Below are 110,447 nucleotides of genomic sequence, written 5' to 3' on the forward strand. Positions count from 1 at the left end.
GGCCATCGTCATCCTGCAGCCGAGTGGCATCGCGCTGTTCACCGGCATGCTGCTGCCCCAGGTGCTGCTGATCGTCATCCAGCACCGGCGGCTGGGCTATCTCAGCCAGCGCTCGGTAGCCTTCGAGAAGCCCGAGGGCAGTCCCTTCGCCGTGACCTTCGCGCCGGTGCTGCTCGCCGCCGGCGCCCAGCAGGGCTGCATGCTGGCGGAGCGCTTCTTCGCCTCGCTGCTGGCCGAGGGCAATATCACCATGCTGTCCTTCTCCTACCGCATCGTGACCATTCCGCTGACGCTCTATGCGCTGTCCATCCTGGCGATGATCTTTCCCGAGCTGACCCGCAGTTGGAACGAGGGCAATGTCGGCAAGTACAGCGCGCTGATGCGCAAGGCGCTGCTCGGCACCCTGCTGTTCCTGGTGCCGGCCGCCGTGGTGCTGTTCAGCTATTCGGAGCCGGTGGTCAAGGTGCTGCTGGAGCGCGGAGCCTTTGGCGCCGAGCAGAGCGCGGCGACCGCGACCCTGGTGGTGGCCTATGCCCTCGGCCTGCCCTGGATGGGCCTGGCCCTGCTGTGGGGGCGTGCCCTGCTGTCGCAGCAGCGCGCCCGCACCTTCCTCTATACAACCCTGGCCAGCTCCTTCATCACCGTGGCACTGGACGCAGCTGTGTACCAGCCGTTCGGCGCCCAGGGGCTGGCCTATTCCTTTACCACCGGGGCCTTCCTGCAGGCCGTGTTCATGGCGCTGGCGCTTTATCGCCACGCCCTGGCGGGACTGCACCTGTCGCTGCTGCTGCGCTGGTTCAGCGCCGGCAGTGCGGTGGCCCTGCTGACTTTCCTGTTGCCCAAGCCGGTCGGCCTGCTGGAGCTGATCGTCAGCATCAGCGTGGCGATGCTGGGCTTCCTGGTGCTGTTGCTGGCGCTGGGCGAACGTGACCTGTTCCGCCGCGGCTATTGGGCGCGCGGTGCTGACGGTGCGGGGCGCGCAGAACCGACGAGTTGAACCGCCGTCACGGTACGGCTAGGAAAAAGGTGGCGATCTGCGGCCATTGGTCGCTATCTGTTACGAAGTCATGAATTTTTGATTTGGCTTCGAGTCGCACGGAAAGATTGATCCCAGTCATAGAATTTCTGATGGAAGCGGTTTTTCCATTTGCAAGAGATCGGACACGCAGTTGGGGTCGGCACTTCGCATGGTGGTCTTGCTCGCCACCGACATTCTCTTTGAAAGGAATCGATCCTATGTCCTCCCAATCCCCTGTCACCCGTATCGGCATCGTCGGTACCGGCATGATCTCGCGCTGCCTGGCCCGGCTCATCAGCCGTCACTATGACGACATGACCGTGACCCGCGTCCTGACCCGCCGGCCCATCGCCACGGTTACCGACTATCCGCTGACCGAGGCGCTCACCCAGTCGGTGGCGGATCTCGTCGATCATTGCGATCTGCTGGTGGAATGCAGTGGCGACCCCTACCACGGTACCGAAATCATCGAGCGCGCGTTCGAGGCCGGCATCAAGGTGGTCACCATCAATGCCGAACTGCAGGTGACGACCGGTTCCTACCTGGCCGGCAAGGGTTTCCTGACCGAGGCCGAGGGCGACCAGCCGGGTTCGCTGGCGGCACTGCACGAAGAAGCCGTGCAGATGGGCTTCAAGCCGCTGGTCTACGGCAACATGAAGGGCTATCTAAACCATAATCCGACGCCGGAAGACATGGCCTACTGGTCCGCGCGCCAGGGCACCAGCGTCGACCAGACCACCTCCTTCACCGATGGCACCAAGGTGCAGATCGAGCAGGTGGTGGTGGGCAACAACTATGGCGCCACCATCACCCGCCAGGGTCTGGAAGGCCTCAACTCGACCAACCTGCAGGACAGCGCGAACATCCTGGCGCAGATGGCCGAGCAACTGGGCACGCCCATCGTCGACTACGTGATCCCGAGCGGCTACTCCGCGGGTGGCGTCTTCGTCGTCGGTCGCCATGACGAAGACCAGGCCGGTGCCATCGAATACTTCAAGCTGGGCAAGGGTCCGTACTATGTCCTGGTACGCCCCTTCCACCTGTGCTCCCTGGAAGTCGGCAAGACCCTGCGTCGCGTGATCGCCGGCGGCAAGATCCTGCTCAACAACTCCACCACGCCGACCCTGAGCGTGGCCGCCATCATGAAGAAACCCATGGCGGCTGGCGACATCATCGAGCGCGGCATCGGTGGCTACAGCGTGCGCGGCGAAGCGGTGAAGATCGCCGAGTGCCCGGATCACCTGCCGATCGGCCTGCTCAAGCACAGCGTGCTGAAGCGGGCCATGGAGCCGGGTCAGATCGTCACCTTCGACGACGTCGAACTGACGCCCAGCCGCGCCCTGGACATCGTCCTGCAACAGCACCGTGAGGCGATCCATCGCCAGCTGCTGGAAACCCAGCTGAGCGAGGCGACCTGGAACGCAACGGCCGATCTGGCACCGGTGGCACTGCCCAAGGCGGTAGGGGCGGTCCTGTCCTGATTCCGCTGACGCGGAAAGCGAAGGGGCCCTGAGGGCCCCTTTTTCATTGCCCGCCGTTGGCGGCGGCGCGGAGGCGGGCGACGGTCGCGGGCAATTCGTCCATGTGGGCGATCAGGGCGGTGACGCCCAGGGCGCTAAGGGTCTCGCCGTGGCTCGGCGGAATATGGCTGGCGCCGGTGAAGCCGATGACGCGCATGCCGGCGGCCAGGGCCGCACGCACGCCGGTGGCGCTGTCTTCGATCACCAGGCAGCGCTCTGGCGCGACGCCCAGGGTCCTGGCCGCGAGCAGATAGACATCGGGTGCCGGCTTGGGCTGGGCGACCATGTCGGCGCTGAAGATGTGGCCCGCTACCCGCGCCACCAGATCGGCCCGGCGGACCGAGGATTCGACGCTGTGCCTGAGGCTGTTGGAGGCGACCGCCAGCGGCAGATCGATGCTCTCCAGGGCCCGCTTCACCCCGGGAATGGGCTCGACGCTGGTGGCGATCAGCGTTTCCGCCTGGGCGCGCAGGTCGCTGAACAGTGCCGGCGGCAGGGTGATGCCGAAGCGCTGTTCGACCAGGGCGAAGATATCCCGGGTGGTCAGGCCGAAGGTGCCGTGCAGCAGGGCCTCGAGTTCAGCGCGCGGTGCATGGGCGGCCAGGCCGTCGAGGACGACCCGTTCGGCGAGGATTTCACTGTCGACCAGCACGCCATCGCAATCGCTGATCAGCAGTTCCACAGGGGTGACGTTCATCGGTATTCCTTGCAGGGGGATTTCAGGGCGGAGCAACGGGCCCGAGGCCTTTCGAGAGCTACGCCAGACTGCGGCGAAGCAGTCTGGCTGCGGTTTTGCCGGGCTGTCCGGGTGGTCGAAAACCAGCTCGACAGTACCTTGCGCGAGGTGACAAAACAGCCCTTGTCAAAAAGGATTTCGCCCTCCGGAGGGTAATCGCTTTCCAGAAAAATATGGCGTAGAGTTCGAGAACTGTGTTTGCTTGGGTCGCCGTCGATCGTGACCTGAGGCGGTAGGCTCTTCGTCCACCCCTTGCTGCTCGATTCTTGTTACTCCTTGCAACTCAGTACCGGGCGTCTGGTCAATGCAACGCATTACCGCGCCAGCCAGTGTCAATAACAAACTCGTGCTTCCAAGGAGCAACACCCGTCATGTCGAATCGTCAGAACGGTACCGTCAAGTGGTTCAACGAAACCAAAGGCTATGGCTTCATCACTCCCGAGAGCGGTCCGGACGTGTTCGTGCACTTCCGCGCCATCGAAGGCACTGGTTTCAAGACCCTGGCTGAAGGTCAGAAGGTCAGCTTCGAAGTCGTGCAAGGCCAGAAGGGCATGCAGGCAGAGCGTGTACAGGTCGTCTGACACCTGACAGCGCCCGAAGCTCACGAAAAACCCCGGCCAGGCCGGGGTTTTTCGTTTCTGCCGATTGGACCGGCGTGGCCGGCCGCCTCACTCCACGTTCTGCGCGCTCTTTTCCGGCTCGGCCGCCAGCGGCTTGACCCGCCGGCCGGTCTCGCGCGAGGCCTGCAGGAAGATCGCCGCCGCCAGCATCGACAGGGCGCCGACGCTGAGAAAGGTCGCGCGAAAGGCGGACAGCACCTCGGTGTCGCCATAGTCGTCCTGGAAACCGCCCAGCAGGGCGGCGGCGCAGGCGACGCCAAAGCTCATGGCCAGTTGCATCACCACCGACAGCAGGCTGTTGCCGCTGGCTGCCTGCTGGTCGTGCAGATCAATGAGGGTGATGGTGTTCATGGCGGTGAACTGCATGGAGTTCACCGCGCCGAGGATACCCAGGTGGATGAGCAGCCAGACGAAGGGCGTGCCGGGACCGATCAGGGCGAGACTGGCGATCAGGCACCCCAGCAGCAGGGTGTTGCCCACCAGCAGGCGCCGATAGCCGAGCCGCCCGATCAGCGGGCCGGCGATGGGCTTGGCCAGCATCGCCGATAGCGCCAGGGGCATCATCAGCAGCCCGGCCTGGGTCGGCGAATAGCCGAGGCCCACCTGGAACAGCAGCGGGATGAGAAAGGGCAGGGCGCCACTGCCGAGGCGGGCGAAGAGATTGCCGAAGATGCCCACCGCGAAGCTGCGGATGCGAAACAGCGCGGCGGAGAACAGCGGCTGGTCGTGGTGCAGGGCGCGCAACCAGTAGGCGACCATGCAGGCCATGCCGCCCATCAGCAGCAGCACCACCCGCACATGGGGCAGGTGCATTTCGCCGAGGCCTTCCAGGGCGACGCTGATGAGGATCATGGAGGTGCCGAAGAGCAGGAAGCCCAGGCCGTCGAAGCGTTGCGGGAGGGGGCTGCGCAGATCCGGCAGCAGGCGGCGGGTGGCCAGGCAGCCGAGGATGCCCACCGGCAGGTTGATCAGGAAAATCCAGTGCCAGGACACGGCTTCCACCAGCCAGCCGCCTAGTGCCGGGCCCGCCAGGGGACCGATCAGGCCGGGAATGGTGATGAAGCTGAGGATGCGCACCAGCTCGCTGCGCGGATAGACGCGCAGGATCACCAGGCGCCCCACCGGCAGCATCAGCGAACCCCCGAGTCCCTGGATCACCCGGGCGGCGATCAGCAGGTTGAGGCTGGGCGCCAGGGCGCAGAGCAGCGAGCCAAAGGTGAAGAGGGCGATGGCGGTGAAGAAGACGCGGCGACTGCCGAAGCGATCGGAGATCCAGCCGGAGGCCGGAATCAGCAGCGCGACGGTGAGCAGGTAGGCGATCACCACCCCCTGCATGCGCAGCGGATTCTCGCCGAGGTCGGCGGCCATGCGCGGCAGGGCGGTGTTGACGATGGTCGCGTCCAGCGACTGCATGAAGAAGGCGACGGCGATCAGCCAGGGAAGCCAGCGGGTCGTGGTGGTATCCAGCGTCGGGGTGGGCATGGGAGATCCTTGTCGAGACAGCCGACTACCCGCTCTCTGACTGTCTGCACGCGGCAGGGTGCCCCGCTCGATCAGCGCGAGCGGGAATCTAGCAGCGCCTCGATCCGCTGGTCCTTCTCTGCCCAGAGCGTGCTGACCCACTGCTGGAAGCCTGCGCGAAATTCCGCATCTTCGCTGTAGTCACCCGCCCAGCGCGCCGGATCCAGAGGTCGCGCGCGAATATCGATGATAACGCGTTTGACGCGTCCGCAGAGCAGGTCCCAGAAGCCGGGCACGCGACCGTCCGGATAGACCAGGGTGACATCCAGCAGGGTGTCCAGCTGCTCGCCCATGGCGGCGAGGACGAAGGCCATGCCGCCGGCCTTGGGCTTGAGCAGGTGGCGATAGGGCGAGTGCTGCTCGGCATGCTTGGCGGCGGTGAAGCGCGTGCCTTCCAGGTAATTGACGATGGTCACTGGCTGGCGGCGGAATTTCTCGCAGGCGCGGCGGGTGATGGCCAGGTCCGCGCCCTTGAGTTCCGGGCGGCGGGCCAGTTGGGCGCGGGTGTATCTCTTCATGAAGGGGTAATCCAGGCCCCACCAGGCAAGCCCCAGGAAGGGCACCCAGATGAGCTCCTTCTTCAGGAAGAACTTGAAGTAGGGCACCTTGCCGTTGAAGGTCTCGATGAGCGCGGGGATGTCGACCCAGGACTGGTGGTTGCAGATGACCAGGTAGGAGCTGTCGCGGTTGAGCGTCTCGGTGCCGCGGATGTCCCAGACGGTAGGGGTGAGCCGAGCGAAGATGACCTTGTTGATCTCGGCCCAGGTCTCGGCGATGGCGGTGACCACCCGGGAGCAGAGGTCGCGCAGCGCAACGATGGGCAGCAGCTTGATCAGGGCGAAGGCCAGCAGCGGACCGATCATGACCAGGGTGTTCAGCAGGAGCAGCGCAGAGACGGTGATACCGGTCAGGAGGTGCATGGATTCTCTCGTCTAGAACTTGGGGCGATAGTCTTTGGCGTGACATAGCATTTTGCGATCATCTGCTCTGGATGGCTGCTGCCGATCAGCTGCGAAGTGAACGCCATGCTCAAGAAGGTTACCAGTGCCGAGGTCTGCCTCGGCATGTACATCCACAGATTCGAAGGCAGCTGGATCGACCATCCGTTCTGGAAGGCGCGGTTCCTGCTCCAGGAACCGCGCGACCTGCAGAAGATCCAGGACAGCGCCGTGACCGCGGTGTGGATCGATATCGCCAAGGGGCTGGATTGCCCGCCGCCAGCGGAGTGCCCGCCCGCAGTGGATCCGGTGCTGCTCTCCGAGCCCGTCGCCGCGCCGGCCATTGCTCCCGAGGTGCCCCCAGTCGCCGCTCCGGTCCCGGTTGTCGGCACCGCGCCAGGCGCCGCCCTGAGCTGTCCGCAGGAAATGGCCCAGGCTTCCGCCGTGAGCGCCCACGCCAAGCAGGAAGTGGCGCGGCTGTTCCAGGACGTGCGCCTGGGCCAGGCCATCGAGCTGAGCGAGGTGGCGACCGTGGTCGAGCAGATCTCGGCGTCGGTGCTGCGGCATCCCACTGCGCTGATCAGCCTGACGCGGCTGCGCACGGCCGACGAGTATACCTATATCCATTCGGTGTCGGTCTGTGCCCTCATGACGGCGGTGGCACGGCAGATGGAGCTGCCGGCGGACCAGGTGCAACTGGCTGGCCAGGCCGGCCTGCTGCATGACGTGGGCAAGATGCGCACCCCGCTCGAGGTGCTCAACAAGCCGGGCAAGCTGACCGAGGCGGAATTCGCCGTGATGCAGCGGCATCCCGCGGAGGGCGTCGCCCTGCTGCAGCAGTGGGGTGCGACCGCGGAGGTCATCGACGTCTGCCTGCACCATCATGAGAAATTCGATGGCAGCGGCTATCCCCATGGCCTGGCCGGTACGCAGATCAGTCTGCTGTCGCGCATCGCCGCGGTCTGCGACGTCTACGACGCCATCTCCTCGACCCGGCCCTACAAGACCGCCTGGAGTCCCGCCGAAGCGATCCGGCGCATGGCGGAGTGGAAGGGGCATTTCGATCCGCGGGTGTTCCAGGCCTTCGTCAAGACGCTGGGCATCTATCCGATCGGTTCCCTGGTCCGGCTGAGCAACGAGCAGCTGGCGGTGGTGGTCGAGCAGCACCCGGACAGCCTGCTGACCCCGCAGGTGCGGGTGTTCTTTTCCGCCCGCTCGCGTACCCCGCTGCCGCAGCGGCTGCTGGATCTCGCCCGGCCACCCGCCGATGAGCGCATCGTGCGGCGGGAGGATCCGGAGGAGTGGGGTTTTCGCAACCTGGAGCGGCTCTGGCAGCAGGCCTAGCGCCGGCTCAGGGGCGGGTCGTCTGCAGCGAGGGGCGCTCGCCGGTACGGGCGTACCAGGCGGCGATGCGCGGGCAGTCGCTGCGCCAGGCGAAGGTGGGGATGCGGAAGTCCAGATAGCCCAGCAGGCAGGCCATGCCCAGGCAGGCCACGTCGAATTCGCCGTCCAGCTCGGCGATCGCCTCGCGCTCGAAGTAGTCCAGCGCCCGGGCGATCTTCTCCTGCTGGTTGTCCAGCCAGAGCTTCCACTGCATGCCCGGCGGGCGCATGAAGCTCTCGTAGCGGATCTGCACCGCGGCTTCCATCATGGCATCGCACAGCGAAGCCAGGGTCAGGCGGCGCCAGCGCTCCGGACCCTGGCGCGGGATCAGCGGGGTGCGCTCGTGCAGGGTGTCCAGGTAATCGAGAATGACGCGACTGTCGTGCAGGCAGGTGCCATCGGCCAGGCGCAGGGCGGGAATCTTGCCAGCCGGATTGGTATCGAGAACATCGCGATTGGGATTGAGCGGCGTCTGCTGGACGATTTCCACTTCCACCTGCTCGATCAGGTCCGTCTCGTGGAGCATCACCACGACTTTGCGACCGAAGGGCGAGGCGGGAGTGTGGTACAGGATCATGGACATGGGCCGGGCTCTCCAGAATGCAGGACTGCATTCGCTTGTGGCGAATCCCTGCACTGTAAGCCCTAGGCCGGCCCGGATAAAAGATGGCCTTGGTCGTAGCTGGCCGGATCAGGCCAGGCCGGGCAGCTCGACGTACACCCCCAGCCCGCGTCCTTGCAGGCCTTCGCCCAGGTGCAGGTTGCCGCCATGGATTTCGACGATACGTTTGACGATGGGCAGGCCCAGGCCGCTGCCGACGTTCTGGCCGGCACTCTCGCTGCGGTAGAAACGGGTAAAGATCACCGCCCGCTCTTCCGGACTGACTCCGGGGCCACTGTCGCAGACATTGATGCGTACCCGGCCGGGCACGTCCTCGACGACCCGCACCAGCACCTGGCCCCCGCTGGGGGTGTAGCGGATGGCGTTGCCCACCAGGTTGGTGAGCAGCACGCTCAGCCAGGTGGGAATGCCGGACAACTTGACCTCCTGATCCTCCAGCACCAGGTCGATGTTCTTCTCGATGGCCAGGGGCGCGAGTTCCGACAGGGTATCCGCCGCCAGCCGGCCGAGATGGACCGGGACGAACTGCTCCTGCAGGGCACCACTGTCCAGGCGGGCCAGGAGCAGGATCTGCTCCATCAGCTGGCTGATGCGTTCGGCGCTGCGGCGCACCTGCACCAGGCCGCGGGCGTGGGCCTGGGGATCGCTGGACCTCAGGGCGACCTGGGTGTGGGTCAGCAAGCTGGCGAGGGGCGTGCGGATCTCGTGGGCGGCGTCGCTGGTCAGGCGCCGCTCGGCTTCCAGGGCGCCGTCCAGGCGCTGCAGCAGGGCGTTGATCTCCTCGACCAGGACCGCGGCTTCCAGGGGAACCTGATTCAGCGCCAGGGGCTCCAGGCGCTGGGCGGAACGCTGCTTGATCTGCGCCGCCAGCTGGCGCAGGGGGTCGAGACCGCGAGTGACGCCGAACCAGATGAGTGCGGCCAGCACCGGCAGGGCCAGCGCCAGGGGAAACAGCGAGCCGAGCAGCAGCAGGTTGGTGGCGCCGCGGCGATCGGCCAGGTTCTCGTAGATCCAGATGCGCCCGTCGCCGCTGCTCAGGCGCAGCACGCGCCAGTGCTGCCCCTCGGCCAGCAGACTGCTGAAGCCGGGTGGCTGGTCGGCCAGGCCGGCGGGCGGCGCGGGGGTGCCGAGGCGCTGGTCACCGGCCTGCAGCAGATAGCCCAGGGCGTTGCGGCGCTTGAACAGCGGCAGGTCGGCGATGGCCGTGCGGCTGCGTTCCAGGGCGCGCGCCGCGGGCGGCAGGCTGTGGTCGCCCCCCTCGCTCAGGGTGGCCAGGTGCAGGGCGGCCGAGCCGAAGTCGAGCATGTCTTCATCCGCCAGGCGATTCACCTGGCGCAGCACCAGCTGGTAGGTCACCAGCGCAGCGATCAGCCAGCAGGCGAAGATGCCACACAGCAGCAGCGTCAGCAGACGCCGCCGCAGCGAGACGGCCGGGCCGTCGATCATGGAGCCGGCCGCTCGGGCTGGTCGATGCCGTAGCCGATGCCGCGCACGGTGCGGATCAGGCTGGTGCCGAGCTTGCGCCTGAGGTGATGGATATGGACCTCGATGGCATTGCTCTCGACGTCGCCGTCCCAGCCATAGAGCGCCTGTTCCAGGCGATTGCGCGAGAGCACCTTGCCCATGTTTTCCAGCAGCAGGCGCAGCAGGGCGTATTCGCGCGGTGCCAGTTCGACCGGCTGACCGGCCAGGGTCACCCGGTGGGTGGCCGGATCGACCCGCAGGTCGTTGTGTTCCAGTTGCGGCAGCGCCCGGCCGGCACTGCGCCGGGTAAGGGCGCGCACCCGGGCGAGCAGTTCGTCCAGATCGAAGGGCTTGGTCAGGTAGTCGTCGGCGCCGGTGTCCAGGCCGGTGACCCGGTCGGTGACCTTGTCGCGGGCGGTGAGGATCAGCACCGGGGTGGCGTCGCCGCGCTTGCGCAGGGCGGCCAGGACCTCGAGTCCCGAACGGCGGGGCAGGCCGATGTCGAGCACCACCAGATCGAAGGGATCGGTTTCCAGCGCTGCCTGGGCGGCCTGGCCATCGGTCACCCAGTCGACGGTATCGCCTTCCAGCGCCAGACCGGCGCGGATGCCGTCGCCCAGCAGCATGTCGTCTTCGGCCAGCAGTATTCTCATCGGATTTTCCCAGGCGGTTGAGCGGTTGTACCGCTCCGGGCCGGCCTCGGCAAGAGCGGTGACCACCTCCGGGATGGTCAGCCTCCAGCCTAGGCCAAGGCGCTTAAGGGCGGATTAACAACGCTCAGGGGCGCTGGGCGCTGACCCGCCAGAGGGTATTGCCGACGTCGTCGGCCACCAGCAGGCCGCCACGACCATCGTTGACCACCCCGACCGGCCGCCCCTGGGCTTCCTCCTTGCCATTGAGGAAACCGGTCAGCAGGTCCCGCGGCAGGCCGCTGGGCTTGCCGTCCTGGAAGGGCACGAAGATGACCTTGTAGCCGCTCTTGGGATCACGATTCCAGGAACCGTGCTGGCCGACGAACAGCCCCTGGCGGAAAGCCGTCGGCAACTGGCTGTCGGCGCTGGCGAAGGCGAGGCCCAGGGAGGCCGTATGGGTGCCCAGGGCATAGTCGGGGGTCAGCGCCCTGGCCACCAGATCCGGACGGGGCGGCTGCACCCGGCTGTCCACGGTCTTGCCCCAGTAGCTGTAGGGCCAGCCATAGAAGCCGCCATCCTGCACCGAGGTGGCGTAGTCAGGCACCAGGTCGCTGCCGATCTCGTCGCGCTCGTTGACCACCGTCCACAGCTTGCCGGTGGTGGGCTCCCAGTCCAGGCCATTGGGATTGCGCAGGCCGGTGGCGAACAGGCGCTTCTGGCCACTGGCGCGGTCCAGCTCCCAGATGGCGGCGCGGCCTTGCTCGATGTCCAGACCGTTTTCGCCGACGTTGCTGTTGGAGCCCACGGTGAGATAGAGCTTCCTGCCGTCGCGACTGGCGATGACGTTCTTGGTCCAGTGGTGATTGATGCCGGCCGGCAGGTCGGTGACCGTCACCGGCGGACCTTCCAGGTGAGTCGCTCCGGGGCGGTAGGTGAAGCGCACCAGGGCGTCGGCGTTGGCGACATAGAAGTCCTCGCCCACCAGCGCCATGCCGAAGGGCGAATGCAGCTGCTCGGCGAAGACCATGCGGGTCTCGGCGACGCCATCGCCGTCGGCATCGCGCAGCAGGGTGATGCGGTCGGCGCTGGGTACCCCGGCGCCGGCCTTCTTCATGAACAGGCCGGCGATCCAGTTCTTGATGCCGGGAAAATCATCACGCCCGGGCGCATTGCTTTCCGCCACCAGCACATCGCCATTGGGCAGCACATAGAGCCAGCGCGGATGATCCAGGCCGCGGGCGAAGGCCTGGACCTGGGTGCCGGGCGCGGCAATGGGCTTGCCGCCCTCGGGCCAACCGATCGCCGGCGCCACGTTGATGGTCGGCAGCAGGGTCTTGTGGGGCTCCGGCAAGGTGGGGGTCGGGCCATACCCGGCTTCACGCTGCAGCCGCGCGGTCTCGCCGCAGCCGACCAGGATCACGACGGCCAAGGTCAGGGCCAGGGTACGCAAGGGATGGGGCGCGCTCAGGGACATGGCGGGGCTCTCGCGAAGGGCTCGCAGGATAGAGCGCGGCGTCCGGGGAACGTTCCGGGCCCGGTTCTGGAGCACAACAGGCAGGCTCGTTCCGAGCGGTTTTGGAAATGACTCCTTTTGGTCTATCGGTCTTTTTGCGTGCTGCGGCTCCTCACGCGTCCTTTTACGGATACAGAAAGTCGTGTCGATTCAAGGCGTTAGCCTGACTGCGCTGGCGCCTATGGAAAAGTGGCGGCTATCTGACGCGAATTAATGCGTAACCGGCTGTTTTTGCAGGAAAAAATCTCTAAAGCTGGCGGCTGGGACGCCGATAGCTGCCCCAACAATGACGACGAAGTCGCACCCAGTGGCGCCGCAACCGGACGCGGTCGCCTGAGCTCGCCTACGCCAGAACCCGCTAGCTTGCGGGGGCGGGGAGTCTTTCTCTTTCACAGGTGCAGTCATGCAATCCCTTACCCGGCGCTTGCGCCAGTTTTCCCTGCGGCTGGCCGGTACCCTGGCCCTGAGCAGCGCCTTGCTAGGTTCGGTCCAGGCGGTCGAGCTGGTCGGCCTCAACTTTTCCGGTGCCGGCTTCGCCAGCCAGGTGCTGCCCGGTCTCAACAACCGCAACTACATCTTCCCCAGCGAACAGCACTTCAAGGACTGGAGCGCCAAGGGCATCAAGCTGGTGCGCTTTCCGATCATCTGGGAGCGCATCCAGCCCAGGCTGAATGCCACGCTGGATCCGGACTATGGCGCCCTGGTCACCCAGACGCTCAACTATGCCCAGAAATACGGCGTCAAGGTGATCCTCGACCTGCACAACTATGCGCGCTATCGCGGCGAGGTCATCGGCGCCGGCAAGGTCAGCTATTTCAACTACTGGGACGTGACCTATCGCCTGGCCTTTCGCTTCGGCAAGCATCCGGCGCTCTTTGGCTACGACATCATGAACGAGCCCCACGACGCCGTGGCCTTCTGGCCGACCGCCGCCCAGCACGGCATCAACGGCATCCGCACCGTGGACAGCGTCCATCCCATCATCGTCGAGGGCAACGGCTGGTCCAGCGCCGCCCGCTGGCCGCAGTGGAACGACCCCCTGTTGGCGCTCAAGGACCCGGCCAACAAGCTGATCTTTTCCGCCCACGTCTACTTCGACAATGACGGCGGCGGCCAGTACGCCAGCAAGGACATGAGCGGCTTCGACCCCATGGTCGGGGTGAATCGCGTCAAGCCCTTCGTCGACTGGCTGAAGAAGAATGGCAAGCAGGGCTACATCGGTGAGTTCGGCGTGCCGGACGATGATCCGCGCTGGCTGGTGGCCATGGACAACATGCTGGCCTATCTCAAGCAGCACTGCATTCCGGCCAGCTACTGGGCCGCCGGTCCGGGCTGGGGCAACTACAATCTGGCGGTGGAACCCATCAACGGTGTGGATCGACCCCAGTGGGCCACCCTGAAGAAGTACGTCGACAACCGCAGTTGCGCGAGCATCGGCCCCAATTAAGCCCGGCCGGCGATGGCGGTCCCCGGGGTCGGCAGGCTACCCTTGCCTTTTAACCGTGCCAGCCCCGAGGACCTCTCATGAGCCAGATTCCCGCCGACCTGCGTTATGCCGCCAGCCACGAATGGGCCCGCCTGGAAGCCGACGGTAGCGTGACCGTCGGCATTTCCGACCACGCCCAGGAAGCCCTGGGCGATGTGGTCTTCATCGAACTGCCGGAAGTCGGCAAGACCCTCGCCGCCGGTGACCAGGCCGGGGTGGTGGAGTCGGTCAAGGCGGCCTCGGACATCTATGCCCCGGTGGGCGGCGAGGTGATCGCCGTCAACGAGGCGCTGGCCGACGCGCCCGAGCAGGTCAATGGCGAGCCCTATGGCGCCTGGTTCTTCAAGCTCAAGCCGCAGGATGCGGCCGAGCTGGACAGGTTGCTCGACGCCGAGGGTTATCGCGCGGCCAGCGAAAGCTGAGGCATCTTTCGCCGCCCGGATTCCAGGCAAAAAAGAACCCCGCCGGCCAAGCCGCGCGGGGTTCTTTTTTGCCTGGCCCTTACTGGGTCAGGATACGCATGGCGAGGTCGTTGTCGCTGGCCTGCAGGCCCGGCTCGGCGGCGCGCATGTCGCGCAGCGCGGCTTCCAGGTACGGGCCGCGGATCTGGCCATTGCTGGCCAGGTAGGAGCTGGCGTCGTCCTGGGTGGCGGCGACGATCTTGTGGTCGTCACGGCTGGTGGTATAGAACGAGCCGGAGGTCGCCCCCAGGGTCGCGGCATGCCGCCAGAACCGCGCGTCCGCATTGGCGGCGGTGGTCGCGGCCAGCAGCGGCAGACCGATCAGGGAAACCAGAGCAAGCTTCTTCAGGCGCATGGATGAGATCTCCTTCTTGAGGTCTCCTATAGAGAGCTCAGACGTCCGCTGAGTTCCAGAACTCTGCATCAGCCTAGCGCTGGATCATGCTGTGGATGCGTTCGGCCAGGGCATCGATGTCGAACGGCTTGATCAGCATGTCCATGTTCTCGCCGAGGAATTCGCCGCGCACCTTGGCGTTCTTGGCATAGCCGGTGATGAACAGCACCTTGAGCTCGGGCCGCCGGCCACGGGCGATCTCGGCGAGCTGGCGACCGTTCATGCCGGGCAGGCCGACATCGCTGATGAGCAGGTCCAGGCGCTGATCGCTCTCGATGATCGGCAGGGCGCCGTCGGCATCGCTGGCCTCCAGAGCGGTATAGCCCAGTTCGGCGAGCACCTCCAAGACGATCATGCGCACGGCGTATTCGTCTTCCACCACCAGCACGGTCTGGCCGGCTTCGGCGCGGGGCGCGACCTTGAGTGTTGGCTGATCGGTGCTGGCCGCCGCCACCTCGGGGTGGCGCGGCAGATAGAGACTGATGGTGGTGCCCTGGCCCTGTTCGGTATCGATGCGCGCGGTGCCGCCGGATTGCTTGACGAAGCCGTAGATCATCGACAGGCCGAGCCCCGTGCCCTGGCCGGCCGGCTTGGTGGTGAAGAAAGGCTCGAAGGCCTTGGCCTTGACCTCCGGTGGCATGCCGGTACCGGTGTCGGCCACGCTCAGCCGGACATAGTCGCCCGGAGTCAGGGATTCGCGCGCGGCCGCCTCGGCGTCCAGGCTGAGGTTGGCGGTGGCGATGCACAGCTCGCCGCCGGCGGGCATGGCGTCGCGACCATTGATGACCAGGTTGAGCAGGGCGTTTTCCAGCTGGTGGGTATCGCTGTGGGCGAGCCAGGCGACCGGTGCGAGATCCAGGCGCAGGGCGACGTTTTCGCCCACGGTGCGCACCAGCAGATCCTGCAGCGAAGCGACCAGCTGGTGCACGTCCACCGGCTGCGGATCCAGGGTCTGGCGGCGGGCGAAGGCCAGCAGGCGATGGGTGAGGGCGGCGGCGCGGTCGGCCGAATTGACCGCGGCATTGATGTAGCGGTCCAGGTCCTGGGTGCGGCCGTTGGCGATGCGCAGGCGGATCAGGTCGAGGGCGCCGACGATGCCGGTGAGCATGTTGTTGAAGTCATGAGCGATGCCGCCGGTGAGCTGGCCGATGGCTTCCATCTTCTGCGACTGCCGCAGGGCTTCCTCGGTGCGCTCACGCTCGTAGATTTCGGCGATCAGCCGAGCGTGGCTGCGCCCCAGTTCCTGGGTCCGCTCGGCGATGCGCTGTTCCAGCTGGTCGGTGGTCTGCCGCGCCTCGGTAACGTCCACACCACAGCCCACCAGACCGTGGAATTCGCCATCGAGCTCCAGGCGCGGGGTGCCTTCCAGGCGCAGCCAGCGCCATTCGCCCTGCGCATTGCGCACCCGCACCTCGGCGCGCAGGGCGCTGTGGGTGGCGACGGCCTGCTTGAAGGCACCTTCGAAGGCCGGACATTCGCTGTCCGGGAGCAGGGCGCTCCAGCCCTGGTCGTGCAGATCGGCGTCGTGCAGATCGAATTCGCTGGCGAAGCGCTGGTTGACGAATTGCAGCTGGCCGTCGGCATCGCAGGCCCAGATCAGCACCGGAGCACTGTCGGCCATGAGGCGGAAGCGGCCCTCGCTCTCGCGCTGGGCGTCCTGGGAGCGCTGCCGGCAGATGGCCGACCAGAGCCGGTCGGTGACGTCGCGCAGGAATTGCACCTCACCATCCGTCCACAGCCGGGCGCGCTGGTCATGGGCGACGAACAGCGCGCGCAGGCGGCCATCCTCGTAGAGCGGGATGTCGACCAGCGCCGCGATCTCCAGATCGAGCAGGCGCTGGGCATTGGCCTGGGCGCGCGGATCCTGGCTGACATCGTCGATGACCAGGGGCGCTGCGCCGTCTTGGTTGCCCAGGTGGTCGGAGGCGAGCAGCGGATAGGCCAGGGCCTGGTCGAAGCTGCCGTTGGGCGTCCACAGCTGCTGCGGGAAGAAGGCGCCGCTGCTCTCGTCCAGACGGGCATAGCCGACCCGGCGCAGGCCCAGCCGCGTACCGACCAGTTCCAGGGCGGCGGTGACCCCGGCGCTTTCCGGATCGCCTTCGCGCAGGCGATCGCCCAGTTCGATCAGGGCATGCTGGCGGGCCTCGGCTTCGCGGCGCTCCTCGATCTGCCGCCGCAACTGGCGATTGGTCTCGCTGATGCGATCGGCGTCGTGGCGTTCGCGGGTGATGTCGCGCGCGATACCCACCAGTCGTCGGCGCCCACCGGGCTCCAGGCGTTCACGCCCGCGGATGCTCAGCCATACCGGCTCGCCCTGGCGCGAACCTCGTACCCGAAAGGTCAGCCGCAGGTCATAGGCATTGCCACCGCCCTGGATGGCGGCCGTCACATAGGCGCGTACCCGGGGCGCATCGGCCGGATGCAGGGCGTGCAGCAGGGCCGCGCCGCGCATCGTGCAACGACGCTCGCCCGCTCCGACCAGATGGGCGAGGCGGGTATCCCAGCTGATCAGGTCGCGGTCGATGTCATAGTCCCAGACACCGAGGTCGGCGACGTCCATGGCCAGGGCGATGCGCTGCTCGGCCAGGCGCAGGGCGTCGGCCGCGGCGGTGCGTTCGATGACGATGCGGATGCGCTCGGCCACCTCGCGCACCAGGGCCACGTCGCCGATGGTCCAGTGACGCGGCGTATCGGCATAGAGGAACAGCAGACCGACCAGCTGTTCCTCGGCCAGCAGCGGCACCACCAGGCCGGCGCGTACGCCATGGTCCACCAGTTGGGCGCGCATCTCGCCCAGGCGGCTGTCCTGGGCGCTGTCTTCCACGCTGACGATGATGCCGCGGCGCAATTCCTGCACCGCCGAGGTGTGCCAGTGACCCAGGCTGGGCAGGTTGAGACGATGGGTTCGCCCCTGTTCGAGCCAGTCGCTGTCGATGGTCAGGCTGCCGTCGCGACCGACCCGGGCATAGCCGATGCGCTGCACGGCCAGCAGATGGCCGAGGCTGTCGCCCAGCACCGAGGCGACTTCGCCGGTGTGGGTCACGCCATGCAGCAGGTCGCCCAGCTCGAGCAGAAAGCGCTGGCGATCATGGCTGCGGATGCGTTCGCTGAGATCGACGAAGGTGCAGATGGCACCCTGGACCTCGCCGTCGCGCCAGAGCGGCTGGGCGCGCCATTCCACTGGCAGCAGACTGCCGTCCTCGCGCAGCAGGGCGTCGGCGGACAGGTGCAGGGTGGCGCCTTCGCTGGCAGCGCGCTGCAGGGCCCGGGCGCCATCCTCGCTGCGGGCGGAGCTGAGGCGGGTGTCCAGGCGCTCGCCGAGGATATCGCGTTCCTCGGGCAGCCCGAGCATCTGCCGGAAGGCGCGGTTGCAGAGGGTGGCGCGCCCTTCGCGATCCAGGGCGCAAAAGCCTTCGTGGGTCGATTCGAGGAGCAGATGGGCAAAGGCCTCGCTCTCCCGCAGCGCCGTTTCCGCCCGCTTGCGGCTGTCGATGTCTTGGGCCACGCCGACCCAGTGCTCGATCTCGCCGCTGGCGTTGGTGAAGGGCATGGTGCGGGTTTCGAACCAGCGGTAGTGGCCCTCGGCGTCGCGCAGCTGCAATTCGAGGCTGCCGGCGACTCTCTGCTCGCGCACCTCGCGCCAGCGCCGCAACAGCTGCGGACGCTGCTGGGGATGGATGGCATCGGTCCAGAGATCGGGATCAGCGACCACGTTGGCCGGACTCAGGCCGCTGTATTCGTACCAGTAGCGATTGGCGTATTCGAAGCTGCCATCGGGCCGCGCGAACCAGATGATCTGCGGATTGACGTCCATCAGGGCGCGATAGTGGGTTTCGTCGAGGGTGCTGTGCCGCGCCGGCGCCGCCGCCTGCAGCCGGGCCTCGAGCAGGCGCAGCACCTGGCGCGCCAGGCGTTCGAGGCCGGTCAGGCGCGCGGCGCTCAGTTCGCGAGGTTGCCAGTCGAGCACGCAGAGCGTGCCGAGAAAGACGCCTTCGGCCGTCCGCAGCGGGGCCCCGGCATAGAATCTCAGTCCGGCCGGATCCCTTACCAGGGGGTTGTCGATGAAGCGCGGGTCCTGGCTCAGGTCTTCGATCTGCCGCGCTTCCCGGGCAGCGTGCAGGTACTGGCAGAAGGATAGGGCCAGGGGGATTTCCGCCACACCCAGGCCGCGTTCGGCGATGAACAGCTGCTGCTGTTCGCCCAGCAGGTTGACCGCGGCGATGGGGGTTTCGCAGAGGGTGGCGGCCAGCTCCACCAGGTCGTCGAGCGCCGGCTCCGGCTGGCCGTCGAGCAGGCCATAGGCCGCCAGGACCTCCTGGCGACGGCGTCGCTGCTCGGCGTCCTCGGCACCCACGGCAGGGTTCACGACGGTTGTCTGCACGGCTGCTATCCTTGTTCCGCTCGCGGGCTGCTGGGGCCTTAACGTTCGCTCTGGGGCGTGACGCGCAAGACTTCTTCCACGGTGGTGAAGCCGGCGGCGATCTTTTGCGCGCCGGACAGGCGCAGGCTGCGCATGCCTTCCTTGAACGCCTGCCGCCGCAGCGCGGTGATGTCGGTATCCGCCGTCACCAGTTCGCGCAGACTATCGGAGAGGGTGAGGATTTCGTATACCCCGGCACGACCGCGATAGCCGGTGTCGCGACATTCCGGACAACCTACCGGCTGCATGGCGCCGGTCGGCAGCGGCGCGTTCCAGGGCTTGGTCAGCTCCTGCCAGGCGGCCGGGTCCAGCTCGGTGGGCGTCTTGCAGGCCGGGCAGAGGGTGCGCACCAGCCGCTGGGCCATGACGCCCAGCACCGTGGCGCGGATCAGGTAGTAGGGCACGCCCAGTTCGATCAGCCGGCTCACCGAGCTGGGGGCGTCGTTGGTGTGCAGGGTGGAAAGCACCAGGTGCCCGGTCAGCGCCGCCTGGATGGCCATCTCGGCGGTTTCCAGGTCGCGGATCTCGCCGATCATGATGATGTCCGGGTCCTGCCGCATCAGCGCCCTGACGCCGCTGGCGAAGGTCACCTCGATGTTGTGCTGCACCTGCATCTGGTTGAAGGCGTCTTCCACCATCTCGATGGGGTCTTCGATGGTGCAGACGTTCACCTCGGGCGTGGCCAGCTGCTTGAGGGTGGTGTACAGCGTGGTGGTCTTGCCCGAACCGGTGGGGCCGGTGACCAGGATGATGCCGTTGGGCTGCCCGGTCATGCCGGCCCAGCGGCGCAGGTCGTCGGCGGAGAAACCGAGCTGGTCGAAGCTCTTGAGCAGCACGTCCGGGTCGAAGATCCGCATCACCAGCTTTTCGCCGAAGGCGGTGGGCATGGTCGACAGGCGCAGTTCGACTTCCTTCTCGCCGGCCATGCGCGTCTTGATCCGGCCGTCCTGGGGCTTGCGTTTCTCGGCGACGTTCATGCGGCCGAGGTTCTTGATCCGGCTGACCACCGCCAGGGTGACCTGTGCGGGGAACTGGTAGACGGTGTGCAGCACCCCGTCGATGCGAAAGCGCACCGCACCCTGTTCGCGGCGCGGCTCGACGTGGATATCACTGGCGCGCTGCTGGAAGGCGTACTGGAACAGCCAGTCGACGATATTGACGATGTGGGCATCGTTGGCATCCGGCTCGCCATCGGCGGCGCCGAGATTGACCAGCTGCTCGAAGTTGCCGACGCCGCTGGTCTTCTGCTCCACCGCCGAGGCACCGGTGACCGAGCGGGCCAGGCGAAAGAATTCCTGGGTGTAGCGGGTGATGTCCGCGGGGCTGGCCACCACGCGCTTGATCGGCCGCTGCAGCACATGGGTGAGGTTGCTCTCCCAGCTGTGCACGAAGGGCTGGGCGCTGGCCACCGTCACCTCGTCCGGACTCACCGCCACGGCGAGGATCTTGTTGCGCTGGGCGAAGGCGTAGGACATCAGCGGGGTGACCGAGGCCACGTCCACCTTGAGCGGATCGATGCGGTAGAAGGGCTGACCCGAATACTCGGCGAGCCAGCGGGTGAGGCTGTCCAGATCCAGCTTGCGCCCCGGGCGGCTGAGGTCGTCCACGCTCTGCGCCGCGAGGAATTCCAGCGGATGCTGCTGCGGATTGGCCGAGCCACGGCGCAGGAGCAGACACTGCTCGGCGGTCTGCTGATCGATCCGCTGCTGGCTGACCAGCTCGCGCAGGATGTCGCCCAGGTCGAGCCAACGATCAGCGGAAGGGGAAGCTATGGCGGACATCTGGACTCCTTGGAAAGGTGGTCGCACCGGGGTGACACCCGGCGTCTGACCGGGGGCGACCCGCCTGCCGTACCCGCCAGGTTGGTCGCCTCCTCCAGCATAGCGATTTTGTATTAAGGAATCGCTCGCGGCCTTGTGCCATCAGGATGGACGGCCGGATGCGCCAGGCGTTCCCGCCGTCCGGCGGCTCAGGCCAAGGCTTTCCAGGGCGCCAGGCCATAGACCAGGCGCGCCTGTTCGGCGACCCCGGCGAGATCGCCGTGGGCGCTCAGCGGCGCCAGCTTGCCCAGCTCGCCATACAGCCGATCGGCTTCGGGCAGGTCCAGGGCGCCACGCGCCAGGTGCAGCCAGACCTGCATCCGCTCCAGCCGCGGCAGCTGCTGCTGGATCAGCTCGGGTTCGGTGATGGCGCGCAGCAGCGGCAACTCGGCCGCTTCCTGGGCCAGGAAGCGCGGCAGCCATTGGCCGAGGGGCGTCACGCCCTGGCGTTCGCCACGGCCGGTGCGACCCTGGATCCAGGCGCGCTCATGCAGCCAGCGTGCGGCGCGCAGGGAGAACAGGCCCCAGCGCGGCTGTTCCAGTTCGGCGGCGAAGCGCTGCGGTGCCTGGCGGCGGGCCTCCTCGTCGTCCTGGCCGATGGCGGCCAGCGGTCGCCAGTCGGCGAGCAACTCGTCGAGGGCCTGGCGCAGGTCGCGGCTGGTGGCCCGCGGGGCGGCCTGGCCGAGACTGCCGAGCAGGGCGCGCAGGTCGATCAGCTGGTGCACCCAGTCCACCAGTAGGCGCCAGTGGCCGTTCCAGCGATACTGTTCGGCCAGGCGTTGGCTGCCGGCCAGCAGGTGCCAGCCGAGGCGGGCGACGGCCTCGTCCAGCGGCGTCTCGGCGTCCAGTTCCGGCGCGGACAGATAGAGGGTATAGCTCGAGGCATCGTGCAGGCGATAGCCGCGCTCGGCCTTGCTGATGTCGCAGGGCATCAGCGGGAATTCGGCGGCCAGCTGCTCGGCCAGTTCCAGCAGCGCGGCCGGTTCACCCTGGCGCAATTCCAGCTCGACCTCGGCGATGGCCTCGCGCTGGTCGCCGGCACGCACCTCGCCCTGGTCGAGGGCGACCTCGATGATGGTCCGGGCCTTGCCCCGGCCCCAGGCGATTTCCGCGGCGTCGCGGACGAAGTCGGTGTCGAACACCGGCTGCAGGCGGCGCAGGTCCAGGTCGGCCAGCTCCGCCGGCCAGCAGCTGTCGTCGAACAGCGCGGTGTCGAGGGTGGCATCGGCCAGCGGCCATTCCCATTCGTTGCGCTCGGACAGCCCGGCCAGGCTCTGGCCACGGCTCTTGAGCGTCTGGATGAAGCGCTCGCCATCGCGCCGCACGCGCAGGGCGACCTTGGCATGGGCCAGGTCGCGGGTGTCGGTGTCGTAATAGCAGTTGGAGAGTTCGTGGCGCTGCCAGCCCTCCTTGCAGCGCTTCTTCAACAACGGATGAGCGCGCAGGGCGTCGAGGGTGGCCGCACTGGCGCGCAGCTTGATTTCGGTTTCTTTGGCCATTGGAGGATCCTGGCGCCGGAAGAGAACGGTCCGGCTCCGTGCCGAGCGCGTCATGACAACGGACGGCGAGAACGTGGGCGCTAGTTTAGCCCGTCCCGCCCCCCTGGCGCATGAAGGTTTCATCGCGCAGCGGATGGCGCCATGATGGAGGCGTGACCAGGAGACCCCGCATGACCCTGCCCGCGCTGAAAGCTCTGTTCTCGACCCTCATCGCCGAAAGCTCGGTGAGCTGCACCCAGCCGGCGCTGGACCAGTCCAACGCCGGCGTCATCGCCCGCCTGAGCGACTGGTTCGGCGCCCTGGGCTTCGCCTGCGAGACCCAGGAGGTGACCCCGGGCAAGTTCAACCTGATCGCCACCCTGGGCAGCGGGCCGGGTGGTCTGGTGCTGGCCGGCCATACCGATACCGTGCCCTATGACGCGGCGCTCTGGCAGGCCGATCCCCTGCGTCTGCGCGAAGCCGACGATCGCTGGTACGGCCTGGGCAGTTGCGACATGAAGGGCTTCTTCGCGCTGATCCTCGAAGCGGTGCGCGAACTGGATCCGCGCCAGTTGCGCCAGCCGCTGATCGTGCTCGCCACCTGCGACGAGGAATCCTCCATGGACGGTGCCCGGGTACTGGCCGACGCCGGCCGCCCCCTGGGCCGCGCCGCGGTGATCGGCGAGCCGACCGGACTGCGGCCGATCCGCCTGCACAAGGGCATCCTCATGGAGCGCATCGACATCCTCGGGCAGAGCGGCCATTCCTCCGATCCGAGTCTGGGCCACAGCGCCCTGGAGGCCATGCAGGCGGTGATGGGCGAGCTGCTCGACCTGCGCGCCCAGTGGCAGCGCGAATACCGCAATCCACTGTTCCTGGTGCCCCAGCCGACCCTCAACCTGGGCTGCATCCATGGCGGCGACAACCCTAATCGCATCTGCGGCCAGTGCGCCCTGGAGTTCGACCTGCGCCCGCTGCCGGGCATGCAGCCCGAAGCCCTGCGCCAGGCCATCCGCGGACGGCTGCTGCCGGTTGCCGAACGCTTCGGGGTGCGGATCGACTACCAGCCGCTGTTTCCCGCCGTGCCGCCCTTCGAGCAGCCGGCCGAGGCCGAGCTGGTGCGCCTGGCCGAGCGCTTGACCGGCCACACCGCCGACGCCGTGGCCTTCGCCACCGAGGCACCCTATCTGCAGGCGATCACCCAGGAGGTGCTGGTCCTCGGTCCCGGCGACATCAGCTGCGCGCACCAGCCCGAGGAACACCTGGCGCTGGCGCGGATCGCGCCCACCGTCAGGCTGCTGCAGCAGCTGATCGGCCACTACTGCCTGGGCGAGGCCGCGGCCGTCCGATGAACAGATCCGCGCGCCCGGCGTGACTTTTTGTAAACTCCGGACGGTCTACTGACGCTGCCTGCCCATCCGCTCCCTGTCGAGGAACCCCCGTGCTGCGACGACGCTGAACGCCCTGCCTGCCCTCGTTCACCCTCCCGCCTATCCACCAAGGGTCTTCGTCTCGATGCACGATTACGTCAACTGGCTCCGCCACGCCTCGCCCTATATCAACGCCCACCGCGACGCCACCTTCGTCGTCATGCTGCCCGGTGATGGCGTCGCCCACCCCAACTTCGGCAACATCGTCCACGACCTGGTGCTGCTGCACAGCCTGGGCGTGCGCCTGGTGCTGGTGCACGGCTCCCGTCCGCAGATCGAATCGCGCCTGGCCGCCCGCGGCATCGAACCGCGCTTCTACAACGACCTGCGCATCACCGACGGCCCGACGCTGGAAGCGGTGATCGATGCCGTCGGCAGCCTGCGCAGCGCCATCGAGGCGCGCCTGTCCATGGACATGGCCGCCTCGCCCATGCAGGGCTCGCGGCTGCGGGTCGCCAGCGGCAACCTGGTCACCGCGCGCCCGGTCGGGGTGCAGGACGGCGTCGACTTCCACCACACTGGCGAAGTCCGCCGCATCGACCGCCGTGGCATCGGCCGGCTGCTCGACGAGCGCACCATCGTGCTGCTCTCGCCCCTGGGCTATTCCCCCACCGGCGAGACCTTCAACCTGGCTTGCGAAGACGTCGCCATGCGCGCCGCCATCGACTTGGGCGCCGACAAGCTGGTGCTCTACGGTGCCGAACCGGGCCTGCTGGACGAACACGGCGCCCTGATCCGCGAGATCGGCCCGCAGCAGATCCCCACCCATCTGGCGCGCCTGGGCAGCTCCTACCAGGCCGAGCTGCTCGACGCCGCCGCCCAGGCCACCCGCGGCGGTGTGCGGCGCTGCCACATCGTCGGCTACGCCGAAGACGGCGCCCTGCTCACCGAACTCTTCACCCGGGCCGGCAGCGGCACCCTGGTGGCCCAGGAACCCTTCGAGACCCTGCGCGAGGCGACCATCGCCGACGTCGGCGGCCTGATGGAGCTGATCCGCCCGTTGGAAGAGCAGGGCATCCTGGTGCGGCGTTCCCGTGAGGTGCTGGAGCGCGAGATCGAGCAGTTCAGCATCGTCGAACGCGAAGGCCTGATCATCGCCTGCGCGGCGCTCTATCCCATCGCCGATTCGGCGGCGGGCGAGCTGGCCTGCCTGGCGGTCAATCCCGACTACCGCCACGGCGGCCGCGGCGACGCCCTGCTGGCGCGCATCGAGCAACGCGCCCGCGAGCGTGGCCTCGGCACCCTGTTCGTGCTCACCACCAAGACCGCCCACTGGTTCCGCGAACGCGGCTTCGAGCCGAGCGGCGTGGAACGCCTCCCCGCGGCCCGGGCGTCGCTGTACAACTTCCAGCGCAACTCGAAGATCTTCGAGAAGGGCTTGTAAGGGCGCGCTCGTAGGTTGGGCTGAGACGGCTGCATCGTCGAAGCCCAACGCTACCAAGCTCCTCATCATCGCGGCCATGGGCCGTGATAGCGCCAGCCCCAATCGAAACCGCTCCAAGGTGGAGCCGGCCCTTCCTGCATCGATACCGGAAGGCGCCCTCATCAACCATCGATTCGTCCGCTGGCGTTTGGAGACGTAGCGTGGAAAACCGCGCAGCGTTTTCCACTGGTAGGCACCGCAGTTATCAGTGGACAAGGCTTCGCCGTTGTCCACGCTACGGGCTACGGGCTACGGGCTACGGGCTACGGGCTACGGGCTACGGGCTACGGGCTACGGGCTACGAGCTACGAGCTACAGGCTGTTCAGGGTTTTTCATCCAAAACCTCCAGGCTGGCGAATCGCCCCGTTCAGCAGGGCGAGCGCCAGTGTCGTGGAGTGGGTCGAGCCGCATGGATGCGGCGAGAGGCCTAACGGGCCATGGACGGCCCGTGTAGGCCGACCCCGGAACGGCGCTGGCGTGAGCGAAACGTAGCGTAGCGAAGTAACAGCCGCAGGCTGGCCCGCAGGGCGAGCAACGCGAGTCACCCGGAGCGCAGCGTAGGGCCGGATGGCCGGGGCAAGCGTTTTTGCTTACTTTTGTCCGAGGCGCGCAGCCGCGACTGAAAAAAGTGAGTCGCCCGAGGGGGCGAAACAAGAGCCATCAGCAAAGCACGACAATCAGCTAGGGCACCAATAAGCTCTTCGGCACTTGGCACTGCAATGTTGGGCTTCGCTCTCGCTCAACCCAACCTACCTGCCTACACCCCGATCGTCGCCAGAATACTCGCCTGATAGGCCGCCACGAAGGTGTCGAAATCCCCCTGGGGCGCCGCCTCGATCTCCGCCTGTTCCTCCAGCGACTGGCGCGCCATCTGTGCATAGCCCTCGCGCTCGCCTTCGTTCAGCGGATGGCTGGCGAAATAGGCCGCATGGGCCTCGCTCTGGCGCAGGCCGAATTCGGCAAAGCTCTCGCCGCGTTCGCGCAACTCCTGCAGCACCCGCGCCGAAGGCGTGAGGCGGACGTCGGCGACCTTCTGCCGCTGTACCGCCACCGCCCGGCGATGGGCATCGCCGCCCAGGCTGGCGTCCAGGGTCTCGGCGCAGCGTTCGATCTGGTCGAGCATCTCCGCCGCCCAGTCGATCATGGTCACCGAGGCGCCATGGCGCTGCAGACGCAGACCGGGCTTGCGGCCTTCACGCACCACGCTGGCGAAGTTGTCGGTGCATTCGCGACACTCGCCGTTGAGTGGCGGGCTGCCTTCCAGGGCGCAATAGAGCAGGAAGGCGTCGAGGAACAGCGCGGTGGTGGTATCGATGCCCAGCGGCAGGAAGGGATCGATGTCCAGGCAGCGCACCTCGATGTACTGCACGCCACGGGCCATCAGCGCCTGCACCGGCCGCTCGCCGCTGCGGGTGACGCGCTTCGGGCGGATGGTGGCGTAATACTCGTTCTCGATCTGCAGGATGTTGGTGTTGAGCTGCACCCACTCGCCGTTCTGGTGGGTACCGATCTCCGCGTAGGGCGGGTAGGGCGTGCCCACCGCGCGTCTCAGACTCTCGGTGTAGGTGGTCAGGTCGTTGTAGTCCGGCGTCAGGCTGGCCTGGGCGTTGCTCTGGTAGCCCAGGTCGCTCATGCGCAGGCTGGTGGCATGGGGCAGGTACAGGGTCCGCTCGTCGAGGGTCTGCAACAGATGCGGCCGGCCACGCAGGAAGCCCGCGTCCAGCGCTGGCGAGGCGCCGAACAGGTACATCAGCAGCCAGCTGTAGCGGCGGAAATTGCGGATCAGGGCGATGTAGCGAGCCGACTGGTAGTCGCGGGCATCGCGGGCGTCACCCTCCTGCTGGCGCAGCAGTTCCCAGGCCGCTTCCGGCAGCGAGAAGTTGTAGTGGATGCCGGCGATGCACTGCATGGTACGGCTGTAGCGCAGGGCCAGGCCGCGGCGATAGACGTGCTTGAGCCGGCCGATGTTGGAGCTGCCATAGTCGGCGATGGGGATCTCGTCCTCGGCCGGCAGCGCGCAGGGCATGGAACCGCTCCAGAGGCGCTCGCCATCGAGTTCGGCGACCGCGGCCCGGTGCACCCGATCCAGCGCGTCCAGCACCTCGGGTGTGCGGGTGCCGGTGGGGGTAATGAATTCCAGCAGCGCCTCGGAATAGTCCGTGGTGATCTGCGGGTGGGTCAGGGCCGAGCCCAGCGCCTGGGGATGGGGACGTCGGGACAGGTCGCCACGGGCGTCCACCCGCAGGGTCTCGCGCTCGATGCCGTGCAGGCATTCGGTCAGGAGGGAGGGATCAGCGCCGAGCAGGGCCAGGCGGCGGGACAGGATATCGCTCAAGTTGACTTCCTTTGGCGGTACTCGCCCCGGGCAGGGTAGAAGAAACCGACTGAAATGAGGGTTGCCGGCCAGGGCCGACGCGGGGGCAGCAGTCACTGCTGCGGTCCGGGTTCAAGCCTCAGACCGCAACCCGCTCAGTTGTCTCCCAGCGTAGCTCAGGCAGCGGCAAAGGGCGATATGCGCCGCTTCGCTGCCGCCCGCTCTGGCCGGTCACAGACAGGCGAAGGTCGCCTGGGCCAGGGCGATCAGCTTGTCGCCCTGATGCACCTGGGCCTCCAGCACATGGGTCTTGCGCCCCGGATGGATCACCCGGGCGCGGCAGACCAGTTCGCCGTCGCTGACGCCACGCACGTAGTTGACCTTGCACTCCAGGGTCACGCTGCCGGCCTGGCCGTCGAACAGACTGTGACTGGCCTGGCCCAGGGCCGTGTCGATCAGCGAGAAGATGGCACCGCCGTGGAGCTTGCCGTGCAGGTTGATGAGCCTGTCCTGCACGCTCATGCGCACCTCGGACTCGCCACCCTCCGCCTTGTGGATGGTCATGCCCAGCAGGGTGCTGAAGGCGCTGTCCTTGCCTGCGAGAGATCCGCTCATAGCTATTTCCTCAGTTGCTTGGCATTGGCGAACAGCGACGCCATGGCCTGGTTGGCCGGAGCCGGTTGATTCTGACGCGGTGCGCCCTTGTCGGCGCGGGGCTTGCCACCGTTGCCGCGGGCCTGACCGCCGGGCTTGCCGTCGACCTTCTCGCCGGGAGTGTCGCCCATGCGCATGGACAGGCCCACGCGATTGCGCGGCACGTCCACCTCCATCACCTTGACCTTGACGATGTCGCCCGCCTTGACCACCTCATAGGGGTCCTTGACGAATTTCTCCGACAGCGCACTGATGTGCACCAGGCCGTCCTGGTGCACGCCGATGTCGACGAAGGCGCCAAAGTTGGTGACGTTGGTGATGACGCCCTCCAGCACCATGCCGGGCTTGAGGTCGGAGAGTTTCTCCACGCCGTCCTGGAACACCGCGGTCTTGAATTCCGGGCGCGGGTCGCGACCGGGCTTGTCCAGTTCCTGGAGGATATCGGTCACCGTCGGCAGGCCGAAGCTCTCGTCGGTGAATTTCTTCGGATCCAGGCGCTTGAGAAAGGCCGAGTCGCCGATCAGCGAGCGGATGTCACGGCCGGTGTCGGCCGCGATGCGCTGCACCAGCGGATAGGTCTCCGGGTGCACCGCCGAGGCATCCAGCGGATTGGCGCCGCTCATGACGCGCAGGAAGCCAGCGGCCTGCTCGAAGGTCTTCTCGCCCAGGCGCGGCACCTTCTTCAGCGCCTCGCGGGTGGCGAAGGCACCATTGGCGTCGCGGAACTGCACGATGTTCTGCGCCAGGGTCGCGTTGAGACCGGAGATCCGCGCCAGCAGGGCGGCGGAGGCGGTATTCACGTCCACACCCACGGCGTTCACGCAGTCTTCCACCACGGCATCCAGGCTGCGCGCCAGCTTGAGCTGGGAAACATCGTGCTGGTACTGGCCGACGCCGATGGACTTGGGCTCGATCTTCACCAGCTCGGCCAGCGGATCCTGCAGGCGGCGGGCAATGGACACGGCGCCACGCAGGGAGACGTCCAGGTCGGGGAATTCCCGGGCGGCGAGTTCCGATGCCGAGTACACCGAGGCACCGGCTTCGCTGACCATCACCTTGGTCAGGCCCAGGCCCGGGTACTTGCTGATCAGCTCGCCGGCCAGCTTGTCGCTCTCGCGGCTGGCGGTGCCGTTGCCGATGGCGATCAGGTCCACACCATGCTTGGTGCAGAGCACGCCGAGGGTGGCCAGGGTCTGGTCCCACTGATTGCGCGGCGCATGGGGATAGACCGTGTCGGTGGCCAGCAGCTTGCCGGTGGCATCCACCACGGCGACCTTGCAGCCGGTGCGCAGACCCGGGTCCAGCGCCAGGGTGGTGCGCGGACCGGCCGGCGCGGCGAGCAGCAGATCGTGCAGGTTGCGGGCGAAGACCGCGATGGCCTCTTCCTCGGCCTTTTCGCGCAACTCGCCGAGCAGATCGGTTTCCAGGGAGGTATAGAGCTTGACCTTCCAGGTCCAGCGCACCACCTCGGCCAGCCATTTGTCCGCGGCGCGGCCCTGGTTCTTCAGGCCGAAGTGCGCGGCGATCAATCCTTCGCAGGGATGGGCGATGCCCGGGCCTTCTTCGCCGAGCTTGAGCGCGGCGCTGAGGATGCCTTCGTTGCGGCCCCGGAAGATCGCCAGGGCGCGATGCGACGGCACCGCCTTGAAGGACTCGTCATGCTCGAAGTAGTCGCTGAACTTGGCGCCTTCGGTCTCCTTGCCCGGCACCAGGCGCGCGCTGAGGATGGCGTCCTGTTGCAGAACGCCGCGCAGTCGCGCCAGCAGGTTGGCGTCCTCGGCGAAGCGTTCCATGAGGATGTACTTGGCGCCTTCCAGGGCGGCCTTGGTGTCCGCCACGCCCTTGTCCGCATCGACGTAGGCGGCCGCCTCGGTCTCCGGGGTCAGCGTCGGATCCTGCAGCAGGGCGTCGGCCAGCGGGCCCAGGCCGGCTTCCAGGGCGATCTGGCCCTTGGTGCGGCGCTTCTGCTTGTAGGGCAGGTAGAGGTCTTCCAGGCGCGTCTTGGTGTCGGCCAGATTGATCTCGCGGGCCAGTTCGGGAGTCAGCTTGCCCTGCTCCTCGATGGAGGCCAGCACCGCGCCGCGGCGGTCTTCCAGCTCGCGCAGATAGCGCAGCCGCTCTTCGAGATGACGCAGCTGGGTGTCGTCCAGGCTGCCGGTGACTTCCTTGCGATAACGGGCGATGAAGGGCACGGTCGACCCTTCGTCGAGCAGGGCCACGGCGGCGGCGACCTGTTGCGGGCGGGCGCCGAGCTCTTCGGCGATGCGGCTATTGATATCCATCGGGCTACCTGGCTTGCACGAGAAAAAGCGGGCCGCAGTATACCCGAGCCCGCCGGAGCCCTGCCTCCCGTGCCGGCACCGCCGCCCCAGCGTGGGCAAAATCTGCTAACAATGGCCCAATGCCGCGGTCGGATGGCCTACGGCATAATCCAGTGCTAGATCACAAGGAGATATTATGAGCACCCCCGTTGCCCCGGAAGGTGAAAAGATCCTGGTCGTCGACGACGACGCCCGGCTGCGCCGCCTCTTGGAGCGTTTTCTGGCCGAACAGGGTTATCGCGTACGCACGGTCGAAAGTGCCGAACAGATGGACCGCCTGCTGGCCCGCGAGGTCTTCAACCTGGTCGTGCTGGACCTGATGATGCCTGGCGAAGACGGCCTGTCCGCCTGCGGTCGACTGCGCGAGAGCGGCAACCGCATTCCCATCATCATGCTGACCGCCAAGGGCGACGAAGGCAGCCGCATCCAGGGTCTCGACCAGGGCGCTGACGATTACCTGGCCAAACCCTTCAACCCGCTGGAGCTGGTAGCCCGGATCAAGGCCGTGCTGCGCCGTCAGGCCCCGGTGGTACCCGGTGCTCCTGCCGGTACCGACGAGGTGGTGACCTTTGGCGACTACGCCTTGCACCTGGCCACCCGCGAACTCAAGCGCGGCGAAGAGACCCACATGCTCACCACCGGCGAATTCGCCGTGCTCAAGGCACTGGTCGACCACGCCCGCGAGCCGCTGACCCGCGACAAGCTGATGAATCTGGCCCGCGGTCGCGAATGGGATGCCCTGGAGCGCTCCATCGACGTGCAGATCTCGCGCCTGCGCCGGATGATCGAACCCGATCCGTCCAAGCCGCGCTATATCCAGACCGTCTGGGGCGTGGGCTACGTCTTCGTGCCGGACGGCGCCGGCAAGTAAGGCGGGTAGCCGGGGCATCGCGCCCCGGCTAGGGGGTGGCTCAGGCGAACAGGCCTTGATGCACGCCGACCAGCAGGAAGATCCCCAGCAGCGCGCGATAGATGATGAAGGGCCAGGTCGAGAAGCGCTCCAGGAAGCGCATGAGCCCCCAGATCGCCGCAAAGGCCGACAGGCTCGCCACCAGCAATCCCACCAGCAGCAGCGACCAGGCCTCGGCCGGGATGTGCGCGTGCCAGAGCACCACCAGCTCCTTGAGTCCGGCCAGGGCGATGGCCGGCAGGCCGAGCAGGAAGGAGAAGCGCGCGGCTTCCTCGCGACGCAGATTGAGGAACATGGCGGCGGTCAGGGTCGAGCCCGAGCGGGACACGCCCGGAATCAGCGCGCCGACCTGGGCGATCCCCACGATCAGCGCATCGCGCAGGCGCATCTGCGAGATGTCTCTGTTGTGCCGGCAGATCCGTTCCGCCAGCGCCAGCAGGGCGGCCATGGCCAGGCAGGCGTAGCCGATGACGCTGAGGCCCCGCAGCGGCGAGCCGCAGGCATTTAGCAGGGGCGCCAGCAGCAGGCCGGCGATGCAGATGGGAATGGTTGCCAGCACGATCATCACCGCCAGCAGGAAGTCCGGGCTGTCGAAGTTGCGCTGGCGCACGGCGGCCAGGCTGCCGCGGGTCACGCCGCTGACATCGCGCCAGAAATAGCTGATCACCGCCGCCAGGGCCGCCATCTGCATGGCGGCGGAAAAGGCCGAGCCGGGATCGTGCCAGCCGAGCAGGGCAGGTACCACCCGCATGTGCGCCGTGGACGAAATGGGAAGCAGCTCGGTGATACCCTGCACCACGCCGAGAAAGGCGATCTGCGCGTAGCTGAGCGAAGCGAAGCCGATGTCCAGGCCGGTCTGGCAGATGTCGGACACGAGAGAACTCCAGGTCGAAGGGAAGAAATGGACGAGCAAATGTATCCGAATGTGTCTGTCTCGGGTGGCCTATCTGGACCCCGCAACCCCGGAGGTTGTGATGGCTTTCGCGCCGTTTTGCGCGGAAAGCCCGGGCAATGAAGGCGCCCGGCTGGTTTCCCCAGAGTTTCTTCGCCCGCTCGCTGTGGATGGTCCTGCTCGCGGTGCTGTTTTCCAAGGCGCTGACCCTGGTCTATCTGCTGCTCAATGAGGACGTTCTGGTCGATCGTCAGTACAGCCACGGCGCGGCCCTGACCCTCCGTGCCTACTGGGCCACCCCGGAAACCGAGCGGCCGCGCATCGCCCAGGCCGCCGGCCTGCGCTACGAATCACCCGAGACCGTGCCGGCCGGGGAATACCACTGGCCCTACAGCGAGATCTTCGAGCGCCAGATGAAGCAGGAACTGGGCGAGGAGACCGAGGTGCGGGTGCGGGTCCAGCATGGTCCGGCCATGTGGGTCCTGGCGCCCTCCCTGGGGCCGGACTGGATCAAGATCCCGCTCATGGCCCATCCCTTGCGCGGGCAGCACATCTGGAGCGTGCTGGGCTGGTTTTTCGCCATCGGCCTGCTGTCCACCGGCGCCGCCTGGGTCTTCGTCCGGCAACTCAACCAACCGCTGCGCCGCCTGGTGAACGCGGCGCGCGAGCTGGGCAAGGGCCGCAGCGTGCGCTTGCCGGAAACCGATGCACCCAGCGAGATCCAGGACGTCTACCACGCCTTCAACCAGATGGCCGAGGACGTCGAGCAGGCCGGCCGCGAGCGCGAGCTGATGTTGGCCGGGGTCTCCCATGACCTGCGCACGCCCCTGACCCGGCTGCGCCTGGCGGTGGAGCTGATGCCACCGGCCGAGCGCGAAGAGGCCGAGGACATGATCCGCGACATCGAGGACATGAACGCCATCCTCGACCAGTTCCTCGCCTTCGTCCGCGATGGCCGCGACGAACCGCAAGAGCTCACCAATATCAACGAGCTGGCCCGCCAGGTGGTGGCGCCCTACAACCAGGAGGAGGAGCGGGTACGGCTGATGCTGGACGTGCTGCCACCCTTGCCGGTGCGGCGCATCTCCTTCAAGCGGCTGCTGACCAACCTGGTGGAAAACGCCCTGCGCCACGGCGGCGGTGGCGGTATCGAGGTGGTCGGGCAGGTGGCGGGCTCCGCCACGGCGCCCTATGTCGCCCTGAGCGTGATGGATCGCGGTCCCGGCATAGATCCCAAGGACCTGCAGGACATCTTCAATCCCTTCACCCGCGGCAATCGTGCCCGCACCGTCAGCGGTTCCGGGCTGGGCCTGGCGATCGTCAAGCGCATCGCCGCGCAGCACGGCGGCAGCGCCGAACTGCGCAATCGCGAAGGTGGTGGGGTGGAAGCCCGGGTACTGTTGCCCCTGGGCCTGCTGCTCCCGCGCAGCGCCAGCTGACAAGGGACGTTATCGCGGCGTAGGTTGGGCTGAGCGCTGGCGAAGCCCGACACACCGCGCCCAGACTCCGTCACCCCTTGCCCTTGGTTCGCGTCAGCCCCGGTTCGGCGTTCTTTTCCAGGTACTCGATGATGATCCCGGCCACGTCCTTGCCGGTGGTCTGCTCGATGCCTTCCAGGCCGGGCGAGGAATTGACCTCCATCACCAGCGGGCCGTGATTGGATCTGAGAATATCCACCCCGGCCACGCTCAGACCCATGGCCCGGGCCGCGCGCAGGGCGGTCATGCGTTCCTCGGGGGTGATCTTGATCAGGCTGGCGGTGCCGCCGCGATGCAGATTCGAACGAAATTCCCCCGGCGCCGCCTGGCGCTTCATCGCGGCGATCACCTTGTCGCCAACCACGAAGCAGCGGATGTCCGCGCCACCCGCCTCGCGGATGTATTCCTGCACCATGATGTTCTGCTTGAGCCCCATGAAGGCCTCGATCACCGATTCGGCCGCCTTCTCGGTCTCGCACAGCACCACCCCGATACCCTGGGTGCCTTCCAGCACCTTGATCACCAGAGGGGCGCCGTTGACCATCTGGATCAGGTCCGGCACGTCGTCCGGCGAGTGGGCGAAACCGGTCACCGGCAGGCCGATGCCCTTGCGCGAGAGCAGCTGCAGGGAACGCAGCTTGTCGCGCGAACGGCTGATGGCCACGCTCTCGTTGAGCGGAAAGACACCCTGCATCTCGAATTGGCGCAGCACCGCGCAGCCATAGAAGGTCACCGAGGCACCGATGCGCGGGATGACCGCATCGAAGCCTTCCAGGGGTTTGCCGCGGTAATGGATCTGCGGCTTGTGGCTGGCGATGTTCATGTACGCGCGCAGGGTGTCGACCACGACCACCTCATGGCCGCGGCTGACACCGGCTTCGACCAGGCGCCGGGTGGAATACAGATTGGGATTACGCGAGAGGACGGCGATTTTCATGGGGCACCGGAAGCCGGAGTAAGGGACAACTGGGGTTTGTCTTGCGCATAGGAGACGGCCGGATTCACCAGCAGGCCACCATCGATCAAAGCCTTGGACCCGAGCAGCATGCGATAGCGCATGCTCTTGCGGCAGGCCAGGGTGAATTCCACCGGCCACTGGCACTCGCCCAGGGCCAGCAGGGTACGGATGACATAACGCGTCTGAGCGATGCCATTGGAGCTGCGAATGGTCTTCTTCGCCACCAGAGGGGCTTCGCAATGGCGATGACGGGACTGAACCAGCGTCCCCAGGTGCACGGTGAATCTCACCCAGCGTTCCTTGCCGCGCATGAACGGCTGGACTTCCGTTGCATGCAGCGCCGAGGTACTGGCGCCGGTATCGATCTTGGCTCTCAGGCCCACCACGCCCAGATCGGGCAGGGCCACCCATTCACTCAGGCCGATAATGACCGGTTCGGCGGAATTGCTCATCGCTGCTCCTTGAAATCAGTGGCCTCCGCCTAAATGTTGCGGATCAATGAGCTGTTTGAAGGCTGGTTTGGCGAACAGATACCCCTGCATCAGCTCGATGCCGAGGTCACGCAGGCAATCGCGTTCGGCCACGGTCTCCACCCCTTCGGCGATCACCTGGGTACCCAGTTCGCGGCACATGACGATCAGGTTGCGCACGATGGTCCGCCGCACCTGATCCCGGTCGATGTGGCGGATGAGCGCCATGTCGAGCTTGACCAGGTCCGGCTGGAATTCGGCCAGCAGCGTCAGGCCGGAATGACCGGCGCCGAAATCGTCGATGGCAGTCTTGAAGCCGAATTGCTGATACTCGCGCAGGATGTGCGTCAGATGGTCACTCGCGACGTGTTCGGTTTCCACTGTCTCGAAGATCAGCCGTTCCAGCGGAAAGCCATGCTCGCGCGCGGCAGCCAGCGTACTGCGAATGCACAGTTCCGGGCGGTAGACGGCGTTGGGCAGGAAGTTGATCGACAGACTCTCCTGCATGCCCAGGGCGGCTGCGGTGGCGATGGCCTTGGTGCGGCAAAGCTGGTCGAAGCGATAGCGGTTGCTGTCAGTCACCTGATTGAGCACCGACAGCGCGCCTTCGCCGCCTGGTCCGCGCACCAGTGCTTCCCGGGCGAAGACCGCGCCTTGGCCCAGATCCACGATGGGCTGATAGGCGAAGTCGAAGTCGAAGCCCAGGGGTTCCGACTGCTGGCATCCCGTGCAGCGGGTCTGGCCAGTCAGATCGGAAGGAAAGAATGTGGTCATGGCTCTCCAGAGGCGCGCTTGCAGCGTCGGTCCGATGGTTTAGAGTTCTTGAGAAGAGTCTAAGACCCAACAGGGGGCTTTTTATTCGATGTATGCAGTAGATCACACTGAAGAACGGATGCGCCTCGATAAATGGCTATGGGCCGCGCGTTTTTTCAAGACCCGCGCGCTGGCCAAGGCGGCCCTGGAAGGCGGCAAGATCCAGTGCCGTGGCGAGCGCTGCAAGCCGAGCAAGGAGCCGCGCATCGGTGACGTTCTCACCATCCGTCAGGGCTATGACGAAAAGACGGTGGTGATCGTCGCCCTGTCGCAGAACCGCCGGGGTGCGCCCGAGGCTCAGCAGCTCTATACCGAGACGCCGGAAAGCCTCAAGGCGCGCGAGCAGGCCGCGGCCGCCCGCAAGGCCGGCAACCTCGGCGTGCAGACCGATGGCCGTCCCACCAAGAAGCAGCGGCGCCAGATCCATCAGTTCCGCGAGTACGTCCATCCGTTCGACGACTGAGTTCGTCGCGGCTCGCCGGAGCCTCTCAATGGCCAGGTCCGCTCGCCGGTTCTGGCGTGCGCCGTGAACGCCACGCTTCGCGGCCTCCTTCCTTATATAGGTAGCTCATGACTTCCCACGATTTCACCCAACGTTTCATGTTCGACGAAACCGATGTCCGCGGCGAACTGGCCACCCTGGATCGCAGCTATGTCGAGGTCCTCGCCAAGCATGCCTATCCGGAGCCCGTGGCCCAGCTACTGGGGGAGCTGCTCGCGGCGGCCGCGCTGCTGTGTGGAACCCTCAAGTTCGAAGGGCTGCTGGTGCTGCAGGCGCGCTCCAGCGGTCCCATCCCGCTACTCATGGTCGAGTGCTCCAGTGAGCGCGAGGTGCGCGGCATCGCACGCTACGAAGAGGCCGAGATCACCGCATCCGCCTCCTTGAGCGAGCTCATGCCCGATGGCGTTCTGGCCCTGACCATCGACCCGCGCCATGGTCAGCGCTACCAGGGTATCGTCCCGCTGGAGGGCGCGAATCTGGCTGAGTGCCTGTCCGGCTATTTCGCCACCTCCGAGCAGCTGCCCACCCGTTTCTGGCTGAACGCCGATGGCCGCCGCGCCCGCGGCCTGCTGCTCCAGCAATTGCCGCCGTCGCGGATCAAGGATGCCCAGGCCCGCCAGGACAGCTGGGAGCATGTGGTCACCCTGGCCGATACCCTCACGGCCGAAGAGCTGCTGGGTCTCGACAACGAAGTGATCATGCACCGCCTGTTCCACGAGGAAAAGGTACGCCTGTTCGACGAGCAGCCGGTGGCCTTCAGCTGCAGCTGCTCCCGGGACCGCGCGGCCAATGCCCTGATCAGCATGGGCCAGCCGGACGTCGAGAGCCTGCTCGACGAACAGGACGGACAAATTCGGGTCGATTGTCAGTTTTGCAATGAACAGCAGGTATTCGACGCTGCCGATATCGCGCAGATTTTTGCGGGCGGCGGCACGCAAACCCCGGGAAATACCCGGCACTAGCCGTTGCAAAAGCCCGAAGGCTTTCTGGCATAATCCCGCAACGTGTAGTTCTGCCGTGTAAGAGCTACAAGCATGAGGAACGGCCCAGGGCCATGGGGAACGAAATGACGAAAGCCAACGTGTATACCGATATCAGCGTCGCGCAGTTAGTGGAAGAGTCCCTGCGACGTGGCGAAGGAGAGCTGGCCGCCAATGGCTCGCTGGTCGTCAAGACGGGGCATCGCACGGGGCGTTCGCCGGTAGATCGCTTTATCGTCGAGGAAGCCTCCACGCGCGATGCCATCCACTGGGGGCCGATCAACCGTGCCTTTCCGGAGGAGAAGTTCGCACCGCTGTGGGAGCGCGTGAGCGCCTACCTGGACGAGCGTGATCAATTCGTCTCCCATGTTCATGTAGGCGCTGATGTAGAGCACTACCTGCCCGTCGTCATGCGTACCGAGACTGCCTGGCACAACCTGTTCGGCCGCTGCCTGTTCATCAATCCGGCCGAATACAATCCACAGTCCAAGCCGGCCTGGGAGATCATCAACGCGCCCGAGTTCGTCTGTGAGCCCGCGCGTGACGGTACCAATTCCGACGGTACCGTCATCATCAACTTCGCGGCGCGCAAGGTGCTGATCGCTGGTATGCGCTACGCCGGCGAGATGAAGAAGGCCATGTTCTCGGTGCAGAACTTCCTGCTGCCGGAAAAGGACGTGCTGCCGATGCACTGCGCGGCCAACGTAGGCGAGGAGGGTGACGTCACCCTGTTCTTCGGTCTGTCCGGTACCGGCAAGACCACCCTGTCCGCCGACCAGAGCCGCTACCTTATCGGTGACGACGAGCACGGCTGGGGCGTGGGCACCGTCTTCAACATGGAAGGTGGTTGCTACGCCAAGTGCATCGACCTGTCCGAGAAGAACGAGCCGGTCATCTGGAAGGCCATCCAGTTCGGCGCCGTTCTGGAAAACGTGGTTCTGGATCCCCAGACCCGTCACCCTGACTATGCCAACGACAGCCTGACCCAGAACAGCCGGGCGGCCTATCCGCGCGAACTGATCGACAAGCGCGCCGAGCACAACCTGGGTGGCGAGCCCAACGCGGTCATCTTCCTGACCTGCGACCTCACGGGTGTCCTGCCCCCGGTATCCATCCTTAATAATGAGCAGGCGGCCTACCACTTCCTGTCCGGCTACACCGCCCTGGTCGGCTCGACCGAGATGGGTTCCGGTCCTGGCATCAAGTCGACCTTCTCCACCTGCTTCGGCGCACCCTTCTTCCCGCGTCCGGCGGCTGAATACGCCGATCTGCTGATCAAGCGCATCCAGGGCTTCGGCTCCAAGGTGTACCTGGTCAACACCGGTTGGACCGGTGGCGGTTACGGCGTCGGCAAGCGCTTCAACATCCCGACTACCCGTGCGGTCATCGCAGCTATTCAGAGCGGTGCCCTCATCGGTACCGAAACCCGCCATGTCCCGGTCATCAATCTCGACGTCCCGGTTGCCGTTCCCGGCGTGGACAGCGTCCTGCTCAATCCTCGCGACACCTGGCAGGATGGTGCTGCCTATGACGCGGCGGCGCGCGAGCTGGCTGGCAAGTTCGTCGAGAACTTCAAGAAGTTCTCCGGCGTATCCGAAGGCATCCTGGCCGCCGGTCCCCAGCTGTAAGCAGGGCTGGTTGTCTGCAAACAAAGGCCGCCGCTAGGGCGGCCTTTGTTTTTTAAGCTTTTTTTACGTCTTGGGGTTGCATGGGTCGCTACGATTGCATAAACTGCGCCCGCTTTCGCTGATAACGCTAGCGAGCGAGGCGAAAGCATTGATTGTTAAGGAGATTTTAAAAAGATCCTTGACAAGGGGAGGGCAGATGAAGAAAATGCCGTCTCACTTTGGAGGGGTTCCCGAGTGGCCAAAGGGATCAGACTGTAAATCTGACGTCGCAGACTTCGAAGGTTCGAATCCTTCCCCCTCCACCAGATTGTTAGAGCGCTTAGGCTCTGCGGGTATAGTTCAGTGGTAGAACCTCAGCCTTCCAAGCTGATGATGCGGGTTCGATTCCCGCTACCCGCTCCAGTTTGACTGGCAAATGTTTCGCTCATGTAGCTCAGTTGGTAGAGCACACCCTTGGTAAGGGTGAGGTCAGCGGTTCGAATCCGCTCATGAGCTCCATCTTAAAAAGGCAGATATGCAAATATCTGCCTTTGTTTTAATGGCGGCATTGCTTTGCTCAATTCGTGAAGGGAGAGAGTGTCGATGGCTAAAGAAAAGTTTGAACGTAACAAACCGCACCTGAACGTGGGCACCATCGGTCACGTTGACCATGGCAAGACCACTCTGACCGCTGCGCTGACCAAAGTCTGTGCCGACACCTGGGGCGGTTCCGCTCGTGGTTTCGACCAGATCGACAACGCGCCGGAAGAAAAGGCTCGTGGTATCACCATCAACACCTCCCACGTTGAGTACGACTCGGCGATCCGTCACTACGCGCACGTCGACTGCCCCGGCCACGCCGACTACGTGAAGAACATGATCACCGGTGCTGCCCAGATGGACGGCGCGATCCTGGTTTGCTCGGCTGCTGACGGCCCCATGCCGCAGACCCGCGAGCACATCCTGCTGTCCCGTCAGGTAGGCGTTCCCTACATCGTCGTGTTCCTGAACAAGGCCGACATGGTTGACGACGCCGAGCTGCTGGAACTGGTCGAGATGGAAGTTCGCGATCTGCTGAACACCTACGACTTCCCGGGCGACGACACCCCGATCGTGATCGGCTCCGCGCTGATGGCGCTGAACGGCAACGACGACAACGAAATGGGTACCTCTGCCGTGCGCAAGCTGGTCGAGACCCTGGACTCGTATATCCCCGAGCCCGAGCGTGCCATCGACAAGCCGTTCCTGATGCCGATCGAAGACGTGTTCTCGATCTCCGGTCGCGGCACCGTGGTAACCGGTCGTGTCGAGCGTGGCATCGTCCGCATCCAGGAAGAAGTCGAGATCGTGGGCATCAAGGCCACCGTCAAGACCACCTGCACCGGCGTTGAAATGTTCCGCAAGCTGCTGGACGAAGGCCGTGCTGGCGAGAACGTCGGCGTGCTGCTGCGTGGCACCAAGCGTGAAGACGTGGAGCGTGGCCAGGTTCTGGCCAAGCCGAACACCATCAAGCCGCACACCAAGTTCGAGTGCGAAGTGTACGTGCTGTCCAAGGAAGAAGGCGGTCGTCACACCCCGTTCTTCAAGGGCTACCGTCCGCAGTTCTACTTCCGCACCACCGACGTGACCGGTAACTGCGAGCTGCCGGAAGGCGTCGAGATGGTGATGCCGGGCGACAACATCAAGATGGTTGTCACCCTGATCGCTCCGATCGCGATGGAAGACGGTCTGCGTTTCGCCATCCGTGAAGGCGGTCGTACCGTCGGCGCCGGCGTGGTTGCCAAGATCATCGAGTAATCGATTGATCTTGGTCTGTCAGGTCGGCATAATGGTCGGCCTGATTCAAGTTACAGGCCAGTAGCTCAATTGGCAGAGCGGCGGTCTCCAAAACCGCAGGTTGGGGGTTCGATTCCCTCCTGGCCTGCCAGATTCCCATCTGGCACTCCTTACAGGATTCATGCAATGAGCATCAAGGCGGAAGCCAAAGAGTCGCGCTTCGATGCGCTCAAGTGGCTGGTGGTTGTCGTTCTGGTGGCGATTGGTGTTGTTGCCAATCACTACTTCGCTGCTCAGTCCATCCTGTATCGAGTGGTAGGTCTGTTGGTGCTGGCAGCTGTCGCTGCCTTTATTGCCCTGCAGACCGCCAAGGGGCAAGCCTTCTTTGGCTTGCTGAAAGACGCCCGTACCGAGATTCGCAAGGTTGTCTGGCCTACCCGGCAAGAGACCACTCAGACCACGCTGATCGTGGTTGCTGTGGTGCTCGTGATGGCTTTGTTGTTGTGGGGGCTCGACTCCCTGCTCGGTTGGCTGGTTTCCACGATTGTTGGTTGAAAGGGTTCGCCGTGGCTAAGCGTTGGTACGTCGTGCATGCCTACTCGGGTTACGAGAAGCATGTCATGCGTTCGTTGATCGAGCGCGTCAAGCTGCACGAAATGGAAGACGAGTTCGGCGACATTCTCGTGCCCACCGAAGAAGTGGTGGAAATGCGCAATGGCCAGAAGCGCAAGAGCGAGCGTAAGTTTTTCCCGGGATACGTCCTGGTGCAGATGGAGATGAACGAAGGGACCTGGCACCTGGTCAAGGACACGCCTCGCGTCATGGGCTTCATCGGTGGTACTGCCGACAAGCCGGCACCCATCACTGATCGTGAAGCGGACGCGATTCTGCGTCGTGTCTCCGACAGCAGCGACAAGCCCAAGCCGAAGACCCTGTTCGAAGCAGGCGAGACGGTTCGGGTGGTGGACGGTCCGTTCGCCGACTTCAACGGCGTTGTCGAAGAAGTCAACTACGAAAAGAGCCGCATCCACGTGGCGGTACTGATCTTTGGTCGGTCGACCCCTGTGGAGCTCGAGTTCAGCCAGGTCGAAAAGGTCTAGGTTGTTCGCATCCCTCACCCCGTAGCCTAGGCTGCGGGGTTTTGTCGTCACTGGGATATAGCAAGTAATTGGGGAGCCCTGCGGGGCGTCGAACCCATCATTGGAGTAGCACATGGCTAAGAAAATTCAGGCTTACATCAAGCTGCAGGTTAAAGCCGCTCAAGCCAACCCGAGCCCGCCGGTCGGTCCGGCGCTGGGTCAGCACGGCGTCAATATCATGGAATTCTGCAAGGCGTTCAACGCCCGTACCCAGGGCATGGAGCCCGGTCTGCCCACCCCGGTGATCATCACCGTGTACAGCGACCGTAGCTTCACCTTCGAAATCAAGAGCACCCCGGCCTCCGTGCTGCTCAAGAAGGCTGCCGGCATCAAGAGCGGTTCCGCTCGTCCCAACAGCCAGAAGGTCGGTACCGTCACCCGCGCCCAGCTGGAAGAGATCGCCAAAGCCAAGAATGCCGATCTCACCGCCGCCGATATGGACGCCGCCGTGCGTACCATCGCCGGTTCCGCTCGTAGCATGGGTCTGAATGTGGAGGGCGTGTAATGGCCAAGCTCACTAAGCGTCAAAAGGCTTTCGCCGAAAAAATCCAGGCTGGCAAGCAGTACGGCTTCGAAGAAGCTGCAGCCCTGCTGGCCGAGCTGTCCACCATCAAGTTCAAGGAGTCCATCGACGTCTCCGTGAACCTGGGTGTGGATCCGCGTAAATCCGACCAGGTCGTTCGTGGCGCCACCGTGCTGCCCAATGGCACTGGCAAGTCGGTTCGCGTTGCCGTGTTCACCCAGGGTGCCAACGCCGAAGCTGCGCTGGCTGCCGGTGCCGAACGAGTCGGCATGGACGACCTGGCTGCCGAGATGAAGGGTGGCGACCTGAACTATGACGTGGTCATCGCCTCGCCGGACGCCATGCGTGTTGTCGGTCAGCTGGGTCAGCTGCTCGGCCCGCGCGGTCTGATGCCCAACCCCAAGGTTGGCACCGTGACCCCGGACGTCGCTACCGCCGTCAAGAATGCCAAGGCTGGTCAGGTGCGTTTCCGTACTGACAAGAACGGCATCATCCACGCTTCCGTTGGCAAGATCGATTTCGAGCCCGTGAAGCTGAAGCAGAACGTTGAAGCTCTGCTGGCCGACCTGAAGCGTCTGAAGCCCTCGACCTCCAAGGGCATCTACGTCAAGCGCATCACCCTGAGCTCCACCATGGGCCCAGGTCTGCAGATCGACCAGGCTTCCCTGGAAGCCTAAGCAAGATACAAGTCGCCGTGCCTTCGGGCGCGGCGCCAAGATTGGGGTCCCTGCCTGGCGGGGGCTGTCCAAGACCGTAGGGGACGCAGGTCTTAAACCGGGGAAACCCTAGCCTACGCAGATGGTGCTCCCGATTCGGTTACCGAGTCAGACACCAAAACGCCGCCCAGTCCATCGGGCGAAACGGTAACATCCAGGAGTTAAACCCGTGGCAATCAAACTCGAAGACAAGAAGGCTATCGTCGCTGAAGTCAACGAGGCTGCCCAAGGTGCCCTGTCCGCTGTCGTGGCCGATGCCCGTGGCGTGACTGTGGGTGCCATGACCGGACTCCGTAAAGAGGCCCGCGCGGCTGGTGTCTATGTACGTGTCGTACGTAACACCCTGCTGCGTCGTGCCGTTGAAGGCACGTCTTTCGACGTTCTCAACGACACGTTCAAGGGCCCGACCCTGATCGCGTTCTCCCAGGAGCATCCGGGCGCTGCCGCCCGTATCTTCAAGGATTTCGCCAAGGGTCAGGACAAGTTCGAGATCAAGGCCGCCGCGTTCGAAGGCAAGCTCATTCCGGCTAACCAGATCGACGTACTGGCAACTCTGCCGACCTACGACGAAGCTGTGTCCCAGCTGATGAGTGTCATCCAGGGCGCTACCAGCAAGCTGGCTCGTACCCTCGCCGCCATTCGCGACCAAAAGGAAGCTGCCGCCGCCTAATCGCGCGTGCTGCGTTTCCTGCAAGTCTTTCTTATTATTTGCGGCCTGAAGCCGCACCCTGTTATAGGAATCTAGAGTCATGGCTCTGACCAACGAAGACATCATCAACGCCGTATCCGAAATGTCCGTCATGCAAGTGGTGGAACTGATCAAGGCGATGGAAGAGAAGTTCGGCGTGACCGCCGCTGCTGCCGCTGCCGCTGGCCCGGCTGCTGCCGCTGCCGTCGTCGAAGAGCAGACCGAATTCACCATCATGTTGACCGAAACCGGCGACAAGAAAGTGAACGTCATCAAGGTCGTTCGTGAACTGACCGGTCTGGGCCTGAAAGAAGCCAAGGCTGTCGTTGACGGCGCCCCGGGCGTGGTCAAGGAAGGCGTCTCCAAAGAGGAAGGCGAAGCTGCCAAGAAGGCTCTGGAAGAAGCAGGCGCCAAGGTCGAGCTCAAGTAAGTTCGGTTCTTGCGTCTACAGCCGCAACGTTTCACGTTCGGCTGATGGCTGGTGGCGAACGCCACCGGCCTTTTGCCGTTTTGTACAGAGCGAGCATATCCGCCTGACAAGATGCGCTGTATCCACCTCGCTCTCGGGGTGCGGCAAACCAAGGGTTTGCACGATTTTCCGGCTGCTCCCGTCGGAGAGGCCAAACAAGCTGGTGACCAAGCTGGGGAACGCTGATGGCTTACTCATACACTGAGAAAAAACGTATCCGCAAGGACTTTAGCAAGTTGCCGCACGTCATGGACGTGCCCTATTTGCTGGCTATCCAACTGGATTCGTACCGCGAATTCCTGCAGGCGGGCGCAGGCAAAGACCAGTTCCGCGATATCGGCCTGCATGCGGCCTTCAAGTCCGTTTTCCCGATTATCAGCTATTCCGGCAATGCGGCCCTGGAATACGTCGGCTATCGCCTGGGCGAGCCGGCTTTCGATGTGAAGGAATGCGTCCTGCGCGGCGTGACCTTCGCCGTCCCGCTGCGGGTCAAGGTTCGCCTGATCATTTTCGACCGCGAGTCGTCGAACAAGGCGATCAAGGACATCAAGGAGCAGGAAGTCTACATGGGGGAAATCCCCCTGATGACCGAGAACGGTACCTTCATTATCAATGGTACCGAGCGCGTCATCGTTTCCCAGCTGCACCGCAGCCCGGGCGTGTTCTTCGACCACGACCGCGGCAAGACCCACAGCTCGGGCAAGCTGCTGTACTCGGCGCGCATCATTCCCTACCGCGGCTCCTGGCTCGACTTCGAGTTCGATCCCAAGGACGCGGTATTCGTCCGTATCGACCGTCGCCGCAAGCTGCCGGCCTCGGTACTGCTGCGCGCGCTCGGCTACAGCACCGAAGAGGTGCTGGATGCGTTCTATGACACCAACACCTTCCACATCAAGGGTGAGATGCTGACGTTCGAGCTGGTGCCCCAGCGCCTGCGCGGCGACATCGCCAGCTTCGACATCAAGGATGGCAGCGGCAAGGTGATCGTGGAACAGGGCCGTCGGGTGACCGCTCGCCACATCAACCAGCTGGAAAAGTCCGGTCTGAGCGAGCTGGAAGTGCCCTTCGATTACGTCATTGGCCGTACCACCGCCAAGGCTGTCGTGCACCCGTCCACTGGCGAGATCATCGCCGAGTGCAACACCGAACTGACCTTGGACATGCTGGCCAAGATGGCCAAGGCCAATGTCGTGCAGTTCGAGACGCTGTACACCAACGACATCGACTGCGGTCCGTTCATCTCCGATACCCTGAAGATCGACTCCACCGGCAACCAGCTGGAAGCCCTGGTCGAGATCTACCGGATGATGCGTCCCGGCGAGCCGCCGACCAAGGAAGCTGCCGAGACCCTGTTCAACAACCTGTTCTTCAGCGCCGAGCGTTACGACCTGTCCGCTGTCGGCCGCATGAAGTTCAACCGCCGTATCGGTCGCGACGCCATCGAAGGCTCGGGCGTCCTGAGTCGCGAAGACATCGTCGACGTGCTCAAGACCCTGGTCGACATCCGTAACGGCAAGGGCATCGTCGACGACATCGACCACCTGGGTAACCGCCGTGTCCGTTGCGTCGGTGAAATGGCCGAGAACCAGTTCCGCGTGGGCCTGGTGCGGGTGGAGCGTGCCGTCAAGGAACGCCTGTCCATGGCCGAAAGCGAAGGCCTGATGCCGCAGGATCTGATCAACGCCAAGCCCGTGGCCGCCGCGATCAAGGAATTCTTCGGTTCCAGCCAGCTGTCCCAGTTCATGGACCAGAACAACCCGCTGTCGGAGATCACCCACAAGCGCCGCGTCTCCGCACTCGGCCCGGGCGGTCTGACCCGTGAGCGTGCCGGCTTCGAAGTCCGTGACGTACACCCGACGCACTACGGCCGGGTCTGCCCGATCGAAACGCCGGAAGGTCCGAACATCGGCCTGATCAACTCCCTGGCTGCCTATGCCCGCACCAACCAGTACGGCTTCCTCGAAAGCCCGTACCGCATGGTCAAGGACGGCGTGGCCACCGACGAGATCGTCTTCCTGTCGGCCATCGAAGAAGCCAACCATGTGATCGCCCAGGCCTCTGCAGGGCTGGACGAGAACAACCGGCTGATCGACGAGCTGGTAGCCGTGCGTCACCTGAACGAATTCACCGTCAAGGCGCCCGAAGACGTCACCCTGATGGACGTTTCGCCCAAGCAGGTCGTCTCCGTCGCCGCCTCGCTGATTCCGTTCCTCGAGCACGACGACGCCAACCGCGCGCTGATGGGTTCCAACATGCAGCGTCAGGCCGTGCCGACCCTGCGTTCGGACAAGCCGCTGGTCGGTACCGGCATGGAGCGCAACGTCGCCCGTGACTCCGGCGTCTGCGTCGTCGCCCGTCGGGGTGGCGTGATCGACTCCGTCGATGCCAGCCGTATCGTGGTGCGCGTCAACGATGACGAAGTCGAGACCGGTGAAGCCGGCGTCGACATCTACAACCTGACCAAGTACACCCGTTCCAACCAGAACACCTGCATCAACCAGCGTCCGCTGGTGAGCAAGGGTGACCAGGTGGCCAAGTTCGACATCCTGGCCGATGGCCCCTCGACCGACATGGGCGAGCTGGCACTGGGTCAGAACATGCGCGTGGCCTTCATGCCCTGGAACGGCTTCAACTTCGAAGACTCCATCTGTCTGTCGGAGCGCGTGGTCCAGGAAGATCGCTTCACCACCATCCACATCCAGGAACTGACCTGTGTGGCCCGTGACACCAAGCTCGGCCCGGAGGAAATCACCTCCGACATCCCGAACGTGGGTGAGGCTGCGCTGAACAAGCTGGACGAAGCCGGTATCGTCTACGTCGGTGCCGAAGTCGGTGCCGGTGACATCCTGGTCGGCAAGGTCACGCCCAAGGGCGAAACCCAGCTGACTCCGGAAGAGAAGCTGCTGCGCGCCATCTTCGGCGAGAAGGCCAGCGACGTGAAGGACACCTCCCTGCGTGTGCCTACCGGCACCAAGGGTACCGTCATCGACGTCCAAGTCTTCACCCGTGACGGCGTCGAGCGCGACTCCCGCGCACTGGCCATCGAGAAGTCCCAGCTCGACGAGATCCGCAAGGATCTGAACGAGGAGTTCCGCATCGTCGAAGGCGCGACCTTCGAGCGTCTGCGTCAGGCCCTGGTCGGTCAGGTCGCCGAAGGCGGCCCGGCGGTCAAGAAGGGTGCCGTCATCACCGACGAGTACCTGAACGGCCTCGAGCGTGGTCAGTGGTTCAAGCTGCGCATGGCGGAAGATGCTCACAACGAGCAGCTGGAAAAGGCCCAGGCCTATCTGTCCGACCGTCGCCAGCTGCTGGATGACAAGTTCGAAGACAAGAAGCGCAAGCTGCAGCAGGGCGATGACCTGGCGCCGGGCGTACTGAAGATCGTCAAGGTCTACCTCGCCATCAAGCGCCGTATCCAGCCGGGCGACAAGATGGCCGGTCGTCACGGTAACAAGGGTGTGGTCTCGGTGATCATGCCGGTCGAAGACATGCCCTACGACGCCAACGGCACGCCGGTGGACATAGTGCTGAATCCGCTGGGCGTACCTTCGCGGATGAACGTCGGTCAGATCCTCGAAACCCACCTGGGCCTCGCGGCCAAGGGCCTGGGCGAGAAGATCAACGTGATGATCGAGGAGCAGCGCAAGGTTGCCGAACTGCGCAGCTTCCTGCACGAGATCTACAACGAGATCGGTGGCCGTCAGGAGAAGCTGGACGACCTGAGCGATAAGGAAGTCCTCGACCTGGCGAAGAACCTGCGTGGCGGTGTGCCCATGGCCACCCCGGTGTTCGACGGTGCCAAGGAAAGCGAGATCAAGGCTATGCTGAAGCTGGCCGATCTGCCGGAGAGTGGCCAGATGCGTCTGTACGACGGCCGCACCGGCAATGCCTTCGAGCGCACCACCACCGTCGGCTACATGTACATGCTCAAGCTGAACCACCTGGTGGACGACAAGATGCACGCCCGTTCCACCGGTTCCTACAGCCTGGTTACCCAGCAGCCGCTGGGTGGTAAGGCGCAGTTCGGTGGTCAGCGTTTCGGGGAGATGGAGGTCTGGGCACTGGAGGCCTATGGCGCGGCTTACACCCTGCAGGAAATGCTGACGGTGAAGTCGGACGATGTGAACGGCCGGACCAAGATGTACAAGAACATCGTGGACGGGGATCACCGCATGGAGGCCGGCATGCCCGAGTCCTTCAACGTACTGATCAAGGAAATCCGCTCGCTCGGCATCGATATCGAACTGGAAACCGAATAACACGAGACCCTAGAGGAGGCGACCGCGCGGCGGTCGCCTCCGGTCCGTGAGGAGGAAAGGCCTTGAAAGACTTGCTCAATCTGTTGAAAAACCAGGGTCAACTCGAGGAGTTCGATGCCATCCGTATCGGTCTGGCCTCGCCCGAGATGATTCGTTCCTGGTCGTTCGGTGAAGTGAAGAAGCCGGAGACCATCAACTACCGTACCTTCAAGCCCGAGCGCGATGGTCTGTTCTGCGCCAAGATCTTTGGCCCGGTCAAGGACTACGAGTGCCTGTGCGGAAAGTACAAGCGCCTCAAGCATCGCGGCGTGATCTGCGAGAAGTGCGGCGTGGAAGTCGCCCTGGCCAAGGTGCGACGCGAGCGCATGGGTCACATCGAGTTGGCTTCGCCCGTCGCCCACATCTGGTTCCTGAAGTCGCTGCCGTCGCGTATCGGCCTGCTGCTGGACATGACCCTGCGTGACATCGAGCGCGTGCTCTATTTCGAGAGCTACGTGGTGATCGATCCGGGCATGACCACCCTTGAGAAGTACCAGCTGCTGAACGACGAGCAGTACTTCGAGGCACTGGAAGAATTCGGTGACGACTTCGACGCCCGCATGGGTGCGGAAGCCGTATTCCAGCTGCTCGGCGCCATTGATCTGGAGCACGAGATCGGTCGCCTGCGCGAAGAGATTCCGCAGACCAACTCCGAGACCAAGATCAAGAAGCTGTCCAAGCGCCTGAAGCTGATGGAAGCCTTCCAGGGTTCCGGCAACAAGCCGGAGTGGATGGTCATGACCGTGCTGCCCGTGCTGCCGCCGGACCTGCGTCCGCTGGTACCGCTGGATGGCGGCCGCTTCGCGACCTCCGACCTGAACGATCTCTATCGTCGCGTCATCAACCGGAACAACCGCCTCAAGCGGCTGCTCGACCTCGCCGCGCCCGACATCATCGTGCGCAACGAGAAGCGCATGCTGCAGGAAGCCGTTGACGCCCTGCTGGACAACGGCCGTCGCGGCCGTGCCATCACCGGTTCCAACAAGCGCCCGCTGAAGTCCCTGGCCGACATGATCAAGGGCAAGCAGGGTCGCTTCCGTCAGAACCTGCTTGGCAAGCGCGTCGACTACTCCGGTCGTTCCGTGATCACCGTGGGCCCGACCCTGCGTCTGCACCAGTGCGGTCTGCCCAAGAAGATGGCGCTGGAGCTGTTCAAGCCGTTCATCTTCGGCAAGCTGGAAGCCCGCGGCATGGCGACCACCATCAAGGCCGCCAAGAAGATGGTCGAGCGCGAACTGCCCGAGGTCTGGGACGTTCTCGCCGAAGTCATTCGCGAACACCCCGTGCTGCTCAACCGCGCCCCGACCCTGCACCGTCTGGGTATCCAGGCGTTCGAGCCGGTCCTCATCGAAGGCAAGGCCATCCAGCTGCACCCGCTGGTCTGCGCCGCGTACAACGCCGACTTCGACGGTGACCAGATGGCCGTGCACGTGCCGCTGACGCTGGAAGCCCAGCTGGAAGCGCGCGCCCTGATGATGTCGACCAACAACATCCTGTCGCCCGCCAACGGCGAGCCGATCATCGTGCCGTCGCAGGACGTGGTGCTGGGTCTGTACTACATGACCCGCGAAGCCATCAACGCCAAGGGCGAAGGCCGCGTGTTCGCCGACCTGCAGGAAGTCGATCGCGTCTTCCGTGCCGGCGAAGCCGCCCTGCATGCCAAGGTCAAGGTACGCATCAACGAGACCATCCGTCACAAGGACGGCAGCCTGACCAAGAACACCCGCATCGTCGACACCACCGTCGGCCGCGCGCTGCTTTTCCAGGTCGTGCCTGCCGGTCTGCCGTATGACGTGGTCAACCAGTCGATGAAGAAGAAGGCCATCTCCAAACTGATCAACCACTGCTACCGCGTGGTGGGTCTGAAGGACACCGTCATCTTCGCCGACCAGCTGATGTACACCGGTTTCGCCTATTCGACCCTGTCCGGCGTCTCCATCGGCGTCAACGACTTCGTCATTCCGGATGAGAAGGCGCGCATCATCGATGCTGCCACCGCCGAGGTGAAGGAGATCGAGAGCCAGTACGCCTCCGGCCTGGTGACCCAGGGCGAGAAGTACAACAAGGTGATCGACCTCTGGTCGAAGGCCAACGACGAAGTGTCCAAGGCGATGATGACCAACCTCTCGAAAGAGAAGGTCATCGACCGCGAGGGCAAGGAAGTCGATCAGGAGTCCTTCAACTCCATGTACATGATGGCCGATTCCGGCGCCCGGGGTTCCGCGGCCCAGATTCGTCAGCTCGCCGGCATGCGTGGCCTGATGGCCAAGCCGGACGGCTCCATCATCGAGACGCCCATTACCGCCAACTTCCGTGAAGGCCTGAACGTACTCCAGTACTTCATCTCCACCCACGGTGCCCGTAAGGGTCTGGCGGATACCGCACTGAAGACCGCGAACTCCGGTTACCTGACCCGTCGTCTCGTCGACGTGGCCCAGGACCTGGTGGTGACCGAAGTCGATTGCGGTACCGAACGCGGCCTGATCATGACGCCGCACATCGAAGGCGGCGACGTGGTCGAGCCCCTGGGTGAGCGCGTGCTGGGTCGAGTCATCGCCCGTGACGTGCCCAAGCCGGGTACCGACGAGATCATCGTGCCGGCCGGCACCCTGGTCGACGAGCGCTGGGTCGAGTTCCTCGAGCTCAACAGCGTCGACGAAGTCGTGGTGCGTTCGCCGATCACCTGCGAAACCCGTCATGGCATCTGCGCCAAGTGCTACGGTCGCGATCTGGCTCGCGGTCACCAGGTCAACATCGGTGAAGCGGTCGGCGTCATCGCCGCCCAGTCCATCGGTGAGCCGGGTACCCAGCTGACCATGCGTACCTTCCACATCGGTGGTGCGGCCAGCCGGACCTCCGCGGCCGACAGCGTCCAGGTCAAGAATGGCGGTGCCATCCGTCTGCACAACCTGAAGCACGTTGAACGTGCCGATGGCGCCCTGGTTGCCGTGTCCCGTTCCGGTGAGCTGGCCATCGCCGACGACTTCGGTCGCGAGCGCGAGCGCTACAAGCTGCCCTACGGTGCAGTGATTTCGGTCAAGGAAGGCGACAAGGTCGACGCTGGCGCCATCGTCGCCAAGTGGGACCCGCACACCCACCCCATCGTCACCGAGATGGACGGTACCGTGGCCTTCGTCGGCATGGAGGAAGGCATCACCATCAAGCGCCAGACCGACGAACTGACCGGTCTGACCAACATCGAGGTGCTCGACGCCAAGGATCGTCCGACTTCCGGCAAGGACATCCGTCCGGCGGTTAAGCTGATCGACGCCAATGGCAAGGACCTGCTGCTGCCGGGTACCGACGTACCGGCCCAGTACTTCCTGCCGCCGAACGCGCTGGTCAATCTGAGCGACGGTGCCAAGGTGCATGTGGGTGACGTTATCGCCCGTATCCCCCAGGAAACCTCCAAGACCCGCGACATCACCGGTGGTCTGCCCCGCGTGGCCGACCTCTTCGAAGCGCGTCGTCCCAAGGAGCCGGCAATTCTGGCGGAGATCAGCGGTACTATCTCCTTCGGCAAGGAAACCAAGGGCAAGCGTCGTCTGGTTATCACCCCGACCGATGGCACCGATCCCTACGAGGAGCTGATTCCGAAGTGGCGCCACCTGAACGTCTTCGAAGGCGAACAGGTAAGCCGCGGCGAAGTCATCTCCGACGGTCCGAGCAACCCGCACGATATCCTGCGTCTGCTGGGTGTCAGCGCGCTGGCCAAGTACATCGTCAACGAGATCCAGGACGTGTACCGTCTGCAGGGCGTGAAGATCAACGACAAGCACATCGAGACCATCCTGCGGCAGATGCTGCGCAAGGTCGAAGTGAGCGACACCGGCGACTCGAGCTTCATCAAGGGCGATCAGGTCGAACTGACCCACGTCCTGGAAGAGAACGAGCAACTGGTGGGCAATGATCGTTTCGTCGCCAAGTACGAGCGCGTCCTGCTGGGTATCACCAAGGCTTCGCTGTCCACCGAGTCCTTCATCTCGGCCGCTTCCTTCCAGGAGACCACCCGTGTCCTGACCGAAGCCGCCGTGACCGGCAAGCGCGACTTCCTGCGCGGCCTGAAGGAAAACGTGGTGGTGGGCCGTCTGATCCCGGCCGGTACCGGTCTGGCCTACCACAGCGAGCGCAAGCGTCAGCGCGAACTCGGCAAGCCGCAGCGCGTGAGCGCCAGCGAGGCCGAAGCCGCCCTGACCGAGGCGCTGAACTCCAGCGCCAGCTGAGTTCGGTAGCAGGTCTCGCTTGACAAAGCCCCCGGCGCCCCAGGCGTCCGGGGGCTTTGTCTTGACTGGGGCGCCCAAGCTCTTTAGACTTTCGTTCCCCGAAAATGGGCAGGACTGACGTTCTGCTATTTCGTTTATGTCGCAAGACAATCAGTGGAGCTATAGATGGCAACTATCAACCAGCTGGTGCGTAGTGCACGCAAGCGTATCGTCGAGAAATCCGACGTGCCTGCGCTGCAAAACTGCCCGCAACGTCGTGGCGTGTGCACCCGCGTGTACACCACCACTCCCAAGAAGCCCAACTCCGCACTGCGGAAGGTCTGCCGTGTACGTCTGACCAACGGCTTCGAGGTCACCTCCTACATCGGTGGTGAAGGTCACAACCTGCAGGAACACAGCGTCGTGCTGATCCGCGGTGGCCGGGTCAAGGATCTGCCGGGTGTGCGTTATCACACCGTGCGCGGCTCGCTGGACACCACCGGTGTGAAGGACCGCAAGCAGGGCCGTTCCAAGTACGGCACCAAGCGTCCGAAGTAATCACCTTTCTTTTTGTTCGAGTCGATAAGAGTAAGGTCGGGCAATGAGTCCCGAGCTAACCTGAAGACCGTTTTGAGGGCTTATCAATGCCAAGACGTCGTGTAGCGGCCAAGCGCGAAATACTTGACGATCCGAAATACGGAAGCCAGATCCTGGCCAAGTTCATGAACCACGTGATGGAGAGCGGCAAGAAAGCCGTTGCCGAGCGTATCGTTTATGGTGCTCTGGACAAGGTCAAAGAGCGTTCCAAGAATGCCGAACCCCTGGAAGTTTTCGAAAAAGCGCTCGACGCCATCGCTCCGCTGGTCGAAGTGAAGTCCCGCCGTGTCGGCGGTGCTACCTACCAGGTGCCGGTTGAGGTTCGTCCTTCCCGTCGTAATGCCCTGGCCATGCGCTGGCTGGTGGACTCCGCGCGCAAGCGTGGTGAGAAGTCCATGGCTCTGCGCCTGGCGGGTGAACTCATGGACGCTTTTGAAGGCAAGGGTGCCGCAGTCAAGAAGCGCGAAGACGTGCATCGCATGGCAGAAGCCAACAAGGCCTTCTCGCACTACCGCTTCTAAGCCTAGCGCTTCCAATCAAGCGAGGACCTTATGGCTCGTACAACCGCTATTAACCGCTATCGGAACATCGGTATCTGCGCCCACGTGGACGCAGGTAAGACGACTACTACCGAGCGGATTCTGTTCTATACCGGCGTGAACCACAAAATGGGTGAGGTTCACGACGGCGCTGCGACCATGGACTGGATGGTGCAGGAGCAGGAGCGTGGTATCACCATCACCTCCGCTGCCACCACCGCGTTCTGGTCCGGTTCGACCAAGCAGTACGACAAGTACCGCGTAAACATCATCGATACCCCCGGCCACGTGGACTTCACCATTGAGGTGGAGCGTTCCCTGCGCGTGCTGGACGGTGCGGTCGTGGTGTTCTGCGGTACCTCCGGTGTCGAGCCCCAGTCCGAAACCGTATGGCGTCAGGCCAACAAGTACGGCGTCCCGCGCATCGTCTACGTCAACAAGATGGACCGTGCCGGTGCCAACTTCCTGCGCGTCGTCGAGCAGATCAAGAAGCGCCTGGGCCACACTCCGGTCCCGGTTCAGCTGGCCATCGGCGCGGAAGAGAACTTCCTGGGCCAGATCGACCTGCTGAAGATGAAGGCCATCTTCTGGAACGATGACGACCAGGGCATGACCTATCGCGAGGAAGACATTCCTGCGGACATGCTGGCCGATGCTGAGCAGTGGCGCTCCAACATGGTCGAGGCTGCGGCCGAAGCCAACGAAGAGCTGATGAACAAGTACCTGGAAGGCGGCGAGCTGTCGATCGACGAGATCAAGGCCGGCCTGCGTCAGCGTACCATCGCCTGCGAAATCGTCCCGGCCGTTTGCGGTTCCTCGTTCAAGAACAAGGGCGTGCCCCTGGTTCTGGACGCCGTGATCGACTTCCTGCCGGCGCCGGTCGAGATTCCCGCGATCAAGGGTACCAACCCGGACAACGAGGAAATCCACGACGAGCGTCACGCAGACGATAACGAGCCCTTCTCGGCTCTGGCGTTCAAGATCGCTACCGACCCCTTCGTGGGTACCTTGACCTTCGCCCGCGTCTACTCGGGTGTACTGAGCTCCGGTGACTCCGTCATCAACTCGGTGAAGGGCAAGAAGGAGCGCGTCGGCCGTATGGTGCAGATGCACGCCAACACCCGTGAAGAGATCAAGGAAGTTCGTGCTGGCGACATCGCCGCCCTGATCGGCATGAAGGACGTCACCACCGGTGACACCCTGTGCTCGATCGAGAAGCCGATCATCCTCGAGCGCATGGACTTCCCGGAGCCGGTGATTTCGGTCGCCGTCGAGCCGAAGACCAAGGCCGACCAGGAAAAGATGGGTATCGCACTGGGCAAGCTGGCTCAGGAAGATCCCTCGTTCCGCGTCAAGACCGACGAAGAGTCCGGTCAGACCATCATCTCCGGCATGGGCGAGCTGCACCTGGACATCCTGGTGGACCGCATGAAGCGCGAATTCGGCGTGGAAGCGAACATCGGTAAGCCTCAGGTCGCCTACCGCGAAACCATCCGCAACACCTGCGAGATCGAAGGCAAGTTCGTTCGCCAGTCGGGTGGTCGTGGCCAGTTCGGTCACTGCTGGATTCGCTTCGCGCCGGCCGACGAAGGTCAGGAAGGTCTGGAGTTCGTCAGCGAAGTCGTGGGTGGTGTGATTCCGAAGGAATACATCCCGGCGATCCAGAAGGGCATCGAAGAGCAGATGAAGAACGGCATCGTTGCCGGCTATCCGCTGCTCGGCCTGAAGGCCGCTGTGTTCGATGGTTCCTACCACGACGTCGACTCCAACGAGATGGCGTTCAAGATCGCCGCCTCCATGGCGACCAAGCAGCTCACCCAGAAGGGTGGTGCCGTGCTGCTCGAGCCGATCATGAAGGTCGAGGTCGTGACCCCGGAAGACTACATGGGCGACGTCATGGGCGACCTGAACCGTCGTCGTGGCCTGATCCAGGGTATGGAAGACACCGTGACCGGCAAGGTCATCCGTGCCGAGGTTCCGCTGGGCGAGATGTTTGGCTACGCTACGGATGTCCGCTCCATGTCTCAGGGTCGCGCAAGCTACTCCATGGAGTTCTCCAAGTACGCCGAAGCTCCGTCGAACATCGCCGAAGCCATCATCAAGAAACAAGCTTAATCAGCGCTTTGACTAGAGGTTTTATCTCGTGGCTAAAGAAAAATTCGAACGTAACAAACCGCACCTGAACGTGGGCACCATCGGTCACGTTGACCATGGCAAGACCACTCTGACCGCTGCGCTGACCAAAGTCTGTGCCGACACCTGGGGCGGTTCCGCTCGTGGTTTCGACCAGATCGACAACGCGCCGGAAGAAAAGGCTCGTGGTATCACCATCAACACCTCCCACGTTGAGTACGACTCGGCGATCCGTCACTACGCGCACGTCGACTGCCCCGGCCACGCCGACTACGTGAAGAACATGATCACCGGTGCTGCCCAGATGGACGGCGCGATCCTGGTTTGCTCGGCTGCTGACGGCCCCATGCCGCAGACCCGCGAGCACATCCTGCTGTCCCGTCAGGTAGGCGTTCCCTACATCGTCGTGTTCCTGAACAAGGCCGACATGGTTGACGACGCCGAGCTGCTGGAACTGGTCGAGATGGAAGTTCGCGATCTGCTGAACACCTACGACTTCCCGGGCGACGACACCCCGATCGTGATCGGCTCCGCGCTGATGGCGCTGAACGGCAACGACGACAACGAAATGGGTACCTCTGCCGTGCGCAAGCTGGTCGAGACCCTGGACTCGTATATCCCCGAGCCCGAGCGTGCCATCGACAAGCCGTTCCTGATGCCGATCGAAGACGTGTTCTCGATCTCCGGTCGCGGCACCGTGGTAACCGGTCGTGTCGAGCGTGGCATCGTCCGCATCCAGGAAGAAGTCGAGATCGTGGGCATCAAGGCCACCGTCAAGACCACCTGCACCGGCGTTGAAATGTTCCGCAAGCTGCTGGACGAAGGCCGTGCTGGCGAGAACGTCGGCGTGCTGCTGCGTGGCACCAAGCGTGAAGACGTGGAGCGTGGCCAGGTTCTGGCCAAGCCGAACACCATCAAGCCGCACACCAAGTTCGAGTGCGAAGTGTACGTGCTGTCCAAGGAAGAAGGCGGTCGTCACACCCCGTTCTTCAAGGGCTACCGTCCGCAGTTCTACTTCCGCACCACCGACGTGACCGGTAACTGCGAGCTGCCGGAAGGCGTCGAGATGGTGATGCCGGGCGACAACATCAAGATGGTTGTCACCCTGATCGCTCCGATCGCGATGGAAGACGGTCTGCGTTTCGCCATCCGTGAAGGCGGTCGTACCGTCGGCGCCGGCGTGGTTGCCAAGATCATCGAGTAATCGATTGATCTGAAACGAAAAAAGGCCCCTCGGGGCCTTTTTTCTTGCCTCGTGAAATTGACAGATGGCAAAAGAGGCGTTCTTGACAGCCGCTGGCGACATCCTTAGAATTGCGCCTCCTTTAATCGGGCACCTTTTTGTCCGAGAGGAAAGCTTGGAGTCTGAGGTCAAATGCAAAATCAACAAATCCGTATTCGGTTGAAGGCTTTTGATCATCGCCTGATCGATCAATCCACCCAGGAAATCGTAGAAACTGCGAAACGTACTGGTGCTCAGGTGCGTGGTCCGATTCCTCTGCCTACCCGCAAGGAACGTTACACAGTGCTGATTTCTCCGCACGTCAACAAGGACGCTCGTGACCAGTACGAAATTCGTACCCACAAGCGTGTGCTCGACATCGTTCAGCCTACCGACAAGACCGTCGATGCGCTGATGAAGCTCGATCTCGCCGCTGGCGTTGAAGTGCAAATCAGCCTCGGCTGAGACCGTCAAGGTTTCAGTCGTGTAACGCTCTGAAATGGGCGGCCATAGCGGGTGAAAGCCCCGTACACTCAAGAGGTTCTCAACATGACGATTGGTTTAGTCGGTCGTAAATGCGGTATGACCCGCGTTTTCACCGAAGAAGGCGTTTCCGTTCCGGTCACGGTCATTGAGATCGAGCCGAATCGCGTAACCCAATTCAAAAGCGAAGAAACCGATGGCTATCGCGCCATTCAGGTAACCGTGGGCGAGCGTCGTGCTTCCCGCGTGACCAAGGCGCAAGCCGGTCACTTCGCCAAGGCCAGCGTCGCTGCTGGTCGTAGCGTCCTCGAATTCCGCCTGGAAGACGGTGAGTACAAGGCAGGTGACGAAGTTACCGTAGCCCTGTTCGAAGCCGGTCAGATGGTTGATGTCACTGGTCAGTCCAAAGGTAAGGGCTACGCCGGTACCATCAAGCGCTGGAACTTCCGTGGTCAGGACAACACCCACGGTAACTCCGTTTCCCACCGTGCACCTGGTTCCATCGGCCAGTGCCAGACTCCTGGTCGAGTGTTCAAGGGCAAGAAAATGTCCGGTCACCTGGGTGCGGAGCGTGTAACCGTTCAGTCGCTGGAAGTCGTGCGTGTAGACGCCGAGCGCAACCTGCTGCTGGTCAAGGGTGCCGTCCCCGGCGCGCCGGGTGGTGACGTGATCGTGCGTCCCGCTGTCAAGGCCCGTGGTTGAGAGGAGAGAGAACATGCAACTCAATGTGAATGGCTCTCAAGCTATCGAAGTCTCTGAGCACACCTTCGGCGGTGAATTCAACGAGACCCTGGTTCACCAGGCAGTCGTGGCCTACATGGCTGGCGGTCGTCAGGGCACCCGTGCCCAGAAGACCCGTTCCGAAGTCCGTGGCGGCGGCAAGAAGCCCTGGCGTCAGAAGGGCAGCGGTCGTGCCCGTGCCGGTACCATCCGCAGCCCCATCTGGCGCTCCGGTGGCGTGGCTTTCGCAGCCAAGCCCCAGGATCACAGCCAGAAGCTGAACAAGAAGATGTACCGCGCTGCACTGCGCTCCATCCTCGCCGAGCTGGTCCGTCTGGATCGTCTGGTCGTGGTTGACGACTTCGCCGTCGACGCGCCCAAGACCAAGACCCTGGTCAGCAAGCTGGACGGCCTGGGCCTGAGCGACGTGCTGATCGTGACCGACGCTGTCGACCAGAATCTGTATCTGGCCGCCCGCAACCTGCCTTTCGTCGACGTGCGTGATGTCCAGGGTTCCGACCCGGTCAGCCTGATCGCCTACGACAAGGTGCTGGTCACTGTGTCCGCCGTGAAGAAATTCGAGGAGCTGCTGGCATGAACCAGGAACGCGTATTCAAAGTGCTGCTTGGCCCGCACATCTCCGAGAAGGCCACCATGCTGGCGGACAGCCAGAAGCAGTTCGTATTCAAGGTTGCCACCGATGCAACCAAGCTGGAAATCAAGAAGGCCGTCGAGCAGCTGTTCGAGGTCAAGGTTCGCAGCGTCAGCACCCTGAACGTCCAGGGCAAGACCAAGCGTACCGCTCGTGGTCTGGGCAAGCGTAACGACTGGAAAAAAGCGTACATCGCGCTCCAGCCGGGCCAGGATCTCGACTTTTCCAGCAGCGCCGAGTAATCAGGGGGCATCATGGCAATCGTAAAATGCAAGCCGACCTCCGCTGGCCGCCGCTTTGTGGTCAAGGTGGTCAACTCCGATCTGCACAAAGGCGCGCCTTACGCTCCTTTGCTGGAGAAGAAGAGCAAGTCCGGCGGCCGTAACAACAATGGTCGTATCACCACTCGCCACATCGGCGGTGGTCACAAGCAGCACTACCGTCTGGTCGATTTCCGTCGCAACAAGGATGGCATCCCTGCCGTCGTTGAGCGTATCGAATACGATCCGAACCGTACTGCACACATCGCTCTGCTGAAGTACGCCGATGGCGAGCGTCGCTACATCATCGCCCCCAAGGGCGTTGCTGCCGGTGACCAGCTGCTGTCCGGCGCTGGCGCGCCAATCAAGGCTGGCAACAACCTGCCGCTGCGTAACGTGCCGGTCGGTAGCACCATCCACGGTATCGAGCTGAAGCCTGGCAAAGGCGCTCAGATCGCTCGCTCCGCGGGTACCTCCGCTCAGCTGGTCGCCCGCGAAGGCGCCTACGTCACTGTGCGTCTGCGCAGCGGTGAAATGCGCAAGGTGCTGTCCGAGTGCCGTGCCACCCTGGGCGAAGTGTCCAACGGTGAGCACAGCCTGCGTTCGCTGGGTAAGGCCGGTGCCACCCGCTGGCGTGGCGTACGTCCGACCGTTCGTGGTGTTGCCATGAACCCGGTCGATCACCCGCACGGTGGTGGTGAAGGTCGTACTTCCGGTGGCCGTCATCCGGTTTCGCCGTGGGGCGTCAAGACCAAGGGTCTCAAGACGCGCTCCAACAAGCGTACCGACAAGATGATTGTCCGTCGCGGCAAGTAATCAGTAGAGGATTCGACTGTGCCCCGTTCTCTGAAGAAAGGTCCTTTTATCGATCTTCACCTGTTGAAGAAGATCGAAGTCGCGGTGGAAAAGAACGAACGCAAACCGATCAAGACCTGGTCGCGTCGTTCGATGATCCTGCCGCAGATGGTCGGTCTGACCATCGCTGTGCACAACGGTCGTCAACATGTCCCCGTTCTGGTGAACGAAGACATGGTCGGCCACAAACTCGGCGAGTTCGCTGCTACCCGCACCTATCGCGGTCATGCGGCTGACAAGAAAGCCAAGCGTTAAGGGGTAAGGAAGATGGAAGTAGCCGCTAAGCTGTCGGGCGCTCGTATCTCCGCCCAGAAAGCCCGCTTGGTCGCCGACCAGATCCGCGGGAAGAAGGTGGGCGAAGCGCTCAACCTGTTGACTTTCAGCAGCAAGAAAGCCGCTGAAATCATGAAGAAGGTGCTGGAGTCGGCTGTTGCCAACGCCGAGCACAATGAAGGCGCCGACGTGGACGACCTGAAGGTTTCCACTGTCTTCGTAAACGAAGGTCGTTCGCTCAAGCGCATCATGCCGCGTGCCAAAGGTCGTGCTGATCGCATCGTGAAGCGGTCTTGCCATATCACGGTCAAGGTTGCGGACAAGTAACGGAGTCGATCAGATGGGTCAGAAAGTACATCCCAATGGCATTCGCCTGGGTATCGTCAAGGAGCACACTTCGGTCTGGTACGCGGATAAGCGCACTTATGCGGACTATCTGCTGGCCGACCTGAAGGTTCGTGAGTACCTCCAGGACAAACTAAAAAGCGCGTCCGTAAGCCGTATCGATATTCATCGCCCGGCTCAAACCGCACGCATCACCATCCACACCGCCCGTCCCGGTATCGTGATCGGCAAGAAAGGTGAGGATGTCGAGAAGCTGCGTCAGGACCTGACCGCAAGAATGGGTGTGCCCGTGCACATCAACATCGAAGAGATCCGCAAGCCGGAGCTCGACGGTGCCCTGGTTGCGCAGAGCGTTGCGCAGCAGCTTGAGCGTCGTGTGATGTTCCGTCGTGCCATGAAGCGCGCCGTGCAGAACGCGATCCGCATTGGTGCCAAAGGCATCAAGATTCAGGTGAGCGGTCGTCTGGGTGGTGCTGAAATCGCCCGTACCGAGTGGTATCGCGAAGGTCGTGTGCCCCTGCACACCCTGCGTGCCGATATCGACTACGCCACTGCGGAAGCTCACACCACTTACGGTGTGATCGGTGTGAAGGTCTGGATCTTCAAGGGTGAGGTCATTGGTGGCCGCCAGGAAGAGCTCAAGCCCGTCGCCCCGGCTCCGCGCAAAAAAGCTGCTGCTAAGTAAGGAGTACGCAACATGCTGCAACCCAAGCGTACAAAATTCCGCAAGCAGATGACCGGCCACAACCGTGGTCTGGCTCATCGCGGTAGCAAGGTCAGCTTCGGCGAGTACGCGCTGAAGGCTGTCGGCCGTGGCCGTCTGACCGCTCGCCAGATCGAATCCGCACGTCGTGCGCTGACCCGTCACGTAAAGCGTGGCGGCAAGATCTGGATCCGCGTCTTCCCTGACAAGCCTGTCACCAAGAAGCCTCTCGAAGTGCGGATGGGTAAAGGTAAGGGTAGTGTCGAGTACTGGGTAGCCCAGATCCAGCCGGGCAAGGTCCTGTACGAGATCGAGGGTGTTTCCGAGGATCTGGCTCGTCAGGCATTTGCCCTGGCCGCTGCCAAGCTTCCGCTCGAAACCTCCTTTGTTAAGCGGACGGTGATGTGATGAAAGCGAAAGATTTGCGTGAGAAATCCGTAGAGGAGCTGAACGAGCAGCTTCTCAACCTGCTGCGTGACCAGTTCAATCTGCGTATGCAGAAGGCAACTGGCCAGTTGGGTCAGTCTCACATGCTCTCGCAAGTGAAGCGCGACATCGCTCGCGTCAAGACTGTGCTGAACCAGCAAGCAGGTAAGTGATCATGGCTGAAGCTGAAAAAACTGTCCGTACGCTGACCGGCCGAGTGGTCAGCGACAAGATGGACAAAACCGTCACCGTACTGATCGAGCGTCGCGTCAAGCACCCGATCTACGGCAAATACGTGAAGCGTTCCACCAAGCTGCACGCTCACGACGAAACCAATCAGTGCCGCATTGGTGACCTGGTCACTATTCGCGAAACCCGCCCGCTGGCCAAGACCAAGGCGTGGACCCTGGTTGACGTCGTCGAGCGCGCCGTTCAGGTATAAGGGTAGAGAGCCATGATCCAGACTCAATCCATGCTTGACGTCGCCGACAACAGCGGCGCTCGTCGCGTGATGTGCATCAAGGTGCTCGGCGGTTCCCACCGCCGTTACGCCGGCATTGGCGACATCATCAAAGTCACCGTCAAGGAAGCAATTCCGCGCGGCAAGGTGAAGAAAGGTCAGGTGATGACTGCAGTCGTCGTGCGTACCAAGCACGGCGTCCGCCGCACCGACGGTTCCATCATCCGCTTCGACGGCAACGCCGCGGTTCTGCTGAACAACAAGCAAGAGCCGATTGGCACCCGTATCTTTGGGCCGGTGACCCGTGAACTTCGCTCCGAGAAGTTCATGAAGATCGTCTCCCTTGCCCCCGAAGTGCTGTAAGGAGTAGCCGACATGCAAAAGATTCGTCGTGACGACGAGGTAATCGTCATTGCCGGCAAGGACAAGGGCAAGCGTGGCAAGGTGCTGAAGGTGCTCGCCGATGACCGTCTGGTCGTTGGTGGGGTCAACCTGATCAAGCGCCACACCAAGCCCAACCCCATGCTGGGTGTTCAGGGTGGCATCGTAGAGAAAGAAGCTCCTCTGCATGTCTCCAACGTTGCCATTTTCAACTCCGAGACCAACAAGGCTGACCGCGTTGGTTTCAAAGTCGAAGACGGCAAGAAGATTCGTATCTTCAAGTCGACCCAAAAAGCGGTCCAGGCCTGAAGCTGCTAGGTAGATCACCATGGCTCGATTGAAAGAGATTTATCGGAAGGAAATCGCGCCCAAGCTGAAAGAGCAGCTTCAGCTGGGTAACGTGATGGAAGTTCCGCGCATCACCAAGATCACCTTGAACATGGGTCTGGGCGAAGCGGTCGGTGATAAGAAAATCATCGACAACGCTGTAGCTGACCTGGAAAAGATCGCTGGTCAAAAGCCGGTCGTGACTTATGCCCGCAATTCCATTGCTGGCTTCAAGATTCGCGAAGGCTGGCCGATCGGCGTCAAGGTGACCCTGCGTAGCGATCGCATGTATGAATTCCTGGATCGTCTGCTGTCCATCTCCCTGCCGCGCGTGCGTGACTTCCGCGGCCTGAATGCCAAGTCCTTCGATGGTCGTGGCAACTACAGCATGGGCGTGAAAGAGCAGATCATCTTCCCGGAAATCGATTACGACAAGATCGATGCGCTGCGTGGTATGGACATCACCCTGACCACCACTGCTCGTACCGACGAGGAAGGCCGTGCGCTGCTGCGCGCGTTCAACTTCCCGTTCCGTAACTGATTGAGGTCTTCAGATGGCTAAGCAAAGCATGATTAACCGCGAGCTGAAGCGTCAGCAGACGGTTGCCAAGTACGCCAAGAAGCGCGCCGAGCTGAAGGCGACCATCGGTAATGTCAACGCCTCCCCCGAGGACCGTTGGAATGCCCAGGTCGCCCTGCAGAAGCAGCCCCGTGACGCCAGCGCCAGCCGCATGCGTAACCGCTGCCGCCTGACCGGTCGTCCGCATGGCGTGTACCGCAAGTTCGGTCTGTCCCGCATCAAGCTGCGTGAAGCAGCCATGCGCGGTGACGTGCCCGGCCTGGTGAAGGCCAGCTGGTAACAGCTAGCGCCTTTCATCGCGGTAATTGAATCAAGCCCCTTTTGGGGCTTGATTCGTTTCAGGCTGGTCTCTAGAATGCTCGGCTCGCCCGAATCGGCCTATTGCCGAGGGGTGATTTTGAGAGCCGGTAGGCTCAATTTCTGTATTAGGAGCTAATAGCCCATGAGTATGCAGGACCCGTTAGCAGACATGCTAACTCGTATCCGTAATGCCCAGATGGCTGAAAAGGCCGTTGTGAGCATGCCTTCTTCCAAGCTGAAGGCTGCCGTTGCCAAAGTCCTCAAGGACGAAGGTTACATCGCGGATTTTCAGGTCAGCGCGGAATCCAAGCCGTCGCTGTCCATCGAGCTGAAGTACTTCGAAGGCAAGCCTGTCATCGAAGAGCTGAAGCGTAGCAGCCGTCCCGGTCTGCGCCAGTACAAAGCCGTTGACCAGCTGCCGAAAGTGCGTGGCGGTCTGGGCGTGTCGATCGTTTCCACCAACAAAGGTGTGATGACTGATCGCGCAGCCCGTGCTGCTGGTGTTGGCGGCGAAGTGCTCTGCACAGTCTTCTAAGGGGAATCAGCATGTCTCGCGTTGCTAAAAACCCTGTAAGACTGCCTGCAGGCGTCGAAGTTAATCTGGCCGGTCAGGCTCTTTCGATCAAGGGTGCCAAGGGCGCTCTGGAGCTGAAGGTCCATCCGTCCGTTGAAGTCACTCAAGAGTCCGGTGAGCTGCGTTTCGCCGCTCGCAATGGCGATCAGCAGACCCGTGCGATGGCCGGCACTACCCGTGCCCTGGTCAACAACATGGTGGTCGGCGTTAGCCAGGGCTTCGAGCGCAAGCTGCAACTGGTCGGTGTGGGCTACAAGGCCCAGGCCAAAGGTCAGGTGCTGAACCTCGCTCTGGGCTTCTCTCACCCCGTGGACTACGACCTGCCGCAAGGCATCACCGCAGAAACCCCCAACCAGACCGAAATCCTGATCAAGGGTATCGACAAGCAGCTGGTCGGCCAGGTTGCGGCTGAGATTCGTGGTTTCCGTCCGCCGGAGCCCTACAAGGGCAAGGGTGTACGGTATGCCGACGAAGTCGTCCACCGTAAAGAAGCCAAGAAAAAGTAGGGCATAGCAAATGACCGTCAAGAAAGAAACCCGACTGCGTCGCGCTCGCAAGGCTCGCCTGAAGATGCGCGAGCTGGAAGTGGTCCGTCTGTGCGTGTACCGCTCTTCCCAGCACATCTATGCCCAGGTCATCGCGGCCGATGGCAGCAAGGTCCTGGCCAGCGCTTCTACGCTGGACAAAGAACTGCGCGAAAGCGCTACCAGCAACGTCGAGGCGGCCAAGAAAGTTGGTCTGCTGGTCGCCGAGCGTGCCAAGGCCGCTGGCGTTACCCAGGTGGCCTTTGATCGTTCTGGCTTCAAGTACCATGGTCGCGTCAAAGCGCTGGCCGACGCTGCTCGTGAAGGCGGGCTGGAGTTCTAAGTCATGGCAAATAACGATCAAAAGCGCGACGAAGGCTATATCGAGAAGCTGGTTCAAGTTAACCGCGTAGCCAAAACCGTGAAAGGCGGCCGTATCTTCGCCTTCACCGCTCTGACCGTGGTTGGCGATGGCAAAGGCCGCGTTGGCTTCGGCCGTGGCAAGGCCCGTGAAGTGCCTGCCGCCATCCAGAAGGCTATGGAAGCTGCTCGCCGCAACATGATCCAGGTGGATCTGAACGGCACCACCCTGCAGTATCCGGTCAAGGCCGCCCATGGCGCCTCTAAGGTGTACATGCAGCCCGCTTCCGACGGTACCGGCATCATCGCCGGTGGTGCCATGCGCGCCGTCCTGGAAGTCGCTGGTGTGCAGAACGTCCTGGCCAAGTGCTACGGCTCCACCAACCCGGTAAACGTTGTGTACGCGACCTTTGAAGGTCTCAAGCACATGCAGGCGCCGGAAGCTGTTGCCGCCAAGCGTGGCAAGAGCGTCGAGGAGATTCTCTGATCATGGCTAACGCAACCGTCAAGGTCACGCTGATCAAGAGCGTCCACGGCCGTCTGGCCAATCACAAGGCTTGCGTCAAGGGTCTCGGCCTGCGTCGCATCGGTCACACCGTCGAAGTTCAGGACACCCCTGAAAATCGCGGCATGATCAACAAGGCCTACTACCTTCTGCGTGTGGAGGGTTAAGTCATGAAACTGAATGATCTGCGTTCCGCTCCCGGCGCTCGCCGCGAGAAGCTGCGTCCCGGTCGTGGTATCGGTAGCGGCCTGGGCAAGACCGGTGGCCGCGGCCACAAGGGTCTGACCTCCCGTTCCGGTGGCAAGGTTGCCCCCGGTTTCGAGGGTGGCCAGCAGCCGCTGCACCGTCGTCTGCCGAAATTCGGCTTCGTCTCGCTGAAAGCCCTGGACCGTGCCGAGGTTCGTACCTCCGAGCTGGCCAAGGTTGATGTCGATGTGGTCGATCTGCAGGCGCTGAAAGACGCCAACGTGATCAGCCGCGACATCAAGCGTGTCAAGGTTGTGCTGTCCGGCGACGTCACTCGTGCCGTCACCCTGAAGGGCATTCGTGCCACCAAGGGCGCACGTGCAGCCATCGAAGCAGCTGGCGGCAAGATCGAGGAATAAATGGCTAAGCAAGGTGCTCTCTCTGCGCTCAGCAAGACCGGTGGTATGTCCGAGCTGTGGACCCGCCTCCGATTCCTGTTCCTGGCGATCATCGTCTACAGGATCGGTGCGCACATCCCTGTTCCGGGTATCAATCCCGATCAGCTGGCCGCACTGTTCAGGCAGAACGAGGGGACCATTCTTAGCCTCTTCAACATGTTCTCTGGCGGTGCGCTGGAGCGGATGAGCATCTTTGCACTGGGGATCATGCCGTACATCTCGGCCTCGATCATCATGCAGCTGCTTACCGCCATCAGCCCACAGCTGGAGCAATTGAAGAAAGAGGGTGAGTCTGGTCGTCGCAAGATCAGCCAGTACACCCGTTACGGCACGCTGGTTCTGGCGCTCGTTCAGGCCACCGGGATGTCGGTTGGACTCGCCAGTCAGGGCGTGGCGTTCAGCGTGGGCTTCAGCTTCTATTTCGTCGCTGTCACCACGTTTGTTGCCGGCGCGCTGTTCATGATGTGGCTGGGTGAGCAGATCACCGAGCGCGGTATCGGCAATGGCATCTCGATGCTGATCTTCGCCGGTATCGTCGCGGGCTTGCCCCGCGCCATCGGTCAGTCCTTCGAGTCGGCACGGCAGGGCGATATCAACATCTTCGCGCTGATCATGGTGGGTGTGGTGGCGGTTGCCATCATCGCCTTCGTGGTGTTCATCGAGCGTGGGCAGCGTCGTATTGCCGTGCACTACGCCAAGCGTCAGCAGGGCCGCAAGGTCTTCGCGGCGCAGAACAGCCATCTGCCGCTCAAGGTGAACATGGCTGGGGTCATCCCGGCGATCTTCGCCAGCAGCATCCTGCTGTTCCCGGCATCGCTCGGTTCGTGGTTTGGTCAGTCCGAAGGTCTCGGCTGGTTGCAGGACGTGGCTCAGGCCATCGCTCCCGGTCAGCCGCTGAACATCTTGCTGTTTAGTGCAGGGATCATCTTCTTCTGCTTCTTCTATACAGCGCTGATGTTCAACCCCAAGGACGTGGCCGAGAACCTGAAGAAATCCGGAGCGTTCATTCCGGGTATTCGTCCTGGTGAGCAGTCTGCGCGCTATATCGATGGCGTGCTGACCCGACTGACCATGTTCGGTGCCCTGTACATGACGGCGGTGTGCTTGTTGCCCCAGTTCCTGGTGGTCGCGGCGAACGTGCCGTTCTATCTCGGTGGGACGTCGTTGCTGATCGTGGTGGTAGTGGTCATGGACTTCATGTCTCAGGTCCAATCCCATCTCGTATCTCATCAATACGAGTCCCTGATGAAGAAAGCCAACCTGAAGGGCTACGGCGGCGGCATGATGCGCTGATCCGTTACCCGTAAGGTCAGAGGAGTTGTCATGAAAGTTCGTGCATCGGTCAAGAAGCTGTGCCGTAACTGCAAGATCATTCGCCGCGAAGGCGTCGTGCGCGTGATCTGCAGCGCTGAACCGCGTCACAAGCAGCGCCAAGGCTGAGTGTGAATCACGCGTCTAACCCGGCAGCTAGTGTGCTGCCGGGTTGATCATTTGTTCCTACAGCGTTAATATCGCGCGCCCTTTTCTTGGCTTCCGGGGCGTCGGTAGCTGTCAATTGGAGTTTTTCTGAATGGCCCGTATTGCAGGCGTCAACATTCCAGATAACAAACACACTGTTATCTCGCTGACCTACATCTATGGTGTCGGTCGCACCACCTCTCAGAAGATCTGCGCGGCCACCGGCATCCAGCCGACCGCCAAGATTAAAGAACTGAGCGACGAGCAGGTCGATCAGCTGCGTAACGAGGTCGCCAAAATCCTCACCGAGGGTGACCTGCGCCGCGAAATCAACATGAACATCAAGCGCCTGATGGATCTGGGTTGCTACCGCGGTCTGCGTCACCGCCGTGGTCTGCCGGTCCGTGGTCAGCGCACCAAGACCAATGCCCGTACCCGTAAGGGCCCGCGCAAGCCGATCCGCAAGTAATCGCATCCGCGAATCGACAGGAATCTAGTCATGGCAAAACCTGCTGCTCGTCCTCGTAAGAAAGTCAAAAAGACAGTGGTTGATGGCATCGCCCACATCCATGCGTCTTTCAACAACACCATCGTGACCATCACCGATCGTCAGGGCAATGCATTGTCCTGGGCGACCTCCGGTGGCTCCGGCTTCCGTGGCTCCCGTAAGAGCACCCCGTTCGCTGCCCAGATTGCAGCCGAACGTGCCGGCCAAGCCGCTCTGGAATATGGTCTGAAGAATCTGGACGTGAACGTCAAAGGTCCCGGCCCCGGCCGTGAGTCCGCTGTTCGCGCCCTGAATGCCTGTGGTTACAAGATCGCCAGCATCACCGACGTGACGCCTATCCCGCATAACGGGTGCCGTCCGCCGAAGAAGCGTCGCGTGTAATAGGAGACAGTGAGAAATGGCTCGTTACATTGGTCCCAAGTGCAAACTGTCCCGCCGCGAAGGCACTGACCTCTTCCTGAAGAGCGGCGCTCGTGCCCTCGACTCGAAGTGCAAGCTGGAAACCGTTCCTGGCCAGCATGGTCAGCGTCGCGGTCGTCTGTCCGACTACGGTCTGCAGCTGCGTGAAAAGCAGAAAGTCCGCCGTATCTATGGCGTCCTCGAGCGTCAGTTCGCCGGTTACTACCAGGAAGCTGCCCGTCGCAAGGGTGCTACCGGTGAAAACCTGCTGCAACTGCTCGAATGCCGTCTGGACAACGTGGTGTATCGCATGGGCTTCGGTGCCACTCGCGCTGAATCGCGCCAGCTGGTCTCCCACAAGTCGATCACCGTCAACGGTCAGACCGTCAACATTCCCTCCTATCAGGTCAAGGTCGGCGACGTCGTCGCGGTCCGTGAAAAGGCCAAAAACCAGCTGCGTATCGCTCAAGCTCTCGAGCTGTGCGGCCAGCGTGGCCGGGTTGAGTGGGTCGAAGTGAGCACCGAGAAAAAGGAAGGCACCTTCAAGAGCGTGCCGGCCCGTGGTGATCTCTCCGCCGACATCAACGAAAACCTGATTGTCGAGCTCTACTCCAAGTAAGGGCTAGAAAGTAGGTGCATCCATGCAGAGTTCGGTAAATGAGTTCCTGACCCCCCGCCATATCGATGTGCAGGCGGTTAGTCAGACCCGTGCCAAGATCACCCTCGAGCCTCTCGAGCGTGGTTTCGGCCATACCTTGGGCAACGCGCTGCGGCGTATCCTGTTGTCCTCCATGCCTGGCTGCGCGGTAGTCGAAGCAGAGATCGACGGTGTCCTGCACGAGTACAGCGCCATCGAAGGCGTGCAGGAAGACGTGATCGAGATCCTGCTCAATCTCAAGGGTCTGGCCATCAAGTTGCACGGCCGTGACGAAGTCACCCTGAGCCTGAGCAAGAAAGGTCAGGGGCCGGTTCTGGCCTCTGACATTCAGGTCGATCACGACGTCGAGATCGTCAACGGCGATCACGTCATCGCCCACCTGGCGGACAACGGTTCGCTGAACATGAAGCTGAAAATCGCTCGCGGTCGTGGCTATGAGCCCGCCGACGCGCGTCAGAGCGAAGAAGACGAAACCCGCGCAATCGGTCGTCTTCAGCTCGATGCTACGTTCAGCCCGGTTCGTCGCGTGGCCTATGTGGTGGAAAACGCCCGGGTCGAACAGCGTACCAACCTGGACAAGCTCGTGCTTGACCTGGAAACCAACGGTACCCTGGATCCGGAAGAAGCCATCCGTCGTGCCGCCACTATCCTGCAGCAGCAGCTGGCAGCGTTCGTCGACCTCAAGGGTGACAGCGAGCCGGTCGTGGTCGAGCAGGAAGACGAGATCGATCCGATCCTGCTGCGTCCGGTGGACGATCTGGAACTGACCGTCCGTTCGGCCAACTGCCTCAAGGCGGAGAACATCTACTACATCGGTGACCTGATTCAGCGTACCGAAGTGGAGCTGCTCAAGACCCCGAACCTGGGCAAGAAGTCCCTGACCGAAATCAAGGACGTTCTGGCCTCGCGTGGTCTGTCGCTCGGTATGCGCCTGGACAACTGGCCCCCTGCAAGCCTTAAGAAGGACGACAAGGCTACTGCCTGATCGTCATTGTTCACCGAACGATAGTTTGGGAAGGAATTTCAATCATGCGTCATCGTAAAAGTGGTCGTCATCTGAGCCGCACGAGCGCACATCGCAAGGCCATGTTCCAGAACATGGCTGTGTCGCTGTTCGAGCACGAGCTGATCAAAACTACCCTGCCGAAAGCCAAGGAACTGCGCCGCGTTGCCGAGCCGCTGATCACCCTGGCCAAGGAAGACAGCGTCGCCAACCGTCGTCTGGCTTTCGACCGCACCCGCTCGAAAGCTGCCGTTGGCAAGCTGTTCAACGACCTGGGCAAGCGCTACGCCAACCGTCCGGGTGGCTACCTGCGTATCCTGAAGTGCGGCTTCCGCGCTGGCGACAATGCGCCCATGGCGTACGTCGAGCTGATCGACCGTCCGGTCGGCGGTACCGTGGAACAAGCTGCTGAATAAGTAGCGCTGTTCTGGAAAAAGCCGGGCTCCTGCCCGGCTTTTTCATGCCTAACGTTTGGCGAAGCCGCAGGCAGGCCCTTCTACTTGGATTTTCTATCAGGATGCTAGGATCAATAAATTAGTCCTAAAGTATTGCCTTGGCGATACTTCTCCCACGCGATCAGCAAGCGCTATTCAAGGGAGACAACCTGTGACCGATACCAAGATCCTCACCACCGCCAGCGGCATTCCGGTAGCCGACAACCAGAATTCCCGTGCCGCCGGCCCGCGCGGTCCGCTGATGCTCGACGACTTCCATCTGATCGAGAAGCTGGCCCACTTCAATCGTGAGGTCATTCCCGAGCGACGCGTGCACGCCAAAGGGTTCTGCCGCCTATGGCACCTTTACCGTCACCCAGGACATCACCCATCTCTCCAGCGCCAAACTGTTCGCCAGCGTCGGCAAGCAGACCGAGACCATCCTGCGCTTTTCCACCGTGGGTGGTGAGCGCGGCTCTGCAGATACCGAGCGCGATCCGCGTGGCTTCGCCCTCAAGTTCTATACCGAAGAAGGCAACTGGGACATCGTCGGCAACAACACCCCGGTGTTCTTCATCCGCGATCCGCTCAAGTTTCCCGACTTCATCCACACCCAGAAGCGCGATCCCTGGAGCAATCTGAAGAGTCCGCAGATGATGTGGGACTTCTGGTCGCTGTCGCCGGAATCGCTGCATCAGGTAACCATCCTGTTTTCCGATCGCGGCATCCCGGATGGCTATCGCTTCATGCATGGATTCGGCAGCCATACCTTCAGCCTGATCAATGCCCAGGGCGAACGGCACTTCGTGAAGTTTCACTTCAAGAGCCAGCAGGGGATCAGGAACCTGGCGCCTACCGAGGCCGCACGTCTGGCCGGGAGTGATCCGGACTACAGCCAGCGCGACCTGTTCCAGGCCATCGAGCGTGGCGAATTCCCCCGCTGGAAGCTGTGCATCCAGGTGATGAGCGAGCAGGAAGCGGCCGGTCGCGCCGAAAATCCTTTCGACGTCACCAAGGTCTGGTCGCAGCAGGACTATCCGTTGCAGGAGGTAGGCCTGCTGGAGCTCAATCGCAATCCGCAGAACTACTTCGCCGAGGTGGAGCAGGCGTCCTTCGCGCCAAGCAACGTGGTACCGGGCATCGGCCTGTCGCCGGATCGCATGCTGCAAGGACGGGTGTTCGCCTATGCCGATGCCCAGCGCTATCGGGTGGGAACCAATTACCAGCAGTTGCCAGTCAATGCGCCGCGCTGCCCCTATGCCAACAACCAGCGTGACGGGGCCATGAGATTCGATGGCAATGGCGGTTCCCAGCCGAACTACGAGCCCAACAGCTATGGCCATACGCCCAGGCAGGCGCCGCAATATCGCGAGCCGGCGCTGAATTTCGCCGGTCCGGCCGATCGCTACGACCACCGGGTGGACGAGGATTACTACAGTCAGGCCGGTGCGCTGTTCCGCCTGATGAACGCGGACCAGCAGGCGTTGCTGATCGACAATATCGTCGGTGCCATGGCTTCGGTGACCCGGGATGTCCAGCTGCGGCAGATCGGTCATTTTCTCAAGGCCGATCCTGCCTATGGCATGGGTATCGCCAAGGGGCTGGGGATGGATCCCAGCGAAGTGGCCTGACCCAAGGGGTAGAAGGAGCCCGGCGGATGCCGGGCTTTTTTTCGCCGCTAAAAAAGTGCGGGAAAGGCTGCCTCGGACGCCACTTGCGACGTCGCAGTGCTAAGGTTCGCATCAAGCGCGAAAACACGAGGCTCGCTCTCCCGTCATGACTGTGTTTGGAGTGTCTTTGCGCCAGCTCTGGGCGCACGAAAAGGCCAGCTATGGCGTTCGCGTCTTTGTCGCCCTGAGCGGCGCCATGGCTGTCTGCTGGTCGCTGGGCGATCTGCGCGCGTTGTCGCCGGTGTTTCTCGGCATCATCGCCAGCGCCCTGGCGGAAACCGATGACAGCTGGCTGGGCCGTCTCAAGTCCCTGGTGGTCACCCTGCTGTGCTTCGCGGTGGCCGCCTTCGCGGTCGAACTGCTGTTTCCCTATCCCTGGATCTTTGTGGTGGGCCTGGGCCTGGCCACCTTCAGCCTGACCATGCTCGGCGCCATCGGCGAGCGCTACGCGTCCATCGCCCAGGCTACGGTGATCCTGTCGATCTACGCCATGATCGGTGTGGATCAGCGGCTGGGTACCCAGGTGCCGTTGTGGTACGAGCCGGCGCACCTGCTGGCCGGGGCGCTGTGGTACGGCCTGCTCTCGGTGCTCTGGTGCGCGCTGTTCGCCCACCAGCCGGTGCGGCAGAATCTGTCCGCGCTCTATGGCGAACTGGAGACTCTGCTCCGGCTCAAGGCGGAGATGCTCGAACCGGTGCGCGGGGTGGATCTGCATCGGCGGCGGGTGCTGCTGGCCCAGCAGAACGGCAAGGTGGTGCAGGCGCTGAACCAGGCCAAGGCGACCATTCTCAATCGCTTCGGCCGCTCGGGGCGGCCGGGCGCACGTTCAGGGCGCTACTTCCGCCTGTATTTCATGGCGCAGGACATCCATGAGCGCGCCAGCTCCTCGCACTATCCCTACAGCGCCCTGACCGAGGCGTTCTTTCACAGTGATATCCTCTTTCGCTGCCAGCGCCTGCTCAAGCTGCAGGCCGCAGCCTGCCGCAACATGGGCGAGGCGATCCGACTGGGGCAGCCCTTCGAATATGGCCAGCAGAGTCAGCAGGGGCTGACCGATCTGCAGGCCTCGCTGGAGTATCTCAAGCAGCAGCAGAATCCGCGCTGGCGAGGCCTGCTGCGCTCCCTGGACCTGCTCGGGCACAATCTCTCGACCCTGGAGCGGCAATTTTCCGAGGCGGGCAACAGCGACTCGGGGGCGGCGGATCTGGATACCAGTCTGCTGGATCCGGCGGCGCGCTCGTTGCGCGAGGTGTTACAGCGTATCCGCCTGCAGCTGACCCCGACCTCGCTGCTGTTCCGCCATGGCCTGCGCATGGCGCTGGCGCTGATGGCCGGCTATGGGGTGCTGCACCTGATCCACCCGGTCAACGGCTACTGGATCCTGCTGACCACGGTGTTCGTCTGCCGCCCGCAGTACGGGGCGACCCGGGTGCGGCTGGTGCAGCGGATCGTCGGCACGGTAATCGGCCTGTTGCTGGGCAGTGCCTTGCTGGAGCTGTTCGCGCAACCGGAGATCCAGCTGCTGCTGGCGCTGGTCGCCGGTCTGGTGTTCTTCATCACCCGGACCGATCGCTACACCGTCGCCACCGCGGCCATCACCCTGATGGTGCTGTTCTGCTTCAACCAGGTGGGCAACGGTTTCATGCTGATCTGGCCGCGGCTGCTGGACACCCTGCTGGGGTGCCTGATCGCGGTGCTGGCGGTGTTCTTCGTCCTGCCGGACTGGCAGGGGCGCCGCCTGCACCTGGTGATGGCCAACACCCTGCGCACCAACGCCCTCTATCTGCGCCGGTTGCACGAGCAGTACCGCACCGGCAAGCGCGACGACCTCGATTACCGCGTGGCGCGGCGCAACGCCCACAATGCCGATGCGACGCTGTCGGCGGCGCTGGCCAACATGCTGCGCGATCCCGGGCATTTCCGGCGCAACCTGGAAGCGGGCTTTCGCTATCTGGCGTTGTCCAACACCTTGCTGGGTTATCTGTCGGCCTTGGGCGCGCATCGCCGCCAGCTGGAAGCGGCCGAGCACGATGCCCTGGTGGAGCGCGCCGTGACCCGTATCGCCGAGGGCATGGAGACCATAGCCGCCGCGGTGGCGGAGCGGCGCAGTCTGCCGCCTACCGCCGAAGAGGAAAGCAGCCTGGCCGACCAACTGGAAGCCGCGGCGGATGATAACGACGACGGCTATCGACTGGTGTGCACCCAGCTGGCGCTGATCTGCCGGCTGCTACCCAATCTCAAGAGCGCCGCCAACCATACCCTGCGCGAACAAACCCGCGAGGAACCGGCAGCGGTTGCCGCCGGTGCTTGAGCAAGGTTGGCGCGACGCGCTATGTTGACCGATGTCCGTCGAATCTTTCGACGCCTGTTTATGCTGGTTTGAAGGCTGTTCCAACACATGCGTATGCGTCTTCTAGTAGTGGGCGGGGAGAGCGCCCTGGGCAAGGCGCTACTCGCCGCCGGTGCCGAAGCGGGCATCGAATTCGTCGCCCCCGAGACTCCCGCGGAGGGCTGGTACGCTGCCGGACTGACCGAGGTCCTCGACCGGGTACGGCCGGGAGCGGTGATCAATCTCGCCTACTACCGCGACTGGTTGCAGGCCGCAGACTTCGATCCGGCCCTGATGCAGCGCCAGGCGCTGGCCGTGCAGCGCCTGGCAGGCCTCTGCCAGCACTATCAGATTCCGCTGATCCAACCGTCCAGTTATCAGCTGTTCGATGGCTCCCGCGTGGCCGGCTATAGTGAAAAGGATCTTCCGCGGCCCCCCGGGGCGCGTGGCGAAGCGCTCTGGCGGGTCGAGCAACTGGTGCGAGCGCTGTGCCCGATGCATATCCTGCTGCGCCTGGGCTGGGTGCTGGACGACTCCCGCGACGGGCGTCTGGGGCGTCTGCTGCAGCAGCTGGATACCGAGCAGGTGGTGCCGATGGCGGGCGACCGGCGCGGCAATCCGACCACCGTGGGCGATGCCGCGCGGGTGTTGCTGGCGGTGGTCAAGCAACTCGACTGCGGCGCGCCGCTCTGGGGGACCTATCACTATGGCGCCCAGGAAGCGGTATCGGAATTGGGCCTGGCCGAGACCGTCGCCCAGCTCTGGCAGGAGTTCGACCGGCCGGTGCGCTGCGAATGGCAAGAGGTGACGCACCTCGAGCGCGCGGATGCCGCGGAAGAGCCACAACAGGGGGTGTTGATCAGTCGCAAGCTGCTCAACACCTTTGGAATCAAGGCGCGGCGCTGGCAGCAGGAGCTGCCCGCGCTGTTGCAGGGCTTTCGGCAGGACGAGGTAGGTTTCCATGAGTGATGCGCCCATTCTGATCACTGGCGGTGCCGGTTTCATCGGCTCCCATTTGGCCGACGCGCTGCTGGCGCGGGGCAGGCGGGTGCGGGTGCTTGACGATCTGAGCACCGGCAAGCGCGAGAATCTGCCGCTGGACAACGAACGTATCGAGCTGCGGGTGGGCGACGTGGCTGATACCGCGACGCTGGAAGCCGCGGTGGCCGGCTGTGCAGCGGTGGTGCACCTGGCCGCGGTGGCCTCGGTGCAGGCGTCGGTGGAAGACCCGGTGGGTACCCACCGGGCCAATTTCATCGGCACCCTGAATCTGTGCGAGGCCATGCGCAAGGCCGGCATCAGGCGCGTGGTCTATGCCTCCAGCGCGGCGGTCTATGGCGCCAACGGTCAGGGCCAGGCCATCGACGAAGAGCTGCCCAAGGCGCCCCTGACGCCCTATGCGGCCGACAAACTGGCCGGCGAGTACTACTTCGACTTCTATCGCCGCGAGCACGGGCTGGAGCCGGCGATCTTCCGCTTTTTCAACATCTACGGCCCACGGCAGGATCCGTCTTCGCCCTATTCCGGGGTGATCAGCATCTTTACCGAGCGTGCCCGCCGCCAGACGCCGATCACGGTGTTCGGCGATGGCGAGCAGACCCGCGATTTCGTCTATGTGGCCGATCTGGTGGGCATCCTGGTGCAGGCGCTGGAAGCCACCGAAGTAACGGCCGGGGCGGTGAACGTGGGGCGCGGCGAGACCATCAGCCTGAACGGCCTGCTGGCAGAGATCGGCCAGGTGCTCGGTGGCCTGCCGAAGGTGACCCATGGGGCCGCGCGGGCGGGAGACATCCGCCATTCGAAGGCGGACAACCGTCGTCTGCGCGAGCGCTTCGACTTCAGCCAGCCTACCGCCATGGGCACGGGGTTGGCGGCGCTGCTGCGGGACTAGCAGGCGAGGCCAGGGGCAAGCCCTGGCCTGTTGAGCTTCGCCGCTGGAGCCGTCTCGGCGCCAACCTAAGGCGCGAGTGGCTGGCGGTGGCCTAGAAGCGATAGCCCAGGCCGACCATGTAGACCCAGGGATCCACGTCCAGATCGACCTTGGCGCGGGCGCCGAGGGCGGTGTTGTCGACGTGGGCGGTGGTGGCGATGTCGATGTAGCGGATCTGGGCATTGAGCATCACCCGGTCGGTGAGCATGAGATCGGCACCGACCTGGGCGGACCAGCCCCAGGAGTTGTCGGCGCGGAAATTGTCGAAGCCGGCCGCGCTGGCGCCGCTGCCGACGTGCTCGTCATAGATCCAGGTGTAGTTGAGGCCGGCGCCGACATAGGGCTGGAACGTCGCCTTGGCGTCCAGCGGGTAGTAGACCAGGCTCAGCGTCGGCGGCAGGTGCTTGAGGCTGCCCAGCTTGCCATTGGCGGCGTCGAGCCCGGTGCCCTTGATGTTGACCTGGTGCTCGAAGGGCGTGGCCGCGAGCAATTCGAGGCCCAGGTGGTCGTTCAGCATGTAGGCGACGTTCAGCCCCAGCTGGGTGTCGCTGTCCATGGTCGCCTTGCCGCCCAGATTGGCGCCACTCAGGGCGCCTCTGTCGATCTTGACGTCGGAGCTGCGCTCGTGGGGATCCACGGTGATGGCGCCGGCGCGCAGGATGATGTCGCCGGCCTGGTGGGCCTGGGCGAAGGGGGCGGCCAGCGCGAGGGCGAGCAGGCTGAGACGGAAGAGAGGATGCATGGCGAGGGCTCCGAAGGCATTGAAAAATGGCTGGGAGCAGCCTAGCGAAGCCGGAACGGCGGACTCTTGATCTCGCTCAAGGGCAGGGCAGATCCATCAGGAGCCGTCGCCCTTGAGGATGTAGGGCTGGATGCGCTGGGCCTGCAGCCAGTAGCCGGCGACGGCCATCTCGCTGCGCTGGGTGCCCACGCCCAGGCGGCCTTCCACCCAATAGGGCAGGTGCAGCTTGGACAGCCAGAGATCGTGGCTGCCCTTGACGTAGACGATCTGGTTGCCGGGCGGCGGCGGTACGTGGATGCAGGCGCCGTAATAGGGGACCAGCAGGAATTCGGTGACTTCGCCCTCTTCGGTGACCATCAGCGGCACCACGTAGCCGGGCAGGCGCACCTCCTGGCCGTCCAGGGCGGCCACCGTTGGCGCGTCCGGCCAGGGCTGGCTGGCGGCCGGGCCGTCTTCGCCGAGGCCGTGGTCGACGCTGCCGGGATTGAAGCGCGGCGCATCGGCCGGCACCAGTTCGCGCCAGGCGAGTTGGCGGGGGTCGGCCTGGGCCCAGGACAGCCAGCAGAGCAACAGCAGGAGCGCCAGGCGCATGGGGAAGCCTCGTCTACAAACGCACGGACAACCCGTCCGTGAGGGCCTGGCGACAGCCGCGCCAGGCCGGAATGCAGCCGAGCACCAGCGCCGCGAGCAGGATACCGCCGAGCAGTTGCCCATCGTAGAGCGAGGGCCAGTCCAGCGGCAATGCCAGGCCGTATTCCGCCAGCAGCCAGGGCCGGCCCAGCGCGATGGCGCCATAGAGCAGCGCCAGCCCGGCGAGACAGCCGGCCAGCGTAAGGGCCAGGGCTTCGGCCAGCAGCAGGCCGAACAGATGACGCGGCTGGGCGCCCACCGAGCGCAGGATGGCCATTTCGCGGCGTCGTTCGTTGAGACTGGCGAGCAGGGCGGTGAGCATGCCCACCAGCCCGGTGAGCACCACGCACAGCGACATCACCAGCAGCGCCTGTTCCGCCGTGCCGAGCAGGCCCCAGAGTTCCTGCAGGGCCACGCCGGGCAGGATGGCCAGCAGCGGCTCGCCACGGTACTCGTTGACCGCGCGTTGCACGGCAAAGGTGGCCACCCGACTCTTGAGGCCGACCAGGGCGGCGGTCAGGTCCTGGGGCGTGAGATCGCGCCGGCGCACCTCGGCGTCGCTCAGCGCAGGACCGGGCATGCCACCGCGCCAGTCCAGGTGCAGGGCGGTCATGCCGCTCAGCGGGATGTGCAGGGTGCGGTCGACGGGGGTACCGGTGGGGGCGAGGATGCCGACCACCGTGAAGGGGTGGTCGCTATGCTCGGTCAGGCTGATGGTGGCGACACCATGGGCCAGCACGACCCTGTCGCCCAGTTGATAGTGCAGCGCCTTGGCCACCTCGGCGCCCAGCACCACCTCGAAGACGTCGTTGAAGGGGCGACCCTGGGCCAGCCGCAGCGGCTGGTTGCGCCCGTAGTGATAGTGGGCGAAGTAGTTGCCGTCGGTACCCAGCACCCGGTAGCCGCGGTGGGAGTCGCCGAGGGACAGCGGGATGGTCCAGGCGACGCGGGGATCGGCGGCGAGCTTCTCGTAGCTCTCCCAGCGGATGTTGTTGGTGGCATTGCCGATGCGGAACACCGAGTAGAGCAGCAGATTGACCGCACCGGAGCGGGCGCCCACCACCAGGTCGGTACCGGCGATGGTGCTGGCGAAGCTGGCCTTGGCCTCGGTGCGCAAGCGTTCGACGCCCAGCAGCAGGGCCACCGAGACGGCGATGGTGAAGACGGTGAGGAGGGCGGTGGCGCGACGATTGCGCAGGCTGGCCCAGGCCAGTGGCAGAAGCGGCATCCTAGGTCTCCGGCCGGGCGGCGTTGAGTTGGGCCAGGGTCAGGTGGCGGTCGAAACGACTGGCCAGACTGCGGTCGTGGCTGACGAACAGCAGGCCGGCGCCGGCGGCGGCGCACTCGGCGAACAGCAGCTGCAGGAAGGCATCGCGGTGATCGGTGTCCAGCGCCGAGGTGGGTTCGTCGGCGATCACCAGCTCCGGCTGGCCGATCAGGGCGCGGGCGGCGGCGACCCGCTGCTGCTGGCCGATGGAGAGTTCGCGGGCTGGACGGCGCGGCAGCGCGGGATCGCTCAGCCCCAGGGCGCAGAGCAGGGTCAGGGCCGCACCCCGCGGATCGCCGTGCCGCGCGGTGGCGCGCTCGCGGCGCAGCGCCGAGAACTGGCAGGGAAGCAGGACGTTGTCCAGCACCGAGAGAAAGGGCAGCAGGTTGAATTGCTGGAAGAGAAAGCCGGTGTGGTCGACGCGAAAGCGGTCGCGCCGGGCGGTGGCGAGCGCTCCTAGATCCTGACCGAGCAGGCGCACCTGGCCGCGACCGGGGCGCTGCACGCCACCCAGCAGGCCGAGCAGGGTGGTCTTGCCACTGCCCGAAGGGCCTTCGAGGAACAGCGCCTCGCCGGGTGCCAGCTGGAAGTGCCGGATGTCCAGGCATTCCGCCTGGCCCGGCCAGGCGAAGCCGAGGTCCTGGATCTCGACCAGCGGGGCGGCGGTCACGACCGTCTTACCATTTCAGCTGCGGTTGCTTGGCGGTCAGTTCGGCGCCTTGCTGACCGCTGGCGACGATGGCCTGGACCTCGACACTGTGACTGTTGGGGAAGCGGGCGAACCAGCCGGAGAGATCCAGGCTGGCGAGCGCGCCCGGCTTGCTGCAGCTGAAGCTCATGCTGGCGTCCACGTCGAGATGGCCGCTCGCGCTGGCGTCCTTGGCGAACAGCGGGCTGATGGCGCTGGCTTCGGTCAGGCGGCAATCGGCTGCCGCGGGCAGCTTCACCAGCGCCTGGGGATTCTCCAGGCTTTGGCGCAGAGCCGCGACGGCGTCCTCTTCCTGCTGGTTGCGCGGGGCATGTTCGAAGCCCAGCAGATCGGCCGCCGGACTGCGCCACTGCAATTCCAGGCCGGTTTCCGTCTGGGCCAGGTCGAGGTGGGATTCGCCGTGCACATGGGCGCCCAGGGCACCGTGTTCGTGTTCGTCATGGTCACTAGCGGTGCCTTGGGCAAAGGCCGGTTGAGCGAGCGCGGCGGCGAGGCAGAGGGTCAGCAGGGGCAGGCGCATGGATGGCTTCCAGTGGGTGGAAAGGCGCTATGTTATGTTGTTGCATTTGCCTGTCGCAACCTCGGTTTGGCGTCGGCCGATGGCTGTGGGAGCATGGGCCTCTGCACGACGAGGAGAACACCATGGTACGCATTCGCGGAACCATCGGCAGCCAGCCCGTGGATCTCACGGTGGAACTGGACGAGACCGACTGGCAGCGCCTGGCCGCAGCCCTGCAGCCGACGGCGGCGTCCCTCCCTGCTGCGGCGGTGGCCGCCGCCCCCAGCGGGCCCAAGTCGGGCGGCGACATGCTCTGGGACCAGGTGGTGAAATTGCTCAGCCAGGCTGGCCGACTCAGCGGGCCGGACATCCTGGTGGCCCTGGAAAAGCTGACCGGCAATCTGGGCGTGGCCAAGCAGCTGCTGGTACGGCTGAGGCACAGTCCCCAGGTGCGCATGGAGCGGGTGGGGGAGGCGCAGTTCTATATCTGGCAGGGATGAGACTGGGGGTAGGTGAGTGGAAAACGCTGCGCGGTTTTCCACGCTACGAAAGGTCCGCAGCGCCAGGCTGGCGCCGGCTGTGGACAAGGCTGCGCCTGGGGCGACGCAGCCGTTATCAATAGGTGCCTAGTACAGTGCCTGGTACAGGCGGCGGCGATAGGTGGCGACCAGCGGGTGATCGTTGCCCAGCAGATCGAAGACCTGCACCAGGGTCTTGCGCGGCAGGTCGTCACCGTAGCCGCGATTGCGGCGGAACAGGTCCAGCAGACCATCCAGGGCGGGTTCGTATTGCTGGCGGGCCAGTTGTTGCACGGCCAGCTGGTAGGCGGCTTCATCGTCGCCGGCATCGCGCGCCAGGCGACTCTTGAGCTCGGCCACCTCGGGCAGGCTGGCGGCCTGCCGCAGGAAGGTCAGCTGGGCCCTGGCGCCGGCCAGCGCCTGCTTGTGCTCATCGCCCTTGACCGCGTCCAGCACGGCCTGGGCGTCGTCCAGTTCGTTGCGCTCGGCCAGGCAGCGGGCATAGAGGATCAGCGCCAGGGCGTCACTGTTGTCTTCTTCGAGCAGCGCCTTGAGCAGCGCCTCGGCCTCGGCGAAGCGGCCCTCGGCGAACAGCGCCTGGGCGGCGTCCAGCGAATCTTCCTCGGCCGGCGGCAAGGCCTGGACATGGGGTTCGATCAGGGCGCGGATGGCCGATTCGGGCTGGGCGCCGGCGAAGCCGTCCACCGGCTGGCCATCTTTGAACAGCACCACCGTGGGCAGGCTGCGGATGCCGAATCTCATCACCAGTTCCTGCTCGATGTCGCAGTTGACCTTGGCCAGGTGCAGGGCGCCGCCATAGGACTCGGTGATCTTGGCCAGCAGCGGCATCAGCACCTTGCAGGGCGCGCACCACTCGGCCCAGAAGTCCACCAGCACCGGGGTGCTGAAGGAGGCGTCGATGACCTGTTGCTGGAAGGTGTCGAGGGTGGCGTCGAAAATGTAGGGGACCTGGCTCATGGCGGACTCGGCAGACGAAAGATGCACTATAGGTGGGGACGCCGGGCTTGGAAACAAGGCGGGCCAGCTCAACCTTGATAGAGCGCCACGCGGCGGAATTCGTCCGGCTCGGCCAGATCCGGCAGGGTGCAGGCCTGGAGTTCGGTGATGCGGGTGAAGCCGGGGTGGGCCAGGTCGCGCACCCTCGAGTCGGCCAGCAGGATCCGTTCTGCACGCGTCTGCAGGAGCGCCAGTAGCGGCAGGTTGGCACGGTCGTAGAGCACATCGGCGGCCAGGATGAGATCGAAGCGCTCGGTGCTGGCGTGCAGATCGTCCAGCGTCTCGATCTGCACGGCGTTGGCCTGGGCATTGGCACGGCAGGCTTTCAAGGCCAGCGGATCCAGGTCGCAGCAGACCACCCGCGCCGCGCCGGCCCGCGCGGCGGCGAGTCCGGCGATGCCCGAGCCGCTGCCGAAATCCAGCACCTGGCGCCCGGCGACGTGCTCGGGATGGGCGACGATCCAGCGCGCCAGGGCCAGACCGCTGGCCCAGCAGAAGGCCCAGTAGGGCGGTGCCTCCAGCAGGCGCTGGGTTTCCGCAAGGGAAAAGGCCCGCGTCATGTTGGCCGGATCGATCAGCCACAGCGACAGGTCGCTGCCGGGCAATGCCTGCAAGGAGAGGCAGGCGTCGCCCAGCAGGGCCGTCAGGGCGGCAGCGAGATCGGCAGGGGGCGTCACGGGGTCTGGTTCAGCACCAGTTCGCCGAGATTCTGCGTGGTCGGTCCGCCGACATTCACCGGCGGCAGATAGCTGGCCAGTTGCCCGGCCTGGATCAGGCGCGCGTGGAATTCCACCTTGAGATCCGGGCGGGTGGGAAAGATCTCTGGATTGAAGGGCAGGCGGAAGGCCAGGGGCGCGCCCTTGCCGGTCACCGTCTCGCTGGCCAGCAGACGCTGGGGCAGGCCCTTGGCGTTGACCGCCAGCAGCGCGATCTCGACCTGGGCACCCGCCGGGACCAGACCCTGGGCATTGCGCAGCACCCCGGAGATCTCGCGCAGATTGGCCGGAGTGGGGGCACCGACCACCGGAACCGGTTCGTCGGCCGGGGTGGTGGGCTGCGGCGGCGTGGTTTCGGGTGGGCTGGAGCAGGCCGCGAGCAGACCGGTGAAGAGCAGGGGCAGGAGGGCGCGTGGGGTCATGGCGGGATCCGGAGGTCGCGGCCGGCGAGGGCTGCACGGGAGGCTGGAGAGGTCGTCGAACACAGGGCGCTCTTATAGCCCGGCGGCCCCTGGCTGTCGATTCGTCAGGCACCCGGAGGTTCCCGGCAGGGAGTGATCGGGTACCATGAGGGCTTTCCCTTCCGGCGATCGACTCTCTCATGCATTGTCCCTTCTGCGGCGCCCACGACACCAAGGTCACGGATTCCCGGCTGGTCGCGGCCGGTGAGCAGGTGCGCCGGCGACGTGAGTGCCTGGCCTGCCAGGAGCGCTTCACCACCTTCGAGACCGCCGAGCTGGTGCTGCCACGGCTGATCAAGCAGGACGGCACCCGCCAGCCCTTCGACGAGGACAAGTTGCGCGCCGGCATGCAGCGTGCCCTGGAGAAGCGGCCGGTCAGCGTCGAGCGTCTGGAAGAAGCCATCGCCCTGATCAAGCACCGCCTGCGCGCCACTGGCGAGCGCGAGATCCGTTCGCGGGTGGTGGGTGAACTGGTGATGGACGAACTGCGCAAGCTGGACCAGGTGGCCTACATCCGCTTCGCCTCGGTCTATCGGCAATTCCAGGACCTGGCCGAATTCCGCGACGAGATCGAGCGCCTGGCCCAGGATCCGGGCAAGCAGCCGGTATGAGCGCCATGGGGAGCGACGAAGTCTGGATGGCCCGCGCCCTGACGCTGGCCGCCTGCGGCCGCTACAGCACGGCGCCCAATCCGCGGGTGGGCTGCGTCATCGTCCGCGACGGCCAGGTGGTAGGCGAAGGCTGGCACCGCCAGGCCGGCGGTCCCCATGCCGAGGTGCACGCGCTGCGCCAGGCGGGGGAGGCGGCGCGTGGCGCCACTGCCTATGTGACCCTGGAGCCCTGCAGCCATCATGGCCGCACCCCGCCTTGCGCCGATGCCCTGGTAGCCGCCGGCGTGGCCGAGGTAGTGGCGGCCATGACCGATCCCAATCCGCTGGTGGCCGGGCGCGGTCTGGCGCGCCTCTCCGCCGCCGGCATCGCCACCCGCGCCGGAGTGCTGGAAGCCGAGGCACGAGCGCTCAACGCCGGCTTCATCCAGCGCATGCTCACCGGGCGACCCTTCGTGCGGGTCAAGCTGGCCCTGAGTCTGGATGGCCGCACCGCCATGGCCAATGGCGAAAGCCAGTGGATCACCGGCCCGGCGGCGCGCCAGAGCGTCCAGCGGCTGCGCGCCGAGGCGGGGGTGGTGATCACCGGCGCCGATACCGTGCTGGCCGATGGCGCCCGCCTGACCGTGCGTCAGGCCGAACTGGGCCTGAGCGGAGACGAACTGGAACTGGCCACCCTGCGTACGCCGCAGCGGCTGCTGGTGGACGGCCGTGGCCGGGTGCCGCTGGATGCCCCCTTCTTTCAGGCCGGCGCGGCACGGGTCGCCGGTATGGCCGCCGCGGCGCCCGGCTATGCAGCGGCCGGTCACGACTACCTGGCGCTGCCCGGTAGCCAGGGCCAGGTCGATCTGGCGGCCCTGCTGACCCGCCTGGGCAGCGAGCAGGTCAATGACGTTCTGGTGGAAGCCGGGCCGCGTCTGGCCGGTGCCTTCGCCCAGGCCGGGCTGGTCGACGAATATCACCTGTTCCTGGCGCCCAGGTTCCTCGGTTCCAGCGCCCGGCCGCTGCTGGACTGGCCGCTGGCGCACCTGGCCGAGGCCCCGCAGCTGGAGATCCTCAGCGTCACGCCGGTGGGCGCCGACCTGCACCTGATCGCCCGACCGGCCAGGGACGCCTGACGCCCCTGGCCCCGCGGCGGCGAACTGTGTTACAAAACCTGCGCTGCCCTCGGGTGGCGAGTTCTCAGGGCGGGGTGCAATTCCCCACCGGCGGTAACGCCCGATCAGTCGGGACGAGCCCGCGAGCGCTCTCTCGTCCTCTGCGGCGGGGGAGGTCAGCAGACCCGGTTGGATTCCGGGGCCGACGGTCATAGTCCGGATGAGAGAGAACGGGATAGCCTCGCCTGGCAGGGGTGCGAGCCCCTCGTCCGTCTGATTTCCCTTCTGTCCGTACGCCCTGTTTTTTCACCGAAACAGGAGTTCGTCGATGTCTAGCTGCACCGCCTTTCCGGCTCTACCTCGCGGAGGCCTGAGCTGATGTTTACCGGAATCATCGAAGCCCTCGGCGAGATCCGCGCGCTCACGCCCAAGGGCGGAGACGTGCGCCTTTATGTCGCCACCGGCAAGCTCGACCTTGCCGACGTCAAGCTCGGCGACAGCATCGCCGTCAACGGAGTCTGCCTTACCGCCGTGGACTTGCCCGGCGACGGCTTCTGGGCCGACGTCAGTCGCGAGACCCTGAGCCTCACCAGCCTGGGCGGCCTCAAGCCCGGCAGCAAGGTCAACCTGGAAAAGGCGCTGATGCCCACCAGTCGCCTCGGCGGCCACCTGGTCAGCGGCCACGTGGACGGCCTCGGCGAAGTGGTCTCCCGCACCGATAATGCCCGCGCCGTGCAGTTTCGCCTGCGTGCCCCGGCCGAGCTGGCCCGCTACATCGCCCTCAAGGGCTCGATCACCGTGGACGGCGTCAGCCTCACGGTGAACGCGGTGGACGGCGCCGAATTCGAGCTGACCATCGTCCCCCACACCCTCGGCGAGACCATCATGGCCGACTACCGCCCCGGTCGGCGGGTGAACCTGGAGGTGGACCTGCTGGCCCGCTACCTGGAGCGCCTGCTACTGGGCGACAAGGCCGCCGAGTCCAGCAAGGGCGGCGTCACCGAAACCTTTCTCGCCGAACACGGCTATCTGCAGCGCTAAGGACGACACCGTGGCACTTTCCAGCATCGAAGACATCATCCAGGACATCCGCGCGGGCAAGATGGTCATCCTCATGGACGACGAGGACCGCGAGAACGAAGGCGACATCATCATCGCCTCCGAATGCGTCACCGCCGAACACATCAACTTCATGGCCCGCCACGCGCGGGGCCTGATCTGCATGCCCATGAGCAAGGGCCTCTGCGAGCGCCTCAACCTGCCGATGATGGCCAGCCGCAACGCCTCCGGCTTCGGCACCAAGTTCACCGTCTCCATCGAGGCCGCCGAGGGCATCAGCACCGGCATCTCCGCCGCCGACCGCGCCCGTACCGTGCAGGCCGCCATCGCCAAGGACGCCAAGGCCGGCGACGTGGTCAGCCCCGGCCACATGTTCCCGCTGATGGCCCAGCCCGGCGGCGTGCTGGCCCGTGCCGGCCATACCGAAGCCGCCTGCGACCTGGCGCGCATGGCCGGTTTCGCCGAGAGCGGGGTGATCTGCGAGGTGATGAACGACGACGGCACCATGGCCCGTCGCGACGAACTCGAAGCCTTCGCCGAGCAGCATGGCCTCAAGGTCGGCACCATCGCCGATCTGATCCACTACCGCCTGCTCCACGAGCACACCGTCAAGCGCATCGACGAGCAGCAGCTGGAGACCGAGCTCGGTCCGTTCAAGCTGGTGACCTACCGCGACGAGGTGGAGGGCGACGTCCACCTGGCGCTGATCCGTGGCGACCTGGCCGGCCAGGAGCTGCCGCTGGTGCGGGTGCACAACATGGATCCGCTGCGCGACCTGCTGCAGGTGCAGCAACCGGGTCGCTGGAGTCTGCGTGGCGCCATGGAACGCGTGGCCCGCGAGGGCACCGGTGTGGTGCTGCTGCTCGGTCACTCGATCGAGGGCGACGACCTGCTGGCGCACCTGCGCGAGCCGCTGCCGGTGCCCAAGGCGCTGTCCACCTACAGCACCGTCGGTGCCGGTTCGCAGATCCTCCGCGACCTGGGCATTCGTCAGATGCGCCTGCTCAGCTCGCCGATGAAGTTCAACGCCATATCCGGCTTCGACCTGGAAGTAGTAGACTATCTGCCTCCTGAAGAATGACCCTTCCGCCTGGCGCGCCCCGCCCGGGTGGTGCGGCGCGCTTCACCTGGATTTCCACGGACGGCCTGGCACTGCCGGCCGTCCGGCTCTTTGACAACTGGACCCGCACATGAACATCAAGACCTTTGAAGGCACCTTCATCGCTCCCCAGGGCCGCTTCGCCCTGGTGGTCGGTCGTTTCAACAGCTTCGTCGTCGAAAGCCTGCTGCAGGGCGCCATCGACGCCCTGGTGCGTCACGGCATCAAGCCGGACGACCTGACCATCATCCGCGTCCCCGGCGCCTTCGAGATCCCGCTGGCGGTGCAGAAGATCGCCCAGCGCGATGAGTTCGACGCCATCATCGCCCTCGGCGCGGTGATCCGCGGCGGCACCCCCCACTTCGAATACGTGGCCGGCGAGTGCACCAAGGGTCTGGCCCAGGTCTCCATGGAATTCGGCGTACCGGTGTCCTTTGGCGTCCTCACCGTCGATTCCATCGAGCAGGCCATCGAGCGCTCCGGCACCAAGGCCGGCAACAAGGGCGCCGAAGCGGCCCTGTCCGCTCTGGAAATGGTCAGCCTGCTGGCGCAGCTGGAGGCCAAGTGAGCGGCGATCTGACTCCGCCCGCGGCCGGCAAGCCCGCGGGCAAGAAGGCCCCCACCGGCAAACTGGCTGCTCGCCGCGAAGCGCGCAGCCTGTCGGTCCAGGCCCTGTACCAGTGGCACATGGCGGGCCAGGCGATCAACGAGATCGAGGCGCAGTTTCGCGTCGACAACGATTTCGCCAAGGTCGACGGCGCCTACTTCCATGAAGTCCTGCATGGCGTCCCGGCCAACAAGAGCGAGATCGACGGTCTGATCCTGCCCTGCCTGGACCGCGCCATGAACGAGGTGGATCCGGTCGAGCTGGCCGTGCTGCGGCTGTCCTGCTACGAGCTGCTCAAGCGCATCGACGTGCCCTACCGGGTGGTGATCAACGAAGGCATCGAGATGGCCAAGATCTTCGGCGCCACCGATGGCCACAAGTTCGTCAACGGCGTGCTGGACAAGCTGGCGCCCAAGCTGCGCAGCGCCGAGTTGCGCGGCAAGCGCTGATTGCCCACGTCGGCATGGGTGAATTCGAACTCATCCGTCGCTATTTCGCCGCGGCGCCCTGCGCTCGCGGCGGTCCCGGCGTGGCGCTGGGCATCGGCGATGACTGCGCGCTGCTGGCACCCGCTCCCGGTGAGCAACTGGCGGTCTCCACAGACACCCTGACCGCCGGGGTGCATTTCCCCGATCCCTGCCCGGATGCCCATGGCCTCGGCCAGCGTGCCCTGGCAGTGAGCGCCAGCGACCTGGCCGCCATGGGCGCCGCGCCCCTGGGTTTCACCCTGGCGTTGACCCTGCCGTCCGTCGAGCCCGCCTGGCTGGAAGGCCTGGCGGCAGGCCTCGCGCAGATGGCCGAACAGTGCGAGCTGCGCCTGGTCGGTGGTGACACCACTCGCGGTCCGCTGTCCCTCACCCTCACGGTCTTCGGCCAGGTGCCGGCCGGCCAGGCGCTGCTGCGCAGCGGTGCCCACCCGGGCGATCTGCTGTGCCTGGGCGGTGCGCCGGGTGAGGCGGGCGGGGCCTTGCCCTTCGTCCTCGGTCAGCGTGCAGCGGAGGACGCCGCCAGTCGGCACCTGCTGGCGCGCTACTGGGCACCCCAGCCGCAATTCGAGCTCGGCCTCTGGCTGCGCGGGCGGGCGACGGCGGCCCAGGACGTTTCCGACGGCCTGGTCGCCGATTGCGGCCACATCGCCGCCGCCTCCGGCGTCCGCCTGGTCGTGGAGACGGCGCGGCTGCCGGTGAGTCCTGCGCTGACCGAACTCTTCCCCGCCGACGAGGTGCTGCGCCTGGCCCTGGGCGCCGGCGACGACTACCTGCTGGTCTTCACCCTGCCGCCCGAGCAGGCGCCGGCCCTGGCCGCCGCCTGGCCCCAGGCACAGGTGATCGGGCGGGTCGAGACGGGTAGCGGCGTCCAGGTGCTCGCCGCCGACGGTCAGCCGCTGACGCCGATACACACCGGTTTCCAACATTTCTAGCGCCCTGACGCGGAGTCCATCCTTGAGCGAACAGCAAGCCCCCGCCCAGCCGGTCCCCCTGTCGGTCTGGCGCGATCCCTGGCACTTCCTGGCCTTTGGCCTGGGTTCCGGCACCCTGCCCAAGGCGCCCGGCACCTGGGGGTCACTGATCGCCTTGCCCTTCGTGCCGCTCTGGCAGTTGCTCAGCGGCTGGAGCTATCCGCTGCTGCTGGTGCTGCTCTCCGTGTTCGGCTGCTGGCTGTGCGGCAAGGTCGCCCGGGAGCTGGGCGTGCACGACCACGAGGGCATCGTCTGGGACGAGATGGTCGGCATCTGGATCACCTTCTGGCTGGCGCCTCCGGGCTTGATCTGGCTGCTGGTGGGTTTCGTCGCCTTCCGCGTGCTGGACATCTGCAAGCCCTGGCCAATCCGCTGGCTGGATGTCAATGTCCGCGGCGGCGTCGGCATCATGGTCGACGATGTACTGGCCGGCATCCTCGCCTGGCTGGTGGTTCAGGGATTACACATCGGTTGGGGTCATCTCGTCGGCTGACGAGACGCAGGCCCAAGGAGCAGGGCAGTGAAGAGACTGGGCGCGTGCGGCCTCATCTGGGCCGTCGGTACGCTCGCCTGGGCGCAACCCCAGGTCAGGGTCGTGGGGTTGTTCAATGGCGCCGCGGTGGTCAACGTCAATGGCCAGCGCAAATTGCTGCGAGTCGGCCAGCGCCTGGACGACGTCGAGGTGGTCAGCGCCGATCCCCAGCAGGCGGTGCTGCGTATCGACGGCCGGACCCAGACCTTTGCCCTCGACCGCGAATACAGCGACGGCTACAGCGCTCCGCAGCGCCGAGAATTCAGCGTGCCGCGCAGCAACAACGGTCATTACCAGGTCACCGCCAACGTCAATGGCCGTCCGGTGTCGCTGCTGGTGGACACCGGCGCCACCAGTGTCGCCCTGAGTGGCGCCCAGGCCGATCAGCTGGGCATCAGCTATCGCGACGGCACCCCGGGCTGGGTGGAAACCGCCAGCGGTCATGCCCGCGCCTGGCGCACCACGCTCAAGCAGGTGCGCCTGGGTGATATCGAGGTGGTCGGGGTGGACGCCATGGTCCTGGAGGGCAACTATCCCAGCCAGGGCCTGCTGGGCATGAGTTTCCTCAATCGCGTGGGCTGGCGGGAGGCCCAGGGCATCTTCTACGTGCAGGCACGCTGATAGATCAGCGGGTATCGACGTCATAACCCCTGGCGATGACGCCGGGCCCGGGGAAAAGGTTACAATGTACGTCTTTCCCCGCCAGGAGCCCGCAGGTGTCCGTCGTCTTTGTCGCCGCCTCCCAATTGCCCACCCCCTTCGGCCTGTTCACCATGCACGGTTTCCTCGACGAGACCGATGGCAAGGAGCATGTCGCCCTGACCTTCGGTGACGTGGCCGATGGCGAGCCGGTGCTGGGCCGCCTGCATTCCGAGTGCCTGACCGGCGACGCGCTGTTCAGCCTGAGATGCGACTGCGGCTTCCAGCTGGAGGCGGCGCTGCGCGCCATCGCCGAAGCCGGTCGTGGCGTGCTGCTCTATCTGCGTCAGGAAGGGCGTGGCATCGGCCTGCTCAACAAGATCCGCGCCTATGAGCTGCAGGATGCCGGGGCCGATACCGTGGAAGCCAACGAGCGCCTGGGCTTCGGCGCCGACCAGCGCACCTATGCGCTGTGCAAGCCGATGCTCGACCACCTGGGGGTCACCTCGCTGCGCCTGATGACCAACAATCCGCGCAAGGTGAAGGCACTCGAGGTCCTGGGTATCCCGGTCGCCGAGCGAGTGCCGCTGCAGGAAGGGCTCAATCCGCACAACCGCCGCTATCTGCTGACCAAGGCCGGCAAGCTCGGGCATATGCTCGGCAATCTGCATCAGAACGAAGACGTGGAAAAGGCGCCCTAGGGCGCCTTTTTTCATCTCAGCCTGGCTGCCGCTCAGGCTTCCTTGCGCAGACCGGTCGGCGCTGCCGCAAGGTCCGGGAGGGCCAGGCGCTCGCGGACCGCGCGCTCAATGCCGGCTTCATCAAGGCCGCACTCGGCCAGCATGTCGGCCGGCTTGGCGTGTTCGATGTAGCTGTCCGGCAGGCCCAGGTTGAGCACGGGCTGGACCAGGGCACTGGCCTGCAGGAATTCGTTGACCGCACTGCCGGCGCCGCCCATGACGCTGTTTTCCTCGACGGTGACCAGCAGATCGTGGTCCGCGGCGAACTGGCGGATCAGGGCCTCGTCCAGCGGCTTGACGAATCTCATGTCGGCCACGCTGGCGTCCAGGCGCTCGGCGACCTGCAGGGCCTCGGCCAGTTGCACGCCAAACACCAGGAAGCCGACCTTGGGGCCGCTCTTCAGGCCGCTCTGGCGACGCACCACGCCCTTGCCGATGGGCAGGGGTTCCAGGCCCGGATCGAGGGCGGCGTTGGGACCGCTGCCGCGCGGGTAGCGCACCGCGGCGGGGCCCTGGTGGCGATAGCCGGTGGTGAGCAGGCGGCGCAGCTCGTTTTCGTCGCTGGGCGCCATGATCACCATGCCGGGGATGCAGCGCAGGTAGGACAGATCGAAGCTGCCGGCGTGGGTCGGGCCGTCTTCGCCGACCAGGCCGGCGCGGTCGATGGCGAAGAGCACGTCCAGGTTCTGCACCGCCACGTCGTGGATCAGCTGGTCGTAGCCGCGCTGCAGGAAGGTGGAATAGATGGCCACCACCGGCTTCATGCCATCGCAGGCCAGGCCCGCGGCCAGGGTCACCGCGTGCTGCTCGGCGATGGCCACGTCGAAGTAGCGCTCGGGATAGCGTTCGGCGAAGCGGATCAGGTCGGAGCCTTCCTTCATCGCCGGGGTGATGCCCACCAGCTTGGTATCGGCGGCGGCCATGTCGCACAGCCAGTCGCCGAAGATGTTGGAGTACTTGGGCGCGCCCGGGCGCTTGGGCTTGGCGTCCAGCGGCTCCAGCTTGGTGATGGCGTGGTAGCTGATGGGATCGGCCTCGGCGATGGACAGGCCCTTGCCCTTGCGGGTGATGACGTGGAGGAACTGCGGACCCTTGGCATCGCGCAGGTTGCGCAGGGTGGTGACCAGGGTCGGCAGGTCGTGGCCGTCGATGGGGCCGATGTAGTTCCAGCCCAGCTCCTCGAACAGGGTGCCGGGTACCAGCATGCCCTTGGCGGCCTCTTCGGTGCGGCGGGCGATTTCCCAGGCGCCGGGCAGCTTGGACAGGGCCTTCTTGCCGTTCTCGCGCAGGTGCTGGTAGGTACGGCTGGAAAGCAGCCGCGCCAGGTAGTTGGACAGGCCACCGACGTTGCGCGAGATGGACATGTCGTTGTCGTTGAGTACCACCAGCATGTTGGCGCCGGTGTCCGAGGCGTGGTTGAGCGCCTCGAAGGCCATGCCGGCGGTCAGGGCGCCGTCGCCGATCACCGCGACCGACTTGCGCTCGAGCCCCTGCAGCTGGGCGGCGATGGCCATGCCCAGGGCGGCGCCGATGGAGGTGCTGGAGTGACCGACGCCAAAGGTGTCGTACTCGCTCTCGCTGCGGCGCGGGAAGGCGGCCAGGCCGTCCTTCTGGCGCAGGCTGGCCATGCCTTCGCGACGGCCGGTGAGAATCTTGTGCGGATAGGCCTGGTGGCCGACATCCCACACCAGCCGGTCTTCCGGGGTGTTGAAGACGTAGTGCAGGGCCACGGTCAGTTCGATGACACCCAGGCCGGCGCCGAAGTGACCGCCGGTCTGGCCCACGGTCCACAGGAGAAAGGCGCGCAGTTCGTCGGCGACGGCTTCCAGCTCGGCGTCACCGAGCTGGCGCAGCTGGACCGGCGAGTCGATGCGGTCGAGCAGGGGCGTCGCGGGACGCTGGCGGGGAATCTCGTGAAACGTCTTGGGCATCTGGCTGATCACTTTGCGCAGAGAATTAGGCAGTTTACCCGATGCCCGCGTGGCATCCCAACAGCGGGCAGGGCGTCTTGTTATGCCCCTGTGACAACGGACCCGGGGGCAAATGCGGCCCGGGGCACGAGTTTTTCCGCCGGAGGCGCGTCTAGCTACGTCGTTCCACGATGTAGCGGGCCAGGGCGCGCAGGGGTTCGGCCGGAGTGCCAAGCGGCTCGATGGCGGCCAGGGCGGTGTCGCGCAGCTCCAGGGCATAGGCCTTGGCGGCGTCCAGGCCGAGCAGCGCCGGGTAGGTCGGTTTGTCGCGGGCGAGATCGGCGCCCTGGCGTTTGCCCAGGGTCTGGGTATCGCTTTCGATGTCGAGCACGTCGTCCCAGACCTGGAAGGCCAGGCCGATGGCCTCGGCATAACGGGCCAAGGCGTCGCGCTCGGCGGCACCGGCGGCTTCGCTGGCCAGAGCGCCGAGTTGCACGCTGGCGGCGATCAGGGCGCCGGTCTTGTGCAGGTGCATGGTCTCCAGCGCCGGCTGGTCGATGCGCCGGCCGACCGACTCCAGGTCGATGGCCTGGCCGCCGACCATGCCCGCCGGACCGCTGGCGCGCGCCAGTACCGCGATCATCTCCAGCCGCACCGCGGCAGCCTGGGGTGCCGTCAGCAGGGTCTCGAAGGCCAGGGTCTGCAGGCCGTCGCCGGCAAGGATGGCGCAGGCCTCGTCATAGGCCTTGTGGGTGGTGGGCCGGCCGCGGCGCAGGTCGTCATCGTCCATGGCCGGCAGGTCGTCGTGGACCAGGGAATAGGCGTGGATCAGCTCCACCGCGCAGGCGGCCTGGTCGGCGCGCGCCGGATCGCCACCCAGGGCTTCGCAGGCGGCATAGACCAGCAACGGCCGTACCCGCTTGCCGCCACCCATGACGCTGTAGGCCATGGCGGCATAGAGCCGGGCGAGTTCGGCGCGGGGGGCGGTGAAGAGCGGGGCGAGGGCGGTATCGACGCGGGTCTGGCAGCGTTGCTGGTAGGCCTCGATCATGCGTCGTCCCCGACCGGGGCGAAGGGGGCGGCGGTGAGTTCGCCGTCCTTTTCCAGCAGGATCTGCACCTTCTGCTCGGCCTGGGCCAAGGCGCCCTGGCATTCGCGGGTCAGGCGGATGCCCTGTTCGAAGGCGCCGAGGGAGTCCTCCAGGGACAGCTCGCCGCTCTCCAGGCGTTCCACCAGGGTCTGCAGTTCGGCCAGGGATTGTTCGAAGTCGGGAGCTTTCTTGCGGGCCATCGGGATTCTCGGCAGAGGCGATCGGGTCGCGGGAAGTGGGCAACAGGTCGGCCATTGTGCCACAGCCATCGGCGCCGCTTGACGCCGTGCCCGGCCAGGCCCTAGGGTAGCGCTCATGAACACGCGCAGCCGCCAACGCCCCAGCATTATTACCGCCATTACCTGATGGCGGGACAGCGTTAGCTGCGCAACCAGACCCGCCCAAGAGGCGGGTTTGTACTTTCTGACTCCTGGGCCCCGACGAAACACCCCAGGAGCCCGCCATGACCGTCCAGGAACCCGCCACCGATCTCTTGCAGCGCTATGCCCGCAAGATCCTCGAAGCCCCCGTCTACGACGTGGCGATCGAAACGCCCCTGCAACCGGCGCGGGCGCTGTCCGAGCGGCTGGGCTGCCAGGTGCTGCTCAAGCGCGAAGACCTGCAGCCGGTGTTTTCCTTCAAGATCCGCGGCGCCTACACCAAGCTGGCCAGCCTCTCGGCCAGTGAGAAGGCCCGCGGGGTGATCACCGCCAGCGCCGGCAACCACGCCCAGGGCCTGTCCCTGGCGGCCCGCGAGCTGGGCGTGCGGGCGATCATCGTCATGCCGCGCACCACCCCCGAGCTCAAGGTCATCGGCGTGCAATCGCGCGGTGGCGAGGTGGTGCTGCACGGCGACGCCTTTCCCGAGGCCCTGGCCGAGGCCTTGCGCCTGGTCGAGGAGCAGGGCTACACCTTCGTGCCGCCCTATGACGATCCGGACGTCATCGCCGGCCAGGGCACCGTGGCCATGGAGATCCTGCGCCAGCATCCGGGGCGGCTCGATGCCATCTTCGTCCCGGTGGGCGGGGGTGGCCTGATCGCCGGCATCGCCGCCTATGTGAAATACCTGCGGCCCGAGATCAGGGTCATCGGCGTCGAACCGGACGACTCCAACTGCCTGCAGCAGGCCATGGCGGCTGGCGAGCGAGTGGTCTTGCCGCGAGTCGGGCTATTCGCCGATGGCGTGGCCGTGGCCCAGATCGGCCACCATACCTTCGAGATCTGCCGGCGTTATGTCGATGAAGTCATTACCGTCAGCTCGGACGAGATCTGCGCGGCGATCAAGGACATCTACGACGACACCCGCTCCATCACCGAGCCCTCGGGCGCCCTGGGCGTGGCCGGGATCAAGAAGTACGCCGAGCGCGCGGGCTCCGGCGGCCAGGTGCTGGTGGCCATCGATTCCGGTGCCAACATCAACTTCGACCGCCTGCGCCATGTGGCCGAGCGCGCCGAGCTGGGTGAGCAGCGCGAAGCCATCATCGCCGTGACCATCCCCGAGCGGCCGGGCAGCTTCCGGGCCTTCTGCGAAGCCCTGGGCCGGCGGCAGATCACCGAATTCAACTACCGCTACCACACCGGCGAAGAAGCCCATATCTTCGTCGGCGTCCAGACCCATCCGCAGCGCGATCCGCGCGAGGCGCTGCTGCAGGGGCTGCGCGACCAGGGTTTCCCGGTGCTGGACCTGACCGACAACGAACTGGCCAAGCTGCATATCCGCCACACCGTGGGTGGCCATGCCGCCCGGGTCGGCCAGGAGCAGGTGTTCCGTTTCGAATTTCCCGAGCGCCCCGGCGCGCTGTTCGACTTCCTCGAAAAGCTGGGCGGACGCTGGAACATCAGCATGTTCCACTACCGCAACCACGGCGCGGCGGACGGCCGGGTGTTCGCCGGGCTGGAAGCCAGCCAGGCCGAACGGCCGGAGCTGCTGGCGACGCTGGATGCCATCGGCTATCGCTACTGGGACGAGACCGAGAATCCGGCGTATCGATTGTTTATCAGGTGAGGGAAGTGTTGGGCTTCGCTGCGCTCAGCGCCAACCTACGGGGCATACGAGTAGGGTGGATAACGGCGCAGCCTTGTCCACCGTTGGTACCCGTGTGAGCTAGTGGAAAACGCTACGCGGTTTTCCACGCTACGGAATCCAATCGCCCCCCTCTCCCGCTGGGAGAGGGCTGGGGTGAGGGTGGCCAAACGCCAAAAATTAAGCTGTCGGGCTTCGCTGTGTTCAGCGCCAACCTACGAGAACTTCAATCCGCGTCATAGCGGGCGCTGAAGGCCCGTACGAAGGCATTGCGCAGGATATTGAAGAAGGCCTGCAGCGGGCTGATGTCCTGGTTCTTCACACTGCCGGACAGGTCGACCCGGGTGGCGAACTGGTCGCGGCGCTGATTCTTGAGCAGGGTCTGGGCGGTGCCGACCACGGCTTCCCAGGCGCTTTCCAGGGCGTTCTTGTTGCGATTCTCGACGTCCTGCTGCCAGTCGAAGATGTCGACGTTCTTCATCAGGGGTTTGACGTAGCCGCTGAGCTGGCCATCCACCGCCCTCGCTTCCACCACCACGTCGCCGCTGCCGGCGCGGAAATCGAACTTGCCGTAGGCACGGGCGAAGTCGTTGAGCTTGGGCAGGTCGATGTCGGTCACCCGCAGACGGAAGTCGAAGTCGGTGAAGTTCTTGAAGGGATCGAAACGGGCGCTGGCTTCCAGCGGCGCGCTGCCGAGCACGGCGGCCTTGCCTTCGAAGTGGGCGATGCGTTCGCCCTGGGCGTCGGCGGCGTTGGTCAGGTTGTAGAGGCTGGCGTTGACGTCGGTGGCCGCCAGATTCACCTGGGGCTTGGAGTTGAAGTTGCGAAAGGTCACCCGCCCATTGACCACTCGCACCTCGTCGAGGGTGATGGAGATCAGCTTGTCGACCTGATCCTGCCAGTCGGTGCCTGCACCGGTCTGCGACTGTTCCTTGCGCGTCCCGCCGTCGACGAAGTTGAGTTCGGGTCGATCGAAGACAAGGCGCCCTACGATGGCATGGTCCCGCCACAGCGAACGCCAGCTCACCGCGATGTCGATGCTGGGCGCCTTGAGAAAGGGCACCGGTACCTTGCCGTTGACCTTGACGATCTCCAGCCCCTCGATGCGATAGGCGCCGCGCCACCAGGCCAGGTCCACGTCGGTGATCTGGCCACGATAGTCGCCCATGTCCGCCAGCCTGTCGTTGAGGTAGTGGCGGATCAGCAGCGGTGCGGCCAGGTGCAGGCACAGCAGAAGGACGACCAGGCCGATGAGGAGGTAAAGCGGCAGACGCAGACGACGGGACATGACGGCGACTCGGGGCGGACTCGTCTCCGGTCGACCCTGAGTAACGGCCCTGAGTTTCTCGTGAGTTTGCCTGGCGGCCCGACGCAGGGCGCCGACATGGGCGAAAGGCTCTGCCTGGGCGGCTGGCATCCGTACCGGTCGTCGCTCCGCTGCGCCTGTTATGCGCTACTCGAACGGCAGGCGCAAAAAAGCCGGCTTGTGGCCGGCTTTAGAGGGCGGGTTGAGCTGATTTTTGGTGAGCCCGGCCCGCCCGGGTTGCCCTTGCCGGGCAGATGAGAAAGAGGCCTGGGGCCTCCGGCGGCGATCGGCAGATGGCGGATCGGCGCAGGGTCGCGGATGGCGACGAGGGGTGCAGGGTAGTCGCTTTGCCGCCGGATAGGAAGCCCGGTGTGCCCGGTGTGACGTCCGGAAACAGAAAAGCCCGGCGAGCCGGGCTTTTCGAAAGGCGCGTGGATCAGCCCTTGTAGGCGGCCACGGCCTTGGTGATCTCGGCGCGGGCGGCGTCGGCGTCGCCCCAGCCTTCGACCTTGACCCACTTGCCCTTCTCCAGATCCTTGTAGTTCTCGAAGAAGTGCTTGATCTGCTCCAGCAGCAGGGCCGGCAGGTCGGTGTATTCCTTCACGTCCTTGTACAGGACGCTCAGCTTGTCGTGGGGGACGGCGATCAGCTTGGCGTCACCGCCGGCTTCGTCGGTCATGTGCAGCACGCCGACCGGACGGGCGCGGATCACGGCGCCGGGAGCGACCGGGTAGGGGGTCACGACCAGCACGTCGAGGGGATCGCCATCGTCGGCCAGGGTGTTGGGGATGTAGCCGTAGTTGGCCGGGTAGAACATGGGGGTGGCCATGAAACGGTCGACGAAGAGGGCGTCGCTGTCCTTGTCGATCTCGTACTTGATCGGCGCGTGGTTGGCCGGAATCTCGATGGCGACGTAGATGTCGTTCGGCAGGTCTTTGCCGGCGGGAATCTTGCTGTAGCTCATGAACGGGTCCCTCTGGTCGGTTGGGAAAAGTGGCCGGGAGTATAGGCGCTTTCAGATCGGGGTTCGAGCCTCGGACCCCGGGGGTGTCGGCTGTTGCACGCTCGCCAGGCTCGCGGCGAGACGGCTGCGCGGGTCCTGGCGGAACAACTGCTGCAGCTGTCCGTAGACGGCCGGATAGTGTTCGCCGAGCAGGTCGGGCGCGCTGAAGAAATACTCGCAGGCGACAGCGAAGAATTCCTCGGGGCTTTCTGCCGCATAGGGGTCGAGGACAGTCTGCGCATCCGGATCGGCGTCGAGCTGGCGATTGAGGTCGTCATAGGCGCCTTGCAGGGCGCCGGTCCAGGCGGCCTGGGGCATGCCTTCGTGCAGTGGCGGCTGGCCGTTGCACAGACCGCCGGCGAGCAGATCGAGGAGGTGGGCGAATTCGTGGATGACCAGGTTGTAGGCCTCCCAGCCACCACTGGCCTGGATGCCGGGCCAGGCCAGCACCACCTGGCCGCGATCCCAGGCTTCGCCGTCGCGTTCCTCGTCCCACTCGTGTTCCAGGCCACCTTCGTCGCGATGGCGCTGCGGGCTGACGAAGGCGTCTGGGTAGACGACGATCTCGCGGACATTGGGATAGAGCGCCGCTTCCGGCAGGTGCAGCAGCGGCAGCAGGGCCTGGGCGGCCAGCAGCAGGCGATCGCCGTCATCCAGTTCCAGGCCCTGGAGCAGGGTCAGGCGCTTCTCGGCGAGAAACAGCACGCAGTGCTCGCGCAGCCAGGTGTCCTCCGCGGCACTCAGGCCATCGAGGATCGGCAGGCGCTGACGCAGGCGTGCCCAGAGCTCGTCGGCGATGGCGACCCGCTCCAGAAGGCGCCGTTCGCGCCAGGCGCGCCAGAAACCCAAGGACTCAGACTCCGCTCTGGACCGCGGCGCGCCGGCTCTTGATCAGGCCGAGGATCATCGGCAGCAGGGAGATGCCGATGATGGCCAGCACCATCAGGGTGAGATTCTGCTTGATGAAGGGCACGTTGCCGAAGAAGTAGCCCAGGCTCACCAGGCCGCCGACCCAGAGCAGCGAGCCGAGCACGCTGTAGGCGAGGAAGTAGGGATAGTGCATGCGGCCCACGCCGGCGACGAAGGGGGCGAAGGTGCGGATGATGGGCAGGAAGCGCGCCAGGGTGATGGTCTTGCCGCCGTGGTGCTCGTAGAAGGCCTGGGTGCGCAGCAGGTAGTCGCGGCGGAAGATCTTGGAATGGGGGTTGCTGAACAGCTTGTCGCCGGCGAAGCGGCCGATCAGGTAGTTGGTGCTGTCGCCCGCCACCGCGGCGAACATCAGCAGGCCGGCGAGCAGATAGGGGTCCATGTCGCCAAGGGCGGAGAGGGCGCCGGCGATGAACAGCAGGGAGTCGCCGGGCAGGAAGGGCATGACCACCAGACCCGTCTCGCAGAAGATCACGGCGAAGAGAATGACGTAGATCCAGGTGCCGTACTGGGCTACCAACCCGCTGAGATAGACGTCGAGGTGCAGGATCAGATCGATCGGGTTGAATTCCATGGAGCGTGCCTACCGTAGTTGCGAGGGTCCGGCGGCGATTATAAGGGCAGCCGGGGCCAGCGTTTGTGGCCTGGTCGAGATCGGCGCCGGGAAAAAACGCCAGCCGCTCAGAGGTCAGGGTAGGCGAAAGGTTCACTCCCGCGCCGGGACCGACGCGGGAGTGGCGCGCTGGTTCTCAGCCCAGCGCCATGTCGATCACCACCCGACCCTCGATACCGCCGCCGTGCATGCGGGCGAAGATGTCGTTGATGTTCTCCAGCGGCTCGGCGCTCACCGTGGCCTTGACCTTGCCTTCGCCGGCGAAGTCCAGCGCCTCCTGCAGGTCCAGGCGGGTGCCGACGATGGAGCCACGCACCGTGGTGCCGTTGAGCACCATGTCGAAGATCGACAGCGGGAAGTCACCCGGCGGCAGGCCGTTGAGGGCGATGGTGCCGCCGCGGCGGGTCATGCCGATGGCCTGCTCGAAGGCCTTGGGCGACACCGCCGTGACCAAGGCGCCATGGGCACCGCCGATCTCCTTCTTCAGGTAGGCCGCCGGGTCCTGCTCGCGGGCGTTGACGGTGACCTCGGCGCCCAGGCGGCGGGCGAGGTCGAGCTTCCGGTCGTCCACGTCCACCGCCGCCACGTTCAGGCCCATGGCTCGGGCGTACTGCACCGCCATGTGGCCGAGGCCGCCGATGCCGGAGATCACCACCCAGTTGCCCGGGCGGGTGTCGGTCATCTTCAGGCCCTTGTAGACGGTGACCCCGGCGCAGAGGATGGGCGCGATCTCGACGAAGCCGACGTTGTCCGGCAGGCGGCCGACGTAGCCGGCATCGGCCAGGGTGTATTCGGCGAAGCCGCCGTTCACCGAATAGCCGGTGTTCTGCTGGGATTCGCAGAGGGTCTCCCAACCGCCCAGGCAATGCTCGCAATGACCGCAGGTGGAATACAGCCAGGGCACCCCGACCCGGTCGCCTTCCTTGACATGGGTGACCCCGGCGCCCACCGCCACCACATGGCCGACGCCTTCGTGACCGGGGATGAAGGGCGGATTGGGCTTGACCGGCCAATCGCCCTGGGCGGCATGCAGATCGGTGTGGCAGACGCCGCTGGCGGCGATCTTGACCAGTACCTGGCCGGCACCCGGGGTGGGCACCTCGACTTCGCGGAATTCCAGGGGTTTGCCAAAGGCGGTGACGACAGCGGCTTTCATTGTTTTAGGCATGACGAGTCCCTCATGGAGGCATGATGCGTGGATGAAGCCAGACGGGGCCTGCGCCGGGACGCACCTGTCCACCACGGGCGGCCGCTGCGTCTAGCCTCGGCCACCCACGGGGCGGGGGTGTTTATCCAGGTCAGGCGGGAAGCGCGCCTCGACGTCCTGCTGAGGCGCGCGATCCAGGCGTCGTCTTCGCGGAGCGACCTTGACCCCGGGGTAGCGCCAGTGGCGGCCGCACCCCGAGGTCTACAGGCTGCCTCTAGAAGAAGCCCAGCGGATTGATGTCGTAGCTGACCAGCAGGTTCTTGGTCTGCTGGTAGTGGTCGAGCATCATCTTGTGGGTTTCACGGCCGACGCCGGATTTCTTGTAGCCGCCGAAGGCGGCGTGGGCGGGATAGAGGTGGTAGCAGTTGGTCCAGACGCGGCCGGCCTTGATGCCGCGGCCCATGCGGTAGGCGCGGTTGATGTCGCGGGTCCAGACGCCCGCGCCGAGGCCGAACTCGGTGTCGTTGGCGATGGCCAGGGCCTCGGCTTCGTCCTTGAAGGTGGTGACGCCGATCACCGGGCCGAAGATCTCTTCCTGGAAGACGCGCATCTTGTTGTGGCCCTTGAGCAGGGTAGGCTGAATGTAATAGCCGCTGGCCAGATCACCCTGCAGTTTCTCGACGTTGCCGCCGGTGAGGAATTCGGCGCCTTCCTGACGGGCGATCTCCAGGTAGGAGACGATCTTCTCGAATTGCTGCTGGGAGGCCTGGGCACCGACCATGGTGTCGGTGTCCAGCGGATCGCCGCGCTTGATCTGGGCGATCTTCTTCATCACCGCTTCCATGAAGGGGGCGTAGATGGATTCCTGCACCAGGGCGCGCGAGGGGCAGGTACAGACCTCGCCCTGGTTGAAGAAGCCCAGTACTAGACCCTCGGCGGCCTTCTCGATGAAGCTCGGCTCGGCCTGCATGATGTCTTCGAAGTAGATGTTGGGCGACTTGCCGCCCAGCTCCACGGTGCTGGGAATGATGTTCTTGGCCGCGCAGGAGAGGATGTGCGAGCCCACCGGGGTCGAGCCGGTGAAGGCGATCTTGGCGATGCGGGTGCTGGTGGCCAGGGCCTCGCCGGCTTCCTTGCCATAGCCCTGCACCACGTTGAGCACGCCGGGCGGCAGCAGGTCGCCGACCATCTCGACGAACAGGGTGATGGACAGCGGGGTCTGCTCGGCGGGCTTGAGCACCACGCAGTTGCCGGCGGCCAGCGCCGGGGCCAGCTTCCAGGCGGCCATCAGCAGCGGGAAGTTCCAGGGGATGATCTGGCCGACCACGCCCAGCGGCTCGTGGAAATGGTAGCTGGCGGTGTTGTCGTTGATCTCGGCGGCGCTGCCTTCCTGGGCGCGGATGCAGCCGGCGAAGTAGCGGAAGTGATCGGCGGCCAGGGGCACGTCGGCGTTGAGCGTCTCGCGCACCGCCTTGCCGTTGTCCCAGGTCTCGGCGACGGCCAGTTTTTCCAGATTCTGTTCGATGCGGTCGGCGATCTTGAGCAGGATCAGCGAGCGGTCCTGCACCGAGGTGCGGCCCCAGGCATCGGCGGCGGCATGGGCGGCGTCCAGGGCGCGTTCGATGTCGGCGGCGTCGGAGCGGGGGAATTCACCGATCACCGAGCCGTTCACCGGGGAGGTGTTGGTGAAGTACTGGCCTTTCACCGGGGCGACGAATTCGCCGCCGATGTAGTTGCCGTAGCGGGCCTGCAGGGTCAGCAGGGCGTCTTGAGTGCCGGGAGCTGCGTAGCGCATGGTGGGTCTCCTGTTTGTTCTTGTAGGAAGAGCGGCGCTCCGATCCTGAGCAAGGCGCGGGCCAAGTCGGGCGAACCCGCATGGTTGCGGCCTTGCAGTCTTTTCCGGGGAAAGCCGCCAGATGCCACTGTGACAGAGCTGTCACCCCTTGGCGTGACAGCTTGTCACCTGGGGGTGACAGAGTGCCCAGTCCGCCCGATTTGGCCTATGCTGGAGGCCGCGCAGACGCCCCGCGGAGGACAACGACAATGGCCGCTACCCCGTCCGATCGTCATGCCAGCCAGGTGCTCGAACTCGCCCGCGGCGCCGTCCTCGACGGCCCGGCCAGCGATCCGGCCATCGCCCGCTCCTGGCGGCGCTGTCTCGACGAACACCAGCTGGACCCGGCCGCGCCGGTAGCACCCTGGGTGCTGGAGCGCGCCCGCTTCGACGAGCACCGCCAGCGCCAGCAGCGGGTGCTGCAGATCGCTCGTGGGCAGATGAATTCCCTGCACCAGCAACTGGGCGGCGCCGGCCATGCCGTGCTGCTCACCGATGCCCGCGGGCTGATCCTCGATTGCGTCACCGCCGACGCCGAGCGCGCAACCTTCCAGCAGGCCGGCCTGTGGCTGGGCGCCGACTGGAGCGAGGCCTGCGAGGGCACCAACGGCATCGGCACCTGCGTGGTGGAGCGCCAGGCGCTGACCATCCACCGCGACGAACACTTTCGCAGTCGCCATACCCAGCTGACCTGCTCGGCCAGTCCGGTCTTCGATCCGGCCGGCGAGCTGCTGGCGGTGCTGGACGTCTCCAGCGCCCGCCAGGACGCCTCGCGCCAGGGTCAGTTCCATACCATGGCGCTGGTCAATCTCTCGGCCAAGCTGATCGAGAGCTGCTATTTCCTCGACCGCTACGCCAATGGCTATCTGCTGCGCTTCCATGCCCAGGCGGCCTATGTCGGCCTGCTCAGCGAGGGCCTGCTGGCCTTTGATGAAGAGGGGCGGATCAACGCCGCCAACGAGACCGCGCTGATGCTGCTGGGGCTGGCGCGCAGTGCGGTGCTGGGGCAGCGGATGGAAAGCCTGTTCGAGTTGCGGCAGGACGAGCTGCTGGAGCGCGCCCGCCCGCAACCCAGCGCCTGTTGGGCGTTGCGTGGCCGCCAGGGCCAGGGCTTCCACGGCCTGGTACGCGGTCCTCAGGTACGACCGGTTACCCCGGTGGCGGTGCCCAAGGCGCCCCTGCCCAGCGGCATCTGCCTGGCCGATCCGGCCCTGGCACGGGATTTCACCCGGGCGCTCAAGGTGCTGGAGCGTGACGTGCCGGTGCTGCTGCACGGCGAGACCGGCACCGGCAAGGAAGCCTTCGCCAGCGCCCTGCACCGCGCCAGCAGTCGCGCCGGCCAGGCGTTCGTCGCCCTCAATTGCGCGGCCATCCCGGAAACCCTGATCGAAAGCGAGCTGTTCGGCTATCGCGGCGGCAGCTTCACCGGAGCGCGCAAGGAAGGCATGGCCGGCAAGTTGCAGCAGGCCGATGGCGGCATCCTCTTTCTCGACGAGATCGGCGACATGCCGCTGGCGCTGCAGACCCGGCTGCTCAGAGTGCTGGAAGAGCGCCAGGTGGTCCCGCTCGGCGGCGGAGCGCCGCGCGCTCTGGACCTGCGCCTGGTGAGCGCCAGTCACCGGGATCTGGAGGCCCTGGTGGCGGCCGGCAGCTTTCGCGAAGACCTCTACTATCGCCTGCGCGGCCTGGTGGTGACCCTGCCGGCGCTGCGCGAGCGCAGTGACCGTGGCGAACTGCTCGATCAGCTGCTGGCCGAAGAGGCCCGCGGCGAGGCGATCGACCTCGATCCGGCCGCGCGTGCCTGCCTGCTGGCGCACCCCTGGCCGGGCAATGTCCGCCAGTTGCGTACCGTGCTGCGCACCCTGGTGGCCCTGAGCGAAGATGGCCAGATCGGCCTGGACGAGCTACCCGCCGACTGCCGTGGCGCCCGGCTGCCGCTGCCGTCCAGCGCGGTGCCGGTCGACAGCGCCCGCGAGGAACTGCGTGCGGTGCTGGACGACTGCCACTGGCAGATGACCCGCGCCGCCAAGCGCCTGGGGGTGAGTCGCAACACCCTCTATCGCTGGCTGCACCAGCACGGCCTGCAGCGCCCCCAGGACTAAGAGCCTGTTCAAAGTCTGCTGCGCGTCGGCCAAACGGCGTTGAAAATGGCCTGGAAGGCCAGCCCCGTCGGAATGCTCATTTACTCTTTGTAAACTCGAGCGCGAGTTCGATCCGCTTCCTCAGCTATTTTCGCGGGGCCGCCTAGGCCTTGTTTGACTCTAGCTCGCGAGCCTTTGAGCAGGCTCTAGCGCACCTGCTTGCACAGGTGGGCGATGCAGGGCGAGACGAACAGACTGCCGCGGTAGGCGCCGGCCAGGGTGCGGCTGGCGACCAGGGTCCACAGCAGCGCCAGCAGCAGCACCAGCACGGCGCCCAGGCCAGTAAAGAAGGGCGCCGCCAGGGCGTCGCCCAGGCGCAGGGTGGTCAGGGCATAGACGCCCAGGGGAAAGGTGAAGCCCCACCAGCCCAGGTTGAAGGGCATGCCGTCCCGGGCCTGGCGCTGGGTCACCAGCACCGCCAGCGCCAGCCACCAGAGTCCCAGGCCCCAGAGCAGCAGCGCACCCAGCAGGCCCAGGCCCCGGGCGATCTCGCCAATACCGACCAGGCCATGGGCGGCGAACACCGCGGGCGCAGCGCTGCCCAGCACCAGTAGCCCCAGGGCGCCGGTGGCGATCGGGCCCAGCGCCAGCCAGCTCGACGCGGCCATGCTGGCCGGCGGCAGTTTGTGCAGTGCCAGGCGCAACAGCAGGATCACCAGCAGGCTGAGGGCGACCGGGACCGAATAGGCCCAGAGCACATAGCTGGCGACGAGCACGCTGAATTGCTCGCTGACCGCCAGATGCGGCACCAGCAGGCCACCACTGGCCGCCGCCACCTCCGCGGCCACCACCGGCAGCAGCCAGACGGCGGTCATCTGGTCGATGCGATGCGCCTGGCGGGTAAACATCAGATAGGGGATCAGCACTCCGCAAGCCAGCGCCATGGCCGCATCCAGCCACCAGAGGCCGAGCGCCAGGGGCACCACCGCCGCGCCCCAGCGCGGCAGGCCGAACAGCAGCAGGCCGTTGATCAGCGTGGCCAGGCCCATGGGGATGGTGCCGATGAACATCGAGACAGTGGCGTGGGCGAAGATTTCGCGGGCCTCGTCGAAGAACAGCAACCAGCGCGCGGCATAGAGCCCGGAGAACAGACAGAACAGCAGTACAGCGAGCAGCCAGAGGCCCTCGGCGAGGACGGGCAATCCAGGAAACCGCCAGGGACAGGCGGCCAGGGCAAGGGCCAGCACGCCGGTGCCCATGGTCACGGCGAACCAGTTGGGGGTGAACTGGCGGATGACCTCCAATGGGCGGTCGAGCTGGCTGAACGGTCTGAGTGCCTGCTCGGGGACAGCGGCGAAAAGCGGCATGGCAGGGCTCCTGAAAGGGAAGGCCTTCAGGCTAAGCCTGCTCGCTTATCATTAAAAATGAATGATTATGAAATATTAAACTATTTCATAGATAAGGCGCTGCCCGTGTTGGGCAGGCAGCGCCCGGGCATCAGGGCTTGGCCACGTGCCAGACCTGATTGACCCCATCACCACTGGTATCGCCCGGCTTGCTGTCCTTGACCCAGGTGTAGAGCGGCTTGCCCTGGTAGGCCCATTGCTGGCTGCCGTCGTCGCGGGTCACCAGGCTGTAGCCATCGGCGGCCTTGGCGCCTGCTTCGGCTGTCAGCGGTGGCCAGTTCTGGGCGCAGGGACCGTTGCAGGCGGACTTGCCCGCGCTGTCCTTGGCGAAGGTGTAGAGCGTCATGCCCTTGCCGTCGACGAGCACCTTGCCCAGGGCGGTGTCGGCGACCTTGGTCGGCGCGGCGGCCAGAGCCAGGCTGGCGAAGGAGAGGGTTGCAGCGGTGATCAGCAGGTGTTTCAGCATGGTCGACCTCTTGTGCTTGTTATCAGGGCGAACGGACCTACGGCGATGCGGGCATCCGGAAAGCCAGGGATGCCTTGCGCACTCTAGTCGAAATCCTGCCGGCCGGGGCGGGCGCAGCGCCGGGTTATCCGCGACGGCCATCGCTCCGGCGGCGCGGCACCCCGTGCTAACCTTGCCGCCGTTAATTCTGCAGCGGAGCCCGCCTGTCATGCACATCCACATCCTCGGTATCTGCGGCACCTTCATGGGGTCGCTCGCGGTGCTGGCCAAGGAAGCCGGCCATCGCGTGACCGGCTCCGATGCCAACGTCTATCCGCCCATGAGCACCCAGCTGGAGGCCCAGGGCATCGAGCTGACCCAGGGTTACGATCCGGCCCAGCTCGATCCGGCGCCGGACCTGGTGGTGATCGGCAACGCCCTGTCGCGCGGCAATCCGGCGGTGGAATACGTGCTGGACCAGGGGCTGCCCTATGTCTCCGGTCCCCAGTGGCTGGCCGAGCACGTCCTGCAGGGTCGCTGGGTGCTGGCGGTCGCCGGGACCCACGGCAAGACCACCACCACCAGCATGCTGGCCTGGGTGCTGGAGCACGCCGGCATGAGTCCGGGCTTTCTCATCGGCGGGGTACCGCAGAATTTCGGCATCTCGGCGCGCCTGGGTGGCACGCCCTTCTTCGTGGTGGAAGCCGACGAATACGACAGCGCCTTCTTCGACAAAAGATCCAAGTTCGTCCACTACCGGCCGCGGACCACCATCCTCAACAACCTGGAATACGATCACGCGGACATCTTCCCGGACCTGGCGGCCATCGAGCGGCAGTTCCACCATCTGGTGCGGACCATTCCCAGCAGCGGCCTGATCATCCACCCCACCGCCGAAACGGCCCTGGTGCGGGTGCTGCAGATGGGCTGCTGGACCCCGGTGCAGACCACCGGCGCAGGTGGTCAATGGCAGGCCCGCCTGCTGGCCGAGGACGGCTCGCGCTTCGAGGTGCTGTTCGACGGCGAGGTGCAGGGCACGGTGAACTGGAAACTGACCGGCCAGCACAACGTGGCCAATGCCCTGGCCACCCTGGCGGCGGCTCGTCATGTCGGGGTGGTGCCAAGCATGGGCGTCGCCGCCCTGAGCGAATTCCGTAGCGTGAAGCGGCGTATGGAGAAGGTCGCCGAGGTGCGTGGCGTGACCGTCTACGACGACTTCGCCCACCATCCCACCGCCATCGCCACCACCCTGGAGGGGCTGCGCGCCCGGGTCGGCAGCCAGCGGATCATCGCCGTCATCGAGCCGCGCTCCAATTCCATGAAACTGGGCGCCCACCGTGACGGCCTGCCGGACAGCGTCATCGGCGCCGACAGCGTCATCTGGTACGCCCCGCCGAATCTGGGCTGGGACCTGGCCGGAACGGCCGAGGCCTGCGCCGTACCGGCGGTGGTCTGCGATTCCCTGGACGCCATCATCACGCGGGTCCAGGCCGAGCTGGACGGACCCACCCACGTGGTGATCATGAGCAACGGCGGTTTCGGCGGACTGCACGGCAAGCTGGCCGCGGCCCTGGAGCAGGCATGATGGCCGGCCCGGAACGCATCACGCTGGCGCTGACCGGCGCCTCCGGCTCCCAGTACGGCCTGCGCCTGCTGGACTGCCTGGTGCAGGAGGAGCGCGAGGTGCACTTCCTCATCTCCAAGGCCGCGCAACTGGTGATGGCCACCGAGACCGACGTGGTGCTGCCACCCAAGCCCCAGGCCATGCAGGCCTTTCTCACCGAATACACCGGTGCGGCCCCTGGCCAGGTACGGGTATTCGGCCAGAGCGACTGGATGGCGCCGCCGGCGTCCGGTTCCAGCGCTCCGGCGGCCATGGTGGTCTGCCCCTGTTCCACCGGCACCCTCTCAGCCATCGCCACCGGCGCCAGCAACAACCTCATCGAGCGCGCCGCCGACGTGGCGCTCAAGGAGCGGCGACAGCTGATCCTGGTGCCGCGCGAGTCGCCGTTCTCCAGCATCCACCTGGAGAACATGCTCAAGCTGTCCAACCTGGGCGTGACCATCCTGCCGGCCTCGCCGGGCTTCTACCACCAGCCGCAGACCCTCGACGACCTGGTGGACTTCGTGGTGGCGCGCATCCTCAATACCCTGGGCATCCCCCAGGACATGCTGCCGCGCTGGGGCGAGCATCACCTGTCCGGCAACGATGACTAGGGCGGTGCGCCTCGGTCTGCTGCTGACGGCCATGCTGCTCCTCGGCGGCTGCGCCACGGCACGCACCCTGGACGCCGCCAAGCCCGGCGCGCCGGTGGTCTATGCCGGTACCCGGCTGGATCTCTATGCGCTGCAGGGCGGCTGCTGCGCCCAGGAGCGCTTCGGTGCCGAGGCGCCGGCCTGGCCGGTGCTGGACCTGCCCGCCAGCGCCCTGCTCGATACCCTGCTGCTGCCGTTGTCCCTGCCTGCCGCCATCGGTGGGCGGGGCAGTGTGCGTGGCGGCCTCTAGAACGCCTTCAGCAACTCGCCAAGCCTGGCCATGGCCGCCTCGCTGCGGGCGTCCCAGGGATGACCGCAATTGAGTCTGATGCAGTGGCGAAAGCCCTGTTGCGCGGAAAAGATCGGCCCCGGCGCCAGGCTGATGCCCTCGGCCAGGGCCTGGCGGTAGAGCGCCAGGCTGTCCACGCGCTCCGGCAGTTCGAACCAGAGAAAGTAGCCGCCCTGGGGCCGGCTGACGTGGGTGTCGGCGGGAAAATAACGCCGCGCCGCGGCCAGCATGGCCTGGCGCTGGCGGTCGAGACTCAGGCGCAGGCGACGCAGGTGGCGATCGTAGCCGCCATGCTGCAGATAGTCGGCCAGGGCGGCCTGGGCCGGCATCGAGGGGGTGATGGTGGTCATCAGTCGCAGCCGGGAGACGGCGCCTGCCTGGCGACCGGCGGCGATCCAGCCGATGCGATAGCCGGGCGCCAGGCATTTGGAAAAGGAGCCGCAGTGCAGCACCAGGCCTTCGCGGTCGAAGCGCTTGACCGGGCGGTGCGGTTCGCTGCCGCTGTAGAGCTCGGCATAGACGTCGTCTTCCAGTAGCGGCACCTGATGGCGTTGCAGCAGGCCATAGAGGCGCTGCTGGGCGCGGTCGTCGAGACTGACCCCGGTGGGATTCTGCAGGCCGCTCATGAACCAGCAGGCCTTGATCGGCAGGCGACTCAGGGCCTCTTCCAGGGCATCGAGATTGAGGCCGTGCTCGGGGTCCACCGGGATTTCCACCGCCTTGAGCTGCAGCCGCTCCAGCACCTGCAGGCTGGCGTAGAAGGCCGGACTTTCCACCGCGACCAGATCGCCGGGGCGGGTCAGACTCTGCAGGCCCAGGTTGAGCGCTTCCAGGGCGCCGTGGGTGATCACCAGTTCTTCGCCGACCTCGGGCATG

At 65.0% G+C, this 110,447-nt stretch carries 111 protein-coding genes, 4 tRNA genes, 1 pseudogene and 1 riboswitch (2 of these 117 only partly in view); of the genes and pseudogenes, 78 read left to right on the forward strand and 38 right to left on the reverse strand.

From position 1 onward, the window contains the following. Positions 1-997, forward strand: partial view of a lipid II flippase MurJ gene (locus tag QE444_RS04520; protein ID WP_309737437.1) — the 3' portion only. It extends 497 nt beyond the left edge of the window; only the last 997 of its 1,494 coding nucleotides appear in the window; its start codon lies off the left edge, out of view; its stop codon occupies positions 995-997. A 287-nt stretch (positions 998-1,284) separates the two neighbouring features. Next, positions 1,285-2,499, forward strand: coding sequence for an NAD(P)-dependent oxidoreductase (locus QE444_RS04525; RefSeq protein WP_178083894.1), 1,215 nt, complete (start codon positions 1,285-1,287; stop codon positions 2,497-2,499). 43 nt (positions 2,500-2,542) lie between these two features. Here the strand turns inward: QE444_RS04525 and QE444_RS04530 are convergent, their stop codons facing one another. After that, positions 2,543-3,235, reverse strand: a complete 693-nt coding sequence (locus QE444_RS04530; protein WP_309737438.1) for an HAD family hydrolase — start codon at positions 3,233-3,235, stop codon at positions 2,543-2,545. Between the two features lie 410 nt (positions 3,236-3,645). Between QE444_RS04530 and QE444_RS04535 the strand changes: the two genes are divergently transcribed. Beyond that, a complete protein-coding gene (locus tag QE444_RS04535; protein WP_133860530.1) occupies positions 3,646-3,855 on the forward strand; it encodes a cold-shock protein in 210 nt (69 codons plus the stop codon). An 87-nt stretch (positions 3,856-3,942) separates the two neighbouring features. On the opposite strand, the gene mdtD is transcribed toward QE444_RS04535, so the two are convergent. Continuing rightward, complete coding sequence (mdtD, locus tag QE444_RS04540; RefSeq protein WP_309737439.1) at positions 3,943-5,376, reverse strand: multidrug transporter subunit MdtD; 1,434 nt, start codon at positions 5,374-5,376, stop codon at positions 3,943-3,945. A gap of 71 nt (positions 5,377-5,447) precedes the next feature. After that, the gene (locus QE444_RS04545; protein WP_273861662.1) at positions 5,448-6,335 is read right to left on the reverse strand and encodes an acyltransferase; all 888 of its coding nucleotides are present in this window, start codon (positions 6,333-6,335) and stop codon (positions 5,448-5,450) included. Between the two features lie 105 nt (positions 6,336-6,440). Here QE444_RS04545 and QE444_RS04550 point away from each other — a divergent pair, with 105 nt between their 5' ends. Beyond that, on the forward strand, positions 6,441-7,697 hold the full coding sequence (locus tag QE444_RS04550) for an HD-GYP domain-containing protein (protein WP_187980941.1): 1,257 nt from the start codon (positions 6,441-6,443) through the stop codon (positions 7,695-7,697). Positions 7,698-7,704: 7 nt separating this feature from the next. Here the strand turns inward: QE444_RS04550 and QE444_RS04555 are convergent, their stop codons facing one another. The 4 genes from QE444_RS04555 to QE444_RS04570 all read right to left on the reverse strand — a co-directional run bounded on the left by QE444_RS04555 (position 7,705) and on the right by QE444_RS04570 (position 11,928). Continuing rightward, positions 7,705-8,319: a glutathione S-transferase family protein gene (locus QE444_RS04555; RefSeq protein ID WP_133860534.1), complete on the reverse strand. Its 615-nt coding sequence runs from the start codon at positions 8,317-8,319 to the stop codon at positions 7,705-7,707. Between the two features lie 108 nt (positions 8,320-8,427). Beyond that, on the reverse strand, positions 8,428-9,804 hold the full coding sequence (locus tag QE444_RS04560) for an ATP-binding protein (RefSeq protein WP_309737441.1): 1,377 nt from the start codon (positions 9,802-9,804) through the stop codon (positions 8,428-8,430). Next, positions 9,801-10,475, reverse strand: coding sequence for a response regulator (locus tag QE444_RS04565; protein ID WP_133860536.1), 675 nt, complete (start codon positions 10,473-10,475; stop codon positions 9,801-9,803). Before QE444_RS04565 ends, QE444_RS04560 begins: the two co-directional genes overlap by 4 nt. Before the next feature lie 124 nt (positions 10,476-10,599). Further along, positions 10,600-11,928: a sorbosone dehydrogenase family protein gene (locus QE444_RS04570; RefSeq protein ID WP_309737442.1), complete on the reverse strand. Its 1,329-nt coding sequence runs from the start codon at positions 11,926-11,928 to the stop codon at positions 10,600-10,602. A gap of 442 nt (positions 11,929-12,370) precedes the next feature. Between QE444_RS04570 and QE444_RS04575 the strand changes: the two genes are divergently transcribed. Both QE444_RS04575 and gcvH read left to right on the forward strand, forming a co-directional pair. Then, positions 12,371-13,414 (forward strand): glycoside hydrolase family 5 protein, encoded by a 1,044-nt coding sequence (locus QE444_RS04575; RefSeq protein ID WP_273861665.1) that lies wholly within the window; start codon positions 12,371-12,373, stop codon positions 13,412-13,414. A 77-nt stretch (positions 13,415-13,491) separates the two neighbouring features. Continuing rightward, on the forward strand, positions 13,492-13,875 hold the full coding sequence (gene gcvH / locus QE444_RS04580; protein ID WP_133860538.1) for a glycine cleavage system protein GcvH: 384 nt from the start codon (positions 13,492-13,494) through the stop codon (positions 13,873-13,875). 79 nt (positions 13,876-13,954) lie between these two features. On the opposite strand, the gene QE444_RS04585 is transcribed toward gcvH, so the two are convergent. The 4 genes from QE444_RS04585 to QE444_RS04600 form a co-directional block, all read right to left on the reverse strand. Beyond that, on the reverse strand, positions 13,955-14,269 hold the full coding sequence (locus QE444_RS04585; RefSeq protein WP_017639490.1) for a DUF2388 domain-containing protein: 315 nt from the start codon (positions 14,267-14,269) through the stop codon (positions 13,955-13,957). A 73-nt stretch (positions 14,270-14,342) separates the two neighbouring features. Further along, on the reverse strand, positions 14,343-18,689 hold the full coding sequence (locus QE444_RS04590; protein WP_309737443.1) for a PAS domain S-box protein: 4,347 nt from the start codon (positions 18,687-18,689) through the stop codon (positions 14,343-14,345). Positions 18,690-18,727: 38 nt separating this feature from the next. Then, positions 18,728-20,509 carry a GspE/PulE family protein gene (locus tag QE444_RS04595; protein WP_017639492.1) on the reverse strand — a complete coding sequence of 594 codons (1,782 nt, stop codon included), beginning with the start codon at positions 20,507-20,509 and terminating at the stop codon, positions 18,728-18,730. 188 nt (positions 20,510-20,697) lie between these two features. Next, positions 20,698-22,047 (reverse strand): inorganic triphosphatase, encoded by a 1,350-nt coding sequence (locus QE444_RS04600; RefSeq protein ID WP_187980946.1) that lies wholly within the window; start codon positions 22,045-22,047, stop codon positions 20,698-20,700. Positions 22,048-22,217: 170 nt separating this feature from the next. Here QE444_RS04600 and argE point away from each other — a divergent pair, with 170 nt between their 5' ends. Together argE and argA are read left to right on the forward strand one after the other, a co-directional pair. Next, entirely contained in the window at positions 22,218-23,378 is a 1,161-nt protein-coding gene (gene argE / locus QE444_RS04605) for an acetylornithine deacetylase (RefSeq protein WP_309737444.1), read from the forward strand. A 163-nt stretch (positions 23,379-23,541) separates the two neighbouring features. After that, positions 23,542-24,840: an amino-acid N-acetyltransferase gene (gene argA, locus QE444_RS04610; RefSeq protein WP_133860543.1), complete on the forward strand. Its 1,299-nt coding sequence runs from the start codon at positions 23,542-23,544 to the stop codon at positions 24,838-24,840. A gap of 797 nt (positions 24,841-25,637) precedes the next feature. Here argA and gshA read toward each other — a convergent pair. From gshA to QE444_RS04625, 3 genes are all read right to left on the reverse strand, one after another. Then, on the reverse strand, positions 25,638-27,215 hold the full coding sequence (gene gshA, locus QE444_RS04615) for a glutamate--cysteine ligase (RefSeq protein WP_263259105.1): 1,578 nt from the start codon (positions 27,213-27,215) through the stop codon (positions 25,638-25,640). A gap of 210 nt (positions 27,216-27,425) precedes the next feature. Further along, positions 27,426-27,809, reverse strand: a complete 384-nt coding sequence (locus tag QE444_RS04620; protein WP_052504088.1) for a PaaI family thioesterase — start codon at positions 27,807-27,809, stop codon at positions 27,426-27,428. Between the two features lie 2 nt (positions 27,810-27,811). Then, on the reverse strand, positions 27,812-30,130 hold the full coding sequence (locus QE444_RS04625; RefSeq protein WP_187980948.1) for a Tex family protein: 2,319 nt from the start codon (positions 30,128-30,130) through the stop codon (positions 27,812-27,814). Between the two features lie 175 nt (positions 30,131-30,305). Between QE444_RS04625 and ompR the strand changes: the two genes are divergently transcribed. Further along, complete coding sequence (gene ompR, locus QE444_RS04630) at positions 30,306-31,040, forward strand: two-component system response regulator OmpR (RefSeq protein WP_027598251.1); 735 nt, start codon at positions 30,306-30,308, stop codon at positions 31,038-31,040. Between the two features lie 40 nt (positions 31,041-31,080). Here ompR and uppP read toward each other — a convergent pair whose 3' ends face one another. Then, complete coding sequence (uppP, locus tag QE444_RS04635) at positions 31,081-31,953, reverse strand: undecaprenyl-diphosphatase UppP (protein ID WP_133860546.1); 873 nt, start codon at positions 31,951-31,953, stop codon at positions 31,081-31,083. 137 nt (positions 31,954-32,090) lie between these two features. On the opposite strand from uppP, the gene QE444_RS04640 reads away from it, so the two are divergent. Then, positions 32,091-33,410: an ATP-binding protein gene (locus QE444_RS04640; protein WP_133860547.1), complete on the forward strand. Its 1,320-nt coding sequence runs from the start codon at positions 32,091-32,093 to the stop codon at positions 33,408-33,410. A gap of 70 nt (positions 33,411-33,480) precedes the next feature. Here QE444_RS04640 and rimK read toward each other — a convergent pair whose 3' ends face one another. The 3 genes from rimK to QE444_RS04655 are packed head-to-tail and all read right to left on the reverse strand — an operon-like array spanning position 33,481 to position 35,651. Then, on the reverse strand, positions 33,481-34,386 hold the full coding sequence (rimK, locus tag QE444_RS04645; protein WP_027598254.1) for a 30S ribosomal protein S6--L-glutamate ligase: 906 nt from the start codon (positions 34,384-34,386) through the stop codon (positions 33,481-33,483). After that, entirely contained in the window at positions 34,383-34,859 is a 477-nt protein-coding gene (locus QE444_RS04650; protein ID WP_027598255.1) for an ATP-dependent zinc protease, read from the reverse strand. The genes rimK and QE444_RS04650 overlap by 4 nt, the downstream gene beginning before the upstream one ends. 15 nt (positions 34,860-34,874) lie before the next feature. Then, on the reverse strand, positions 34,875-35,651 hold the full coding sequence (locus QE444_RS04655; RefSeq protein WP_133860548.1) for an EAL domain-containing protein: 777 nt from the start codon (positions 35,649-35,651) through the stop codon (positions 34,875-34,877). 118 nt (positions 35,652-35,769) lie between these two features. Here QE444_RS04655 and QE444_RS04660 point away from each other — a divergent pair, with 118 nt between their 5' ends. From QE444_RS04660 to QE444_RS04915, 52 genes and pseudogenes are all read left to right on the forward strand, one after another. Next, positions 35,770-36,153, forward strand: coding sequence for an RNA-binding S4 domain-containing protein (locus QE444_RS04660; protein ID WP_133860549.1), 384 nt, complete (start codon positions 35,770-35,772; stop codon positions 36,151-36,153). A gap of 107 nt (positions 36,154-36,260) precedes the next feature. Next, the gene (hslO, locus tag QE444_RS04665; RefSeq protein ID WP_309737445.1) at positions 36,261-37,154 is read left to right on the forward strand and encodes an Hsp33 family molecular chaperone HslO; all 894 of its coding nucleotides are present in this window, start codon (positions 36,261-36,263) and stop codon (positions 37,152-37,154) included. A 104-nt stretch (positions 37,155-37,258) separates the two neighbouring features. After that, positions 37,259-38,800 (forward strand): phosphoenolpyruvate carboxykinase, encoded by a 1,542-nt coding sequence (locus QE444_RS04670; RefSeq protein WP_133860551.1) that lies wholly within the window; start codon positions 37,259-37,261, stop codon positions 38,798-38,800. A gap of 220 nt (positions 38,801-39,020) precedes the next feature. Then, positions 39,021-39,105, forward strand: a tRNA-Tyr gene (locus tag QE444_RS04675). 23 nt (positions 39,106-39,128) lie between these two features. After that, positions 39,129-39,202: transfer RNA gene (locus tag QE444_RS04680), tRNA-Gly, on the forward strand. A 20-nt stretch (positions 39,203-39,222) separates the two neighbouring features. Then, positions 39,223-39,298 (forward strand) — tRNA-Thr (locus tag QE444_RS04685). An 84-nt stretch (positions 39,299-39,382) separates the two neighbouring features. Next, the gene (tuf, locus tag QE444_RS04690) at positions 39,383-40,576 is read left to right on the forward strand and encodes an elongation factor Tu (protein ID WP_133860552.1); all 1,194 of its coding nucleotides are present in this window, start codon (positions 39,383-39,385) and stop codon (positions 40,574-40,576) included. A 54-nt stretch (positions 40,577-40,630) separates the two neighbouring features. Then, a tRNA-Trp gene (locus QE444_RS04695) sits at positions 40,631-40,706 on the forward strand. 35 nt (positions 40,707-40,741) lie between these two features. After that, the gene (gene secE / locus QE444_RS04700; RefSeq protein WP_133860553.1) at positions 40,742-41,110 is read left to right on the forward strand and encodes a preprotein translocase subunit SecE; all 369 of its coding nucleotides are present in this window, start codon (positions 40,742-40,744) and stop codon (positions 41,108-41,110) included. Between the two features lie 11 nt (positions 41,111-41,121). Continuing rightward, positions 41,122-41,655 (forward strand): transcription termination/antitermination protein NusG, encoded by a 534-nt coding sequence (gene nusG, locus QE444_RS04705; RefSeq protein WP_026083932.1) that lies wholly within the window; start codon positions 41,122-41,124, stop codon positions 41,653-41,655. Between the two features lie 112 nt (positions 41,656-41,767). Then, positions 41,768-42,199 (forward strand): 50S ribosomal protein L11, encoded by a 432-nt coding sequence (rplK, locus tag QE444_RS04710; protein ID WP_133860554.1) that lies wholly within the window; start codon positions 41,768-41,770, stop codon positions 42,197-42,199. Next, positions 42,199-42,894, forward strand: a complete 696-nt coding sequence (gene rplA, locus QE444_RS04715; RefSeq protein WP_133860555.1) for a 50S ribosomal protein L1 — start codon at positions 42,199-42,201, stop codon at positions 42,892-42,894. The genes rplK and rplA overlap by 1 nt, the downstream gene beginning before the upstream one ends. Positions 42,895-43,102: 208 nt before the next feature. After that, positions 43,103-43,603 (forward strand): 50S ribosomal protein L10, encoded by a 501-nt coding sequence (gene rplJ, locus QE444_RS04720; protein ID WP_017641868.1) that lies wholly within the window; start codon positions 43,103-43,105, stop codon positions 43,601-43,603. A 79-nt stretch (positions 43,604-43,682) separates the two neighbouring features. Then, positions 43,683-44,051, forward strand: coding sequence for a 50S ribosomal protein L7/L12 (rplL, locus tag QE444_RS04725; RefSeq protein WP_059316466.1), 369 nt, complete (start codon positions 43,683-43,685; stop codon positions 44,049-44,051). 224 nt (positions 44,052-44,275) lie between these two features. Further along, positions 44,276-48,349 (forward strand): DNA-directed RNA polymerase subunit beta, encoded by a 4,074-nt coding sequence (gene rpoB, locus QE444_RS04730; RefSeq protein ID WP_158893046.1) that lies wholly within the window; start codon positions 44,276-44,278, stop codon positions 48,347-48,349. A gap of 62 nt (positions 48,350-48,411) precedes the next feature. Further along, positions 48,412-52,611 (forward strand): DNA-directed RNA polymerase subunit beta', encoded by a 4,200-nt coding sequence (rpoC, locus tag QE444_RS04735; RefSeq protein ID WP_133860557.1) that lies wholly within the window; start codon positions 48,412-48,414, stop codon positions 52,609-52,611. Positions 52,612-52,776: 165 nt separating this feature from the next. Further along, complete coding sequence (gene rpsL, locus QE444_RS04740) at positions 52,777-53,148, forward strand: 30S ribosomal protein S12 (protein ID WP_007163089.1); 372 nt, start codon at positions 52,777-52,779, stop codon at positions 53,146-53,148. Between the two features lie 86 nt (positions 53,149-53,234). Further along, positions 53,235-53,708 carry a 30S ribosomal protein S7 gene (rpsG, locus tag QE444_RS04745; protein WP_007163088.1) on the forward strand — a complete coding sequence of 158 codons (474 nt, stop codon included), beginning with the start codon at positions 53,235-53,237 and terminating at the stop codon, positions 53,706-53,708. A 30-nt stretch (positions 53,709-53,738) separates the two neighbouring features. After that, positions 53,739-55,841, forward strand: coding sequence for an elongation factor G (gene fusA / locus QE444_RS04750; RefSeq protein WP_133860558.1), 2,103 nt, complete (start codon positions 53,739-53,741; stop codon positions 55,839-55,841). A gap of 28 nt (positions 55,842-55,869) precedes the next feature. Beyond that, entirely contained in the window at positions 55,870-57,063 is a 1,194-nt protein-coding gene (tuf, locus tag QE444_RS04755; protein ID WP_133860552.1) for an elongation factor Tu, read from the forward strand. A 171-nt stretch (positions 57,064-57,234) separates the two neighbouring features. After that, positions 57,235-57,546 carry a 30S ribosomal protein S10 gene (gene rpsJ, locus QE444_RS04760; protein WP_003243886.1) on the forward strand — a complete coding sequence of 104 codons (312 nt, stop codon included), beginning with the start codon at positions 57,235-57,237 and terminating at the stop codon, positions 57,544-57,546. 84 nt (positions 57,547-57,630) lie between these two features. Continuing rightward, the gene (gene rplC / locus QE444_RS04765; protein ID WP_007161251.1) at positions 57,631-58,266 is read left to right on the forward strand and encodes a 50S ribosomal protein L3; all 636 of its coding nucleotides are present in this window, start codon (positions 57,631-57,633) and stop codon (positions 58,264-58,266) included. 13 nt (positions 58,267-58,279) lie between these two features. After that, positions 58,280-58,882, forward strand: a complete 603-nt coding sequence (gene rplD / locus QE444_RS04770) for a 50S ribosomal protein L4 (protein ID WP_017640279.1) — start codon at positions 58,280-58,282, stop codon at positions 58,880-58,882. Further along, positions 58,879-59,178 (forward strand): 50S ribosomal protein L23, encoded by a 300-nt coding sequence (rplW, locus tag QE444_RS04775; RefSeq protein ID WP_007161249.1) that lies wholly within the window; start codon positions 58,879-58,881, stop codon positions 59,176-59,178. The genes rplD and rplW overlap by 4 nt, the downstream gene beginning before the upstream one ends. Before the next feature lie 12 nt (positions 59,179-59,190). Further along, positions 59,191-60,012 carry a 50S ribosomal protein L2 gene (gene rplB, locus QE444_RS04780; RefSeq protein ID WP_007161248.1) on the forward strand — a complete coding sequence of 274 codons (822 nt, stop codon included), beginning with the start codon at positions 59,191-59,193 and terminating at the stop codon, positions 60,010-60,012. Between the two features lie 18 nt (positions 60,013-60,030). Continuing rightward, entirely contained in the window at positions 60,031-60,306 is a 276-nt protein-coding gene (rpsS, locus tag QE444_RS04785) for a 30S ribosomal protein S19 (RefSeq protein ID WP_007161247.1), read from the forward strand. A 12-nt stretch (positions 60,307-60,318) separates the two neighbouring features. Then, positions 60,319-60,651 (forward strand): 50S ribosomal protein L22, encoded by a 333-nt coding sequence (gene rplV, locus QE444_RS04790; protein ID WP_007161246.1) that lies wholly within the window; start codon positions 60,319-60,321, stop codon positions 60,649-60,651. 13 nt (positions 60,652-60,664) lie between these two features. Continuing rightward, entirely contained in the window at positions 60,665-61,354 is a 690-nt protein-coding gene (rpsC, locus tag QE444_RS04795; RefSeq protein ID WP_007161245.1) for a 30S ribosomal protein S3, read from the forward strand. A gap of 12 nt (positions 61,355-61,366) precedes the next feature. Further along, on the forward strand, positions 61,367-61,780 hold the full coding sequence (rplP, locus tag QE444_RS04800; RefSeq protein ID WP_017640282.1) for a 50S ribosomal protein L16: 414 nt from the start codon (positions 61,367-61,369) through the stop codon (positions 61,778-61,780). Beyond that, positions 61,780-61,971: a 50S ribosomal protein L29 gene (gene rpmC / locus QE444_RS04805; RefSeq protein WP_007161243.1), complete on the forward strand. Its 192-nt coding sequence runs from the start codon at positions 61,780-61,782 to the stop codon at positions 61,969-61,971. The genes rplP and rpmC overlap by 1 nt, the downstream gene beginning before the upstream one ends. A gap of 2 nt (positions 61,972-61,973) precedes the next feature. Further along, complete coding sequence (gene rpsQ, locus QE444_RS04810) at positions 61,974-62,240, forward strand: 30S ribosomal protein S17 (RefSeq protein WP_007161242.1); 267 nt, start codon at positions 61,974-61,976, stop codon at positions 62,238-62,240. 12 nt (positions 62,241-62,252) lie between these two features. Then, positions 62,253-62,621 (forward strand): 50S ribosomal protein L14, encoded by a 369-nt coding sequence (rplN, locus tag QE444_RS04815; protein WP_007161241.1) that lies wholly within the window; start codon positions 62,253-62,255, stop codon positions 62,619-62,621. Between the two features lie 12 nt (positions 62,622-62,633). After that, on the forward strand, positions 62,634-62,948 hold the full coding sequence (rplX, locus tag QE444_RS04820; protein WP_017640283.1) for a 50S ribosomal protein L24: 315 nt from the start codon (positions 62,634-62,636) through the stop codon (positions 62,946-62,948). 19 nt (positions 62,949-62,967) lie between these two features. Further along, positions 62,968-63,507 carry a 50S ribosomal protein L5 gene (gene rplE, locus QE444_RS04825; protein WP_007161239.1) on the forward strand — a complete coding sequence of 180 codons (540 nt, stop codon included), beginning with the start codon at positions 62,968-62,970 and terminating at the stop codon, positions 63,505-63,507. Positions 63,508-63,520: 13 nt separating this feature from the next. After that, complete coding sequence (rpsN, locus tag QE444_RS04830; RefSeq protein ID WP_017640284.1) at positions 63,521-63,826, forward strand: 30S ribosomal protein S14; 306 nt, start codon at positions 63,521-63,523, stop codon at positions 63,824-63,826. A gap of 162 nt (positions 63,827-63,988) precedes the next feature. Continuing rightward, complete coding sequence (rpsH, locus tag QE444_RS04835; RefSeq protein WP_017640285.1) at positions 63,989-64,381, forward strand: 30S ribosomal protein S8; 393 nt, start codon at positions 63,989-63,991, stop codon at positions 64,379-64,381. An 11-nt stretch (positions 64,382-64,392) separates the two neighbouring features. Continuing rightward, complete coding sequence (gene rplF / locus QE444_RS04840) at positions 64,393-64,926, forward strand: 50S ribosomal protein L6 (protein ID WP_017640286.1); 534 nt, start codon at positions 64,393-64,395, stop codon at positions 64,924-64,926. 10 nt (positions 64,927-64,936) lie between these two features. Next, the gene (rplR, locus tag QE444_RS04845; protein ID WP_007161235.1) at positions 64,937-65,287 is read left to right on the forward strand and encodes a 50S ribosomal protein L18; all 351 of its coding nucleotides are present in this window, start codon (positions 64,937-64,939) and stop codon (positions 65,285-65,287) included. 3 nt (positions 65,288-65,290) lie between these two features. Next, positions 65,291-65,791: a 30S ribosomal protein S5 gene (gene rpsE / locus QE444_RS04850; RefSeq protein WP_007161234.1), complete on the forward strand. Its 501-nt coding sequence runs from the start codon at positions 65,291-65,293 to the stop codon at positions 65,789-65,791. A 2-nt stretch (positions 65,792-65,793) separates the two neighbouring features. Further along, the gene (gene rpmD / locus QE444_RS04855; protein WP_007161233.1) at positions 65,794-65,976 is read left to right on the forward strand and encodes a 50S ribosomal protein L30; all 183 of its coding nucleotides are present in this window, start codon (positions 65,794-65,796) and stop codon (positions 65,974-65,976) included. 3 nt (positions 65,977-65,979) lie between these two features. Beyond that, positions 65,980-66,414 carry a 50S ribosomal protein L15 gene (gene rplO / locus QE444_RS04860; protein WP_133860559.1) on the forward strand — a complete coding sequence of 145 codons (435 nt, stop codon included), beginning with the start codon at positions 65,980-65,982 and terminating at the stop codon, positions 66,412-66,414. After that, on the forward strand, positions 66,415-67,746 hold the full coding sequence (gene secY, locus QE444_RS04865) for a preprotein translocase subunit SecY (protein ID WP_133860560.1): 1,332 nt from the start codon (positions 66,415-66,417) through the stop codon (positions 67,744-67,746). Positions 67,747-67,776: 30 nt separating this feature from the next. After that, the gene (rpmJ, locus tag QE444_RS04870) at positions 67,777-67,893 is read left to right on the forward strand and encodes a 50S ribosomal protein L36 (RefSeq protein ID WP_002555468.1); all 117 of its coding nucleotides are present in this window, start codon (positions 67,777-67,779) and stop codon (positions 67,891-67,893) included. A gap of 130 nt (positions 67,894-68,023) precedes the next feature. Beyond that, positions 68,024-68,380 carry a 30S ribosomal protein S13 gene (rpsM, locus tag QE444_RS04875; RefSeq protein ID WP_017640288.1) on the forward strand — a complete coding sequence of 119 codons (357 nt, stop codon included), beginning with the start codon at positions 68,024-68,026 and terminating at the stop codon, positions 68,378-68,380. 30 nt (positions 68,381-68,410) lie between these two features. Next, complete coding sequence (rpsK, locus tag QE444_RS04880; RefSeq protein ID WP_003281811.1) at positions 68,411-68,800, forward strand: 30S ribosomal protein S11; 390 nt, start codon at positions 68,411-68,413, stop codon at positions 68,798-68,800. Between the two features lie 16 nt (positions 68,801-68,816). Beyond that, a complete protein-coding gene (rpsD, locus tag QE444_RS04885) occupies positions 68,817-69,437 on the forward strand; it encodes a 30S ribosomal protein S4 (RefSeq protein WP_017640289.1) in 621 nt (206 codons plus the stop codon). Positions 69,438-69,459: 22 nt separating this feature from the next. Then, positions 69,460-70,461, forward strand: coding sequence for a DNA-directed RNA polymerase subunit alpha (locus tag QE444_RS04890; RefSeq protein ID WP_017640290.1), 1,002 nt, complete (start codon positions 69,460-69,462; stop codon positions 70,459-70,461). A gap of 44 nt (positions 70,462-70,505) precedes the next feature. Beyond that, a complete protein-coding gene (gene rplQ / locus QE444_RS04895; RefSeq protein ID WP_007161227.1) occupies positions 70,506-70,895 on the forward strand; it encodes a 50S ribosomal protein L17 in 390 nt (129 codons plus the stop codon). Between the two features lie 190 nt (positions 70,896-71,085). Then, positions 71,086-72,544 (forward strand): annotated as a pseudogene (locus QE444_RS04900) (catalase). Between the two features lie 145 nt (positions 72,545-72,689). Then, a complete protein-coding gene (gene yccS, locus QE444_RS04905) occupies positions 72,690-74,894 on the forward strand; it encodes a YccS family putative transporter (protein ID WP_273861328.1) in 2,205 nt (734 codons plus the stop codon). An 87-nt stretch (positions 74,895-74,981) separates the two neighbouring features. Continuing rightward, positions 74,982-75,881, forward strand: coding sequence for a sugar nucleotide-binding protein (locus QE444_RS04910; protein ID WP_178083888.1), 900 nt, complete (start codon positions 74,982-74,984; stop codon positions 75,879-75,881). Then, entirely contained in the window at positions 75,874-76,803 is a 930-nt protein-coding gene (locus tag QE444_RS04915) for an NAD-dependent epimerase/dehydratase family protein (protein WP_309737453.1), read from the forward strand. Before QE444_RS04910 ends, QE444_RS04915 begins: the two co-directional genes overlap by 8 nt. Before the next feature lie 91 nt (positions 76,804-76,894). Here QE444_RS04915 and QE444_RS04920 read toward each other — a convergent pair whose 3' ends face one another. The 5 genes from QE444_RS04920 to QE444_RS04940 all read right to left on the reverse strand — a co-directional run bounded on the left by QE444_RS04920 (position 76,895) and on the right by QE444_RS04940 (position 80,710). Next, positions 76,895-77,584, reverse strand: a complete 690-nt coding sequence (locus QE444_RS04920) for an OmpW family outer membrane protein (protein WP_309737454.1) — start codon at positions 77,582-77,584, stop codon at positions 76,895-76,897. A 96-nt stretch (positions 77,585-77,680) separates the two neighbouring features. Continuing rightward, complete coding sequence (locus tag QE444_RS04925) at positions 77,681-78,175, reverse strand: DUF3299 domain-containing protein (RefSeq protein WP_133860565.1); 495 nt, start codon at positions 78,173-78,175, stop codon at positions 77,681-77,683. Between the two features lie 13 nt (positions 78,176-78,188). Continuing rightward, positions 78,189-79,442 carry an ABC transporter permease gene (locus QE444_RS04930; RefSeq protein WP_187980956.1) on the reverse strand — a complete coding sequence of 418 codons (1,254 nt, stop codon included), beginning with the start codon at positions 79,440-79,442 and terminating at the stop codon, positions 78,189-78,191. 1 nt (position 79,443) lies between these two features. After that, on the reverse strand, positions 79,444-80,136 hold the full coding sequence (locus tag QE444_RS04935; protein ID WP_405046459.1) for an ABC transporter ATP-binding protein: 693 nt from the start codon (positions 80,134-80,136) through the stop codon (positions 79,444-79,446). Positions 80,137-80,158: 22 nt separating this feature from the next. Then, positions 80,159-80,710, reverse strand: a complete 552-nt coding sequence (locus QE444_RS04940; RefSeq protein ID WP_187980957.1) for a DUF2796 domain-containing protein — start codon at positions 80,708-80,710, stop codon at positions 80,159-80,161. 122 nt (positions 80,711-80,832) lie between these two features. Here QE444_RS04940 and QE444_RS04945 point away from each other — a divergent pair, with 122 nt between their 5' ends. Beyond that, a complete protein-coding gene (locus tag QE444_RS04945; RefSeq protein WP_133860569.1) occupies positions 80,833-81,189 on the forward strand; it encodes a hypothetical protein in 357 nt (118 codons plus the stop codon). Between the two features lie 126 nt (positions 81,190-81,315). On the opposite strand, the gene trxA is transcribed toward QE444_RS04945, so the two are convergent. The 3 genes from trxA to QE444_RS04960 form a co-directional block, all read right to left on the reverse strand. Further along, positions 81,316-82,185, reverse strand: a complete 870-nt coding sequence (gene trxA, locus QE444_RS04950; protein WP_309737456.1) for a thioredoxin — start codon at positions 82,183-82,185, stop codon at positions 81,316-81,318. A gap of 68 nt (positions 82,186-82,253) precedes the next feature. Further along, positions 82,254-82,901 (reverse strand): 50S ribosomal protein L11 methyltransferase, encoded by a 648-nt coding sequence (locus QE444_RS04955; RefSeq protein WP_309737457.1) that lies wholly within the window; start codon positions 82,899-82,901, stop codon positions 82,254-82,256. Next, positions 82,898-83,362, reverse strand: a complete 465-nt coding sequence (locus QE444_RS04960; RefSeq protein ID WP_133860572.1) for a YbaY family lipoprotein — start codon at positions 83,360-83,362, stop codon at positions 82,898-82,900. The genes QE444_RS04955 and QE444_RS04960 overlap by 4 nt, the downstream gene beginning before the upstream one ends. A 179-nt stretch (positions 83,363-83,541) precedes the next feature. Between QE444_RS04960 and nrdR the strand changes: the two genes are divergently transcribed. The 10 genes from nrdR (at position 83,542) to ribA (ending at position 91,202) form a co-directional block, all read left to right on the forward strand. Then, a complete protein-coding gene (gene nrdR, locus QE444_RS04965; RefSeq protein WP_007161213.1) occupies positions 83,542-84,012 on the forward strand; it encodes a transcriptional regulator NrdR in 471 nt (156 codons plus the stop codon). Continuing rightward, on the forward strand, positions 84,009-85,127 hold the full coding sequence (gene ribD / locus QE444_RS04970; RefSeq protein WP_309737458.1) for a bifunctional diaminohydroxyphosphoribosylaminopyrimidine deaminase/5-amino-6-(5-phosphoribosylamino)uracil reductase RibD: 1,119 nt from the start codon (positions 84,009-84,011) through the stop codon (positions 85,125-85,127). The genes nrdR and ribD overlap by 4 nt, the downstream gene beginning before the upstream one ends. A gap of 56 nt (positions 85,128-85,183) precedes the next feature. Beyond that, positions 85,184-85,342: riboswitch (FMN riboswitch) on the forward strand. Positions 85,343-85,484: 142 nt separating this feature from the next. Further along, entirely contained in the window at positions 85,485-86,147 is a 663-nt protein-coding gene (locus QE444_RS04975) for a riboflavin synthase (protein ID WP_187980963.1), read from the forward strand. A 10-nt stretch (positions 86,148-86,157) separates the two neighbouring features. Then, entirely contained in the window at positions 86,158-87,246 is a 1,089-nt protein-coding gene (gene ribBA, locus QE444_RS04980) for a bifunctional 3,4-dihydroxy-2-butanone-4-phosphate synthase/GTP cyclohydrolase II (protein WP_133860575.1), read from the forward strand. 109 nt (positions 87,247-87,355) lie between these two features. Then, complete coding sequence (ribE, locus tag QE444_RS04985) at positions 87,356-87,832, forward strand: 6,7-dimethyl-8-ribityllumazine synthase (protein WP_007161209.1); 477 nt, start codon at positions 87,356-87,358, stop codon at positions 87,830-87,832. Continuing rightward, a complete protein-coding gene (nusB, locus tag QE444_RS04990; RefSeq protein WP_133860576.1) occupies positions 87,829-88,320 on the forward strand; it encodes a transcription antitermination factor NusB in 492 nt (163 codons plus the stop codon). Before ribE ends, nusB begins: the two co-directional genes overlap by 4 nt. A gap of 14 nt (positions 88,321-88,334) precedes the next feature. Beyond that, on the forward strand, positions 88,335-89,291 hold the full coding sequence (thiL, locus tag QE444_RS04995; RefSeq protein WP_309737460.1) for a thiamine-phosphate kinase: 957 nt from the start codon (positions 88,335-88,337) through the stop codon (positions 89,289-89,291). 22 nt (positions 89,292-89,313) lie between these two features. After that, positions 89,314-89,823, forward strand: coding sequence for a phosphatidylglycerophosphatase A (locus QE444_RS05000; protein ID WP_280309642.1), 510 nt, complete (start codon positions 89,314-89,316; stop codon positions 89,821-89,823). A 27-nt stretch (positions 89,824-89,850) separates the two neighbouring features. After that, the gene (locus QE444_RS05005; RefSeq protein WP_187980965.1) at positions 89,851-90,483 is read left to right on the forward strand and encodes a TIGR02281 family clan AA aspartic protease; all 633 of its coding nucleotides are present in this window, start codon (positions 89,851-89,853) and stop codon (positions 90,481-90,483) included. Between the two features lie 95 nt (positions 90,484-90,578). Then, entirely contained in the window at positions 90,579-91,202 is a 624-nt protein-coding gene (gene ribA / locus QE444_RS05010) for a GTP cyclohydrolase II (RefSeq protein WP_273861315.1), read from the forward strand. Between the two features lie 32 nt (positions 91,203-91,234). Here ribA and dxs read toward each other — a convergent pair whose 3' ends face one another. The 3 genes from dxs to QE444_RS05025 form a co-directional block, all read right to left on the reverse strand. Beyond that, complete coding sequence (dxs, locus tag QE444_RS05015) at positions 91,235-93,172, reverse strand: 1-deoxy-D-xylulose-5-phosphate synthase (protein ID WP_285389752.1); 1,938 nt, start codon at positions 93,170-93,172, stop codon at positions 91,235-91,237. 151 nt (positions 93,173-93,323) lie between these two features. Then, positions 93,324-94,202 (reverse strand): polyprenyl synthetase family protein, encoded by an 879-nt coding sequence (locus QE444_RS05020; protein WP_133860582.1) that lies wholly within the window; start codon positions 94,200-94,202, stop codon positions 93,324-93,326. Further along, the gene (locus QE444_RS05025; protein WP_064308488.1) at positions 94,199-94,441 is read right to left on the reverse strand and encodes an exodeoxyribonuclease VII small subunit; all 243 of its coding nucleotides are present in this window, start codon (positions 94,439-94,441) and stop codon (positions 94,199-94,201) included. The genes QE444_RS05020 and QE444_RS05025 overlap by 4 nt, the downstream gene beginning before the upstream one ends. A gap of 263 nt (positions 94,442-94,704) precedes the next feature. Between QE444_RS05025 and ilvA the strand changes: the two genes are divergently transcribed. Then, a complete protein-coding gene (ilvA, locus tag QE444_RS05030; protein WP_309737461.1) occupies positions 94,705-96,246 on the forward strand; it encodes a threonine ammonia-lyase, biosynthetic in 1,542 nt (513 codons plus the stop codon). A 244-nt stretch (positions 96,247-96,490) separates the two neighbouring features. Here the strand turns inward: ilvA and QE444_RS05035 are convergent, their stop codons facing one another. The 6 genes from QE444_RS05035 to QE444_RS05060 form a co-directional block, all read right to left on the reverse strand. Continuing rightward, a complete protein-coding gene (locus QE444_RS05035; protein WP_187980971.1) occupies positions 96,491-97,552 on the reverse strand; it encodes a DUF748 domain-containing protein in 1,062 nt (353 codons plus the stop codon). Positions 97,553-98,006: 454 nt separating this feature from the next. Then, positions 98,007-98,534, reverse strand: coding sequence for an inorganic diphosphatase (gene ppa / locus QE444_RS05040; RefSeq protein WP_007161198.1), 528 nt, complete (start codon positions 98,532-98,534; stop codon positions 98,007-98,009). A 51-nt stretch (positions 98,535-98,585) separates the two neighbouring features. Next, on the reverse strand, positions 98,586-99,422 hold the full coding sequence (locus tag QE444_RS05045; protein ID WP_309737463.1) for a zinc-dependent peptidase: 837 nt from the start codon (positions 99,420-99,422) through the stop codon (positions 98,586-98,588). A gap of 4 nt (positions 99,423-99,426) precedes the next feature. After that, complete coding sequence (locus QE444_RS05050) at positions 99,427-100,074, reverse strand: DedA family protein (protein WP_133862356.1); 648 nt, start codon at positions 100,072-100,074, stop codon at positions 99,427-99,429. Between the two features lie 175 nt (positions 100,075-100,249). Beyond that, positions 100,250-101,281, reverse strand: coding sequence for an alcohol dehydrogenase AdhP (gene adhP, locus QE444_RS05055; protein WP_187980973.1), 1,032 nt, complete (start codon positions 101,279-101,281; stop codon positions 100,250-100,252). Between the two features lie 253 nt (positions 101,282-101,534). Further along, positions 101,535-103,055, reverse strand: coding sequence for an aldehyde dehydrogenase family protein (locus QE444_RS05060; protein WP_309737465.1), 1,521 nt, complete (start codon positions 103,053-103,055; stop codon positions 101,535-101,537). Between the two features lie 248 nt (positions 103,056-103,303). Between QE444_RS05060 and QE444_RS05065 the strand changes: the two genes are divergently transcribed. Further along, positions 103,304-105,196 (forward strand): sigma-54-dependent Fis family transcriptional regulator, encoded by a 1,893-nt coding sequence (locus tag QE444_RS05065; RefSeq protein ID WP_309737466.1) that lies wholly within the window; start codon positions 103,304-103,306, stop codon positions 105,194-105,196. A gap of 185 nt (positions 105,197-105,381) precedes the next feature. Here QE444_RS05065 and QE444_RS05070 read toward each other — a convergent pair whose 3' ends face one another. Next, positions 105,382-106,542: a C4-dicarboxylate ABC transporter gene (locus tag QE444_RS05070; RefSeq protein ID WP_309737467.1), complete on the reverse strand. Its 1,161-nt coding sequence runs from the start codon at positions 106,540-106,542 to the stop codon at positions 105,382-105,384. 130 nt (positions 106,543-106,672) lie between these two features. Then, the gene (locus QE444_RS05075) at positions 106,673-107,047 is read right to left on the reverse strand and encodes a hypothetical protein (RefSeq protein ID WP_208695053.1); all 375 of its coding nucleotides are present in this window, start codon (positions 107,045-107,047) and stop codon (positions 106,673-106,675) included. 208 nt (positions 107,048-107,255) lie between these two features. Here QE444_RS05075 and mpl point away from each other — a divergent pair, with 208 nt between their 5' ends. Genes mpl through QE444_RS05090 form a run of 3 tightly spaced genes read left to right on the forward strand, consistent with a single transcriptional unit; the run spans position 107,256 to position 109,532 of the window. Further along, the gene (gene mpl, locus QE444_RS05080; RefSeq protein WP_309737468.1) at positions 107,256-108,611 is read left to right on the forward strand and encodes a UDP-N-acetylmuramate:L-alanyl-gamma-D-glutamyl-meso-diaminopimelate ligase; all 1,356 of its coding nucleotides are present in this window, start codon (positions 107,256-107,258) and stop codon (positions 108,609-108,611) included. Further along, positions 108,611-109,243: a flavin prenyltransferase UbiX gene (ubiX, locus tag QE444_RS05085; RefSeq protein ID WP_007161189.1), complete on the forward strand. Its 633-nt coding sequence runs from the start codon at positions 108,611-108,613 to the stop codon at positions 109,241-109,243. The genes mpl and ubiX overlap by 1 nt, the downstream gene beginning before the upstream one ends. Further along, a complete protein-coding gene (locus QE444_RS05090) occupies positions 109,236-109,532 on the forward strand; it encodes a YceK/YidQ family lipoprotein (protein ID WP_187980979.1) in 297 nt (98 codons plus the stop codon). The genes ubiX and QE444_RS05090 overlap by 8 nt, the downstream gene beginning before the upstream one ends. On the opposite strand, the gene QE444_RS05095 is transcribed toward QE444_RS05090, so the two are convergent. Beyond that, positions 109,529-110,447, reverse strand: partial view of a PLP-dependent aminotransferase family protein gene (locus tag QE444_RS05095; RefSeq protein WP_309737469.1) — the 3' portion only. It continues 485 nt past the right edge of the window; only the last 919 of its 1,404 coding nucleotides appear in the window; the start codon falls outside the window, past its right edge; it ends in the stop codon at positions 109,529-109,531. The genes QE444_RS05090 and QE444_RS05095 overlap by 4 nt on opposite strands.

This window comes from Pseudomonas sp. SORGH_AS_0199 (assembly GCF_031453735.1).
GTDB classification, from domain to species: Bacteria; Pseudomonadota; Gammaproteobacteria; order Pseudomonadales; family Pseudomonadaceae; genus Chryseomonas; species Chryseomonas aestiva.

Bases quoted from the DNA above. Each gene is read 5' to 3' on its own strand.
- rplA (WP_133860555.1), top strand. From the start codon at position 42,199: ATGGCCAAGCTCACTAAGCGTCAAAAGGCTTTCGCCGAAAAAATCCAG.
- QE444_RS05070 (WP_309737467.1), bottom strand. From the start codon at position 106,542: ATGCCGCTTTTCGCCGCTGTCCCCGAGCAGGCACTCAGACCGTTCAGC.
- QE444_RS04550 (WP_187980941.1), top strand. From the start codon at position 6,441: ATGCTCAAGAAGGTTACCAGTGCCGAGGTCTGCCTCGGCATGTACATC.
- mpl (WP_309737468.1), top strand. From the start codon at position 107,256: ATGCACATCCACATCCTCGGTATCTGCGGCACCTTCATGGGGTCGCTC.
- secY (WP_133860560.1), top strand. From the start codon at position 66,415: ATGGCTAAGCAAGGTGCTCTCTCTGCGCTCAGCAAGACCGGTGGTATG.
- QE444_RS04545 (WP_273861662.1), bottom strand. From the start codon at position 6,335: ATGCACCTCCTGACCGGTATCACCGTCTCTGCGCTGCTCCTGCTGAAC.
- rplC (WP_007161251.1), top strand. From the start codon at position 57,631: ATGACGATTGGTTTAGTCGGTCGTAAATGCGGTATGACCCGCGTTTTC.
- gcvH (WP_133860538.1), top strand. From the start codon at position 13,492: ATGAGCCAGATTCCCGCCGACCTGCGTTATGCCGCCAGCCACGAATGG.
- QE444_RS05090 (WP_187980979.1), top strand. From the start codon at position 109,236: ATGACTAGGGCGGTGCGCCTCGGTCTGCTGCTGACGGCCATGCTGCTC.
- QE444_RS04890 (WP_017640290.1), top strand. From the start codon at position 69,460: ATGCAGAGTTCGGTAAATGAGTTCCTGACCCCCCGCCATATCGATGTG.
- rplD (WP_017640279.1), top strand. From the start codon at position 58,280: ATGCAACTCAATGTGAATGGCTCTCAAGCTATCGAAGTCTCTGAGCAC.
- fusA (WP_133860558.1), top strand. From the start codon at position 53,739: ATGGCTCGTACAACCGCTATTAACCGCTATCGGAACATCGGTATCTGC.
- QE444_RS04535 (WP_133860530.1), top strand. From the start codon at position 3,646: ATGTCGAATCGTCAGAACGGTACCGTCAAGTGGTTCAACGAAACCAAA.
- QE444_RS04655 (WP_133860548.1), bottom strand. From the start codon at position 35,651: ATGACCACATTCTTTCCTTCCGATCTGACTGGCCAGACCCGCTGCACG.
- QE444_RS04570 (WP_309737442.1), bottom strand. From the start codon at position 11,928: ATGTCCCTGAGCGCGCCCCATCCCTTGCGTACCCTGGCCCTGACCTTG.
- dxs (WP_285389752.1), bottom strand. From the start codon at position 93,172: ATGCCCAAGACGTTTCACGAGATTCCCCGCCAGCGTCCCGCGACGCCC.
- rpsJ (WP_003243886.1), top strand. From the start codon at position 57,235: ATGCAAAATCAACAAATCCGTATTCGGTTGAAGGCTTTTGATCATCGC.
- rpsD (WP_017640289.1), top strand. From the start codon at position 68,817: ATGGCTCGTTACATTGGTCCCAAGTGCAAACTGTCCCGCCGCGAAGGC.
- QE444_RS04600 (WP_187980946.1), bottom strand. From the start codon at position 22,047: ATGGCCAAAGAAACCGAAATCAAGCTGCGCGCCAGTGCGGCCACCCTC.
- QE444_RS04670 (WP_133860551.1), top strand. From the start codon at position 37,259: ATGACGAAAGCCAACGTGTATACCGATATCAGCGTCGCGCAGTTAGTG.
- hslO (WP_309737445.1), top strand. From the start codon at position 36,261: ATGACTTCCCACGATTTCACCCAACGTTTCATGTTCGACGAAACCGAT.
- rplW (WP_007161249.1), top strand. From the start codon at position 58,879: ATGAACCAGGAACGCGTATTCAAAGTGCTGCTTGGCCCGCACATCTCC.
- rpsC (WP_007161245.1), top strand. From the start codon at position 60,665: ATGGGTCAGAAAGTACATCCCAATGGCATTCGCCTGGGTATCGTCAAG.
- rplQ (WP_007161227.1), top strand. From the start codon at position 70,506: ATGCGTCATCGTAAAAGTGGTCGTCATCTGAGCCGCACGAGCGCACAT.
- QE444_RS04640 (WP_133860547.1), top strand. From the start codon at position 32,091: ATGAAGGCGCCCGGCTGGTTTCCCCAGAGTTTCTTCGCCCGCTCGCTG.
- QE444_RS04625 (WP_187980948.1), bottom strand. From the start codon at position 30,130: ATGGATATCAATAGCCGCATCGCCGAAGAGCTCGGCGCCCGCCCGCAA.
- QE444_RS04565 (WP_133860536.1), bottom strand. From the start codon at position 10,475: ATGAGAATACTGCTGGCCGAAGACGACATGCTGCTGGGCGACGGCATC.
- rplL (WP_059316466.1), top strand. From the start codon at position 43,683: ATGGCTCTGACCAACGAAGACATCATCAACGCCGTATCCGAAATGTCC.
- rpmC (WP_007161243.1), top strand. From the start codon at position 61,780: ATGAAAGCGAAAGATTTGCGTGAGAAATCCGTAGAGGAGCTGAACGAG.
- rplR (WP_007161235.1), top strand. From the start codon at position 64,937: ATGACCGTCAAGAAAGAAACCCGACTGCGTCGCGCTCGCAAGGCTCGC.
- QE444_RS04555 (WP_133860534.1), bottom strand. From the start codon at position 8,319: ATGTCCATGATCCTGTACCACACTCCCGCCTCGCCCTTCGGTCGCAAA.
- rpmD (WP_007161233.1), top strand. From the start codon at position 65,794: ATGGCTAACGCAACCGTCAAGGTCACGCTGATCAAGAGCGTCCACGGC.
- QE444_RS04975 (WP_187980963.1), top strand. From the start codon at position 85,485: ATGTTTACCGGAATCATCGAAGCCCTCGGCGAGATCCGCGCGCTCACG.
- rplE (WP_007161239.1), top strand. From the start codon at position 62,968: ATGGCTCGATTGAAAGAGATTTATCGGAAGGAAATCGCGCCCAAGCTG.
- QE444_RS04530 (WP_309737438.1), bottom strand. From the start codon at position 3,235: ATGAACGTCACCCCTGTGGAACTGCTGATCAGCGATTGCGATGGCGTG.
- QE444_RS04910 (WP_178083888.1), top strand. From the start codon at position 74,982: ATGCGTATGCGTCTTCTAGTAGTGGGCGGGGAGAGCGCCCTGGGCAAG.
- QE444_RS05065 (WP_309737466.1), top strand. From the start codon at position 103,304: ATGGCCGCTACCCCGTCCGATCGTCATGCCAGCCAGGTGCTCGAACTC.
- ubiX (WP_007161189.1), top strand. From the start codon at position 108,611: ATGGCCGGCCCGGAACGCATCACGCTGGCGCTGACCGGCGCCTCCGGC.
- QE444_RS04960 (WP_133860572.1), bottom strand. From the start codon at position 83,362: ATGACCCCACGCGCCCTCCTGCCCCTGCTCTTCACCGGTCTGCTCGCG.
- rplO (WP_133860559.1), top strand. From the start codon at position 65,980: ATGAAACTGAATGATCTGCGTTCCGCTCCCGGCGCTCGCCGCGAGAAG.
- rplK (WP_133860554.1), top strand. From the start codon at position 41,768: ATGGCTAAGAAAATTCAGGCTTACATCAAGCTGCAGGTTAAAGCCGCT.
- ribD (WP_309737458.1), top strand. From the start codon at position 84,009: ATGAGCGCCATGGGGAGCGACGAAGTCTGGATGGCCCGCGCCCTGACG.
- rimK (WP_027598254.1), bottom strand. From the start codon at position 34,386: ATGAAAATCGCCGTCCTCTCGCGTAATCCCAATCTGTATTCCACCCGG.
- tuf (WP_133860552.1), top strand. From the start codon at position 39,383: ATGGCTAAAGAAAAGTTTGAACGTAACAAACCGCACCTGAACGTGGGC.
- ppa (WP_007161198.1), bottom strand. From the start codon at position 98,534: ATGAGCTACAGCAAGATTCCCGCCGGCAAAGACCTGCCGAACGACATC.
- rplF (WP_017640286.1), top strand. From the start codon at position 64,393: ATGTCTCGCGTTGCTAAAAACCCTGTAAGACTGCCTGCAGGCGTCGAA.
- QE444_RS05050 (WP_133862356.1), bottom strand. From the start codon at position 100,074: ATGGAATTCAACCCGATCGATCTGATCCTGCACCTCGACGTCTATCTC.
- rplP (WP_017640282.1), top strand. From the start codon at position 61,367: ATGCTGCAACCCAAGCGTACAAAATTCCGCAAGCAGATGACCGGCCAC.
- rpsN (WP_017640284.1), top strand. From the start codon at position 63,521: ATGGCTAAGCAAAGCATGATTAACCGCGAGCTGAAGCGTCAGCAGACG.
- QE444_RS04650 (WP_027598255.1), bottom strand. From the start codon at position 34,859: ATGAGCAATTCCGCCGAACCGGTCATTATCGGCCTGAGTGAATGGGTG.
- trxA (WP_309737456.1), bottom strand. From the start codon at position 82,185: ATGAGCCAGGTCCCCTACATTTTCGACGCCACCCTCGACACCTTCCAG.
- rpsQ (WP_007161242.1), top strand. From the start codon at position 61,974: ATGGCTGAAGCTGAAAAAACTGTCCGTACGCTGACCGGCCGAGTGGTC.
- QE444_RS04920 (WP_309737454.1), bottom strand. From the start codon at position 77,584: ATGCATCCTCTCTTCCGTCTCAGCCTGCTCGCCCTCGCGCTGGCCGCC.
- rpsH (WP_017640285.1), top strand. From the start codon at position 63,989: ATGAGTATGCAGGACCCGTTAGCAGACATGCTAACTCGTATCCGTAAT.
- yccS (WP_273861328.1), top strand. From the start codon at position 72,690: ATGACTGTGTTTGGAGTGTCTTTGCGCCAGCTCTGGGCGCACGAAAAG.
- argA (WP_133860543.1), top strand. From the start codon at position 23,542: ATGCACGATTACGTCAACTGGCTCCGCCACGCCTCGCCCTATATCAAC.
- argE (WP_309737444.1), top strand. From the start codon at position 22,218: ATGACCCTGCCCGCGCTGAAAGCTCTGTTCTCGACCCTCATCGCCGAA.
- QE444_RS04620 (WP_052504088.1), bottom strand. From the start codon at position 27,809: ATGAGCGGATCTCTCGCAGGCAAGGACAGCGCCTTCAGCACCCTGCTG.
- rpsE (WP_007161234.1), top strand. From the start codon at position 65,291: ATGGCAAATAACGATCAAAAGCGCGACGAAGGCTATATCGAGAAGCTG.
- thiL (WP_309737460.1), top strand. From the start codon at position 88,335: ATGGGTGAATTCGAACTCATCCGTCGCTATTTCGCCGCGGCGCCCTGC.
- rplV (WP_007161246.1), top strand. From the start codon at position 60,319: ATGGAAGTAGCCGCTAAGCTGTCGGGCGCTCGTATCTCCGCCCAGAAA.
- rpsG (WP_007163088.1), top strand. From the start codon at position 53,235: ATGCCAAGACGTCGTGTAGCGGCCAAGCGCGAAATACTTGACGATCCG.
- rplX (WP_017640283.1), top strand. From the start codon at position 62,634: ATGCAAAAGATTCGTCGTGACGACGAGGTAATCGTCATTGCCGGCAAG.
- rpsL (WP_007163089.1), top strand. From the start codon at position 52,777: ATGGCAACTATCAACCAGCTGGTGCGTAGTGCACGCAAGCGTATCGTC.
- QE444_RS04660 (WP_133860549.1), top strand. From the start codon at position 35,770: ATGCGCCTCGATAAATGGCTATGGGCCGCGCGTTTTTTCAAGACCCGC.
- ompR (WP_027598251.1), top strand. From the start codon at position 30,306: ATGAGCACCCCCGTTGCCCCGGAAGGTGAAAAGATCCTGGTCGTCGAC.
- QE444_RS05060 (WP_309737465.1), bottom strand. From the start codon at position 103,055: ATGCGCTACGCAGCTCCCGGCACTCAAGACGCCCTGCTGACCCTGCAG.
- rplN (WP_007161241.1), top strand. From the start codon at position 62,253: ATGATCCAGACTCAATCCATGCTTGACGTCGCCGACAACAGCGGCGCT.
- QE444_RS04925 (WP_133860565.1), bottom strand. From the start codon at position 78,175: ATGCGCCTGGCGCTCCTGCTGTTGCTCTGCTGGCTGTCCTGGGCCCAG.
- rpsK (WP_003281811.1), top strand. From the start codon at position 68,411: ATGGCAAAACCTGCTGCTCGTCCTCGTAAGAAAGTCAAAAAGACAGTG.
- rpsM (WP_017640288.1), top strand. From the start codon at position 68,024: ATGGCCCGTATTGCAGGCGTCAACATTCCAGATAACAAACACACTGTT.
- ilvA (WP_309737461.1), top strand. From the start codon at position 94,705: ATGACCGTCCAGGAACCCGCCACCGATCTCTTGCAGCGCTATGCCCGC.
- QE444_RS04930 (WP_187980956.1), bottom strand. From the start codon at position 79,442: ATGCCGCTTCTGCCACTGGCCTGGGCCAGCCTGCGCAATCGTCGCGCC.
- nrdR (WP_007161213.1), top strand. From the start codon at position 83,542: ATGCATTGTCCCTTCTGCGGCGCCCACGACACCAAGGTCACGGATTCC.
- rpmJ (WP_002555468.1), top strand. From the start codon at position 67,777: ATGAAAGTTCGTGCATCGGTCAAGAAGCTGTGCCGTAACTGCAAGATC.
- QE444_RS05035 (WP_187980971.1), bottom strand. From the start codon at position 97,552: ATGTCCCGTCGTCTGCGTCTGCCGCTTTACCTCCTCATCGGCCTGGTC.
- QE444_RS04940 (WP_187980957.1), bottom strand. From the start codon at position 80,710: ATGCGCCTGCCCCTGCTGACCCTCTGCCTCGCCGCCGCGCTCGCTCAA.
- QE444_RS05020 (WP_133860582.1), bottom strand. From the start codon at position 94,202: ATGATCGAGGCCTACCAGCAACGCTGCCAGACCCGCGTCGATACCGCC.
- rplB (WP_007161248.1), top strand. From the start codon at position 59,191: ATGGCAATCGTAAAATGCAAGCCGACCTCCGCTGGCCGCCGCTTTGTG.
- QE444_RS05075 (WP_208695053.1), bottom strand. From the start codon at position 107,047: ATGCTGAAACACCTGCTGATCACCGCTGCAACCCTCTCCTTCGCCAGC.
- QE444_RS04560 (WP_309737441.1), bottom strand. From the start codon at position 9,804: ATGATCGACGGCCCGGCCGTCTCGCTGCGGCGGCGTCTGCTGACGCTG.
- QE444_RS04945 (WP_133860569.1), top strand. From the start codon at position 80,833: ATGGTACGCATTCGCGGAACCATCGGCAGCCAGCCCGTGGATCTCACG.
- rpoB (WP_158893046.1), top strand. From the start codon at position 44,276: ATGGCTTACTCATACACTGAGAAAAAACGTATCCGCAAGGACTTTAGC.
- adhP (WP_187980973.1), bottom strand. From the start codon at position 101,281: ATGCCTAAAACAATGAAAGCCGCTGTCGTCACCGCCTTTGGCAAACCC.
- QE444_RS04585 (WP_017639490.1), bottom strand. From the start codon at position 14,269: ATGCGCCTGAAGAAGCTTGCTCTGGTTTCCCTGATCGGTCTGCCGCTG.
- QE444_RS04525 (WP_178083894.1), top strand. From the start codon at position 1,285: ATGATCTCGCGCTGCCTGGCCCGGCTCATCAGCCGTCACTATGACGAC.
- QE444_RS04575 (WP_273861665.1), top strand. From the start codon at position 12,371: ATGCAATCCCTTACCCGGCGCTTGCGCCAGTTTTCCCTGCGGCTGGCC.
- QE444_RS04595 (WP_017639492.1), bottom strand. From the start codon at position 20,509: ATGTCCGCCATAGCTTCCCCTTCCGCTGATCGTTGGCTCGACCTGGGC.
- QE444_RS04915 (WP_309737453.1), top strand. From the start codon at position 75,874: ATGAGTGATGCGCCCATTCTGATCACTGGCGGTGCCGGTTTCATCGGC.
- secE (WP_133860553.1), top strand. From the start codon at position 40,742: ATGAGCATCAAGGCGGAAGCCAAAGAGTCGCGCTTCGATGCGCTCAAG.
- mdtD (WP_309737439.1), bottom strand. From the start codon at position 5,376: ATGCCCACCCCGACGCTGGATACCACCACGACCCGCTGGCTTCCCTGG.
- ribE (WP_007161209.1), top strand. From the start codon at position 87,356: ATGAACATCAAGACCTTTGAAGGCACCTTCATCGCTCCCCAGGGCCGC.
- QE444_RS05025 (WP_064308488.1), bottom strand. From the start codon at position 94,441: ATGGCCCGCAAGAAAGCTCCCGACTTCGAACAATCCCTGGCCGAACTG.